Origin of the sequence: Bdellovibrio sp. 22V (assembly GCF_030169785.1) — a bacterium.
In the GTDB taxonomy this organism is placed as follows: domain Bacteria; phylum Bdellovibrionota; class Bdellovibrionia; order Bdellovibrionales; family Bdellovibrionaceae; genus Bdellovibrio.
This window is the reverse complement of sequence record NZ_CP125854.1, coordinates 1,143,266-1,258,608: the sequence shown is the minus strand read 5'-3', so window position 1 is coordinate 1,258,608 and position 115,343 is coordinate 1,143,266. Positions and strand designations below refer to the sequence as shown.

Here is a 115,343-nt window from a genome sequence, read left to right as displayed (position 1 = left end):
CCTTTAAGCACCTCGATCACTCCGATTCACTTGTTACTTATACGGAAGAAAAGATCTCGGAGATTTCGAAGTTCCTGCTTAGAGATGGGTACGGCAGCGTCTATTTCAGCAAACAGAAAAATGAGTTCTGTGTTGAGGTCTCCGTGAATACTCGAGAGAAATATTTTAAAGCGACCGCTTTTTCGCCGGATGTTTACGGCGCGGTGGATGCCGTTGCTGAAAAATTGGAAAAACAATTTCTCAAGATCAGCAAGCAGTACAAGAACCATAAAAGACCTGAACTCACAAAAGAAGGAAAATTGGATCAAGCAATGCGCTGGCGAAAAGCTGCTTGATCTCTGGATAGGAATAGTCGATATATAAGATACACAGAAGGTGGTTTGTTTAGGCAAACCGCCTTTTTTATTGTGCTTAATTTTGGAACGTATGCGGAACCACGAAGAACATCTCCATTGGGCAAGTTTTCTTTTTTCATCTTCTATTAAAGAGGACGATCTCACTCGTCTTTACAAATACCGGCTGCTCATTCTCATTACAGTCATTACGGGACTGCTGATGTGGACGTACAGTTTTGTTTCGCTGTTTTTTGTGACCGGCGGAACGTTGGCGACGATTGGTTTTACATGTTCGATCGTTCATGCGCTTTCGCCCGTGGTTTACAAACTCACGCGTTCCATGAAAGCGGCCGCATACAATATGGTTGTTGCGGGAATGATCTTTCAGTTCTCTTTTGCATTTTATACGGGCGGCTTTTACTCGCCGACACTCATTTGGTTTGCGGTTCTTCCGATGATCGTGGGGCTGTTGACGAATAGAACGCATGCCATTGCTTGGACTTTCATTTCCGTTTCCGGCTATGTGCTCATGTTTTTCCTTCAGAATGCAGGCGTAATTCCCGAGTCCACGCTCTCGGATTTGGGCAGAAATCTGACTCAATTTATGATTGGCCTGGGACTGATCAGCCTCATAGGAGGTTTTACAGTCTTTTTCCTTGAGCTGGCTTATTTTTACCACCACAAACCCAAGGATTCTTGACCCTCTATTGCTCATTTGATAGGTTGGCCGCTCGCTAAATGCGAAGGGCATTTAGGATGGCTTAAGGTATAATCGAAGACCTTGGGCCGAGCTCATTAACACCTTTCCTAATGAGGAACGAAAGCAGTGAAAAACTACCTTTTTACGAGCGAATCTGTATCTGAAGGTCATCCCGACAAAATGGCGGACCAAATCTCTGATGGCATTTTGGATGCTATCTTGGCGCAAGATCCAAAGGGTCGCGTTGCCTGTGAGACGATGCTGACGACAGGTCTTGTTGTTGTTGCTGGTGAGATCACAACTTCTGCAAAAGTAAACTTCTCTGAAGTCGCTCGTGATGTTGTAAAGCGTATTGGTTATGACCACTCTGACAAAGGTTTCGACTACAAAACTTGCGGCGTTATGATCGCAGTCGGTCAGCAATCACCTGATATCGCGGTGGGCGTGAAAGAAACTCTTTCTGATGACCAGGGCGCCGGCGACCAAGGTTTGATGTTCGGTTACGCGGTCAATGAAACCCCAGAGTTGATGCCTTTAAGTATCGCGATGTCGCACAAGCTTGTGAAAGATCTTGCGACTCTTCGTAAAGCCAACAAAGTAGACTGGCTCCGTCCCGATGCAAAATCACAAGTGACTGTGCAATACGAAAACGGCATTGCAAAACGTATTGATGCGGTTGTTATTTCCACTCAGCACTCTGACAGCGTATCGAATGCGACGATTAAAGAATTCATTACGGAAGAGCTGATCAAAAAATCCATCCCAGGAAACTGGATTGATGCGAAAACAAAGTTCTTCATCAACCCAACAGGTCGCTTCGTCACGGGCGGCCCTATGGGCGACGCCGGTTTGACGGGTCGTAAGATCATCGTTGATACTTACGGCGGTCACGGAGCTCACGGTGGTGGCGCTTTCTCTGGTAAAGATCCTTCGAAAGTGGATCGCTCTGCGGCTTACGCATCCCGTCATATTGCTAAGAACATCGTGGGAGCCGGCTTGGCTGAAAGATGTTTGGTGCAAGTGGCTTATGCGATTGGCGTGGCAGAACCTGTGAGCATCACGGTGAATGACTACGGCACAAGCAAAGTAGGTCCTGAAGTTCTTGAAAAAGCAGTTCGTCAGGTCTTCGACTTGCGTCCGGCGCGTATTACGAAAGACCTCGATCTTTTGCGCCCGATTTACAGCCCGACGGCTGCTTACGGTCACTTTGGCCGTAACGAAGAGTCTTTCTCTTGGGAAAAACTCAACAAAGTCGACCAGCTTAAAGACGCTGTTAAGACTTTGGCATAAATTTAGGCAAAACCTTAAGCATTGCGCCGAGTTGTCTCTAGCAACTCGGCGCTTCTTTTATATAATGGGCGGCACGGAAAAAGAGGCCTATGGATCCAAAGTTTATTAGAAACTTCTCAATTATTGCTCATATCGACCACGGTAAATCGACTTTGGCGGACGGACTGCTTTCCGCAACCGGGGCTCTTTCAGATCGTGAAAAGAAAGATCAGTTCCTTGATAACATGGAGCTGGAGCGTGAACGTGGAATCACGATCAAGGCGCAGACGGTGTGCTTGGATTTTAAATCCAAAGACGGCAACATGTACCAAATCAACTTGATCGATACCCCGGGGCACGTGGATTTTTCTTACGAAGTTTCTCGTTCTTTGGCGGCGTGTGAAGGCGCGATTCTTGTTGTCGATGCGGCTCAAGGGGTTGAGGCGCAAACTTTGGCCAACGTCTATCTTGCGATTGAAAACAATCTTGAGATCATTCCTGTTTTGAACAAAATCGATCTTCCTTCTGCAGATCCAGAAGGTGTCGCGAAACAAATCGAAGACACAGTGGGTTTGGACTGCACAGGTATCATTCACGCGTCGGCAAAAGAAAAAATCGGCATCACGGATATTCTTGAGGCCATTGTTGAAAAAGTTCCGCCGCCAAAGGCAGACCGCAGTCTGACTCCGCGTGCGCTTATTTTTGACTCTTGGTTTGACGCTTATCAAGGCGTTGTGGTTCTTGTGCGCGTGATGGATGGTGTGATTAAAAAAGGCGACAAAATCAAGTTCATGGCAACAGACCGTGACTATGAAGTTTTGCGCATGGGTAAATACAAACCATTCCCGGCGATGCAAGAGACTCTTGAGGCCGGTGAAGTGGGTTTCATCATTTGCGGTATTAAAGACATTCGCGACGTGCAAGTGGGTGACACTGTGACGTCGGCGAAACATCCTGCCGTGGAGCCTCTAGCAGGTTTCCAAAGAATCAAGCCGATGGTTTTCGCGGGGATCTTCCCGGTGGTTGCGTCTGAATACGAGAATCTGAAAGACGCTTTGGACAAGCTTTGTCTGAACGACTCTTCTTTGACTTTTGAAATCGAGAAGTCAGCGGCCTTGGGCTTTGGTTATCGTTGCGGTTTCTTGGGCCTTCTGCACATGGAGATCGTGCAAGAGCGTTTGGAGCGTGAATTCAATCTCGACTTGATCACAACAGCGCCAACGGTTGTTTATAGAATCACGAAAACAGACGGCACTGAGATCATGCTCGAAAATCCTTCGGGCATGCCGGCAGAAACGCAAATTACAAAGTTTGAAGAGCCTTACGTGAAGGTGACTTTGCATACTCCGACCGATTATATCGGCGGCATCCTTAAGCTTTGTGAAGACAAGCGTGGTATTCAGCTGAAAATGGAATACGTGACCGACAAAAAAGTCATCATTGAGTACAAGTTGCCAATGAATGAAATGGTCATGGATTTCTATGACCGCTTGAAGTCGATCTCTAAGGGCTATGCCTCTTTGGAATATGAATTCATCGGTTTCGAAGAATCGGATCTTGTAAAACTGGATATTTTGATCAACGGCGAGCCGATTGATGCCCTTTCTTTGATCGTCCATAGATCGAAAGCGCAAAATCGCGGACGTGCGTTGGCAGAAAAGATGAAAGAGCTTATCCCTCGCCAACAATACCAAGTGGCAATTCAGGCCGCGATCGGTGCTAAGATTATCGCGCGTGAGACATTGGGTGCGATAAGAAAAGACGTGACCGCGAAGTGTTATGGTGGTGATATTTCTCGTAAGCGTAAGCTTTTAGAGAAGCAAAAAGAGGGTAAAAAGCGCATGAAGGCGATCGGCCATGTCGAAGTGCCTCAGGAAGCCTTTTTAGCAATCCTGAAAGTGGAAGATTAGGAAAAAGGCACCAGGTACCTTTTTCCATGTGGAGGACGCAGCATGAGTAACGACAAAAAGAATGGCTGGAACTGGAGAACGAAGCACTTTTGGACCGAAGGATGGGGTTCCCTGTTTTTGGCGGTGTTCATCGCTCTTTTCATCCGCTGGGGTTTTATCGAAGCTTACGTGATTCCTTCCGGATCGATGCTTCCTTCTTTGTTGATTCATGATCACATTTTTGTGAACAAATTAACCTACGGTTTGCGCGTTCCATTCAGCGAAAACTGGTTGGTGAAATTCAATGAACCTAAGCGCGGCGAAGTGATCGTTTTCAAATATCCTAAAGACATGAGCACGTTCTTCATTAAGCGTATCGTGGGTGAGTCCGGCGACAAGATTTACTATGAAAACGGAACTCTTTACATCAACGACAAAGCTGTTGATAAGAAAGTTCCTGCCAACATGGATGATTTCGCGTGGTTGCGCGATGCGGATTTTCAAAGGGACGGCAACATCAACGACAACAAAGAAAACTATGTTGAATTCACAGAAGAGCTTCCTGGCGGAAAAAATCACGCCATTCTTCTGCGTAAAGGCGACATCTACGAAACCTACGGACCGGTGGTTGTTCCTGACGATCATCTTTTCGTGATGGGTGACAACCGTATGAATTCTTCCGACGGCCGTGTTTGGGGATTCTTGCCAAAACAAAACATCTTGGGCCGTGCGATGTTTGTGTGGTTGAGCTGTGAAGAAACTGTTCCTGCATTGCCATTCCTGTGCAATCCATTAACGATCCGTTGGGGACGTTTCTTCCATTCAGTTAATTAATGAATGAAAATCAGGAAACTCGCAGCTTAAAAGGAACGTGGAATCAGGCGATTCTAACGTTCCTTTTTCCCATTCTGCTGGTGATGGGCGTACGTTGGGCTCTGTTTGAACCCTTTGTTATTCCCTCGGGAAGTATGATTCCCAATCTTCTTATTCATGATCACGTTATCGTAAAAAAATTCTCGTACGGTTTGCATGTTCCCTTTGGCAACAAGTGGCTTTTGCAATGGCAAACGCCGGAAAGAGGCGAAGTCGTCGTTTTTAAGTATCCGGAAAATCCCGACGTCTATTACATCAAGAGATTGATCGGGCTTCCCGGTGACACAGTGGAAGTGAAAGCGGGCCGTGTGACGGTCAATGGAAAAAAGTGGGAATTACAATCCTTTGAAAATCCCGCGAATGAAAAAGGTTTTAACTACTTCACGGAAAATAACGGACAACGTTCTTATGTCGTGCGCTTTCTTTCTGACGAAAACAGCGGTGAAGTCGAAGCTTTCAAAGTTCCTGAAGGTCAGTACTTCTTCATGGGTGACAACCGCGATCAATCGAGTGACTCGCGTTATTGGGGTTTCGTAAAAAATGATTACCTTGTCGGAAGAGCATGGATCATCTGGCTTTCGTGTAACAGCACTTTGCCGACGATGACGTTTGTCTGCGACCCTTCACAGATCCGCTTCAATCGTTTGTTTCAATCGTTGCAATAATATTCTCTGTCGAATTTATCTTTCCTTCTTTGCAAACTTCATCCTAAACTTAGTATATGAATCGTTGGCGGGAATATTTCACAACTCTTGTTTTGGCAGTGCTTTTTGCTCTGTTTGTGCGAAATTTTCTTGTCACCGCTTATAAAGTTCCGACAGGCTCCATGCAGCCAACGTTGAAACCTGGCGACTTCATCTTTTCCTCGCGTATTTCCTATGGTTTTCCTCTGCCATTTTCACAAAAAAAAGCAGCGGCTTCGATGCCTGAAAGAGGTGACGTTGTTGTTTTCAGTTATCCCAATCAGCCTTCTGTCATTTACGTAAAAAGAGTCGTGGGTTTGCCCGGCGATCGCGTGCAAATTATCAAAGGTCGTTTGTTTTTAAACGAAGAGCCTTTGCAGTACGAGAAAATGGCCAACAACAGCGACAACCCGAATCCGGAGCTTTTCGACATTTTTGAAGAGTCTACGCCGGAATCGAAATGGCGCGTGATCTTCCAAAAAAATCCTGAAGATAAAGATTTCGGTCCGTTAGTGGTTCCTCCTGGGGAGGTGTTTCTTCTTGGGGACAATCGTGACGCAAGTGACGACTCGCGCTATTGGGGAACGGTTCCGATGGCTCAAGTGGTAGGCCGGGTCGTTTTAATTTGGCTTTCGCTCGACTGGCAAAAGAAATGGGGCGGAGGTCAGTATCCTTCAGTGCGTTGGAACCGAGTTTTTTCTCCGGTGTATTGACATCATGCCTCTCGAGCCATAGGCTTGGGTTCTAGATGTTATCTAGGCAAAACAAATCTCTTCTTAATCTTAGTTCCATTGAAAAAAACAAAATCGACTTTCTATTCTCTGTGGCAGACGATATCGCTGCTAAAAAGTCGTTGGACTATGAGGGCTTCGGAAAAACCGGAGCCCTTTTGTTTTTTGAGGCTAGTACAAGAACTCGCCTCAGCTTTGAAACAGCCTGTGCACGTTTGGGAATTTACTCACTTCTCATAGAGGGAAAAACCGGAACAAGCCTTGAAAAGGGCGAAACACTTGAAGACACTGTTCTGAACGTGGCCGCGATGAATCCGGAATTTTTGGTCATTCGCTGTGGCGACGGTCTGGATTTGGCGTCGTTGTCTGCACAAGTAAAAATGCCGATTCTGAATGCCGGCTGGGGGAAGCGGGGTCATCCGACACAAGCTCTTTTAGATGCCTACACGATCCGCAAACATTTGGGAAAGTGCGAGGGGCAGCGAGTGCTTATCGTTGGAGATATTCGTCACAGTCGCGTGGCCGCTTCGCACTTTGAGTTGGCGAAAAAACTGGGCTACGAAGTGGCTCTGTGTGGACCGCGAGGATTTTTGCCAGAGACAGCCGACATGAAAATTTTCTCTTCTTTGCAAGAGGGATTATCTTGGGCAACGGTCGCGATGGCTTTGCGTGTACAGCTCGAGCGCCATGAGCATCAAGTTTCATTGGCGGACTATCGCGACAAATATGGATTTACGAAAAAGAACTTAGCGGCGTTAGCACCGCAATCTTTGATTCTGCATCCCGGGCCTATCAATCAAGGCACGGAACTGGATGCGGAGATTTTGCAGGATCCGCGCTGCCAAGTTTTGGATCAAGTTTCTAATGGAGTGCTTATCCGTCAAAGTTTGATTTATACGACGGTCACAGAGGGGAAGTCATGAAGGGTTTTCTTGTGCTAGAGACAGGTGAAGTGTATGCGGGCCTTTGGCAAGGCGGTGAAGATCGCATTGGTGAAGTGGTCTTCAATACTTCGCACTCTGGCTACGAAGAGATCGCGACCGACCCGTCTTATTTTAAACAGATTGTCGTGATGACTGCGCCGATGCAGGGAAATTACGGCATCGAAGACGCCGTGTGGGAATCCCGCCGTCTATGGATTGAAGGTTTCATCTGTCTTGAAATTCAGGATACGGAACGCGATCAAGCTTGGAAAAAGCGTCTTACAGAAAACAAAATTCCGCTTGTAACTGAAATCGATACACGCTCTTTAGTATTGCGCTTGCGTAAAGGGACTCCGTGGGGAGCTCTTGTGAATGCGGCGGATGAAGCCGAGGCCCGCAAGAAGGCGGCAGCTTTGTTATCTCAAAAAAACAATCTGGAAATGGATTGGGTTTACCTGACTTCGCGCAAAGAAGGAGAAGTCCGCCGTGGTGAAAACATGGTTGGTCCTCGTATCGCAGTTCTTGATTTTGGCTGTAAAGAAAACATTCTGCGTGAGCTCGAAAAACGTTGTTCAGAAATTAAAATTTTTAACAGCCGTTCCAGTGTTCAAGACATTCTTGAGTACAATCCCGACGGGATCATGTTGACGAACGGTCCCGGCGATCCTGCCGACGTCAAAGTCGCCACCGGAACCGTCCGTGAGCTTTTGGGCGTAAAACCCATCTTTGGAATTTGTATGGGGCACCAAATCCTCGGGCTCGCATTAGGTGCGAAGACATACAAATTAAAGTTTGGCCACCGTGGCAGTAACCACCCAATTCGCGACACCCTGCTTAATCAGATTTACGTAAGTAGCCAAAACCATGGATATGCTGTGGAAGCGGGCAGTTTGCCTGCCGACGCGACGGTAACGCACACAAATTTAAATGATGGCACTGTGGCAGGTTTTTATAGTGAAAAGAGGAAGTATTTAGGAATACAATATCATCCGGAAAGTTGCCCAGGCCCGCATGAAGCGCAAGGGCTGTTTAGTTATTTTATTGAGCGGATGATATGAACGAATACGAAAAACTCATAGAAAAAATTCTTAATCACTTTGTCAGTGACGCGTTCAAAGACGAATTGGTCATGGCCAAAAAAGAGTTCTTTGAAAATGCCGGGACCTTGGATGAAAACTCCGAGCATTATGAATCCCGCATGGCGCAGTTTTATGACTGGTATTTTTTCACGCGTGAGTTGAAGGGTTTTGGACAAACGCCTTTGGATGCATGTCTTTTGGTGCGCGAATTGCGTTTCTCTGACGAAGAATTGAAAACTCTCGAAGTTTTAAAGCAGCACCGCCATTCCATTTTTGAATTCATTAAAATTAAAAACGGCGACGTTTATATTAAAGACCTTCTTGCGAACAAAAAACTGATCGTGAAGCAATCGTCTTATGTTTTTGGTTTTGATCCCGATGAACTTTTTGAAGTGCGCTTGATTCCGCACGGGGACTCTTATGTCTTCACGCGGGGTTTCTGTTTCCATCCCGAAAGCGCGAAAAAGTTTATTTTGAGCGAAGTGAAACGCCATCGTAAAGACCCGGATTTGGATCCGGATCTTTTGATGCTTCGTTTGATTAAAATGCGTTACAAGTTTGAGCAGTATAAACATGTAAAGCCCGAAATGATTTATTCAAATGAGGGCAAGCTAGGTATCTAAAATTAGGAGGAAAGAGTGCCGCGAACGTCCAGTATTAAACGGGTATTAATTATTGGATCTGGACCTATCGTAATCGGGCAAGCATGTGAGTTTGATTACTCCGGCACTCAAGCCTGTAAAGCTCTAATGAAAGAGGGATTGGAAGTTATTCTCGTCAACTCCAATCCGGCGACGATCATGACCGATCCTGAAATCGCCACTCGCGTGTACGTGGAGCCTCTCAAGGTCGACTATCTTGAAAAAATCATTGAAAAAGAAAAGCCCGATGCTGTGATCCCGACTCTGGGGGGACAGACCGCGCTGAACTTAGCGCTCGATCTTCATGCGAAAGGCATTTTGCAAAAACATAAGGTGCAATTGCTGGGCGCAACGCCGACCGTTATCAAAGCGGGGGAAGATCGCGAAATCTTCCGTGGCATCCTCGATAAAATCGGTGCGCGCTATCCGAAAAGTCATTTGGTTCGTACTTATGAACACGGTCTGCAAGTGGCTGATGAACTCGGTTATCCGTTGATCCTTCGTCCAAATTACACCTTGGGCGGCGGTGGAGGAGGCATTGCGTACTCTCCTGAAGAGTACAAGAAGATGCTTGTGGGGGCTTTACACGAAAGTCCGACATCGGAAGTTCTTGTGGAAGAAAGTATCCTTGGCTGGAAAGAGTTCGAGCTTGAGGTCATGCGCGATCACAAAGGCACTTTTGTGGTTGTGTGCTCGATCGAAAATCTGGATCCTTGCGGCGTTCACACGGGGGACAGTATCACAGTGGCGCCTCAGCAAACTTTGAGTGATCGTGAATATCAATTCATGCGCGACGAGGCCTGCAAGATCATCAATGAAGTCGGAATTCAAACGGGCGGTGCGAACATTCAATTTGCCGTTCATCCAACGACACGTGAGCGTGTTGTCATCGAAATGAATCCGCGGGTGAGCCGTTCGTCTGCATTGGCAAGTAAAGCTACGGGATTCCCCATTGCGAAGATCGCCGCGTTGTTGGCAATCGGCTATAGTCTTGATGAACTTCAAAACGACATCACAAAAGTCACTCCGTCTTGTTACGAGCCGGCACTTGATTATGTTGTGACGAAGATCCCGCGTTTTGCCTTCGAAAAATTCCCGGGTTCCAAAGACTCTTTGACGACGCAAATGAAGAGTGTCGGCGAAGTCATGGGAATTGGCCGGACTTTGCAAGAGTCTTTGATGAAGGCTTTGGCGAGTTTGGAAAAAGATCCACAGGCTATTTCGGAAGTGGAACTTGAGACCGGAAAAATTTCTTATCCGAACAGTCAGCGTATTTATCATCTCTTCCAGGCTTTCCGAGACGGAAAAACCGTGGCGGAAATCGAGGAGCTCACGCGTATCAATCCTTATTTCCTTGAACACATTGAAGCGCTCATTAAATTTGAAACAAAATTTAAGAAAGAATTCTCTGAAAATAATGCCGAACTTTTGTTGGCAGCAAAACGCAAGGGATTTACGGATGCGCGCCTTGCGGCTCTTGTCGGCAAAACAGAAAAAGAGATTTGTGGTTTGCGCGAAAAGCTTCAGGTTTTCCCGCGCTATCAACAAGTCGATACCTGTGCCGGAGAGTTCGAGTCTTCCACACCTTATTTCTACTCGTCTTATTGGCCGACACAATCAGCGACGGTCAATGCTCCTAATGCAGTAGTCATCATCGGAAGCGGACCGAACCGTATTGGACAAGGTATCGAATTCGATTACAGCTGTGTGCGCGGAGTGAAAGCTTTCCAAAAAAGCGGTAGCAAAGTGATTATGGTGAACTCGAATCCTGAAACGGTTTCGACGGACTATGACACCTCCGATGTTCTTTTCTTTGAGCCTTTGACTTCGGAAAGTTTGATAGAAATTATGCGTTTTATGAAGCCGCAGGGTTTCGTGGCACAGTTGGGTGGGCAAACTCCGATCAACGTGGCGCCGGACTTGGTGAAGGCGGGCTTCAAACTTCTCGGCTCTTCGCTTGAAACTATCGACCTCGCGGAAGACCGCGGCCTCTTCTCGAAAATCTGCCGCGAATTGAATTTTGCGATTCCGAACTCAGCGATGGCCGGTTCATTGATGGAGGCTCTTCAGTACGAAGCACAAGTCGGTTATCCGATGATCTGCCGTCCAAGCTATGTTCTTGGCGGTCGCCGTATGGAAGTGATCGAAAATCGCGACGAGTTGCTTTCCTACTTCCAAAGACACGCGGACTATATTGCCCCTGACAAACCTTGTTTGATGGATCAATTTCTTGCCGGAGCTCTCGAGGTCGATGTGGACCTCGTTCGGGGCGAAGACTGGACAGTGATCGGCGGCGTGGTTGAGCATATTGAGGCTGCCGGTGTTCATTCCGGGGATTCCATGGGGGTTTTGCCTCCGCATCGTTTGAAGCCTGAAACCTGCGTACGCATCGAAGAACTGTCGCAACGTCTTGCGGACCGTATCGGTGTCATCGGTCACTTAAACTTGCAGTTGGCTGTCAAAAACGACGTCGTTTACATGCTGGAAGCCAACCCGCGCAGCTCACGCTCTGTACCTTTTGTCGCCAAAGCCACGAACATTCCGCTCATCGATTTGGGTGTGGCTGCGATGTTGGGCAAAAAGAAAAAAGATCTGAAGCTTGATAACCTTCAATGGAGAAACACAAAGTCCGTTTCCGTTAAAGGTGTTGTGTTCCCATTTAAAAAATTCTCAGAGTCCGATTCAATCTTGGGGCCCGAGATGAAATCAACCGGCGAAAGCATGGGCCGAGGAAAAGATTATTCCGAAGCTCTGTCGAAAGCTTTTCTTGCAAGTAACATAAGACTTCCAAAGATCGGGCAAGTTTTCTTCTCTTTGCGCGATAAAGACAAAGAAACGATGTTACCACTCGCGCGCGAGTTGCAAAGAATGGGATACGGAGTGTCGGCGACAACCGGGACGGCGTCGTTCTTTAATGAGCGTGGTGTGAACTGTCTGTCGCTAAGAAAAGTCGATGAAGGACGTCCGCACTGTGTGGATAAAATTCGTTCGGGTGAAGTGGCTTTTGTCATCAACACGACATCAGGTCGACGCGCCATCGAAGCGAGCTTCGACATTCGTCGAGCTTGCACGGACTACAATATTCCATGCATCACCGAAAGTGACGCGGCCGAAGCCTTTATTCTTGCTTTGAAAAACCAAAGAAATGAGTCATCATCAGTCGAGGCTCTGGGGGCCATGGAGGAATTTTGAAAAAACTCATTCTAGGACTGATCACTCTTCTTGTTTTTTCAACGACACAAGCTGCTGATTCAAATGGTACGGAGGCGACTCCTCCGACCATTACAATCGGGGTCATTCCTGGGGGTAATCCCGAGAACTTGCGAGAGCAAGGTCTCGCTTTAGCAAAAGAACTGCAAAGCAAACTCAACATTCCCGTCAATATTTATATTTCAAAAAACTATGCTGGTCTGATTGAGGCGATGAAAACAAAGAAGGTGGATTTCGCTTTCTTCTCTTCTTTGACTTATGTGTTTGCGGAACAACAGGCAAACGCGAAGGTCTTGTTGAAAAAAGTATGGCACGAACCTTACTATTATTCAGCAATCATCACGCCTAAAAATTCAGGCATTAAAAAACTCAAAGATTTAAAGGGAAAACGAATTGCGTTTGTCGATGATAAATCCTCTTCGGGCTATCTTTATCCGCAAGTGGCTTTGCAAAAACTAGGTCTTTCTGACAAAGCTTTTAAAGAAGTGGCTTTTACCGGAAACCACCAGGCGTCGATTCAATTTTTAGAAGCAAAAAAGGTGGACGCAGCGGCGGTATTTAGTGACGACGAAAAAGGCGAGCAGGGTGCCTGGATTAAATTCGCGACGGACAAAAAAATGAAATACCGCATTCTTTGGATGAGTGCGCCTATTCCCAACGACCCTTTCTGTGTTCGTCAGGATTTCTACGATCTTTATCCGAAGACAACGCATACTTTGATGTTTGCTTTGATTGATATTCTTGAGCAGGAACAAAATAAGAACACTTACTCTGAAATTTTAGGCTCTCGCGACTTGATGCCTGCCACTTCTAAACAGTATGATCCTGTGAGGGAGATGGTGAAGGCTCTGAATTTGGAGCTGAAGCCTTAGGTTTCATGGCCGTATTAACAGTCGAAAAACTCAACAAAACCTTTAAAGGGGGTCTTTTTGAAAAAGACCGCCATGTGTTGCGTGATGTGACCTTTGCGCTACCCGAGGGCGAAACGACAGGATTTGTCGGAAGTAACGGCGCGGGAAAAACAACGACTATTAAGTGTATTTTCGATTTCATTCGTCCTGATAGCGGGCGGATTCATTTCTTTGGAAAACCTTTAGACAGCGAAAGTAAAACACGGATTGGCTATCTTCCTGAGCGTCCTTACCTCTATGAATTTTTAACGGGCATGGAGTTTTTACGCCTGCATTGGAATCTTTGCTACGGTTCGTCTTTGAAAGACTTTTATGAGCGAGCCCAAGAGGCTCTTCGCAAAGTGGATTTGCTGGAAGCCAAGGACCGCCGCTTAAGAACTTATTCCAAAGGTATGTTGCAAAGAGTGGGTATTGCGCAAGCAATTCTGACGCGTCCTGATCTTTTGATTCTTGATGAGCCGATGTCGGGGTTAGATCCCGATGGGCGCGCTTTGGTGAAAGATATTCTGCGTGAAGAACAAAAACGGGGCGTGAGCCTCTTCTTTAGCTCCCATCTTTTGCAAGATATGGAAGAGCTTTGTTCGCATCTCGTCGTAATCAACCGTGGGCAAATTCTTTATGACGGTGTTTTGAGCTCGTTTATGGCGGAATTCCAAAGTTTAGAGCGGGCCTTCTCAGTTCTTAAAGGACGGGAGGAATCGCATGGCTAAGGTGTGGGCTTTGGCGCGAACAACATTGCGAGAGATGTTGCGTGAACGTATGTTTCTTGTGGTCGTAATGATCGCGATCGCTCTTTTGGGCCTAAGTTTTCTTTTGGGAGCCTTGTCTTTCGCTGAACAAAGAAAAATTCTAACTGATTTTGGTTTCTTGGCGATTCAAGTGGCGGTCCTCGGTGTTTCCTTATTCTCCGGGGCCTACCTTCTTGCGAAGGAAATTGAAAAACAAACGTGCCTTTTGATTCTTTCCCGTCCCGTGAGCCGAGAGCAATTTATCCTCGGAAAGATTTTCGGTGTACTGGCTTTGAACACTTTATTGCTCGCGTCTTTGGCGATTTTATTATGGGTTTTACTGGGGCTTTGGAAAGAATCTCAGCTCTGGCTCTCTTTTTTCGAGATTTGCCTCAGTTTGTGGTTTGAGAGCGCCATCATCCTTTGTTGGGTGATCTGCTTTAGTTTGATCGTGAGACCTGTTTTGGCTCTGGGCGCAGGCTTTATGGTATTTCTTTTGGGACATTGGCTGGGCGACCTCGCTTTCTTTGCAGAGAAAAGCAAAGAAGCTGTTTTTATCAAGGCTGTTGAGATCTTTCACTGGGTCACTCCGAATTTCTATCGCATGAATTGGAAGTCGGCTTATTTCTTGGAAAATGGAATTCCGGCGGAAAATATCGGTTGGATGTTGGCTCACATGGTAGGTTGGGGATTGCTTTTGATCCTTTTGACCCAGTTTTTCTTTAGGAGAAAAGACATTGTTTGATTTGGATACTTTCTTTTACGGCCTTTTCTTCGCTCTTGGCGCCATTTTCGGAAGCTTCGGGAACGTTATTATATATAGATTGCCTCGTGAAGAGAGCGTCGTAAAACCGCGCAGCTATTGTTACAGCTGTAAGACGCCAATCAAATGGTACGACAATATTCCTATTTTTAGCTGGTTCATTTTACGTGGGAAATGCCGCAACTGTGGCGCGAAATTTTCTTTTCGCTATCCGTTGGTTGAAATTCTAACGGGAGTCCTTTTTGCTTTGAGCTACCACTATGCCGGGATCTCTTGGACACTTCTGGAATACTTGCTTTTCGTTTTCGGTTTGGTTGTTTGCACCTTTATCGATCTCGATCACATGATCTTGCCGGATGAGTTCACGCTTTCGGGAATCGTGATTGGTTTGATCGGAGCCGCCCTCAATCCGCAAAGAGAATTCTTGGATTCTCTCTTTGGAGTTTTGATGGGGGGCGGGTTTCTTTGGGGGATGGCTTACGTTTACTACCTTCTCACGAAGAACGAAGGAATGGGCGGTGGAGATATCAAACTCCTTGCCTGGATCGGCGCCGTTTTGGGATGGAAGGCGATTCCATTTGTCATCATGTCCTCAGCAGTGATCGGATCCGTGGTTGGTTTGATCGCGGCTCGCAAGCAAAAAGAAGGTTTGAAAACGATGATCCCCTTCGGTCCTTACCTTGCTTTGGGCGCTGTCTTGTATCTTTTTGGTGGTGAGACGATTGCGCTTTGGTATCTGGACCTGTTCCTTCCGGGTCTGAGTTAATTCAGAAATTGCTAGTCAAAGGTCCTGTAAATACCTTGAAACTTGCAGGACTATGGTTGGGCACAGGCCAGACCCTTTATGTAGCTTGGAATAAGCTAGACCCTTATTTGACATTCACAGAGCAAGCAGAAATAATTTTATTATTTAGGACCTGTGTCTAAAGACGTTGGTCTTTGCAAAAGTCATCGCGAGCGGATGCAACTGGGGAATCGACGAAGTGTTTTTTAAATCGAAGAAAGTGATTGGACTCGATATCGGAACGAGTTCTATTAAATTGGCTGAGATGGACTTCAATGGCAAAGGAGCCCAGCTGCTTTCTTTTGGTTTTGCGCCGACGCCGCCAAACGCTGTTTCTGGTGGTGAGATTGTTGATATCCCCTCTGTCGGCCTCGCGATTCAATCTCTGATTAATGAAGTAAAATCAAAACGTAAGAGTATCGCCACGGCGATGTGGGGAACGGCCGTCATCGTGAAGAAGATCACGATTCCGAAAATGGATCGAAAGCTCATCAAAGATCAAATCCGTTTTGAGGCTGAACAATACATTCCTTTTGATATCAACAATATCAGTCTGGCCCATCACATTCTGGCGGGCAGTAGTTCTCCAGACACGATGGATATTTTGTTGATTGCGGCGCAAAACGAGCTTGTCACTCAGTACACGCAAGTGATTGAAGTCAGCGGTTTGTCTTGCGGCGTTCTTGATGTGAGCGGTTTCGCTCTCGCCAATGCTTTTGAACTCAATTACGGAAAAGTCCCAGGCGAAGTCGTCGGTATCTTGAACTTCGGCGCTTCCATCACGAACTTCGTGGTCGTACAAAACGGCGAAGTTATTTTCTGCCGCGATATCCCGGTTGGCGGCGCGAACTACACGAACGAAATCCATAAAGCGATGGGCGTGACCGTGGCAGAGGCGGAAGCTTTAAAACTGAGTGCGATCTCTCGCCGCGAAGTTCCTGATGAAGTTCACAGTATCATCAGTGCAACGAATGAAGCCGTTACTGAAGAGATTCGCAGCAGCTTGGACTTCCTCAGCGCTACAACAAACGGTCTGGTTCTGAACAGATGTTTTTATACGGGTGGAAGTTCCGCGACGTCGGGACTGACTGAAACGGTTTCACGTGTGACAGGCATCCTCATGGAGCCGTTCAATCCGTTCTTGCGCGTGAAAGCAAATCCGAAAAAATTCTCTCCGGAATATCTTGATCAGATCAGTTCTTTTGCCGGTGTTGTGACAGGTTTGGCATTGCGTGCGGTGGGGGATGCGACATGATTAAAATCAATCTTGCGTCTTCAGCATCCATTGGCAGTTCCGCCGCTTTAAGTTCTTCTCTAGGAATTTCATCTGAGACTTTCTTGGCTCCTGATGAAGTTCGTAAAGAGGCCCTGAAGCGTTTGGTCCTTCTTTTGGTGGGGCCGCTGGCTCTTTATATTTACGAAAATCAAAATATTCCGCAGAAACAGGCTGATTTGAATTCAAAACAGCAAGTGCTGACAGAGTTGCAAAACTACAACGCGCGTGCGGCGGCTTCCGTTGCGGAAATTAAAAAGTTTAAAGAAGACGAAGCTTTGATGGAGGCGCGTATCGCCGCTTTGGAAAAAATCTCCAAAGACCGTCAAAGGGAAATCCGCGTGTTGGATTTGCTCCAGTCCGTGATTCCCGAAAAAGCTTGGGTCACACGTATTCAAATCAATCCGGAGCGTGTGAACATTCAAGGTCTTGCATTGAGTGACTTTGAAGTGTCTTCGTTCTTGGAAGCTTTGACGAAGAGTGTTTTCTTAATGGACGTCAACCTTGTGAGTTCCAGTGAAGTGACGCAAGAAGGGTCGACACTGAAAAAATTCGAGATCAGTTGTTTGTTGGAGAGACCAAATGAATAAGTTTTTTGAAACTCTCGCAGCACAACAAGTAGGAAAGATCCTCATTATCGGTCTGGGACTGACGGCCTTCTATTGGTATGCGCTTTACAATGACGGCTCGGCAATTGATGCGCAAATTGCGTCGATCAGCCAAGAATTGCAAGTGGAAGAAAACAAGAAGAAAGACACGGATGCGACTTTGAAACAAGTGCAGGAAATGCAGGAAAAAGTCGGTCAACTCAGTCAGAAGTATCAAGAGATTTCCCGTCGTCTTCCTTCGGTTTTATTCTCCATCGATATCAATAAAGCGATTGATGATTTCGCCCGTAATGCGGGTGTCAGCGTGAAGTCGAAAAAACCGGGCGAGAATATTAAAAAAGAAGTCGTTGAAGAAGTGCCCGTTGAAGTGGGCCTTGAGGGGAATTATGCAGAGCTCGCACAATTCACTTACCTCGTATCAACAGCTGAAAGAATGGCTCGTGTTAAGAACGTGATTATTACGGAAAGTGAACCAGGATCTAAGAAACTGAAATTTGAAGGCCAAGTAGTTGGTTACAAATTAGCTCCTGAAGAAAAGAAAAAGCCTGAGGGCACGGAGACGCCGCAGTGAAATCTGTAAGATGGATGGTATCTTACATTGTAGTAGCTTCATTGGGACTTTGGCTGGCTTTTGCAGTCAGCATGAAGTTCATGGCGCCGGCGTATTCGCAAGAGACTCCGGCGAACGGTGATTTGCCTCCTGATTTCATGAAAGAGGTTGAACAAACGCAAGTGCCGCCGGCAGGAACAACACCTCCGCCTGCACAGGGAACTACGCCGCCGCCGCCGACAGCTCCACCTATGGAAGGAGTTCCTCCTGCGGCTCAAGGTACACAACAACAAGTACCTCCGCCGCCGATGGATGCTCCGATTGGTGATGCGATGACAGCGCCTCCTCCAGCACCGGTTCCAGGCATTGTTCAGCAAGATGGATATATTTATGACCCGACAGGAAAGAGAGACCCGTTCAAACCTTTCCGAACTGTCAGACCTGTGGCAATCGACCCGGCGAAGCCAATGGAAAAAGTAGAACCATTGCAACGTTGGGAACTTGATCGTTTGCAGGTTGTTGGAATTCTTTGGGACGTACGCACGCCGCGTGCGATGATCAGAGATCCAGATGGGGCTGTGTTTACGGTTACAAAAAATGCCAAGATTGGTCGCGCAGAAGGATATGTCGCGGTCATTCGCGAGGGAGAAGTCGTTGTCGTAGAAACTCGTTACGATGACGGTAAGTCGTTCAAAGAATCTCGCGTCTTGGAGCTCAAGAAGTAGTACTTTTTTAATTGGAGGAGCTAATGAACGGATTCATTAGATTTTTTATCCTTACTGCAATGATTGCATCGTTGACCTCTTGTGCAAGTCAGCCTGTCGAGGATGATTTGGCATTGGATGGTATGGAATCTTCCACGGAGTCGGCTCCTGCTGAATCCGGTCCTCAAGACGATTTCGCTGACTTCGAAGAAACCGATGTTGACCAGCAACAAGCGCAAGAACCGGCTCCAACTCAAGCCGATCAAGATCTTGCGATTGAAGATGAAGTGAATCAAGCGGGTGGTGACCAGCAAGCTGCTCAAGAGGTTCCGCCTGCAGAGCCAGCTCCTGTAGAGACCTCTCCGACGGAGGACCCCTTTGCCGACACGACAGTTGCGGACGCTCCGGCACCTGCACCTGAAACAACAATTCCAGAGACGACTCCGGAGCCGACAATCACAGAAACAACACCAGTTCCTGTCGAAACAACACCTGTCGCAACACAGCCGGTGGGTGTTCCTGCGAATATCACGGATCTGCAGTTTAAAGCAAATGAGACGGGCGGTACCGTTGTCGTGCAAGCGGACAAGCCTGTGACGTTCACGACTCGTTCAAATCCAGATCTTCGCCAGTTTATCGTTGAAGTTGATAATGCGAACTTGCCTGATCGTTTGAAAAGATCTTTGAATACACGCGATATTAAAGGCAGTGTGGGTGCGATCGACGCCTATCAAAATCCTGGTTCTACAACAGCGCGTTTCGTGATCCAATTGCGCGAAGGCGTGGGTGAACCGACGGTTCAGGCCGAAGGCAACAGCCTTTTGATCGTGGCCAACGGTTCGGCTGCGGCGGCTTCGCAAGTGGCGCAAGCGGATTCTCCAAACGTCGACATGAACGATGGAAATATCCTGCCAAGCCAAAATCTGACAGAGTTCTTGGCGGGGAACACGAAGTTCTACGGAAAGAAAATTTCGATCGAAACTAACAATATGGATATTCGCGACGCTTTGAACTTCATTACTGAAGAGAGCGGCGTCAACATGGTGATTTCTGAAGACGTTAAAGGCGCGGTCAGTTTGAAACTTCGCCAGGTGCCTTGGGACCAAGCTTTGGTTGTTATCATGAAAGCTAAAAAGCTGGGTTATACTCGTCAAGGGAACGTTCTTCGTATTGCTCCTCTTCAAGACCTGAAGGCCGAGGAAGACGATGCGACGAAACTTGCGCAAGCTCGTAAGAACGTCGAACCATTGAAAGTTCGCATGTTCCCAGTAAGCTACGCGCGTGTCGACGAGCTGGAAAAGAAAATCAAAGATTTCTTGGGTGACCGTGGCCGCGTGGTCGGTGACGTCCGCACAAACGCTCTTGTCGTCACAGACATTGAAGAAAACCTCGAGCGCGCCGCAAAACTCATCGCCAGCCTCGACACCCAACCAGCCCAAGTCCTCATCGAAGGCAAAATCGTCGAAGCCAAAGAAAGCTTCACAAGAAATATTGGTATCAATTGGGGTGCCACAGGAGCTCCAATCAAATTGGGTAATACAGCTCGTGGCCCAGTGAATATGAATCCAAGCTTTAACGTGAATCCTGGTGCGGGTAACAACGGTAACTTCAACCTGAATTTGACGTTGGGTACCTTGGATATCTTCGGAACTTTGACAGCGGCATTGGCTTTGTCTGAAAGCGAAGAGCAAGTCAAAATCATCTCTGCTCCGCGAATCATGACTATGACAAACGAGAAAGCCGACATCAATCAGACGACCGAGGTTCCGGTTCGTCAAGTGACTCAAAATGGAACAGCGACACAAGAGACGTTCCAGTTCAAGCCATTGACTTTGAAACTTGAGGTGACCCCTCAGGTAACAGCCGATGGATCTGTTATAATGAAAGTGCTTGTGAACAGACAGTTCCGGGGCGCCGACGTGAGTAGTGCCGGTCAGGGTGCTTTTGCGGTTAACAGCCGTGAAGCGAACACTCGTGTCCTTGTGAAAAACGGGCAAACGGCTGTTATCGGTGGTATTTACCAAAGCGACGCGACGGACGGTGAAGCTGGTGTTCCTTGGTTCCGTGAACTTCCTTTTATTAGTTATTTGTTCAAGACTAAGAACATCAGTAAGGAAAAATCGGAACTTTTGATCTTCCTCACGCCAAGAATTATGGGCCAGGTTGATCAAAACAATTCGACACCTACGACACAAGACTTCTAAGGAGCGACTATGAAACGTATTTTGATTACGCTCTTAATGGCCCCCATGCTGCTCTCCGGTTGTTCCGGCGAAGAAGGCAATGTTGAGGTTTCTATCAGCTCTTCTGCCTATCCACTTATCCCCGCATCAGCAGTGAGCTGTCTTGCGAAGGAAAATGCTGGAAACGACGTGCCCACTCCAGATATTTCTCCGAGTTACTTCCGTATTCCCGTCATCACATTTAATCGACAAGATACGACGAAAACTCTTGTGATTTCATTCATTCGAATTTCAATCCCGATTCCCGGCAGCTCAACACCTCTTTCTTGTGAAGTCGGGGGCGACAATCTTTCAGCGCTTCGAGGATCTTGGTACGACAGTACAACAAGAGAAGCGCTTATTCCTGCAGGAACAGCGACCTTTCAGACAGACTGCGCTCTTTACTGCGGCGGTATTGCGGCAACTACTCCTTTTACAGCGTCAGGAACAATGGAAATCTTTGGTCTTGAAAGAGACGCCGCTCAGAACGAAGTCCCTGTTAAGACCTCCACAGTTATTACTATTCAGAACTTCTAATTCGCGACGTTTATAATTTGAAAAAAGGACCGGGTTGTCTCGGTCCTTTTTTATTTAAAGCCGTTATCATTTTACGCAAAAAACAGAAGGATTGTTGATGGTCGCATTTCCTATTCCTGCCAGGGCGTAACAAACAACTCCATTCGTTTGTTTAATTTGATAGATAACAGATGTGGCCCGATTTTCTAGAGCCACTGAAAGGGTTTCCACCGTCGTACCATCGCTAAAGGCTCCCGTGACAAAAGGAGCGAGTTCATTTTTAGAAGGCTCCATCGCAATGGCAATTCCCGTGATAATGGTCAGCAAACCCATGCCTGCCAAACTGAGCTTTTTCATAAGGCCTCCTGTTTCAGAACTAAAACCTCTGAAGCGCATTGGCAAACAGGCAAATACTGTATAATTACAGCCTCCTGCGCGGATTCAAATCGTGCGCATTGAAATCTACATGACCTGCGCCAAGTCCTCCTCTATAAAAGCCTTTATGGATTTGTTTTCCTCCTCTTCTGCAGCCTTAAGTTCGTCGCCTTTGTCTGAAGTTCTTCGTCCGAAAAACTTGGACGAGATTTTTGGACAGGAAAAAACTTTAGGCCCGCAGGCAAAGTTGGGCCAAATGTTGCGAAAAGGCTATTTGCCGAGTCTCATTATTTGGGGGCCTCCGGGAACAGGTAAAACGACTTTCGCCTTGGCTTTATCACAGCACTTTAATGCCCATTTCGTGAACTTGAACGCTGTCGATACGGGGGCAAAGGCTTTGCGCGAAGTCGGTGAGTCGGGAAAAGATCGTCGTCTGCAGTATCAGCAGAAAACGGTTCTTTTCGTGGATGAAATCCATCGTTTCAACAAAGCTCAGCAGGATGTCTTGCTTCCATTTGTAGAAAAAGGGGATATCGTTCTTGTCGGCGCAACGACCGAAAATCCAAGCTATGAACTTAATCGCGCTCTTTTAAGCCGGTGTCGTGTCGTCGTGTTCGAACGACTTTCCGATCAAGATCTGCGTAAAATCATCCATAGAGCGGAAGTGCACTACAGTAAACCGCTTAATAAGATTCTTACAGCTGAGGCCATCACAAATTTGATCGAATATTCCGACGGAGACGCTCGCCGCCTGATCAACAGTCTCGAAATTCTGTATACTTTCACGAAAGACGAAAAAGACGGCGCGCTTCTCGACGTCAATGATATGCGAGAGCTTCTTCAGCAGAATCCCATCGGTTACGACAAAAGCTCCGAGATGCACTACGATCTTATCTCGGCTTTCATCAAAAGTGTTCGCGGGAGCGACCCCGACGCCGCCGTTTATTATCTGGCGCGCATGCTTGATGGTGGGGAAGATCCTATTTTTATCGCGCGTCGTTTGATCATCTTGGCCTCCGAAGACATAGGCAACGCGGATCCGCGCGCGATTTCGGTCGCTGTTTCTGGCTTGCAGGCGGTCGAAGCTATTGGTTTGCCTGAAGGAGCGATCACGCTTTCTCAAGTGACGACTTATTTAGCTTCATGTCCAAAATCGAACGCCTCTTACATGGCCCTCAACAAAGCTCGCGAATTGGTGGATAAAACACGCACTCTGCCGGTGCCGTTGCATTTACGTTCCGCAAAGACAGCGATGGCAAAAGATATGGGTTACGGTCGAGACTATAAATATCCGCACAATTTCCCAACAGGATGGACCGAGCAGTCTTATCTTCCCGAGGAAGTGGCCGATGCACAGCTTTATGAGCCGACCACGCGCGGATTCGAAAAAAACATTCGTGAATATTTGAACTGGATGAAGGGTTCGGGAAAAACTTAGATCGCTCTTTGTGCGCACACGCAAACGCACTGTGCAGCTCCCTGAGCCACATGGGAGTGCTTGGTATTGGCAGGAATTTCCACGCGATCGCCGGGACGAAGAACAAACTGATTTCCCGAAATATTAAAGATCATTTCTCCCGCAACAATCACGCGCACTTCGGCAAAGGGATGGCGATGATCAGACACTTTCATTTGCGGATCATACACTTCATCAAAAGGCTCTAAGCCTTCAGACTCAAGAATCATGTGAACTTGTTCTTTGCTGGGAACAATCGGTGCTTGCCAACGTGTGATGATCATAGTGCTGCCTCTTTCAAAATCTTTATCTCAAATCGGCACAGCCAATACAAGTCACGCCGCCGACGGAATCTCGCCTTGAAACATTATCGCAATTATTTTTCAAATTGCGACAGGCTAAGAGGCTGGATTCTCATCTTTTTTTGTTTTCTCGTTAAGTCCTTTTATGGATTGTCGATACCTCTAGTGTAAAGAAAATCCCTTTAAGTAGGGGAGGGTATTTTGAGCAGTTCTAAAGCGAAGTCGACACATGCGGAATTAGATCACATCTTGAATTTTGTCGATGCCTCCAAGGGTCTTCGAGCGAAGATCAATGAGTCAGGCCGAGTGCAAATTCGTCAAGATCTCGACGGAAAAGTATTCTCCTTTAACACGCAAGACGTGAGTGAAGTTCTTCATCGCGCAGACTCTGAGGGAAAACCTTTTATTCAGGTGAATTTTAAAAACGGAACAAAAGTTCTTCTCACGGAAACTCTGGTTGGTTTCAAGCCGCAAGAGACATTGGGTCTAGATATGGGTCGTATTCCTAAAGTAGTAACGACACCGGATTTAGTGAGTGTATTTGAGGCTATTGAGGAGTCTCTAGGGGCAGATAACGGCCTAGATACAGAGGTAGAGATCCTTAAAAAAGTATATATGGCTATTATTTCTGGTGGTGAGAAGGTGGGGTTTGATCTTTCTTTTGAAAGAAAGTGGCTCAACAGACTTCTTGCGTCAAAATTGAAGGCTAGCGCTTAAGCTTCAATAAATCCAAAGACTTAAGTCGAGTTCAATCTAGACCGAGGCCCAGTCCTCGGTTTATTTATTGTGCAACTTCCGGTGAGTTATTAAATTTTCGAAAAAAAGCTATTGACCTTTTTGGGCCGTTACGAGAAAACAGCTCCACTTTGTTCGGGGGCATAGCTCAGCTGGGAGAGCATCTGATTTGCATTCAGAAGGTCGCAGGTTCGATCCCTGTTGCCTCCACCAATTTTCTTTATTTCATGACGTTCGTCGGAACTGAAAAAAAATAAAGAAAGAACATTGACGGGGACAAAAAAATCATTAAGATTGGTTCCTCGCGCTTCGGCAACGAAGCAAAATTTGCGATGAAATTTTTCGCTCTTTGAAAACTGAATACGACCAGGCCCTCTGGTCGTTTCGCTTTATAGGTTTCATTTGCAGAACGGAGCCGCAGGGTCCTTCTTGCAAAGGTAGTCCCTAATCGCTGAATTCTCGTTTTTCAACTGCATGTTTTGAATTTTAATTTCTTCGTTTTCTGATTTTATCGAAGCGATGGACCGGTCCTGAGAGTCAAATCGCTCTGTGAAACGTTGGTACATGTCTTTCACCGCATTGATAATGACGTAGGTGAAAGCTCCATAGTCCACCACTTTAATTTCTGTTTTCTTCTTGTCACCAGCACGCAACTGCACCATTTGTTTTTTCACTAAGGTCGGCGCCACTTTTTCAACATCTTGGGCAATCACACCTAACTGACTCTGACCATTATCCGGATAACCAGCCAGGCCATTATATTTAAACGACACTGGACGAATCCCTAATAAACTTTCCAAACCTAAATCGAACGCGTGAACGTCTTTTTTGATTCTTACGTCTGAAGCACAGGTTCCCAACGAGGAACTTGCGTAATACAAGCAACCACTGGTTTTAATATTTCCTGACACGTCAAGTGCCTGTCCGGGACTTGTGATCCCTACACCGACCTTACCGGTGTTATCAATAGTGATTCTGCGGTTGCCAACACCGTCTGCTATCAAAACATAATTTGAAAGCGTCGCAATGGAAGTTCCATCATCAGATCCTATGATGACGTTGGCGTTTCCCGTTGAAATTGCCGAACCAGAGCCACGCCCCAAGCCTATGTTACTTGAACCCGATGTTACGTTTACCAGACTGCCATTTCCAATGGCCGTGTTTCCATTGCCTATCGTATTGTTGTAAAGCGTCTGCGTTCCCACCGCGACATTGTTTACACCTTCTGTATTACGATAAAGCGAGTAAGTTCCGATCCCGGCATTTCCGCTACCGGTCGTATTATTGTTGAGTGAAGAAAACCCATTCGCAACATTGAGATTACCGGTTGTATTGAGCATAAGCGAATAGCCCCCGGTGGCCGTATTGATACCGCCCGTCGAATTAGATAATAGAGCCAAAGGACCTAAAGCTACGTTATAAGAACCGGTTGTATTCGAGTAAAGTGCTTGGTAACCACCGGCCAGATTGTAACTACCTTTCGTAATTGAATACAGTGCACTAACGCCAAGCCCCGTATTCGCTAATCCTTCACTACCGTCAGTGTTAAGAAGATTTTCGCCTCCATCTCCTAGAAAAAGAGAGCCAGCAAATGCTCCTTGAGACGGCAAGTATACGGTTTGTCGTCCATCAATTCCGATTTTCTGATCAGCAGGCGAAGCGCCGGAGATTTCGAGTTTGAACGCCGGAGACGTCGTTCCAATTCCCACGTTTCCGGAACCGGTGATAACCATGCGTTCGGAAGGATCGCCGCCAGCACCAAGCCAAAATCCCATTCTGTATCCGCCCGTTTGATTCGAATATGGATTCATCGTGATAGCCATAGAGCTTTCACGCGAAGAATCCACTCCCTGACGCTTCAAAGTGTCGGCCGCGCTGTCGTACTTAGTATTAACGCCGATTAAAGCAAACTGAGCCCCTAAAGAAGAACCCGTAGAATATTTTCCCCCGTATGCAAGAGTGAGAGAGCTGTTTAAATTAGGCCAAGAACCGCCGCTGATTAATAGACCCTTGCTAGGATCAAAATTACCATCGGTCGCATTTCCATTCACGTGAAGAGGTGCACTGGGAGCTGTAACACCCACGCCCACTTTTCCGGCACTATAGTAAATATCAGATCCAGAGGCGATCCATTGCGAACTCACCGGCATCGTCGTGCTACAAATGATTCCGCTCGCCGTTCCGTCGGAAGTACAAATTTTATTTGCGACTAATCCGCCAACTCCCAAGACAGGAATATTCCCCGCCGCTGATCCCGTATTCACAGTTGCTGCTGAACCAAGTCCTAAATTCGTTCTTGCGCCTGCAGCTGTCGTCGCGCCTGTACCACCTGCTGCCAATGGCACTGTTTGATAGGTCACTGTGTTTGCACCAGTGACAACAGGAACTGTATTTGTGGAGGGTCCTGAAGGATACGTTACACCATTCACTTTACCAACTGTTGCAGCAACGGAACCTGTTCCTGATGCCGTTACGTCGCCAGTCAATGCTGAAATACCTGTTCCTGCGCTTGAAGCGACTGTCGTCCAACTTGCTCCGTTATCGCGGTAGATTATTCCAGCTTGTGTATCTAAATAGAGTCTTCCATCGGTACCTGCTGCGGGTCTTCCCGCCGTATTTCCCGATTGTATACTTGTGACCACATTGCCAGCCCCACTTCCCGCATTTTTAACAGCATCCGTGATGCCGTAACCGGAAAGAGTCGTAGGATTTGTTCCAGCAGTAACTCTGCCCTTCGCATCGACTGTCACAGACTTATAAGTTCCTGCTGTCACGCCGGATGTTGCAAGAGTTAAAGTCGTTGAGCCCGCAGCAGATGTCACATCTCCGCTCAATGCAGGCATCTGTGCGGCAACCAATGTTCCCGTGAGTTGAGTTGCTGCAATAGATAATGTTGTGCAAGAAAAACTATCCGTCGCAGAACTCCACGTCACTGCTTGTCCCGCTGTACAAGAAGACGCAGGCCAAGGACTTCCACTCGCAACATTGATAAGGTCTGTATAAAAAAGTTTCGTTGCGACCCATGCGCTTGCTCCATCCCAACGATACACCTGTCCTACTGCTGAACCATTCGCCAAAGAAATCATCGGCGTTGATGTTCCCGTCGCCACATTGATCGGAGATGAGCCTGAAACCGAAGTGACAGTCCCGCCGGAACCTGTCGCGCTAATTGTGATAGAACCATTTCCGTTCGTAATGGACACTCCAGCGCCCGCGCTTAAGGTCGCCTTCGAGAGACCGTTCGTCGCTGTATTACCAATTAACAACTGACCGTCAGTATAAGTAGATTGCCCCGTACCGCCGCGAATGACTGGCAAAACTCCGGTAGTGATTTTTGAAACGTCTAAGTTCGGAATTTGTGCCGCCTGCAAATTCGTTAAGAGACTCGCATCCACAGCCGGAAGCCTTGAAGAGGTATCTAGTTGAACGATCTCATTTGCATTCGTTCCCACGTTTACATTCAAAGTCACATTGCCGGAAGTTCCGCCTCCGGAAAGTCCTGCACCCGCCGTAACACCCGTAATCGTTCCACCAGACCCGGACGCGGAACTCATTAAATCCCAAGCAGAACCATTATAGCGATAAATTTTTTGCGTATCTGTTGCGACAAAAAGATCTCCCGAAGCAGGCGTCAGCGAAGACTTGCTTGCATCAGTTCCCGAAGTAATAGCTCCGATACCACCGCCGTTCTTAATAGCGTCACCAATTCCATAACCCGTAAGTGTTGTGGGTTTACCCGTTGCGATTTTACTCCAGTCAAGAGACGGAATATCACCCGCCACTAATGAGGCTGAAGCAGTCACACGACCTTTGGTATCGTAAGTAATTTTTGTTCCTGTTCCTGCGACAACAATCGGACTCAAAGTAGGATTTGGATAGGTTCCAGTTAAATCTCCACCAGCAGCTCCGCTTGGCGCCGTCGAGATCGTCGCAGGAGTCCATTGCGAACCATCAAATTGTAAAACTTGATTTGTCGTCGGCACTGTCGTCGCAACGGCTTTTCCCTGAATTGCGCCAACCACAGTGGCCCCCTGTGTCCCCGTCACATCACCAGCAAGAGCACCCGTAAATCCACTGGCATTGCCTGCGATATCGCCAGAAACTTTCGAACCTGCGATTGCAATGGCCGTGCAAGAAAAAGTGTCCGTCGCCGATACAAAGGTCAGAGTCGTGTTTGCAGAGTTGCAGGTTGGAATGCTTGAATAAGAAACGTAACCACCCAACGTCGTCGCAAGATTTGCAACATCGGATTGTTGAATAGCGGCATTGACCCAATTCGCTCCATCATATTTCAGAAATTGCCCACTCGAGGCCGACGTGATCGTCAGAGGTTTTCCGCTCAGCGCTCCGACTGTGGGATTAGGGTAATTTCCTGAAAGGTCGCCTCCGGCGGCTCCGCCTGGAGAAACCCCAGCGATGGTCGTACTTACAGCCGATGTAATACGGCCATAAGAGTCCACTTGGATCACGGGCACTTGCGTTGCGGATCCATATGTTCCACTTGTCACACTCGTCGTTGCCAAATCAATAGTTCCACTGCTAGTAATGGTGCCACCGTTAAGCCCCACTCCGGCAGTGATGCTTGTCACAGTGCCACCATTGGCTCCGCCAACGGCCGCGCATCCAAACTTTTTCGTTGCCGCATCCCAAGTTAAAAACTTCCCGCCGTCACAAGAAACACTTCCCGCTCCCGAGTTATTCACATCATTCTTTAATACGAAGTCCGCGACGGAATTTTTTCCCAATTTTTGTGCCGATAAAGAAAATCCGGCATAGGGGACGGAGCGAATCACATTATCGGGCGTGATCGTCTGCCAACCCGTTCCATCATAAAAAGCAACCCGCAAGAGTCGTCCATCAGCGGCGATAGGATTATATGGAGTGGTCGTTGCCGAACAGTTATAAGAATTTCCTGAACTCGAACAAGCCCCGCAATAGTAACCAATACTTGCATCATTATTGAAAACATCTACGACTGAAGAGGCGCCCGTCCCCGTGATGTATTGAATGGAGCCCATCCCAATAGGAACGTCAAAGACACCACGGGACTGACTCATATTAATACCGTTAACTTGCTCTTGGTAAACAACACACTGACCGGAAGGATCCAAAATCTGAAATACAAAAGAGACGTTGGAGTTTTCAAAGGACGTTCCGTCAGACTTTAAAATACGACCTTGGTAAGTCAGAGACCCCGAAGATGCGACCGGCCCTGCAGCCTGTACTGACGCAATAAAAAAATATAGGAGAAAGAATGTCAGAAAACGTGCGCACATCGGCGAGCTCCTAAGTTATGAATCTATTTCGGAGTTCTTTTCAGTGCGCTAAATATGATTAAGATCCCGTCAAGAAAGATAATGTTCTAATAAAAACAGAATAGCGAAACTTCATGAATTGAAGTGTTCTGAATTTTCCAGAACATCAATTTATAAGTACTTATAAATCTAATACGAGATTGAGAGGTTTTGAGGTGTCTACAACGACTTGTTGGCTCAGCCACTTATTCTTTTCATGTGAATAGTACTTAATAACAAGAGTATCCCCGTCGTAGACCTTGAAACCCGTTTTCACTTTTGAACCTTCTATGACTTCGTTATTTACAAAAATTTTAACGAATTCATTGCTGAAGTTGCGAAAGTTCATCAGCATGGATTTTTTTTGCGGAGGAGCCACTGCCGCCAGAGACCTCTTCTGCTCCGCAAACTCCTCCTGTTTGTATTTCCAATAATGCAGCCCTGCGACGGCCATCCCAATGAGAATCATGAATAATGGAATGGCGCTCGTCTTCTTTTCTTGCCGAGTCAACACATCATATAAAGTGATTTGATTTAATGAGATGGCTTCGTGAGTCGCCACAGGGACACTGGCATCCGACTCCAGATCCGGCGCGTCTCCGACCAGTTCCCGCAACGACAGAGCAAAAGACGCCTTATCATATTTATCGTTCAAAGCCTTCAAGCGACCCGCAAATAGTTTTGTTAATTGCGATGAAGACGCGCGATCCTTGAAGTCCGGTGCTATCATCCGGCGCAGAATCTCCTGGTCTTCACCGCTAACATCCATGAGCTTTTCTTCGACATTTGCATCGGACCAAGCATCCAGTATTCGCACGATCTCAACTTCGTTTACAGTTCCGAAAAAACGCTTTCCCGTAAGCAACTCGTAAAAAATAATGCCTAAACCAAAAATATCTGACGCCGCTGTCAATGAAGCTCCCTGAATTTGCTCGGGACTCATATAGGAATACTTTCCTCGCACGGCCCCAACTTGAGTCAATGACTCGCTGGTATAGGATTTCGAAATACCGAAGTCGATAATTTTCACTTCGCCGTCCCGGCTTAGCATAATATTATGCGGGCTTAAATCGCGATGCACGAACACCTGATTTTGTGGACCCGGCACCTCGCCGTGCATGTAGGAAAGCCCCAATGCGATCTCTGTCATAAGATAATAGGTCATTTCGAGTGGAATCTTCACAGAGATAGCTTCACTCACTCTGGTCACATCGCGGAGATTCACGCCATTGATATATTCCTGAATCAAGTACAAATCATCGCCGTGCGCACCCATCTCAAAAGTGCGAACAAGATTTTTATGCGTTAACGAGAGTGAAAGTTTTGCCTCGCGCAGGAAGAGCTTAGAATAGTACCATTTGTCGTTGACGTTACCCGCAACCTTCTTGAGTACAAAAGTTTGCGATGGATCGCCACCCACCTTTTTAACCAAAAAGATGTCTGCCATTCCACCTGAAGCTAAAGACCTTACAATGCGAAATTGTCCCAGTTGCGTCATTTCGTTCTTACTTTCCTGTCTCTTTATTTTAGCTGTCTTTCGCGTGCGCTGAAATTCAAAAATCCACGCCATTTTGAACCTTAGAAATCCGGAACAAAAAACAGAACACGACGTCTCGTTATACTTAAAATAGCCCACAAATGAGTCAAAAATGTTCTAAATTTTTTAGAACATTAATCCTTTCGATTGACCAAAAACGATACGTCCTTCACGTCAACTTTTCGGATCATCGTACCGAACAATAGAGAATCCTTTTTGGGGAAGGGGATCTTTGTGAATTTCCAGAGCTGCAATCGATTTTTTCTATTGTTCATTCTATCAATCACTATTCTGCCGATTTTCCAAAACTGTGGCGGAGGATTCCAACTCCGAGAATCCCTCAACGCGAGCAGTTTTTCTTCACTTCCTAATGAAGGCCTTCAAGGACTTCGCAATGAAGCCGCAGACACCACCACACCTTATCAGGCGGCCTCTTATGAGTACCGCTATGCAGATGATCTGATTCTAAATGTTCGCAACAAACAGGTTTTCCAAAGACAGAGTTCCGTCAATTTAAACGGTTCCGTTTATGACAACGCCGTCATTGTTCCTTTGAAGTTTAAAAAAGCTTCCGCAAATATTCGCTGGGTTACCGTCGTCGTAAAGTCTCCTTCCGCGACACTTATAGACAGAACTTACTCGACGACGGATTCTGCAAGTGAACTTCAGCTGCCTTTCGCTCTTCGGGCTGGAGGATGGTATTTGTTAGAGCTGACACAAGTCGATGACTCCCAAAGAACGATGTATAAATCAAGAGTTTCGGCTTTTGGTGTCGGTGATATTTATCTCATCGCTGGTCAATCCAATGCCGCTCAACACGCCGAAGTTAAAACGGCAGCGAAAAGCTCTCTTGTCGTCATGACGGACCCAGAGACCCACACATGGGCACAGGCCGCGGATCCACTCCCTTATGCCACGGTAACTCCAACAAGAATGTTAAATGGGAAAGGTCAGGGCTCTAACTGGCCTGAGCTCGGTGACTATCTGGTGCAAAGCCAAGGCGTCCCCGTGGCCTTTTTAAATACAGCGATTGGTGGAACCTCAGTTTCTCAATGGCAACCGGGAGCGGCCCCCTTCAACTCAGGCGCCAGCATTGATTGGGTCTACAAAGACTATTATCCGTACACGCGCTTGCTTTTTGCGGCGAAATACCTTCTCGAAAAAAGCGGCGGCTTCAAGATGATTCTTTGGCATCAAGGCGAAGCCGATCTTTACGAAAATGAGTGCGAGCCGAGCTCCCTGGGCACTTGCGCTCCGGTTCTTTATACAGCGCGCTTCATGCAACTGAAAAACTCTTTGGATACGGATTTAGGAATGAATCTAAAATGGGTTGTGGCGCGCACGACATTCAGTCGCGAAGTAGAAACACCTAACTGCATCGGCATTACGCAAACAAAACCTTTCAATTCGCAACTTTTAAGAGCAAGTCAGCAGGCTTTATGGGGAATGAACAACATTTATCAGGGACCCGAGTCTGATGATTTGAAAGAAGGATATCGTTATCCGGGCGAAGTCGGCGCTTGCGTGCACTTCTCCTATGCGGGACAAAAAGAAATGGCAAAGCGTTGGTTTAATGCGATCAACGCCTCTCTTTCACAAACCGCCAACTCAAGTCGATTTGTCAATTTTACGAATAGAACCGGAAACATCTCGTGCAGAATCGGAGAGCTTTGTCTTTCTCGCACAGGAGGACAAGCGGTGACGATTTATTATCCCAATGGAACAGTCGCACTGACGAAAAGATGTAACGGTCCTTGGGCTTTAGATTTCACGGCAGATCATTTTACGAATCTGTGCAACGGTTTAACGACAACGCAGGCAACGCTCAACCAGCCGAACCATTGGCAGCTGATCACCAATGGTGATTCTTCCTCAAACTCTTCCTCAGCGCCTCCACCGGATCCGCAGATTATTAGCCAAGGCACCGGTTGCAGCGATAATCTTTGCCTTTGGGTGATTGTAACGGCACTTACAGCAGACTACGAAGTGTACGTCAGAGACCCGCAAAATTATGCCTACGCTCCCCGCATCACCGCGCAAGATTTACTCTTAGTGAGATCTCGCGAGGATGGCACAAAAGCCGTGAGCTTCAAAATCCCGATGGCCGCCCTCGCCGTCTACCGAGCCCGCGGCTTAGATGTGATTTTAGTCAATAAACTGAATAATCAAAAGAGATCGTGGGCCCGGTACTTCCCTCGCCCGTAAGATTCCTCGCGGGGCCCCTTATGGGCCCGTGGAATAGAAAATGGCATTTTCGGATGAAATAAAAATTCGACCTTCTCGAATTACCAGTCCTCTACAAGAACCTAAACTCGCAGGCAAAAAATCAGTATAGTTTCCAAAGTCCCCCGCTTTCCCGACGACTGTTGTAACAAGTCCGGCGGGAGTGATTTTTCGGACCATGTAGTTGTATGTATCCGCCACAAAAATATTTCCACCGCTATCGATTGCAATTCCAGAAGGACTATTAAACCGTGCCGCAGGCCCAGTTCCATCAGCAGCGCCAGAGCTTCCCGCCAAACCTGCTATAGTAGTGACCACTCCACCTGAGGTTATTTTGCGAATCACATGATTGTCTCTATCCGCTACGTACACATTTCCCGCGTTATCTACTGCAACTCCGGTAGGATAATTAAACCTTGCCGCGGCACCTGTTCCATCCGTACTGCCAGGGTTTCCCCCCAAACCTGCAAGGGTCGTCACGACTCCATCTGAGGTTATTTTGCGTATTGTGTGAGAATAAGTATCTGCCACATAAATGTTCCCGCTATTATCTACAGCAACGCCATCGGGATAAAAAAATCTCGCACTCGAGCCCGCTCCGTCCGCATAGCCTATACTCCCAGCCAGACCTGCAATCGTCGTCACAACACCAGCGGAAGTTATTTTACGAATTGTGTGGTTACTGCTGTCCGTTACAAAAAGATTTCCACTGCTATCAACGGCCACGCCATAGGGGGAACTAAATCTGGCGCCGGACCCCGTCCCGTTCGTGGTTCCCCAAGTCCCGGATAATCCGGCGAGCGTTGTGACTTCTCCGGCCGATGTTATTTTTCTTATTACATGATTTCCTCTATCAGCCACATAAATATTTCCACCACTGTCCATAGCCATTCCCACGGGTGCATTAAACCTTGCTGCCGAACCTGTATCGTCAGCACTGCCAGCTCCTCCCGCTAATCCGGCGAGGGTCGTCACGACACCGCCCGAAGTGATTTTACGAATCGTGTGGTTGCCCTCGTCAGCCACAAATATATTTCCACTGCCATCCACGGCAATTCCATTTGCCGCAGAAAACCTTGCTGCGAAACCTGTACCGTCCGTACTATCTGCACTTCCAGCCAGACCTGCCATCGTCGTGACAACTCCAGCGGAGGTTATTTTGCGAATCGTGCTGTTACTACTATCCGTTACAAATAGATTCCCACTGCCATCGACAGAAATTCCTTGTGGATTGTAAAATCTTGCGGCTGAGCCCGTACCATCCAAACTGCCTGAAACTCCCGCGGAACCTGCAAACGTTGTTACAACGCCTCCGGGAGTCACCTTTCGTATGACATGATTCCATTTATCAGCCACATACAGATTGCCGCCACTATCAACGGCGATTCCATCAAGGAAATTAAACCTCGCCGCAGAACCCGTTCCATCCGCAAACCCCGAAATCCCCGATGAACCCGCTAAGGTCGTTACAGCTCCGCCGGATGTTATTTTTCGAATCGCGTTGGATGCAGACACATATACATTCCCGCTAGAATCTAAAGCGATCCCCTGGGGCCCATTGAACCTTGCAGTAGAACCTGTGCCATCCGTACTGCCAGCGTTTCCAGCTAAGCCCGCAAAAGTCGTCACAACTCCGGCAGATGTTATTTTACGAATCGTGTGGTTAGACCAATCCGACACATAAAGAGTTCCACCACTGTCAATGGCAATTCCCCGTGGTGCATTAAACCTTGCTGCGGAGCCAGCGCCATCCGCGCTGCCTGAGACGCCCGCCTTTCCTGCCAGCGTCGTTACAACTCCGCCCGGTGTGATCTTACGGATGACGTGATTAGCTCGATCTGCCACATAAATATTTCCGCCGCTATCAACGGCTATTCCGATAGGCCAATTAAATCTGGCATTAGACCCAGTCCCATCTCTGAAGCCTCGTCCCCCGGCGGGACCCGCCAACAACCTCAAACTGTTGAGCTGTTGAAATATAGCTGCATTGAAAAACTGCGCTTGGACTTCCGGACTAAAACTCACGCAGCTAAAAAGAAAGCATAAGATTAGAATGCGAAGGCGTCGTGTGCGGTTGTAAATCATATTAGTACCCTGAGACCCAAGCCACATATACATGCGTTCCCATCACCATCAACGAATATAGCGTATGTTTGCCTGATGTCGTTGTTGTATGATTCGGCGGCAGATGCACCGTCAAGGGAGTTATTCCATTGTCACTAAAAGCCGTGAAGTCACACAAGGCCGAGTTCGTTCCTTGAACAGCGAACGAATACTGACCGCCATCTTGCAAATTATTAAACTGATACGAACCACAATCTCGTGTTGTGTATTTTAAATTTCCGGAGGAAAAATCTATCGTGCTCGCGACACCGGTGTCGGCCGCAGGTTTCGTCAAGATGGTCCCGCTGACATCCAAAGCTGAACGAGGAGTACTTGTTGCGATACCGACCGCCCCAGTTCCCAATACGCTCACTCGCGCAAGACCACTCGTGACCAGCTGTAAAGCGCTCGCGTTGTTGGAGCCGACGACCGTTGCCAAGGGGGCTGTATCTGCAAACAAAGAGGCGCCAGCAGCATTTTCAATGCCCAGCACCGCCGGACTTAGTCCGTTACCCACTCGAAGAGACGCCGGGTTGCTCGTACTAGAGGAAACAAAATTGGCGGTCACCGTAGAACTTCTCACATCCAGCGGATACGACGGCGTCGCGGTTCCAATACCGACGTTACCCGACAAGTCGATGCGCATGCGTTCGGTTCCTGTCGTAGTAAAATTGCTTGAGTTGACAACGCCTGTACGGAAAGTTATGCCTCCACTTTCAGAGGCAATAAGCATGTTTTTGCTATCGTCGATTGAAAAACCCGCGACGGTCAAACCGACTTTCTCGAGGAGAAGGTGCGGGTTGCTGGAAGATTTTAAATGAATCTGGGCATTCGTATTTGTCACGTTCTTGTTCAGCGTACCGATGGAGAGTGCTCCGCGAACATCAAGGATGTTTTCCGGCGCACTGGTGCCAATACCCACGTTGCCACTATTGTAGTAAATATTTGCTCCTGAGGTGCTCCACTGCGAACTTGCCGGCATCGTCGTGCTACAAATAATTCCACTCGCTGTACCGTCAGAAGTACAAATTTTATTTGCGACTAAACCACCAATACCTAAAAGAGGAACATTCCCCGCCGCCGATCCTGCATCGACTGTCGCCGCAGATCCTAATCCCAAATTTGTTCTTGCTCCGGCAGCGGTCGTCGCCCCTGTACCGCCATTACCAACAGCAAGAGCTCCCGTAAGATCCGTCGCTGCATTAATTGCGGCATTCACCCAATTCGTACCATCATAACGCAGAACTTGTCCCGCCGAGTACGCCACAGGTGATACGGTTTTACCTTTAATCTTATCGACACTCATCGTTGCGGAAGTACCGCTCACATCACCCGCAAAAACACTTGAAGGAGACAAGGTGCTTGGAAACGCCGTCCAATTTCCATCTCCCGCTAAATATTTTGTACTATCCGCCGTGCCGTTTCCTAAGCGGGCGGGGGCCAATGTTCCTGTTGCGATTTTACTGGCATCCACATTTCCTAAACTGATGACAGGCATCGCAGGCAAAGTATTATCGACAACTATTGGTGCATTTCCCGTTACCGAAGACACATTCCCTGTTCCATTTCCCAGAGCAAGCGCAGAGGCCCCATCCCAATACATCATCTTATTTGTTTCGCTGTTGTACCAAGTCGTTCCTTTATAGGACGAATCCAAAGTAGCTACGAGCGAAGCCTGCTGCCCGTTTGTATAAGTTCCCAAACGCAAAGTTTTCTGCGCAGCCATCGTCAAGTGCCCGATATTAAGAATGTCACTGCCACCCATATTAATGGCTCCGCTCATTGTTCCACCTGACAAAGGCAGCTTTGTATTATCTGTTCCCACGACGTTCGTTAATAAACTGCCGTCCAATGCCGGAAGCTGATTGGAATTTGCCAACAGTAAGACATTGCCAGCATTGGTTCCGGCATCCTTTGTCGCCGCCATTCCCAAACCAGCGATATCTCCGCCATTCACAGCCGTCCAAGTTCCATCTCCACGTAAGAATGTCGTATTGTCGGCCGTTCCTGTGGGATTCAAGGTCGCTAAAGCACCCAAGCCTAAATTCGTTCTGGCCGCCGCCGCCGTGCTTGCTCCGGTACCACCATTAGCAAGCGCGACCACACCACTCACGTTTGTTGCTGTGGTCGCCGTTGTTGCCGTCGTCGCTGTTGCCGCATTCCCTGTGATATTAATTCCCGCCGTCGTACCGGCAAGATTGAAATTATTTAAAATCGAATCCAGTTGAGTAAAACGACTGAAAATACTCTCAACATTCGCTTGCGAAACACCTTGCGCTGAATTGATGTTTACAAAGTCGGTGTCTTTTTTGCCGTTGACTGTTTCGGAATTCACGGCGTAAGCCACAGATCTCATATTGAAATCAGCAACTACCGGAATACTGTCCAACACCAGACTTAAGCGAAATTTTCTAACCCCGTCAGAAAGAGACGGATCAAACGAGGTGACACTTCCATCCACAACTCCGTCAGAATCCAAACACACCAATCCCGCAGGACGAGAGGGACCATTTGCGATAATCTTTGAATTGTCCATGACCTGCGCCAGAGTCAATCCAGGATCGTAACCTCCAACACTCCCCTTGCCGATGGGTATATTGATATATCCGTTCGAAATGTTAACGCCGCTAAAACTTTCTTCACGCAAAATACAACCCGTTGATGAAAGGATGCGTGCGTTGATTGTAATACCCGATCGTGTGGGATACTCAGTCCCGACTTTTATTACCCCTTGAAAATTAATTCCTTTATGAGTTTGTGCGGAAACTCCGGTAGTGAACAAACTGATGGTCAAGAAAACAACAAAGATCTTATTCATAAAAGGCCCCTTGGATCGTAATCTCAGAGGATACTTTTTTAGTTTCGGAAATCTCCCCAAAAGTCCCCGTGATAACGACACCACTTGAAGTCGTCACAACTTCACCGGAAACAAAATCAGGCTGTTTACGCTGCAAGGAATCCAAAGAAGGATTTATTTCACTTTCAAGCCCCGAAATACTGGCTTCGAAAGAACACGCTGACAACCACAGTAAAGAAGAGCAAATGATAATTTTAAAATGACTTTTCTTCATCGTCCCTCACGATCCGCTCCCAAAAGAAAACTCATATACTTTATCGACTGAGCTTCACCACTTCTTGACCCTTTCGTCTTTGATATTGTTCTGTTTTATTCAGAATGTTTTCTGATGACGAATGCGTTGATAAAAATAGGAAAAGGTCCCCACAATTCTGCAGGGACCTTTTAAAATAAACCTTAACTTAGAGTTCTATCTTTTTCTTGGCGCCCATGAAAACTCGCCGCGACTTCCATTCGCAAAAATATAGCGAGTGAAGTAAACCGTTTGCGGCCAGTTATATGCTGAGACATCCATATCCACTGAATATGTATCTGTCGCTGCGTCGTATTTCCATGTATCACCAGCGCCACCAATGACACGGAACTCAGAATCATTTATGCAGTAAGTTCCCGATTGAGCCGCGGTCACCGTACAACCGCGCAGAACAGGACTGCCCGCGTATTTTTTGGCTCCGACAAAACGTTGAGTCACACGAAGCACTTTCGTGCCATCGCTCGTTGAGTAATCATAGAAGTGCAATGGCCAGTCTCCTCCACCAGAAATATCCGTTGATCCTGAACCAGAACCCGTCGAGGGAGCTGGCGCAGGTGCGGGTGCTGGAGCAGGCGCCGACGGTGCTGGAGCTGGTGCCGGTTGATTCGACTGAACGATTCTGGGCGTAAAACGGAACTCATATCTCTCACCATTACTCGCGATGTAACGGGTGATGTATTCAGCGTGAGGCCATCCCGCTCCCTCGACGCTAAAGTCCGCGCTATAAGAGTGTGTGACATTATTGTATCGCCACGAATCGCCGGATCCACCTATGACACGAAATTCAGAATCACTTGTACAGTAGCGCATTGCTTGGGTCGCGAGAACTGTGCAGGCTCTCACTCCCGTTTCAGCATTCATAAGTGTCTGCGTAATTCTTAGCACCATAGAACCGTTACTGATTGAATTATCCGTGAGTTGCATCGCAGGACCGCCCATAGACGGGTCATCGTTTGATGTCCCAAAACGACCTGAAGCGCCTTGAGATTTCAATGACGCCACATCAGATGGCGCAAACTGTTGCGGTGAACAGTTTTGAAAAGAAAGTACCGTCATACTTCCTAAAAAAAGGACCGCAACTGCTCTCGCAGTATATAACAATGGTTTCATTCATTCCCCCTTTGAACCATGTATTTAAATCGGCCTCTCAACGGCCAGACTAAATACCTAGAACTTTGATAATGTTCTGGTTCATTTAGAACATGCTCGAGAGAGATAAAATGAAATGAGATGTTCTGAATTTTCCAGAATGCTCGTTATTCTCTCGACGAGACACATTTCTCGTCACACAGGTATATTCCTTAATCACTACTCATCGACCGAACTCAATATTCTGCGTTTTTTAGAACATGTAGGTTGTGCAATAAGCGCGAGTTTCCAGTGGCATAATCCTTGGAACATGAACCTTCGATTGGAAACTTAACCAAGAGGAGTTCTTTATGAAAAGTCTTACGTTCTTAACAGCCTTCCTGTGCGCGGCGTCCGCTGTTGCAGCCCCGTCAGCCTCCACTGTTCAGCACCAAAGCTGCGCCATCGTCACAAATCTTTTAACGGAAGCAGAACTCACGCAAAAAGGATATCACCGCGCAAGCTTCGAGATTATCGACTATAAAGGCCATTCCCATAATTTCAAAATGAGTGGGGTGACGGATCTCATATCCCGCAACACTCCCAATACGAATCGCGAAGCCGTTGCTAAAAACGAAACTTTAGCGCGTGTTCAAGCTTTGCATGTTTCCCCCAAAGTCAACTATCGCTTCTACAATGAGCAAGGTGAATTGCTGAAGTTAAACGTGGAGTCGTTCGACTCTCCAGTGTTCTCTATGGATATTCCGCAGTTTCCGAAGGACAATACGCAAAAAATTCGTTTCGAAATCGTTGTTTCAACCGATACCGCCGCAGTAAATAGAGTGGAACAATATTGGATCGTTTTAAAACTGACTCCGCTTATCGAAAACGTCGTTTACCGATCCCCGCTATTTAGCTTCGCGGAAGTGGCACGAAAGATTTTAAAAAAAGGAACAAAGGACAACGATCTATTACTCATCGCCAAAAATGACCCTAGGGCCAACGATGAACTCGGCAACTTCATTAAACTTTTTCTTCTTGAAGAAATTCGTCAGAATGACATGGGCAGGAATTCAGATATAAAGGACCTTTTGAGAACTGGAATTCCTTCGTGCCAAGTAGCGGCGAATTAGAAAGTAAACGAAGGCGCACGCAATAAACTTGCGCGCGCGTTTTTGGGAACAGACTCTCTAAAAAGGGCCTTGAGTTTTCTCATTATCCTTCCGAGAATCAATAAAAGGGGGAGTGGAAAATGATTTTGGGCCTTTTGACCATGCTTCAATTGCTTATGGCTGTCCCCGCCTTCACCCAAGAAATTTCCAAGAAAGACTGTTCTGCTGTTGATGCCTCTACTCACATGGGCCCCGTACGAGACCAAGGTTCTATCGGATGGTGTTTTGCCTTCGCCAGTGCCGACGTCATGACTGAGTATTTGAAACTAGATCCAACAAATCGTGTTTCTGCCTTTGACGTCGCCTTACAGTATTACAAGAACGAGCGAGAAGATTTTATTAGAATCCTGAACGACGTCTGGACTCGGAAAGCACTTCCCTCTACGTCGGAGAATAGAAAGCTCTACGACGATCATAGCGCCATGATATGGAGTTCCCTTAAAGATCGCCCGTCTAATGTCATGCAAATGCAAGGAGGATGGTCCGATCTCTCTTTGCTCTCCTATAATAATAAATCGGGAGTATGCACCGAACGGAATTTGCCTTCCGAGCTGCCTCTAGCTCGCAAAGAAAGAGAAAACTATATTTATGAGTCTCTGGCTTTAGAGTACGTTCGAGCGCAAAACACAACGAAACCCTTTGAATGCCCACCTTTTTTTTCTGACTCAGAATTAACAAACTTAACTGGCGTCATCACGGATATTATAAACAAAGGGAACAAAAACAAAGTTCTCGGTAAAATCGAAGCTTCCTGCTCTAACAGAATGCCCTTAACAAAACCCCTTCTTCCATCTTCAACATGGGGTTCTCCAAGCGCGAACATGGCTCAGGTGAACAAAAATCTAAGTAAAAATATTCCGACAATTATATCCTATGATGCGCAGAAAATTTTCGGAGATGACGCTCGTGTCCGCCCTAGCATGCCTACCCATGCAAGCTCTATTGTCGGTCGAAGATGGAATACCAAGACAAAAACATGCGAATTTAAACTTCGCAACACCTGGGGCACATCATGGTGCCCTTCCAGCCGCTTTCCTGCGGATCGCTGCGATAAAGGGAATGTCTGGCTTACAGCGAAGGAACTCGCTCCATTTATTTCGGCAACAACCCACATTCTTCCGTGAATAATTTCGCTTTGGAGAAATCTTAAGTGCATTGATTGGCGCTTGGGTACTGAGTTCCTGGCTTAATTGAAAATATCACGTTTTCATCTTTAGTATTGCATTCATGGCACATCGGAATAATGCGCTCTCCCGAGATTTCCTTGTTATGGACGTGAGCGCCGAGCATCGCTCTTGACGTACAACCTTGAACCGCACAGTAAATGGGCCAAACCACCAAGGCTTTCTTTTGCCAATGATCTCGCCATGAGCCGCACTTTGCACAAGAACGGTTTGCGGTCCCACCTTTGTTTTTCCAACCAGAAAGAATGCCCATCTCTGTCTCCCCTTCAAGCAGTCATAATACTGTCGTGTACAGTTATTATTAGAAACTCAATCTTGGGCATTCTCACAAGCCTTTGTGGATTGTGTTGAACCGATGTCGTTCTGTTCTTTTTAGAAGTGTGATGAGGACCTAGTCTTCGCCGTCAACGAGGGCATCAATTTTTCCAGCGCAGTCCACTGTGTACCAACCCCAGCATGAAGCGCCCGCCGCACAGTAACCGTCAATGATCGCAGACGTTTGGTATTTGAAGGACTTGGCATTCCAAGTTAAAGATTTCAAAGCGCGTTTCACGTCGTCTGTCGTTAGAGTATATTCGCCGTCGATGATCCAATAAAATTCATCATTCAAAGACTGGCCCACGAGAGGCGCAAGATAATTGTTCAAAACAGCTTTAGCCTGGTTGATTTCGATGCACTGTTTTGGTTCCAATGGCAATTCGAGCTGCTCAGCAAAACAGGAAAGAGACAGAAATAAAGATAGGAATACGAACATGACCGACTTCACAAGAACCTCCATTGATTTTGCATAGTGTTTCTACCCTGCCTCCTCCAAAATGAGAAGTCCTGTTGTGAAGTTTACAATCGAGTCTTCCCGAAGAGACATTCACTGAGCGCCTCAATTAATAACGTTCCCTTTTTTTTAGAACACAATCTGATAAAGGAATCCCTTTCAAGGATCATATCCATTCATTTGAAAATATAAATTTGCTATCGTTTTTTCAGGGGGTTTCTGTGACTTTAAAAAGAAGTTTCACCAAAGTCCTTATTCTTGCGGCGCTGTTAGTTTCATTTCAAAATTGCGCTCCCGTTGGCAAATCAGTCTCGCCATTAGAAGCAACCTCTTCTCCAGAAGATACAACGGCGTTCAAGCTCCGTCCGACACCTGTAACCACAACAACCGAATTTAACTATACGGTCACCGTTGATGACCCCCAAAATAGTTTAGGCGCAGACCGAGATCTCATTCTAAAGAACCTTTAGGCCGCTTGTCAGGACTGGGGCCGCTACATTTATGGCAAAGCGCCGATAAGAATTTTAGTTCGTATCAACAATGATCAAGCCCGCTTCTCGGGAGCTTCGCGAACTTCTGTTTTTCTAAAAACGGCGAATGGACACAATGTCTTTGAAGACATTGCTCCTTACAAACTGAGAACAGGCAAAGACCCCGAGCCTCGGCTTCCTGACATTTATCTTGATATCAATGTGAATTTCATGCGGCAGGCTTATTGGATTGATCCTCAACCAGAGACGCGAACTCTTCCCGTCCCTGTAGGAAAAGTCGATCTGGTCACAGTCTTCGCGCACGAGTTAGGGCATGGGTTGGGCTTTAACGGCTTTCTTGAGCGTTCGACGGGAGCCGTTCCCGCGCACAATGGAATCTCTGTCTTTGATTCTCTGATGTATGAAACAAACCTGAGCGGTTCCCCCGTCTTTACTGGCGCTAAAACACTCACGGCCTACGGAAGCAAACTTCCAGTGACATTCTTTACATTTCCAGACTCCCGCACTAACACCTATTCGATTGCAGGTGTGAATTACATCGCCACCTTACATCCCTCTCAGAACCTAACTCATTACGGTCGTTATACTGCCAGCAATGAGTCAGCGAAAAGCCTTCAAGGACTGATGGGCGGAGCATGGCTTTTCCGCGCAGATCAAGGTTTGAGAATTCGCGTTTCAAATCTTGATGCCGCTGTCCTTTGCGATATGGGAGTCCCCTGTCGATAGTTGACACTTTAGTGTGAGTCCATCAGCCGCCTTTGACCGGGTTTCCAGTGAATGGCATTCTCTAATTTATGAAACTCTATCTTCGAATTCTCGCGCTTTTGTATTTCTTTGGTGGCTTGCTGCACATAGCGGATCTGTTCGACTTGCGTTTAAAGTTTAGCGAAATGGACAACATTTGGAAAACTTGGATAATCTATCTTACGATTTTTGATTTACTTGCTTCTGTGGGCCTATGGCGACGTCAAAATTGGGGAATAGCTTTATTTTTAGTCGTCACTGTCTCCCAACTGTTTACATACACAGTTTTTTCCAACATCTTCGGTGACCAGAGTCCACTTCTTCTCTTTCACGTCGTTACACCAACCGTTTTTGTTACTCTAAAGTTTTGTCAGAAACTAAAATCTCCTTCAACACAATCGCTATGAGAATGCTAGCTAGTTAGCCTCAGCCTGCCAGTGAGTTTCGATATAAGGGATTGGCTCATTCTGTTTTATTTAGAACAATTTAAAAATAAAAAAGCACTGATAAGAATTCAGCGCTTTGCGAATGGAGTTGGACTCAAAAAACAAGTGTTATCTGACCGAATACTTCTTTGCTTGTAGATCGAAGTACCAACTAAAGTGAGTAATCACGTTGTATCCTAGTGCACCTTGAATTGATTGGGCGCCCAGCTTTGATTTGATTGAACTGAAATCTGCTCCCAAAACCTGTACTTTCTTAAGAGATACAGAGCCGATAGCAAAGTTTGTCGCTTCATATAACTTAAGCTGCATTGCTTTTGCGTGAACCGTATCACCGACATCTAGGCTTTTAATAAAGCTAAAAATACTTGGATTCTCATCAATAACTTTTTGATCAATCGTTGTAAGACCAGCACCCGTATCCCAAATTAAATGCAAACGAAGCCCATTGAAAACTGGTGACACCAAAATGTGTCCGAAGGTTCCGAGCTCGAAAGTCAGACTGGCATCCTGTTTTTCGAAGCTTACTTCTTGGGTTTTTGAATCTAAGCCGAATCGGTTCTCTTTGAATAGATCAATGCCCGCAGTGGGAGAAATACCTAGTTTTTCAGAGAGTAGCATGACTTCATGTTGCCCTAGCGAATAGTTTCCCCAAGAAATGTTACGAATTTGGATTCGAGCCGCCGACACCCCTTTTCCCGCAAGGCCCGCTAACTCACCCTCTTTAACTATAGGATATTTTGCGAAAAAATAGTTCGAAACAACTTTTGTCGACGTAGCTCCGGTATCCCAAAAGCATTTTTCAGAATGCCCATCAAAGATCAAGTGCGCAAAAATTTGGCCTGCTTCTGGTTCATCTGCATCTGCAACAAAATTTACTTTCACCGACGATCCTCAATTCTTTGATTGATTGCGCACCCAGGAGATGTTCACCAGTATCAAACATGCCAAAACTGATTTCATACTTGATGTTATGAATTTAACTTGGGTGCCGTCTATAAGCAAAGCTATGCGCTGAATAAGACTTCCTTATACGAAGCCAAAGTTCTAAATCTCACCTGAACCTGCCGAACAGGGGTGTTCTGGTTTTTTCAGAACAGTTTTTCGCGTTGTATCATAGGCAGATATTGCTTAAAAGCGTGGCTTTACGTAGGTTCGCCCGCATGAAGTACGGGGAAGTCGCGGAACTCATAAATAAAGTTTTAGAAAAAAGGCGCCTTAGAAATCCTCACTACTCACTGCGCGCCTTTGCTCGGGACCTCAAGGTCTCCCCGAGCCGCGTTTCCAATATCGTCACTGGCAAAGCTCTTCCCGGAAAAATTGTTCGTCGGCGCCTGGCCACATCACTTCACCTTAATAAATCCGAAGTCGAGTATCTAAACTACTTAATCGAAAAAACACGTCATCGCGCTAAGGATTCTCGAAACGCCCACCAGCTCACCGAAAAAGATTACGCCTTTTTGCCCGAGTGGTATCACTATGCCATTCTCAATCTGATGGAGACGACTTCTTTCCAAAGTGACGTCGAGGTTATCGCACAACGTCTGGCCTTAGCACCCGAAACTGTCCAAGATTCCCTGAATAAACTTCTTAAAAGCGGTCTTATTAAGAACACGCCAAAGGGATATGCTCCAACCTATAAAAATCTTACTTCCACCAGTGACATTCCCTCATCCGCGTTAAAATACTTTCACAATCAGCTTATCAACAAAGGCTTAGATTCTTTAATACGGGATCCAGTCGATATTCGCGACATAACTTCCATTATTATTCCTAGCAACCCCGAAAACATCTACAAAGTAAAAATGCTGGCGCGAGAGTTTCGCAAGCAAGCAAATGAACTTTTAGAGCAAGGTGAGAAAACGGAAGTTTATAGCGTATGCGTTCAGATCTATCCTTTAACACAAAGAGGAACCTCTTCATGAAGAACCTGATCTTCTTTACTCTTTTTCTGTCTGTCTCTTTCGCCAACGCAAGATCCACGGAATTTGGCAATGGTGGAAAAGGAATCGTCTGTAAAGAGACCCACCAGGTGTTCTTTTACGATACTTACGAATCCAAACAGCGTTACAATCTTACCCCCGAGCTTGAGGACGTTACCGACTCTGTATGCGACGTTCCTGAGACTCGAGGTTGGGAGATATTGACTCCATGCCTGACTCCAAGCCTTGAGCTTGCGGAAAAAAGTCTCGATAAAATCAAAGCCTACGATCCTATATTCGCGGCAGAGCTGTCTCGTCTTCTGGGAAGATTCGCGCTAGATGCCCTCTTTGTTAATGGCACCCTTTCTTCCACTGACGATGTCGGGTTGAGCTTTGTTCCTGCCGGATGCGAATTACAGCAACTGGCAATTCAACACGTTAAAGAGTTTGAAGAGGATTATACATATTTTATCTCGAAGCCTTTGTGGCTGCGTTTGCGTGTTGCAGATAAAGTCGCACTATTAATGCACGAGGTTGTCTACAAAGCCGCACTTAAAATTAATCCCCATATTTCCTCTTCGGAAAAAGTGCGATACTTCTCTTCTCACGTTCTTGCGAAAGCTGTTTTAACCCGTCAGAAGTATGAGCAAATTAAAAAAAGTCTTTTAGGACAAAACCCAGAGGTTGTTCTGCAAAAATAAAAAAATAGAGAACGGTTCCTGACCTCCCTCACTGGCAAATAGCACGGAAAGATTGTAAGAATTTTTCTGGCTATTGCGGGGGAATCATGAGTAGCGGCTGGAAGAAACTTCTAAAACACGATATCAAAGAATATCTTTCGCAAATAATCGAGCAGAAGAAGAAAAAAAATCCGCGCTTCTCGCAAAGGGCGTTTGCGCAGCAGATTGGTTTAACAAGTACAACTCTCAACGAAATTCTTAAAGGTAAAAGAAAGATCTCGCCTAAAACGATCGCAAAACTAAAGGCCGCTTTCTCTGAAAACGAAGAGTTGCTCCAAATTTTGGATGATCAAACCTCTGCTGTCTTTTCAACATTTCACATTGAATCGAAAGCGATGACTGAAACGGCGTCAAATTGGTTTTATCTCGCTATTCTTGAACTCATGCAAACGGAAGACTTTAACGAAGACCCTGCTTGGATCGCCAAGAGATTGGGTATTCAGGTCGAAAGCGTCGAAAAGGCCCTTGCAGATTTACTCAAGATTGAGGCGATCAGACGCAGCCAGTTTAATAAACTCACTCCCGCTCATAACAATAATATTAAATTTGCCGACGATGACAGTCGCGAAGCTATTATTAAAACTCATGACGAACTCTTGGAAATAATAAAAGGTTCTGTTCGGAAATTACCTTTGGATGATGTCTCTTCGGGCTATATGCTTGTTGCGACCTCCCAAGAAGACCGAGATTACATTCACTCTAAATCCATCAGTTTCGTGAACGAATGCGCCGAATATTTGGGCCGAGCGAATGCTCCTAAAAAAGAAGTTTATTTGTTGAACGTATCCTTTGTCCCGCTGACGAAGAAAGAGCTGTCTTCAGAATTGGAAAAACATGTTGAGTCTTAGAAGCACTATTCCGGTTGCACTTATGTCTTTGAGTTTAGGAGCTTACTCTTCTGCAAACGCCAGAACCATGCAATGTGGCGTACAAATGGTGACAGCTTCGCATATTGGCTTAGTTCCTATGGATGATGAATTCGTCCTCGCAGCTGCGCCCGTCACAGATACAAGTAAATGTGCTACCACGACAGTCAAGAATATGACGCTTTCCCTATGTGCTGCCGAAGAAACAGAGGCGCTTGGTATTTACAAAGTTCAAGTTTCTATGTCTGATAGCGAAGGCAGAATCGCAACAGCTCGCGAGATATTAGCCACGTCGAAAAATGATGCCGAAGACCTTATCTCGATCTATTCTGAATGTGACTTCACACCGCAGTTCGTACGAAAAATGCACGCGGCAGGATTGCAATACCCAGGATACAGGGGCGGCGATTCTTTGATGATTGATCGTGCCGTTGCCGCCGCCTTTCAAAAAGGTGTCTTAGACAAACATGATATCGTCCTTTTCAATATCGGAAATTGTGAACTCAAGTAAAATGTTTGCTATTTAACGCCGACATTGGATTCGCTGGAGGTGCCATCGCCGTCGTCTCCTCCCCTGTTTTGCGAACCCGCGCGCATAGCACAATGAATAAGTTCTGTGTTTCGTGAAGCTTTGATAGATTCCGCCCGTGCGATTTGCGCTTGGAGAACTTCCAGCGTGGCGTCCTCTGACGGCAGGAGCTCATCAATGTATGCCCAACGATTTTCACGCCCCAGGCTCATATTACACTTATAAATTTTATTGTTAATATTATAAATTTCTTCTTGTAAGCGCGCTAATGTTTCTCGCGCATTTGTTTTGTTGCCGTTTTTTTCAGAGCGAGCGAGTTCCTTCTGGCATTGCGCGAGATCTTTTTCGGAAGACTCTATGAGCATTCCAAGAGTCTTGACGTCATCGGAAGGCGGTTGCGCACGGGATACATAGGCAGAATCCGTTGCCGCCGCCAAATCTTTGTCGCACACATCCAACTGGGAATTCAATGCATCCAGTTTGCGCGTAAGCTTATTGACCAGCATCTTTTTAAAAGCGGAGTCCGATGCGTTTTCTGCCTCCGCCCCTTCCGATACTGGTGCTGGAAGCTTCGACGACTGAATAATTAAAGCCTCTTCGGATTTCTTTGATAGCTTCCCTGCCATAGCCAATCCCAATAGTCCTACAAGAGCCGAAATAACGGCGGCATGAACTGGTTTCATCTGTCCCCCTTTGCGATTTTTTTGGATAAGTGAATTTCATATCGGGCCGGCTTCGTCGGAGAGAATGTGAAAACCCGTGTCGCATATCCGGGTTTGGAGGCTTTGACTAAATAAGATGTTTTCTCTTTCATCTTCACAAAGGCAATGCCTGCCGAACCTATAACTTTACCGTCCACCTCAATTTTCGCCTGAGATGGCACGGTATAAAATGCGATAGGAAAATAAACTTCAGAGATGGCCGATGCATTTCTTTCAATCGTGCTCGGCGCAGGATAGCCGCTCTTGTTGGTATATTTGTAAATGGCAAAGAGACAGATTAGCAAACCTATCGAAATATATTCTTTAAATCTGAATGCAAAAGTGCTCGCGAAATCGTTCGCCGCTGCGGCCCTTGTGACAGTTTCCCCACTTGTTTCTTCCGGCAGAGTCGAAACGAAAACAGGAATATTTACAGGCTCTGGCGTCTGCAGTCTTCGTATTTCGCTCAAGGAAAGTTCATAGTCTCTGCGAAAGTACTTAACTTTCAAAAGATAAGATATTTCTTCCGACGAAAATTGCGGAGCAAGTTGATTTAAAAGCCGTTGCAAGTCCCTAGCTAAATCAGATGCATATATGTATCTTTGTTTGGCATCATGATGCAGCAGTCTTCGCAAAACCGGCTCAAGAGGTCCCCACATCGAACAGTCAATATTTTCCAATCGATAATTACTAACCACATGATAGAGATCATTGACTGAGTTTCCCGAAAAAAAGCGGCTGTTGCTCAGCATTTCCCAAAAAATGACTCCTAAAGAAAACAGGTCACTTCGTTGGTCTATGTCCTCGCCCCGCATTTGTTCGGGACTCATATAGGCGAATTTTCCCTTGATAACGCCATGCTGGGTTTGTGTTGTTGAAACTCCCTTGGCGATGCCAAAATCGATGATCTTCACTTCGCCCTCATACGTGAGCATAATATTATGCGGGCTGAGATCCCGATGAATAAGACTCAAAGGTGCACCCGTTACGGGATCTGGAACTCTTGCGAGATAGGCCAACCCTTCGGCCACCTTCTTAACGATATAGAGAATAACCGGGATCTTTAGAAATTCAGTTTTGCCTCGCAGTACGCGAAGGAGATCGCGCAGTGAAACCCCGTGAATGTATTCCATCACTAAATAGGCGCGGGACTCCACAAATCCGAAATCAAAAGTCTGAACGATATTCTGGTGATTTAAACAAGCCGCCACTTTCATTTCGTCAGTGAACATTATGCTCATCTCAGGACTGTCGATAAGATCTGGAATGGTCCTTTTAAGCGCAACAATCTTGCCCTTTAAAGTTTTTGACCTCGCTAGATAAATCTCCGCCATCCCGCCAGTCGCAAGCAGTTTTAACAAATCGTAAGAGCCAATGCTTTGAAGTTCACTCATAAATATTATTCGGTTTTACAAAGACAGATCTGGATATTCGATATTCTTTTATTGTTCTGGAAATTATAGAACGCGGGTCCCTTTTTATTTGCGACTCTAATTACATATCTCGGCAGAATAGACTCGCAATGATTTAATCGAAAAATCAACAGGAACACCAACGACGTCACGCAGGTAACTCAGTTCCTTACGTGTTCTGGCGGCGGCACTTAAGGCGATCCTGTACGTCACCCGCCCCGTTGGATCTCCTTCTAAATATACTCCTCGTCCACATTGATAGCCTTTGCATTCAAAGGTCGTCGTGACCTCAAAAACACAGGCGGCGGAAGGACTGTTGCAGGGGTTTCCTAAAATATCGTATCGTTGCGGGGACGAAGTCATTCCCGAAAGAGCCGCTCCGGTAATATCCCGTAAAGAGAATTCCACGACTCTATTTTCCAAACACGTATTCACTCCGCAAAAGCAGTTTTTGAGATAAGTCATACTTGCAGCCGTTCTCTTCAGAGCTACAGCGTTCGCGGCACTGAATCTTAAACTGTTAATCAGAGCCATCCGTGTGGAATCAGCATTGAGCCTCACCTGTTCTTGCGATGACTGCAGTAAAAAAGAAGACACCCCTAATGCCAAAGCCGAGACGATGGATAAGCTTATAAGAACTTCCACCAAGGTGAATCCCGACGAAGTCCTAACAAGAACACTCATAGATGTATTCCTTTACGTTGATTCTTTCTCCTCTATTTCCCTGAAAGCATGGAGGAAAAAACGGCAGTTCTTTGTCGCAATTAATTGAGCACGCCTCTTTGGGTTGCCAAAGACACGTATTGGTGTTGCCTCCACCCGCGGGGACGGGATTATAAGCGTAAGATTGAGGCAACAAAATCGTTTCGGGATTTTCTGTGTTTCCGTAAGCAACGAGAACATCGTACAGTCCCTCACTTGCAGCCGGAGCCCGACAGGATAACGACAAATTGGCTTGGGCTATAATCGGACAGACCTGACCGCCAATATATACCTGATTGACATCCATCAGACCGCCTCCCTGAAAAACAATTTCTTCGCCACCGGTTACAAAACCGACGTTGGGTGAAAAACTGCTGATCTGGACGCAAAGACTGTTTTCCAAAGCATAATTGCGTATGGACTTTGCCGTTATGTCTATGTCGGGACCTTTTACTTCGGGCATCGGCCCTAGTCCCGAAATGTCTTTATTGGCGATAGGTTTTAGAGAGTAGCTGATTCTCAAAACAGGATCACTGTCAGTCATGGCACTGGCATCGCCACAGTTTGTCCCAATACATGTAAATTGGGCTGTCGCCTGCAGAATACATCCTTCTTGATCCTGATCACATCTGTCGCCCTGAGTGTTGTAGTAACGAGGTGCCGCCAAGGTTCCTGCGAGTGGAACACCGCTGACGTCATAAATCCCAACGTCGTATTTCACATTGGTGGCACAGTTCGATTTGCCACACACGCAGGAAACGAGCTGACTATTCGTTCCTTTTTTCCTATTCTCCAACGCGCTTTTATTCATCGCTATAAAATTACCTGAACTGAAGCGAATATTATTGATGGCCATCAACCGCATCGACTGCACTGCCGCTCGCTTGGAATTGTAATAGCTGTCTTTAATAACAGAAGCCATGCCAACACCCACAATCGTCGAAAGGGCAAGGACAATAACTGTTTGAACTAAGCTGAAACCCTTTTGTGATGAGAATGTCATACTATTCCCATCACGGCTCGCATCTAAAGGTTGATCCACAGACGGAAACTGTCGTTCCTACGGGGGAACAACTTGTGTTAGGAGTTGGTGCGCCCGTACACGGTCCTAGCACGGCGGCGAGACTCCATTTACCCATTTGTACTTCAGTCTCCGCAGGCGGAGGTGGAGGAGGAGGTGGTGGTGTTGAAAAAGGCCCATCTGACTTCGTTGTCGGGCCTTGTCCTGGCTCCGACGTGCTTTTAGCACGCCTGCGCTGCGGGAAGGCCCTCCGCCTTGCATCTGGACCTTTTTGAACAGCCTTTGTTTCTTTGTATCAGGAGCGAAATGTGGCTTGGATTAATAAATACTTGAGTGATTCTGACCTTAAAAAAATTGAAGAGACTATTTCTCGCGTGGAGGAATCTACTTCTGGTGAGATTGTTCCTGTCATCGTCAAAAAATCTTCGACAGTGGGGCATGTTCCTTTGACGCTGACTTTGTTGATCACGCTTCTTTTGGTGATTGTAGAATTGCCGTTCAGTGATTGGTTGTGGGTGACGCCGTGGGTGTGGTTGTGGCTTCCGCTGCTTGTGGTGATTTATTATTTCTCCCAGTTACTTTCGCGTTTTCACTGGATTCAAAAAGTTTTCGTGCCGGAAAAAGATGAAGTCGCGCAAGTTCATCAGCGTGCGCATTTGGAATTTTATCTCAACAGAATACACCGCACGCACGCGGGCACCGGCGTTTTGATCTTCGTTTCTGTGATGGAGAAAAAAGCCGTCGTGTTGGCGGATGAGGGTATCTCATCCAAACTTCCAAAAGAAACCTGGGACAAGGTTTTGCAGAACCTCGGCACAAAACTTCACAAAGGCGAATGGACGCAAGGTTTTGTCGAAGCCATCGAAAGCTGCGGCGACCACCTCAAAACCCATTTCCCCATCGGCGTTCCCGGCCACAACGAACTAAAAAATCATCTAATCGTAAAAGACTAGAAAAAAAGAGTGGTGCAGTCGGCAGTTGTGCCCGCGGTAAAAAAACGCCGGTGGCGTTTTTTAGTGCGGAGCATGCGCGAGGCTCTTGCCGCGAAGGCGGCAAATGTCGAGCGCTTAGGAAAAGTGCGCTCAATGCGCGCTTTTCCGCGTCCTGACGTAGCAAACGACAAAGATCAAAGACGGAATTTCCAACAGAAGAAGTAAGAAAGAAGTGGTGCAGTCGGCAGGACTCGAACCTGCAACCCCTTGGTTCGAAGCCAAGTGCTCTATCCATTGAACTACGACTGCATAGAGGCCCTCAGATTAGAAGGTGCCGCATAAAAATGCAAGGATTTGGTCGTTGGGAAGCGCTTTCGCGTGCAGTCACCGAGGTTGCTTGCAAAGCGCATTCGTGGATATGCTGCGTTTATGGAATATTTCACTCTAAAAAACGGCTTTGTCCTCATCGTTGCACTCATGCATTTTTATTTTCTCTATCTTGAGATGTTCCTCTGGACGAAGCCTCAAGGCATGAAGGCGTTTCGCATGAACGCGCAGCAGGCGCAAAGCACGGCGGTGCTCGCGGCGAATCAAGGTCTCTATAATGGATTTTTGGCGGCGGGACTTCTCTGGTCGATATTTCACCCGAACCCCGAGTTCTCTTACCAGGTAGCCGTGTTTTTTCTGACATGTGTGATTGTGGCGGCAATCTACGGCGGATATTCCGTCGGCAGAAAGATCCTTTACATCCAAGGTCTTCCAGCAACAATCGCTTTGATCGTGACGATTCTTTCTTAGTTATTTGCGGCGGGATTTGAGTTCGTGACCCACTTCGACGATGGATTCGATGGCGGAAATCAAGCGCGCGCCCAAAGGCGTCAGGCTGTACTCGACGGTAGGTGGACTTGTCGGAACTTCGTTACGAAGCAAAACGCCGTCGGCCTCCATTTTCTTTAGTCGAGTCGTCAAAACTTTGGCAGAGACTTTGCCAATATCATTCTTCAACTCTGAAAAACGGCGCGGACCTTCACGCAAGTACCAAATAATATTGGGCGTCCAAGCTCCGCCAATAAAACTCATGCATGTTGTAAGAGGACAAGCGGGCCGGGGAGGTTGCACTTTGCTTTTACGTCTTGGAACCATATGTCACCTTCGAGTTACCGTTTGGTAACGACATTATTGGTTACCAAAGGAAACTAACTTCCTTGATGTTAATAGAAGTGTTAGGCTGATTTCAAGTGAAGGAGTAAAAAATGGCTTGGAATCAAACATCTCTCACTAAAACCCTCGGACTTCGCTATCCCATCATTCAGGGACCTTTTGGCGGAGGTCTCTCTTCCGTTTCTCTTCTTGCGAAAGTTTCAAATCTTGGCGGACTTGGCAGCTATGGCGCTCACTACATGACGGCCGAGCAGATTCAAGAGTTGTGTAGAGAAGTTCGCAGCACGACAAAAAATCCTTACGCGATCAACTTGTGGGTTTCCGATCACGATGAAGGAGTTGATAAATTCACGAAAGAAAAATTCGAGGCGCATCTCAAGCGCATGCTGCCGTTTTATAAAGAACTTTCCGTGCCGGTTCCCGAGATGCCGTCCAGCTATGGGCAAAAGTTCGTAGATCAAATTGATGTTTTGATCAAAGAAAAACCTCCGGTGATCAGTTTCGTTTATGGTGTTCCTGACTCGGCAATCTTGCAAGAGTGTCGTAAACAAGGAATCAAAACAATCGGTACAGCGACAACGGTCGAAGAAGGTTTGCTTTTGGAAAAAGCGGGGATCGACGTTGTTGTCGCTTCAGGTTTTGAAGCCGGAGGACACCGCGGTTCATTCGTGCAATCCGCAGAAAAATCTTTGACGGGAACTTTCTCGTTAGTCCCGCAGATGGCCGAGAATCTTAAAATACCTTTCGCTGCTGCAGGCGGAGTCGCCAACGGAAAAGGCATCGCTGCCGCGTTGACTTTAGGAGCTCAAGGCGTGCAAATCGGCACAGCCTTTTTAGCGTGCGAAGAATCTGCCGCTGCGAAATTTCATCGCGAAAAATTACTTTCCAAAGGCGCGGCGGGAAGAACCGTGCTTACGCGCATCTTCACGGGGCGTTTGGCTCGCGGAATTGAGAATCGTCTTGTGCAAGATCTTGATACGATCAAAGATGATTTGCCTCCGTATCCAATTCAGTCATGGTTCACGGGGCAATTTAAGAAAGCGGCGATTGATCAGGGACGCTCTGACATGATGTCGTTGTGGGCAAGTCAGTCTTACCCACTTCTTAAACACAAAACGGTCGATGCGTTGTTCCGCTCCTTGATCGAAGAAACTAGCGCGTATCAAGGGGCAGCGGAATAATATCCGTTTCCCCTGGCACTTGTGGAAAGCTTCCGTCACGCCACGCTTGTTTGGCCTGTTCGATTTTTTCTTTCGAAGAAGAAACGAAGTTCCAATAAATGTGACGCGGTTCAGGGAAAGGTTTTCCACCAAGAACCACAAAGTGGGTTTCTTGATTCGCGGTTGCTTTCAGCGTTGAACCTTGCTCAAGCACGACAAAATCATCGAGCAGAATTTCTTTATCGCTATCTAAGCTCAAGCTTCCTTTAAGAATGAAAAACGCCAGTTCTTGATCTTCAGGATCAAAGGCAAACTGTTGGCCTTTTTGCAAACGTACATCCATGAAAAAGAGCGGTGAACGAACGTCCACAGGAGAGCGTTTACCAAATGCGGATCCGGCCACCAAAGCCACTTCGGCATCACCGACACGGAAGCGTGGAATGCTTTCTTCGGGATGATGATCAAACGCAGGCTCGCAGTCTTCCTGATCTAAGGGAAGCGCCACCCAAAATTGTAACAGGTTCAGGCGATGTGCTTTTCCGATAATCTCCGGCGGCATGCGCTCAGAGTGCGAAATCCCTTTTCCCGCAGTCATCCAATTCACGTCGCCGGGAGCTAACACTTGTTTGTTGCCGAGGCTATCGTGATGCAAGACTTTGCCCTCAAGGAGATAACTCAAGGTTGAAAGACCAATGTGAGGATGAGGACGAACATCCATGCCGTCTCCTGCTACAAAGTCTGTCGCAGGGAAATAATCGAAGAAAATAAAAGGCCCCACCATGCGTTTCTTCGCGTAAGGAATCAGACGATGAACCTGAGCACCACCTAATGAGATAAGGCGCGGTGCAATCTCCATAAGAATACTATTTTGTGTAGAACTCATAATAAGGCCTCTTTTAAATTGTCATCACTCATGTTATCTTAAACCAATTTATCTATTGAAGAAAAATATTAGGAGTAGCATGAAAACAAAAAAAGAAATTGTTGAGAACTGGTTGCCTCGCTACACAGGCGTACCGCTTAATGAATTTGGTCAGTATATTTTGCTCACAAACTTTGGCAATTACGTCAAAATGTTCGCGCAGCAGTTCGACGTTCCAGTGAATGGTCTGGATAAACCTATGCAGTCTGCCACGGCTGAAAACATCACAATTATCAACTTCGGTATGGGAAGTGCGCTGGCAGCGACGTGCATGGATCTGCTTTCTGCAGTGAATCCCAAGGCCGCTTTGTTTTTGGGAAAATGCGGCGGTCTTAAAAAGAAAAACCAACTCGGCGACTTTGTTCTGCCTATCGCGGCGATTCGTGGTGAAGGAACAAGTAACGAATATCTTCCTGCAGAGGTTCCGGCTCTTCCTTCGTTCCGTTTGCAAAAAGCGGTCTCTGCGACAATTGCAAAACACAAATGCGACTACTGGACGGGGACAGTTTATACAACGAACCGTCGTGTGTGGGAGCATGATGAAGCTTTCAAAGATTATTTGACGAAAACACGTGCTATGGCTGTCGACATGGAAACGGCGACGATCTTCCTCACGGGCTTTGTGAACGAGATTCCTCGTGGTGCTTTATTGCTCGTGTCTGACAACCCGATGATTCCGGAAGGCGTGAAGACGGAAGAAAGTGATAAAAAAGTCACTTCGTCATTTGTAGAGAAACATCTCTCTATCGGCATTGATGCCCTTCGTGAACTTCGCGACTCTGGTGAGTCTGTGAAGCACTTGCGTTGGGATTGATTTCGTACAAAGAAATGCGCCACCACTTTCCATAAGACGGGCAGGTCGACTAGCTTTTTGCGAGGAGGCCTGCATGTTGAAATGGATCTTGTTAGTGTTTACAGTTCTTTCATTATCTCACGGAATTGCCGGAGCCCAAGGTCTGCCGCGACCTCTGCCTGATGATCCCTACCCGCAAATTCCACCAGAACAAGAGCCTCCGCCGCGAGTGGAGGTTCCGTACACATTAGGTGGCGGAGAAACAGGGCGGTTTACTGGGAAGTCTCACGATTTTTACCCGCGGGCGGACCTGAATCAGGTTCTCAAATTGCGAATTGTCGGTGGCCGAGAGAACATTCAGATTAAGGAAGTTCGCATTTGGTACGCCGATTATGGTGGTGAGATTTCAGAGCGCTCATTAGAGGGAGATTTGCGTTCGGGCCGCGCGAGAGAAGTTTATCTCGGCGGACGACCAGTCTATCGCATTTCGATTAAAGCATCGCCGATTTACTTTTGGAAAAAGCCCGGAAGTTTTCGCGTGGATATCGTTGCTGTGAGATAACAGTGCCTAAAATTTGACCATGAAAAAGAACTATGGAAAGTAAAAAACGTTTCCATTTTTCCCGGCCGTTTTTCTTATTTTCACCTTTTTTCATGCAATTAACATATTGTGTCATTTTAAAATTTGCGATATAACTGGGCCCACTTTGAATCACATACCTATTGAAGCACATTTTGGGGAGGCTCGCTTTGATCAATCCAGGCACTAACATGCACGCTGATGAAATGATCGACTCTGACTTGGACTCGGACCTAGAGAACGAAAAAGAGATGAAGAAAACCTCTGCTTTTGAAGCAGACATGGATGACGAGCTGGAAAATGAAGCTGCCCTTGCAGCAATGCCCGGCAACCTTCTTATGGAAGGTGAAGAAGACGATTTGAACCTTGATGAAATCGAGAACATCCTTGAGCTTAACGAAGGTGGATTCCCTAAATTCACTTTGGCTAAGAATAAAGCTCGCTTTTTGAGAATGGTGAGCTGGTATCGCGGAAAAGAAGAGTGGATTGAAGTCGCTCCTCTTTCTGGCGTCACAAAACTTTTCAAACAACAAACGAAAGAGTTGGAAGGCATCCGTTCTTCTAAACTTGATTACGAAATGGAACTTGAAACAGGCACTTTGACTCCGTCACAAAGATCTTACCGTCGTGACGAATTGAAGATGTGTAAAGTTCAAGAGAAAATGGCTGTTCACTTGATCTCTAAACTTCAAGTGAAAATCAAATCCGGCCGTCGCTAAACTGAAAAGCATTAAAATACAAAACCACTCAAGAGCCAAGTCCACCAACTTGGCTCTTGTTTTTTTGGGTTCCAACACATCTTTCCTAACCGCAGGCGTCGAAGGCAAGTGAGAGTTCTACCTCATGATCTATTTTTAGTTTAGGCTTTTACAAGTCCACTAAGAAAGGTGAGTTATGAAATCTTCAAAAAAGAAAAATGCGTCTGAGAAACCAGTTATTGATATCGGCATCTCTACTTCCGACCGCGAAAAAATCGCCGAGGGTCTTTCTCGTCTTCTCGCGGACTCTTACACTCTTTATCTTAAGACCCACAACTTTCACTGGAACGTCACAGGGCCTATGTTTCAAACATTGCACTTGATGTTTGAAACTCAGTACACAGAGTTGGCATTGGCTGTCGATTTGATCGCGGAACGCATCCGCTCTTTGGGTGTTTACGCTCCAGGCACCTACAAAGAATTCGCCAAACTGACTTCCATTGAAGAGCCAGAGGGCGTGCCATCCGCAAAAGAAATGATCCGCCAATTAGTCGAAGGCCAAGAAGCCGTAGTTAAAACAGCTCGCTCGATTTTCCCAAGAGTCGAAAAAGCAGGCGATGAAGTCAGCGCCGATCTTCTCACGCAAAGAATGCAACTCCACGAGAAAAACGCGTGGATGTTGCGTAGCTTGCTCGAAGAGTAAACGCTCTCCAGCACGAAGAACTTCGAAGGGCCTCCTAGGCCCTTTGAAGTTTTGTACTCAAGATTTTTTACGTCAAAAAAACGAATTCCGATCCTTAAAGTTATTTCATGCAGTTTATATTCTGGGCTCCTTTTTGCTGAACTCCCTGTGATTTCAATATTTACCCTTTTTGTGGAAAGGATAGACATACCATTTTTGGTATAGTATATATTTAGTATGTGGGAGGTTTTTGAAAAAAGATCTGCTGTTAAAAACATAGATAAGCTTCCCATACGGATTCAGGAGAAGTACGAGTTTTGGAAAAATGTCATCCGAGTATCAGGTCCCGAAGGTCTCAGGGCTTTTAAAGGATTTAAAGATCACTCTTTAAAAGGAGAGTGGCAAGGCTGTCGTTCCTCGTACTTAAATGAATCATACCGAGTTATTTATGTGATAGAGCGAGACGAGGTGCGAGTCTATGTTATTGATGTAAACCACCACGACTATCGGCGGCGTTAATTGAAATGAAGATCAAATGTATGAATTGAGAGAATGTTATGTCAGAGTTTGTAAAATCGAAATCAAGATTAGATTTAACGCCAGGAATAAGTGTTCGAATTGCCCGTGAAATGCTCAACTGGTCTCAGAGCCAACTTGCAGAAGAATCTGATATTCCTCAATCGACAATCTCTGGAATCGAATCGGGCAGAGTCCCACTAGGTGCCGAGCGTGCAGAACGATTGGCGATTGCACTTGGGGTCCATCCTGCCGTCCTATTATTTCCAAACTGGCCTTTAACTAAAAAGATACAACCACGTCAGATCGAAGAGCTGAAACAGCTTCGAAATAAAACAACAAAGAAAGCCGTATAGGCATCACATCTTTTACCTCTTCGCATTCTATATAATTTTATGGGGCGATGACAGTCACGTGAGTCGTGTTCATCTTGTCGTGAATCGCCGTTGGAATCAAATTTGGATCGAAGATAAAAACTCTTCCAACGGCACCTTCGTTAATGGGACCAAGATTGTGCAAGGAACGCCGGTGAATATCGTTAATACCGATAAGATCCAGATCGGCCGTTCTGAATATGTTCTTATTATTGATTTAAAAACAGATGAGGTGGAAGTTCCCGAGCCGGAGCCTGAGCTTCCGGCTCCGGAAGAACCGCCTCTTGAGGACACAGTGGCGATGCCACCGCCAGCACACAGCATGGCGCAGTTTCAAGCCGAGAAAGCTTTGCACGAAGCCAAGCGCAGAGCCGCGCAAATTATTCTTGAAGGCGAAACGCAGGCTGAAAAACGTGTGCAGGCGATTTATCAAAAAGCGCGCGAAGCGCAAGCTCAAGCAGAGTCCTTCTATCAAACCCGTATGGCGGAAGCCCATAAGGAAGCGGATGCGATTTTGATCGACTTCCAAAAACAGGGGCAGGCGCTTTTACATGACGCTCGTAATATGGCGCAGGAGCTGCGTGAAGAAGTCGACGTCTATGTTCAGTCTCTTAAAGACAAAGCTAAAAAAGACGTAGAAGATTTGATTTCCGAGGCGACTCTTTCCGCGGAGCGCTTGAAATCAGAAGCCTTGGAAGCGGGCCGCAATACCGCTCGCTTAGAATCCGAGATGGTTGTCGCGCGGGCTCAGGAAGAGGCGGAAAGAATCCGCGAATTTACGCGATTGCAGAATCAAGAAGTGCAAGAAAAGCTGACTCAAGACCGCGAGACTTTAACGAAGGTCAGTGCGGACTTGCAGCGCACTCAAGAGGATTTCCTTGCCGCGCAAACGCAGCTGCAAAGCACTGTCGAAAAAGAAGCGGATCTGCAAGAACAGATTAAGAATGAAGAAGCGCGTATTAAGCAGCTTTTGGAAGATGAAGCCAATCGTTTGGCGGAACTGCATAAAATCCAAGACGAACGCATCAAAGAACTTTTGAGCAACGAAGAAAAGAAAGTCAAAGAGCTGAAAAGCCAGCAACAGACTTTGAGCACTCAAAACAAGGCGCTGGAAGACAGCGTGCGGGCTTTGCAGGAAAAACAAGCGCAGCTGACCATGGATGTGCGGGATCTCGACGCCAAAAAAGCGCATCTTTTCAAGGAATATGAAGCGCAGAAGATTTTCCTTAATGAAAAACTCGAAAAAGAAAAATCTCAGATCGTTAAATCTGAAGAAGAGCGCCTGGAAGAAATGCGTTTGGAAATGTCCAAACGACTGCAAAAAATGGAGCAGGGACTTCTTGACGAGATGATCCGCAAGAAAAGCTCTCTGGTTCAGGAAGTGCATGCGGCTATCGAAAAAGAAGTCGTCATGCTTATGGAGCCGGCGCAGTGGCGAAAAATTTCTGACTCTGTGATGAGCCATATTGAAGAAGCCGTGGACGGCAAGGTGGCATCTCTTTCTCAGTCGACGGTCACGACGGCGAAGCCTGTCGACCTTATGAAGAAAAGAAAGTCAGACCGTTTTCGCTGGGCGACAGTGGGTTTGGCTATGGGAGCCCTTGGATATTTTGTGAGCCAAGTCGTTGTCGATAAAGTTTCTGCGGATCAAGCACCAATGCAAACGCTTGTGCAAAAGGAAGCAAAGAAACGCCAAGATGACCTGGAGAAAAGACGCTTTAATCCTCCGCAAGCTGAGGAGTTGAAGGACTCATACACGGATGCGGTGATTTACACCCGCAATTTTCCGGAGATTTACACGGATCAACAGTTCCAGCAGAAACTGTATAAAAGCGCTTCCCAATATCTGCTAAAAACATGGCGCGTGGACGAGGACAAATCGATTCAAGTTCTTTCAACAGCGAATGCCTTGGTGAAGGAACTCACGGAACGCAAAGCGAAGATCCATCCTGACTTTATCAAAGAAGGTTTGGAAAAGATGCGCCAATTAGAAACAGAGACGTTGGCGCGTATGAAAGACGTATTGGGTTCTGAAGTGCGTGTGGAATCCTTCCGACGCTTTGAACGCAACTTCTATAAAGAAGAAGTGCAGCGTCGAAGAATGGCGCAGCATTAAGGTGTGTCTTTTTTAACGTAAGGAATCTCAATGATGGCGCGACATCCATATTTAGCCATCATAGCGATAGTAATTCTGCGGAGGCCCTCGATGTTTCTTCCTTGTTTCCCTAGGAGTTGACCGTAGTCGTCAGGGTGACAGTCGACTTTGAAAACAGTCGTGCGTGTTCCGACTTCATAGGTGACGGTGACTCGTTCTGCGTTGTTTAGCATAGTTGCAAGTATCTGGCGAATAAGTTCACCTACTTCATCGCGAAAGCTCTTGTTTAATCCGACTACTTTGACTGTTTGAACTGAATTCATTGTTTCCCTCATGCGAGTACTAAGCAAATCTCACTTTTGTGGACAATGATTCGGGTGAAAAAAAGAAAAACAAAGGCTAGTTTTGTTACTTGAGAATGCGATGAAATTCTCGGTAGAATTACGAGAAATTATTTGCCGCCTTTGTATTATGACAATTTTGTCCTCGACTAAATTACGGTATAAGAACACCACTGGTTAAACTATACCGTATATATAAACTTGATTAGGTGGCATCTTCAATCGAAACGAAATACGATAAAGTCCTGAAGAGAATTGCGAAGAACATCAAAGAGCTTCGCAAAGCTCAAGGCTTATCTCAGCGAAACATGGAAGCTTTTGGCTTTGATCTGCGGAATTACCAGCGGCTCGAGGCTGGCAAGCATTCGCCTAGTGTGTACACCTTACATAAGTTGGCCGTCGCTTTTCGCGTCGACATCTCGGACCTTCTGAAGTAATAATTAAAAAAATCGAATAATTCTTTTCCTCATCTATTAAGTTTTTTCAATCTCTTCCGATAACAAAAATATGTTTACGGTATAAGTACACCACTAGGTTATCTGCGCCGTCTTTTTAAATACACACATCGAATAGGGGATCGAATGCTTTCAAGGTTCAGCTTAAAAGCCAAAATGTTATTGGCCTTTATGGGGATTTCCATGCTTCTGCTTGTCGTCGGAGGTTTGGGTTTTTATTCAAATAGCAAAGTGGTAGCTATTTATGATCGTATTGCGAATTTAAATCTTCCAAATGTTGAAGCACTGGGAAGAATTCGTTACCGTGCCCAGGAAGCGAATCGCACTATGCTAAGAGCCGTCATGGCAAGAACACCGGAAGAGGTGGCTCACTATACGAAACAGTATGGCGAATCTTTGGAATTGTATGACAGCTTCATTAAAAAGTATCTCGAAGTTCCTTTCTTTAACAGTCAGGAAGAAGCTCTTTTCAATAAAGTCGATGCGTCTTGGAAGAAGTACGTCGCAATGACAAACGACATCGTAAAAAATGCCGGAAAGCCCGAGCATAACGAGCGTATCTTGAAGCTGCTTGATGAAGAACTTCGTGAAATCCGCCGCGAACATGTCGACGGTTTGGGCGCATTGTTGTCTTTCCATGAAGAGGCCGTGAAGCAAGCGAAAATCGAAGCCGCCGACACGACACGCCAAGGTCAAGTCTTCGTCTCGTTGGTAATCGCTTTCGGTTTTATCAGTGCCTGTGTGGTTGGATTCATCTTTGCGAATTCACTTGCGCGCTCTTTAACTCGAATCAGCGGCGACATTTCCAATTCAGCGGATCAAACATCGGCTTCAGGCACGCAGTTGTCAGCAGCCAGCCAGCAGTTGTCATCAGGTTCTTCAGAAGCAGCCGCTTCGTTGGAAGAAACCGTGGCATCCATCGAAGAGCTTTCAAGTATGGTGAAACTCAATGCGGATCATGCTAAAGAAGCCAATGCTCTTTCTCAGAAATCGAAAGATTCTGCTGAGCAAGGTGAAGGCGAAATCACGAAACTTATTGGTGCGATGGAAGATATCGCAAGTGGTTCGAAAAAAATCGAAGAAATCATCACGGTCATTGACGATATCGCCTTCCAAACAAACTTGCTTGCTTTGAATGCGGCAGTGGAAGCGGCTCGTGCCGGTGAACAAGGTAAAGGATTCGCGGTCGTTGCGGAAGCCGTTCGCAACTTGGCGCAACGAAGTGCTGCAGCAGCCAAAGATATCACAAGCCTTATTCAAGACAACGTCAGCAAGAGTGAAAACGGCGCGCGCGTAGCAAGTCAAAGCGGCGCGGTTCTTAAAGACATCGTCAACTCCGTTAAAAAAGTAGCGGACTTGAATAATGAGATCGCAGTCGCGAGCCAAGAACAGTCAACAGGTCTTGAGCAGATCTCCAAAGCGATGAATCAGTTAGACCAAGCGACACAAGGAAATGCGGCGTCCTCTGAGGAAGTGGCGGCATCTTCCGAAGAAATGTCGGCGCAAGCGGTGATGTTGGCGGATTTAGTTATGGATCTGCGCACTCTGGTGCAAGGTCAAGGCGCTGTTTCACAAGCTCGAAGAGCTCCGCAGGTGCGTACCGGTGCTCCTGCGAAACCTCTGGCGAAAGTAAAGTCTTTCCAGCCGAAAGCGAAAAAGAATCAGGCCGAAAATATCCTGCCGTTGGATGACGAGGGCGGCGATAGAAAAATCGGCGACGTTTCCGGATTTTAAAGTTAGCTAAAAAAATGAAACGACCTAGGGGCTCTTCTTCCACAGAAGGGCCCTTTTTCTTGTGGTCTCCGCACGCAAAGTAGGTTAGAAAAAGGGGAATTTTAGACCCTTTGTGACGCGCTTTGTTGGAGGCCCCATGATGTCGCCAGGACATGAACAACAGATTCAACTTCTTTTTGGAGCTGTCGCTCTTCTTCTTCTCATCATCTTTGGCGTTATTTTCCTCAGCATCTTTAAGCGTCTTCGTCAAAAGCCGACCGCTAAAGCCGTTGCCCACGAAGTAAAAACGGAAACTGCGAAAGAAGAAGGGGAAACGACACTTGCGCGTGTGGATTCCATGGGTCAGACGGTCTCCGAAATTGAAATTCCAAGTCTCACGGCTGCTGTTGAGGAAAAAGCGGTCGATCTTAAAGAGGCGTTGAAGAAAACGGAAGAGAATCTTTTTGGTCGCATTCGCAGTCTTTTTAAAGCGGAGACCAGCAATAAGCACCTGGATGAAATCGAAGAGATTCTTTATACAAGTGATCTGGGGCCTACGACAGTGCAACGTTTGATGGGTGCTGTTGAAGACAAATTGTCTAAAAAAGAACGCGCCGATTACGAAACAGTGCGCGAGGCATTGAAAGAAGAAATCAAAAATATTTTTGCGGGTTCTCACTCAGCAAGACCGAGCGAAGATATTCTTTCTAAAATTCATTTTGCAGCAGAAGGTCCTACGGTGTTGATGATCGTGGGTGTGAATGGCGCAGGCAAAACGACTTCGATCGGAAAAATTTCCGCGCAATTGGCAAGTCAGGGGAAAAAAGTTTTGGTTGCGGCAGGGGATACTTTCCGTGCTGCTGCCGGTGGACAGCTTAAGGTTTGGACGGACCGCGCGCAGGTTGAAATTTTCTCTCCAGAAGGCGTGACGGATCCAAGTGCCGTGGCTTTCGATGCGGTGGCCAAGGGGAAAGCGCAAGGCTATGACGTCGTGATCGTCGATACGGCAGGCCGTCTGCATACACAAGCGAACTTGATGGAAGAGATCAAAAAAATGAAGCGGGTTATGGCGAAGGTCATTCCGGAAGCGCCTCATGAAACTTTGATTGTGCTGGATGCGAATTCAGGTCAAAACGCTTTGATGCAAGCTAAAGAATTCCACAATGCGCTGACGTTGACAGGCGCGATTTTGACGAAGATGGATGGAACCGCAAAAGGCGGCGTGGCCGTGGGGCTTGCGCAAGAGTTGCAGATTCCTATTAAACTGATCGGCGTAGGTGAGCGCATTCAGGATTTACGCTCGTTCTCTTCGCAAGAATTCGTGGAGTCTTTGTTTCAGTAATTAATTTCTCTGATGGGCGATGTGATCAATCTGATCGGATTCGTAAATATGGAATCCCGGTTGGAAATTAAGCATCGCAATCGCCATCGCGCGGGCGATGTCTTTCGCGGCAATAGGTCGGTATTTTTTCAAAGGCCCGCGCAAAATCGCATTCATCACCGGAGTGATCTTCTGTGCGAATTTTTCGCCGGCACGATGTTCTTTTCTTTCACCTAAAATCAAAGAGGGACGGAAGATCTCAATCTGCGGGATTTTTAATTCGCGCAGCGCGCTTTCCATTTCGCCTTTAACGCGATTATAGAAAATCGAAGACTCTTTGTTCGCGCCCATGGCTGAAACCACCAAAAGTTTTTGGGCTCCAACCGCCTCAGCAACTTTTGCGAACTCGACGACATAATCGTAATCAACTTTGCGGAAGGCTTCTTGGCTGCCGGCTTTTTTGATCGTGGAACCCAGACAGCAAACGAAAACGTCGGCTTTCAAAAGATCTTTGCGATCTTTCAGCTGGTCCAGGTTCATGACAATGTTTTCGGTGTCTTTAGGTAACTTGCCCAGAGCGGAGCGGGACACGGCTTTAATAGAGCTGATCTCGCCCAGCAGTCCAATAATCTGCAAGAGCTCACTTCCAACGAGGCCGGAGCCGCCAACAAGAGTGACACTGATCGGAAATTTCATGAGCACGTTACATCCCTTAGCGTTTGAGAATCGTCTGCGTGTAGAGATCTTTATTATAGCGGATTTGTTTCACGATGGAAAACTGCTCCGGTTTAAAGATTCTTTCATACAGGTCCGCTAGAATAGATTTGCTCTCATTCTTACGTTTAGCAATGCTTTCAAGCTGCTTTTGCATCGTAGCATACTCTTTCGGAGACGGAAGACCGTAACCGATATTGAGCATTTGCGCCGGCGTCGTCAGCTGGCCTTTGCTTTCAAAGAAACCACTCTGAATCGCGAGGATTTGTCTTAACGTATCCGCCAAACCTTGTTCCAAGTTCGACGACTTAAGAAGTTTTAGCAAGAAACCTTGAAGACCTGACTCTGATTCTTTTTCGGCATAGTTTTCCAAAAGCAAGAATGCAGCGGCATATTTCACTTGCACACGACGGTCTTGCGGCATGTGCTTTTGGAAAAGGTATCTTCTTTGACCCGGAGTGAGCTCCACCCAGTCCGAGATACGCTGAGCTTCACGAACAGTGACGTAGTCGTCGATAAACTCCAACGCTTTTTCCAAGTGTTCACCGTGAGAGATGAACAGATAGCCATTCTTCACAGCCCACTCACGGTTGTCCATGTATTCTTTTTGCGTCAGTTTGGCGCGCGCCAGAAGATTACGAAGCGAGTACGGGGTTTGCGCACTCTCTGTCATAAGTTCTTTGCGCAACGTCGCCGAACGAAGAAGATTGATGCTTTCGACCGCGCAGTTGTTGCTGAGGAAATAATACTGACCGTCGTAACCCCAGTGCGTTTCGACGGCGCGATCGACGAATTGATTCATCTCTTGGCGGGACAAAGCCAAAGGATAGCTCATCAAATCGCGCAACTCTGTCTTATTATATTCTTCGATGACCTGTGCAAACGGAATAAAGAAAAGACGAGACGGGTAGTCACCGCCTAGACCGGCCAAATTGCTGATCTCAGGCGTGTTGACGAAAGCGCGGTAAGAAAGAACCAAGTGATATTGAATGTCCTTCAAACAATCCGGTCCCATCACTTTACGTGAGGGAGCACACATCACAAGACGGAACATAGAATGGCCGAACTTGCCAGAGATGCCGTCTCCGCGGCTCGCAAGAAGATAATGCACTTGATAAAGTCTTCTTTTATCGATCGTCGCAAGGGCTCTGTCTGCGGATGTGAATGATGGATCGACGATCTTTAAGTAGTCACCACAAGACGCCAACGGAAACGGATTGTAACCGAAGTGCTCGCTCAGGTACCGATGCATCGTTGGACGACGGCATTGATATTCACGGTCGGTCAGAAAGTATTCCATGTTCACGGCAAACATCTCGGCTTTGCTGGCTTGTTCGTATTTGTCAGGACTGCGAAGGTTAAACGATGTTTGACGGATGCGTGCGCCTTTACCGCTAAGGTTCAGGAACCACCCGCCGATTTCCTGGAATTCCGCCGTCGTTGAAACTGTGGTTTTAAGATCAAAATAAAGATCGCACTCGCCCGTGTTCATCTCGCGGTCATCGCGATAAGTATCGCACCAGCTGGCGTGGGAAAGAACTTCCATTGAGTGGAAATTTATGAAGTCATAAATATGCGCCCATTCGTGAATCATCGTCTTGATAAGAAGAGGACGATTTTTCAACAGACTCTTATTAATGCGCATTTCACCTTTGCGGTTCGAAGACCCCGCAACGTGTTCTTTGAAGTCTTCCGCAAAAAGACGGTATCCATTTTTTGGTCTTTTTTGCATAAGACGTTGCTTCATCAAAGGCGGGAGCATGTTTTCGACTTCGACCTGAGCTTTCCAAAGATCCAAACGTTCTTGCGAGCTTACTTGGGACGCAATCATATCCAAAAGGCGTGAGCCGCCTACGTTTTGCGCCAGGGCTATGGAAGACAACATATATATAAGGAGAAAAAGCACGCTCTTCTTCATAGAAGTCTCTAGGTGCAAGATCGAGTCCATATAGAGATGTCCTGAAGAAACTTTCCTCGCAATAGACCTTCATTACCGTTGTCTAATATCTCGTCAGTGACGGCCTATAAGGTCACTCTGAGCGAACTTTTCGTCTCAAAATGAATAAACACGAGATAGGTGTTGCAAACCCCTGGCGTGCCTGTTGCAAAACGGGTCGTGAGTCTTAATTTTAACGAGAGGTGTGTTATGAAAAGAACGTTGTTAATTATGTCTTTGCTTATGTCTGTTCAAGCTTTCGCATTCGAAGCTTCGAGCAAAAAGAACGATGACCTTGCTCCTAAAGTAGAAGAAGAAAAGAAAAAGGACAAAGGCATCAGCAGCTCATCCGGATCACTCTATACAGATGTTGAGTGTGATATGACAGATTACACTTGTTACAAAATCATCATGGATTTGGGCCGCCAAGAAGCTATTGCACATATCGTTGCGGGCAACCCAGCGGAACGTTCTACGGTTTTGACTCAAGCGATTCAAGTCTATAAGACAGTGAACGCTGAAGCACAAAACTTGACTGACGAAGAAATCATTTATTTGTTGGCTACTGAGTAAAAGGAAAGGTGTTGAAGATGAAAAAGATTTTTGCAGCTCTTGTGAGCTTGATGGTGAGCTCGCCGGCTTGGGCGTATATCACTGCGACCTATGGTAACATGGGTACAGATCCAAACACTCGTACACATATTTTGATCGTTGGTAAAGGAAACGAACTTTCAACTCTTTTGCAAACTTCTGCAGCGGCTAAAGCGAAGAAGTATGCAGAGCTTTATCCTAACGAACAGATCCGTCTTATCTCCGTGAACGAAACGGGTGGTAAAGACAATCTCGAACTTCTTGCGTCTTACGGATTTAAAAACGTTGAAGAACACCGCGGTTTTAACTTTGACACGACGGACGTGATGTCTGAGATGGAAAAGTTCAACAAGATTGCGACTGTGGATATTTACTCTCACAGCGTGGCTTATTACGGTGTGATCCTTGACGGTAAATTCAACCGCATGGACCCTAAAAGAGACGGTTACCAAAAATTGGCGAACAGATTCACGAAGGATGCTTATGCGTATCTTCATGGCTGTAACTCAGGTCAGTTCCTAGCTCCAATCTTGTCTCTTCAATGGAACATTCCTGTGGCAGGTTCTTTCACATCAACAGACTTCAACCGTTTGCATGAAAACGGTCAGTGGTACTTTGATGACGCAAGAAAACCAAACGAAGGTAAATTCGTAGGCGTTAACAAAAAGACTTACGAAAGAAACGAAAACTGTTCAGAGGGTGCTTGCCGCCGTCTTTTCCCTGACAACCACAACTACAATGGTTACTGGGGATCTTTCTCTGAAGGTGGTCTTGGTTTCTTCAAGTTCTTCTGTATGAACAATACGACTCAAGACTGTCAAAAAGCGATGGCTCGCTCTATGATCAACGCGGTTTCTGTGAAACCGATCAATGTGAACAGCAGCCTTGAAGACTATAAAGACGTTGTTTTCGACTGGTTGTGCCCTGCTTCTGGTTTGCAAGAAAAACGCGACAAGTGCCGTCAAGGTCTTGAGAACGCGGTTGCGACTGGCGGTACTTACGACTCTTTCGGTGGTAAGTCTTTGCAGTGTGACTTCAAAGGTTGTAAGGCGAAGTTCAAATGTCAACGTATGCCATTGGTTGACCTTTTGAGACCAGGTTCTTGTGAAGTTATCAACTTGCGTGAAAGCACGAAGACAACAACTCAAGTGAACGAGTACAAAGCGTACCTTGAAGGTTTCAAGCTTCTTCAAGCTGGTAAATAATTAATAAAGTTTTTCCCTCTCTCTTTGCAAAGGCTCGCGCTTCGCGGGCCTTTGCTTTTTTTCGACTGCCATCGCACAACGTTTCTTTCGTCTTCGATTAAAATGCAGAAATTGACTCGCCAGTTAACAAGCGCGGCGGTGACAGCCTCACCCAAGGTCCGTCTTAATATTCTCTGGAAGCAATGATGTTTACGAGAATCGTAAGGAGACGGTATGGGATTAAGATGGATCTTAGTTTTAAGTTTACTGCTCGGAACAGCCCTCGCCGAGGCACAAAACAATCGCTGGAGAATCACGCGCACGGAATGGTCGGCGCAAGATGAAGCGCGCTTTGGTGAATTTATCGCACGTATTGGCGCCGCGGTAGAGCGCCGCGAATGCGCCACCGTTGCGGACTGTCTGCGCAGTTATAGCGCGAATCCTTATGCCGGAACAGATCCCGCGAGTCTTAGGTTGTTCGCGGACTGCGCCGATCTTCCTTATTACCTGCGTTCTTACTTTGCGTGGAAGAATGGCCTTCCGATGTCGATCGCAAGCGGCGTGCGTCCGCGACAAACGCAGACAGGCAAAGACGTCCGTTATTCCCGTAACGGCAATATCGTGACGGATCGTTACAGCATCACCGCGGGAAGATTTAGCGCACCGAATGCGGTGAGTTTGCTGAACGAAACGATTGTGAATGCGGTGTACTCCGCCACCTTCCGCGTGATGGGTGATCAAGATGGCAACTTGTTCTCAGATTTCTATCCTGTGAAGTTGAGCCGTGAAGCGATTCGTCCCGGCACAGTGATTTATGATCCCAACGGACATGTCGCGATCATTCACCGTATCAGTGATGACGGGCGGATTTTTTATATCGACTCTCACCCTGATAATACTTTGACGTCGGGGATGTACACTCCTAAGTTTGTGCGCAGCAATCCCTATCACGGTGCGGGTTTTAAAAACTTTCGTCCACTCTATTTGATGGGAGCTCGCCGTACCGCAACCGGTGAATACACCGGCGGAAAAATCGTTGGCGCTCGCAACAATATGCTGCCGCACTTCAGTTACGAGCAGTTTTACGGTAATACGCCGGATCCTGCGGGTGACTGGCAAAAAGGAAAATTTATTTTCCACGGAACGCAGTTTGGTTATTACGATTATCTTCGCATCATGATGTCGAATGGAAACCTGCAAATCAATCCGATCGAAGACTTGCGCCAAATTCTTGGCGATATTTGCACTTCATTAAAAGACCGCGTCGTGGCGGTGGATCAGGCGATTCAATCTGGCATCGACAAGCAAGAGCATCCTTTGCGTTTGCCCCTGAATATCTATGGCGCGGACGGAGATTGGGAGGCGTATGCCACTCCCTCTCGAGATGCGCGTTTGAAAGTGTCGTACATGGACTTGCTCTTCCAGGCAAAAACGATGATTTCCAGATATAAGGGCGGCGATCCCAACATCATCTATTACGGCCGAAATCTCGCAGCGGACATGCTCGCGGTGTATGAGCGGGAGTCTCGCGCATGCCAGTTTTCTTATACGAACTCCAGCGGCAGCGCTGTGACGTTGGATTTAGAAAATGCGCGCGCGCGATTATTCGATATCAGCTTCGACCCTTATCACTGTGTCGAACTTCGTTGGGGCGCGAAAACTCCGCAAGAGCTTTCCTCTTGTCAGGACAGTCAAAACAAACGCCAATGGTACGCGCGGGAAAAATGGCTCCGCAATCAGTGGGAGCGTCGCTATGATGCGCGTATGGATTTTTCCCTGGAAGAACTTAACGGGCCGAAGCCGGGGGCCGGGATCGCCCAAGCCCCTGACGTCGATATCGTTAGCTATCTTCAGTCGCAGCAATAAAAAACCACCTGTGGAGGGTGAGCCTTCGGGCTCCCTTCCACTCTCTTAAGAAAAAGGTACCTGGTGCCTTTTTCCCATTTTGAGACGGCGGTGACGAATTAAGGGCCCTGTCTAAACTTTGATCTATCAAAGGCATCTAAAAACCGGTGAAAGTCCAATCAGGATGGCATCTTACTTGATAGTAAGAAACTCGGAGAGGTTTCTTATGATGCTAAAAAGTTGGATTAGAAAGTCTTTCGTTTTAGGAATGAGCTTCACACTGTTGGCGCCGAGCTTTTCGCACGCTTACGGGGAAGCGGCAGTCATTCAGGGCTACGTAGGCCGACAAACGACAGTTCCCTTGATTAAACCTTCTTGGGGAAATTTCATTCTTCATACTGAAACTTTAAACAAGCTATACTCCTTGCGGGGATTTCAAGCTATTTGGACAGACACCAATGGTCTTCCCAATGCGATGGCCGTGACTCTTAAAAACATTCTTTTGACGTCGGACCGCCACGGTTTAAATCCCGGTGATTATTGGGATGCGGATGTCGAAAATCTTTATAAGGCGGCTCAAACAAATCAAAAAAACTGGATCACTTTTGAGTTGGCGGCAAGTGAAGCGCTTATCCGTTACGTCACGCATTTATCGACGGGTCGTTTTGATCCGGAACAAATCGACACGGATATTAAGTACAAACAAAAAGATTTCAACGAATACAATGAACTCAATCTTGCGGTTTCTTATGGCGCGGGCTCTTTGGCGTCTGCGCTTGACGGCTTCGCTCCTTCGCATCCTCGTTATAAAGATCTTATGAGTCTGTTGGTAACTCTAAAAGATCTGAAGGCCCGCGGCGGCTGGCCGACGTTGACTTCGCCAGGTTTTATTTTGAAACGTGGAGTGAAGGATCCGATCATTGGTCAGTTGCGCGCCCGCTTAAGACAGCTTGGATACTATGTTTCTGATGCCGGGGGAAATACCTTCGATACAGAGTTGGAAGATGTTGTAAAACAATATCAAGCGATGAACGGTCTTACATCGGACGGTATTATTGGAACACGCTCTGAAGTATTGCGTGCTTTGAACTTCACAGTAGGTCAAAGAATCGCGCAAGTGGAAGTGACGATGGAGAAACTTCGTTGGCTTCCGAAGACTATTGAAAACCGCCATATCTTTGTGAATCTGGCGACGACAGAGTTCCGTCTTTTCGATGAAGGCAGTCAGGTTTTCTATTTTAAAACAATCAACGGTCAGGCGTTCCGCCGGACTCCATCCATGCGCGATCAGATCACTTTCGTGAATTTGAATCCGTATTGGACGGTCCCTCGCAGTATCGCGATCAAAGACAAATTGCCTTTGCTGAAACAAGACCGTCGTTATCTCGAAAAACACAACATGCTTCTTATTGAAGAAGCGACGGACGAAGTCATCGATCCTTCAACGATTGATTGGAAAAACATGACGGCAAAAAATTTCGTCTATTACATCCGCCAGTTGCCGGGGCCAGACAATGCTTTGGGTGTTGTGAAGTTTCCGTTGCAAAACCCTTGGGCGATTTATCTGCATGATACAAATGACAAACATCTTTTTGGTGAAAGCAAGCGTCACCTAAGTTCAGGTTGCGTGCGCCTAGAGCAGCCGTTGGAGCTTGCCGCCTATTTGCTGCGCGATCAGCCGGGCTGGAGCTTGTATGACATTCAGAACTTTGTACCAATGTACAAAGATCAGCAGGCGGCGGAGCTGGATAAGCGTATTACTTTGAAAAAACCGATGCCGGTGTACTTCTTGTACTTGACGGTGGAAAAAGGCGAAGACGGGTCGATGCGCTTTATCGACGACGTTTACGGCCAAGACACGCGTTTAAGCAAAGCTTTGCAGAATAAAAAATCCGCAGGCGAGTTGTTCTAAAGGAGAGAGTTATGAAAAAAATGTGGATCGCAGTTTCGACATTGTTGTTCGCAGGTTTGGCTCAAGCTCAATCCATGGGCGCTTTGCAAGTCAACGGTCAGGCCGGCAAGTTTCAAATTTTCCAAAAGGTGAAGGCAGTTCGCTGTGAGATCGGACAACGAGGCGCGTGTGATAATCCCGTGTTCTTTGATCTCAATAAACCGCAAGCGCTGCCTGCCGGAAATTATATCGTGGGTTTTGAAAACTCCATTCACCCCGAAACGATCTCTGTAAATCCGGGTTCGACAACGCAGTTGTATTTGGAAAGATTGACGGTGCCTTCGCAAGTTCGCGGGCAAAAAATCCGGGTGTACCGCGACTTTACGTCACTGGTGGAGCAAAAGAAAATCTATATGACAATGTTCTTGATGAATCGTCACTTCTTCCGTCTTGAGAAGGAAAATTTCGGCGATTTATATCTTACGGGTGCATGGGAAAGAGATTACGTTCAGCGCTTCACTTACGAGACTTGTCCCAAGATCGACGCCTATGGATCAGTGGCGAGCGCGGCAAAAACCGTGTGCAAGGCGTGGAATACCGCGACCTCTGCGATGGGCTTGCGCGAGCTTTTCAGCTTTGGCAACGACGGCACTTTTCAAGAGATGTGGGTGACCTTCCCGGGTGACGTGATTCCTTCAAAACACCCGCGCTATCTGGTTTCCGCGCCGATTTCGGATGCTGACTTTGTTTCAGTTTTCCCGGGCTCTTACAAAGTCCAAGCTGAAGGAAAAAATCAACAAGCGGTTACAGTGAAGGTCGGGAATCTGTCCCAGAATGCATCGAATTTGGGATTTTCATTGAACCAAATCAAGTCTTTCATTAACCTTGATGGCGAGGATTGCTCATCTGCACGTACTTGGAAGACGGAGTCTCGCGCTTATTGCACAAGCGATCAACAAGAAGGTTGTGATCGCTCTTCGGCGGAGAGCTGCGAACCCATGTAATGGGAAAAAGGAATGCGAAAAGTTTTAATTGGTATTATCTGCACATTCGGGGCTCACTTTGTTCAGGCTGAGCCCATCAAGCCCATCTCTGTTTCATATGAAAATCTTATGCGCTGTTTTCCTGAACTTCAGGACGAAAAGCTTTCGTTCAAAGTCGATCTCAATCGCCTGAAAGAGTTGGGCGATGAAAAGTTCGTGACCTCGCAATCGCAACTGCGTCAAAGAAAAATTCAGTACGTGAACGCAGACAAGCAACTGATGAATCTTATTTTGCGCACCAAGTTCATGGGTGCAAAAAAGATGGATACCGAATTGATCCTGCAAGAGGTCGATGAGAAGGGCGTTATCACCGATATCAAGCTCACGTCGAACCAACGCATCAATCCTAAGCAGGACATCATCAACAACTTCTTGCTCAACGGAACAATTAAATCAGACGAATACTCCTATAATGACACGAAGCTCAATGAAGTTTTCTCGACCTACCGCCGGAACTTTAAGGAGATCGAAGAGTACGAGCTGGTCGATAAGCCCGGCAAACGTTCGATTCTCTGCGAAACGAAGAAAGACCTCGGCATTATATGCACCTGTTCGAAAAAATAAACTGTTGAATATCGAGCCTTTAGCGATATACTTTTAACAGTGTTGATCTAGGTTTTTTCTAGAGTTTTAAAAGGTTTAGGCAATTCGGTTCTGCAGCTGTTGAGGTGCTAGTGACATCTGATAAAAAAACCTACAATTTTCTAATTGCGGGTGTCCCTTACAAGTTAAAAACCTCTCATGACGATGCCACTGTTCAAGAGCTCGTCGATTTTGTTAACAACAAAATGAATCAAGCCATGTCCCTGACTAAAAACGGTTCTTTCCAAAATGCCGCTGTTTTGACAGCGATGAATTTGGCGGAGGAACTTATCCTTTTGAAAAGAAAGGCGCATCGCGAGTTGGAAAAACTCGAAGAAAAAGCGTTGCAACTTTCTATGGATCTAGAAAATTCCAAGAGCAACAAGGTTTTGAACAACTGACTTTGTTTTGATTCTTGGGGTTTCCATGCCTGTTTCTTGGAGCTCTAAAAAGGACTGTCGTTCCTTCTTTAAATCTCTTTGCGCTCAAGAGTTTGCGCAAGGTCTTGTTCACAACCAACAGCAGCTCAATTCTCATTTGCGCAACTATATGAGTTCGCAAAAGGGAATCTGGGGAGCCTACCGTGCTCTGCCGGAGGAAGCGCAAGTCGAAGAGGTGTTTCAAATCCCTTCGATTGCTTGGGTTTTTCCGCGCATGCATGAAGGCCACTTGGAGTTTTTCGAAGCCCCGCATTTTGTGCTGGGACCTTACGGAGTGTGGGAACCATCCCAAGAATCCGTCAAAAAGGATCTGAGAGAACTTCACGGTCTGCTGATTCCAGGACTCGTGTTTAATAAGAATGGCAATCGCCTGGGGAAGGGCAAAGGGTTTTATGACAAGACTCTTGCTGGATACCAAGGGATTAAAGTCGGAATCGCTTTTGATTTTCAAGTCACAGTCGATCCACTTCCCACGGAGCCCCACGATGTCGTGATGGATTATCTCATTACGGAATCAGGCGTTGTCGAGTGCAAGCAGTATCAGGAGTAATAGGTCATGGAGATCGTTATCACCGCAATTATCGGTGTTCTTTTAGGTGGAGTAGGTGTTTTTGTTGTTAAGCGCCTTCAAGATGAAAACAAAAAGAAGTCAGCTCGTATCGAAGCGGAAAGAATCGTAAACAAAGCCAAGTCAGAAGCCGCAAAAATCAAAAAGGATTCTGAAACAAAAGCCAAGGATTTCGAAGCCCGCGCCCGCAAAAACGTCGAAGCCGACATTCATAAGCAAAAATCCACAGTTAAAAACAAAGAGTCTCAGTTGGAACGTCGTCTGAAAGAAATCGACGATCAGTTCAAACAGAAGATGGAAGAAAACGAGCGTTACCTTAATACGCTCAAAGACCGCGAAGAAAAAATCGCGATCTCAGAAAACAGAATCAAGGATTTAGAGAAAAAAGGCGAGGCGCACATTGCGGAGTTGAAGACGAAACTTGAAAGTGTCGCCTCCATGTCGCAAGACGAAGCTCGTCGTCAGCTTTTGGGAGCTCTTGAAGACGAAGCAAAAATGGAAGCAGCGAAAAAAATCGCAGCCATTGAAGAAGAAGCCAATAAAGAAGCTGATAAAAAAGCAAAACGTATTTTGGCGACAGCTCTTTCCCGTTTCGCATCGGAATACACCTCTGAGCGTACAGTCAGTGTCTTGGCTCTGCCGAACGACGAGATGAAGGGCAAGATTATCGGCCGTGAAGGTCGTAATATTCGTACCCTCGAAGCGCTTTGCGGTGTGGACTTGATCGTCGACGATACTCCGGAAGCGGTGGTGATCTCTGGTTTTGATCCAGTTCGCCGCGAGTTGGCTCGCCGTACTATCGAGAAATTGATGGAAGACGGTCGTGTGCATCCAGCACGTATCGAAGAAGTTGTTGAGAAACAACGTAACGAATTAATGAAGTCGATTAAAGAAGAAGGCGAGCGCCATGTGATGGAGTTGGGAATTCCAAACATCCATCCGGAGCTTGTGAAAATCATCGGCGGTTTGAAATACCGTTCATACCAAGGTCAAAACGCTTTGAACCAAGCTTTGGAAGTGGCACAGATCGCAGGACTTCTTGCGGGTGAAATGGGTGTGAACGTGAAGCTCGCTCGCCGTGCGGGTCTTTTGCACAATATCGGTAAAGCGATCGATCACACGGCCGAAGGCAGTTACGCTTTTGTTGGTGCTGAAGCCGCGAAAAAATACAATGAATCCGAAGATGTTTGCCATGCCATCCGCGCGCACGACGAAGAGGAAAAACCTCATTCGATTCTTGCGTGGATTGTGCATGCGGCTTACGTGCTTTCAAGCTCTCGTCCGGGCGCACGTCGTCCGCAAATGGATTCCTTCATCCATCGTTTGGAGGATTTGGAAAGCATCGGCAACAGCTTCGACGGAGTTCTTAAGACGTTGGCTTTGCAAGCGGGTAAAGACGTCCGTGTTCTTGTGGAATCCAGCAAGGTGACAGACGATCAAGCTGTGATGTTGTCTCGTGATATCGCTCGTAAGATCGAGCGCGAGCTGCCTCAGGCAGGCCAAGTGAAAGTCACTGTTGTTCGTGAAACAAGAAGTGTTGAGCACGCACGCTAAGGTTTAGGAATTTAAGTATGAGTTTTTTAGATCCTCGTGAACAGCTAGAAAGAATCAAGTTCGGTGTCGCTGAGTTTATCAACGACGAAGACATGCTTAAGAAGCTGAAAAAGGGAAAACCTCTCAACATCAAATTGGGAGCAGATCCGACACGCCCTGATATTCATATCGGTCACACGGTCGTGATCAATAAACTCAGAACCTTCCAAGAATTGGGACATAAAGTTTTCTTCTTGATCGGGGATTTCACGGCGATGATTGGGGACCCTTCAGGAAAAAATACGACTCGTCCTATGCTCACGCGCGAAGAGATCGAAGAAAACGGTCGTACTTACGCGAAGCAAATCTTTAAGATTTTGGACCCGGAAAAAACAGAGATCGTTTACAACTCCTCTTGGATTGGCAAAATGACTCCTGTTGATTTCATCAAAATGTCGGCACAATACACGGTCGCGCGTATGCTTGAGCGTGAAGACTTCACGAAGCGCTACAGATCCGGAACACCGATCGGTATTCACGAATTCTTGTATCCTTTGACTCAAGGCTATGACTCTGTGGCTTTGAACGCTGACGTCGAGTTGGGCGGTACGGATCAGAAGTTCAATCTTCTTGTTGGTCGTGACATGCAATCCGCTTACGGCCAAGAGCCTCAATGTGTTTTGACGATGCCGATTCTTGAGGGGATCGATGGCGTGAATAAAATGTCCAAGTCTTTGGACAACTATATTTCCGTGATCGATACGCCGAAAGACATGTTTGGTAAAACGATGCGCATCTCTGACGAGTTGATGTTCCGCTGGTACGAATTGCTCACGGATATTTCCGCGCATCAGTTGTCGCAGTTGAAAACCGACGTGGCGGAAAAACGCAAACATCCTCGTGATGTGAAAGTGAACTTGGCGAAGTTCTTGATCAAACGTTTCCACTCTGAAGCCGCAGCGCAAGCCGCTGAAGAAGAGTTTAATCGTATTTTCGTCGATAAAGGTCTTCCGGATGAAATTCCAGTGGCGAATATCTCTGCGGCGGATCTTGAAGGCGGCACTATTGGTATTCGCCCGTTGATGGTGAAAGTCGGTTTAGCAGCTTCTAACGGAGAAGCCGGACGTCTGATTCAAGGCGGTGCCGTACAAATCGCAGGAACGAAGATTTCGGACCCTCAATTGAAGATTGCAGAGGCCGACTTAGCGAACGGTCTTGTGATCAAAGCGGGTAAGACGAAATACGCGAAGGTCGTTCTAAAATAGAAGTGTTATAATTGTTAAGTGAAATAGGAATCTCAAGTTATGAAAATTAAATTTCTTCCGCAAAATATCGAAGTCGAAGGAACTCCTAACAAGAGTCTTTTGCAGATTGCGACGGAAAACCAGCTTGAGATTCGTTCAATCTGCAAAGGCGTTCCCTCTTGCGCTGAATGCCGCGTAAGAATCACGGAAGGGGAGTCGAATGTTCTTCCTCCGGGCAAAGCTGAATTAAATCTGATCGGCACTAGCCACTTTATCGATGGCCGCCGTTTGAGCTGCCAAGTACGCTGCTTCGGTGACGTGACGGTCGACCTCACAGAACAAGTCGAGCGCCAAGAAAATCAAACTAAGAAAATCCGCGGTTTCCGTTCTAACAAACAAATCGAATCAAAAGCCGTCAACGATACAATGTTGCTCGCGGAAAAAGACGAAGAAAAACCTAAAAGATAATCTGAATACGAGAGTCGTTTTTACCTAGTCTCGGTTGATAGCGAGGGATTTGTTGCTGGAGTGCCTTCCCTAGCCTTGTCGCTTCGGTCGGCACGCATCCGTGCTCAATCGCCGCCGCACTTCGTGCGGTTCGCGCATCCTGCGCCGGCTAAGGCCGAGCCTTCGGACAAAGCTAGGGAAGGCCCTCCAGCAACAAATCTTGCTTTCAAACTTTCTTTAAAAAGAGCCGTCTGATTTAGAATTTTTTTAAAGGTTTTGCTGGTATTTTTCCGGAGCTTGGGCTTTTTGGTTTTTTGGGATTGGTGGTTAATATCTTGTGAAGAAGTAGGGCTTTGGTCCTGTTTATTGCATAGTCATTAATGCCGATATGTTCTGTGAATGTCTCACAAGATTACTTTCAGAGAGCGCGGGCCGGAGCAAGGGCCTATCTTAATTCTTCTTCATGGCTATGGTGGAAGTGTTCATCATTGGGATGCGGTGGCTGACAGGCTTGCGGAGAAGTATCGTGTTGTGATTCCGAATTTGAGCCATCTTTACATGAGCAGTGATAAGCTGTTTTTCTCTGTGCAGATCGAAGTTTTGGCGAAGTTTATTCGAGAGACTTTTCCTGAGCAAAAAGTGCATGTTGCGGGGCTTAGTTATGGCGGGGCTTTGAGTTGGGGGCTGGCGACTCAGCATCCGGAGCTTGTGCAAAAGTCTTTGCTTATTAATCCGATGGTCACGAATCCTGTGAAACATTTCTTGCCGAAAGAATTGAAATTTTTCTTTTCGATTCCGCTGAATTTAAAAAGTATTTATTTGATGCTTTCAACGCCGATGGGACGCATTTTCCTGAAGCGGGCGGCGCAGATTTTCCGTGACGAACGCAGTGAAGGTTCTATTTCTGTCGAGCGTTTACAAGGACGCAAATTGCAGTTTGTCGCTCACATGATTCATCATTTTTCTTGGATCTTGCGCTCGGAAGACTGGCAGTACTGGCATCAGCGTTTGTATTCACATCGCGGGGAGTGCCGACTGATCTTCGATCAAGAAGATCTTCTTTTCGATCAAGCCGCTTACCGCGAATTCGCAAAACATATCGGCTGCGACGACATCATCGCCATCTCGGGGGCTGGCCACTTAGCCATCAAAACCCGCCCCGAAATCATCTCCCAGCTCATGCTCGAATTCCTAGAATCCCAAATCGCCGCCTAAAAAAGGTGCCTGCTTCTTTTTCTGGCTACGCCACGTCATTTCGTTCGAATATTGACGGCCACAGCGTCCAAAAAAAAAGAGCCTCTCATGGAGAAGCTCTTAGTCCGTTATTCGAATCTTAAATCGGATGAAAAATTAAACGTTGAAGCTTGAACCGCAGCCGCAATGCTTGGAGGCATTTGGATTGTTGAAGACAAAACCTTTGCCATTCAATCCGCCTGAATATTCCAAAGTCATACCCAAAATGTAGAGCATACTTTGTGGATCTACGGCGACTTTTTGACCGTTAGATTCAAAAACTTTATCGCCTTCGCGTTGATCGTTTTCAAATTGCATTTTGTAAGACAAGCCAGAACAGCCGCCTTTTTTCACCTCAACGCGCAAGAATGCGGCATCGTCTTTTCCTTCTTCTTTTTTAAGATGAGCAAGCTTTTGAGCTGCTTCTGGTGAAATTTGAATCATAAAAGGGCTCCCTATTCTGAAATACAACGTGGGTAGTATATCATAGGTGTCAAGCCCTGGGGAGGCCCGATTTCCGCGCTTTTCAGGCTTTCTAAGTGTTTAAATTTATTGAAATTTAGTGAGGAAGCGCGTTTTTAAGGATTTCCGCAGCTCTTTCAAGTTCTTCTTGAGTTGTCCAGCGACCCAAGCTTAAACGCAACGAACATTGGATTTCTTCGGTGCTCAAACCAATGCCTTTTAAAACGTGACTGATGACCATCGCTCCTGTGCCACAGGCAGAGCCGGTGCTGACGCCGATCTTTTGCAGACGGGCGATCAACGCTTCGGTTTTATGACCTGGTAAAGTCACGTTCAAATTATTTGGCGCGCGCTCGGTGGGATGGCCATTCAAACGAATGCCCGGAACAGCCGCTTGAAGCTTGCTCCAGAAAAAATCACGGAGTTCTGTCATGCGAGCTTTTTCTTCGTTCAGATTCTGCGCGCAAATTTCAGCAGCGACACCCAAGCCCACAATCGCCGGCACATTCAAAGTGCCAGAGCGAAGTCCACGCTCTTGGCCTCCGCCGTAAATCAACGGATTGATCTGAACTTTAGGATCTTTCGAGCGAATATAAAGAGCACCGATGCCTTTAGGTCCGTAAATTTTGTGACCAGAGAAAGACATCAAGTCAATTCCCATCTCTGTCACGTTCACAGGAATTTTGCCGACGGCTTGAGTCGCATCAGTATGGAAATAAATCTGATGTTCTTTCGCCAGACGAGCGAGTTCCGGAATAGGATTGATCGTGCCGATTTCGTTGTTCACCCAAATGAAACTCATCAGTTTTGTGTGCGGCTTGATAGCTTTACGAACAGTTTCAATTTCGACTTGTCCGTAAGAATTAACGGGAAGGAAGTCAACTTCCACACCCATTTTTTCTGCAGCCGCCATCGCTTTCATGATAGAGCTGTGTTCAACGCAAGAAGTGATAAAGTGAATCGGCGTTTGTGGATTTTCTTCGCGCAGTTTTGAAATCAAACCAAAGATCGCCCAGTTGTTTGATTCCGTGGCTCCAGCCGTAAAAGTGATTTCCAAAGATTTTGCGCCAATCAACGAAGCTACTTGGCTGCGCGCTTTTGTCGCCGCATTGTCAGCGATCCAACCCCAATGATGGCCGGCGCTGGCAGGGTTGCCAAAGTGTTCCTTAAAGTAAGGCTCCATGGCTTGAAATACGCGAGGGTCCACGGGAGTCGTGGCATTGTAATCCAAATAGATAGACTTATCTTGTTGCAGATTTGTTCCCATAGGGCGCTCAGTATTCAATTCCATAGCCCCTTGAGCTAATCCCGTCCCAATCGCCGCGTCAACCCCCAAAAAGGTGCCTGGTGATTTTTTACGTTCTACAGAGCGTAAAACCGCTTATGCGGGCTCTTTGGAACCTAGTTTTTCCTCGAATTCCTGGATTTTTTCATTGAGGAAATTTTGCGCACGGTATTTGTCTAAATCCCTCAAATCTCCCTTCAAAATATGCAGCTGAGAAATGCCCTGGCTTAATAAGCGGTCTTTCTGCACATGATAAAAGACGCTGCCTCGGGGAGTGTAAAGAACGTACCTATTGTTTCGTGGCAAATGAATATAAACATTGAACTCCACCGCGACATCTCCAGCGAGTTCTTCAATTTTGATGGCCGCCATTTCTTCCGTCGGAGAATCCGCTAAGCGCACTTCAATATCTTGGCGCGGAAAAAAAGCCATCGCGACTTCTTGGCCTTCATGCACTGACTTTCGTAAAAACTCGGCACAATCGAGAGCCCAATCTTCAAAGGGTACTTGTTTGATTTGTAAATCCATCTTTTCGCCATCCGTGACGTTCTCGCCATTTTCCTTAAGAAAACGAAAAAGCCGCTCCCGCACTTTATCCATAAAAACGGAGTCGATCTTTTTATTTTTGGACATCGCCGTAATCAGATAACCCGAAAAACGCGCCGACTGAATCACGATACAAGCGACGTTGGAGGCTTCTTCAATAAATGTTGTCGGTTGCAGGGGAGGTTTCACGCAGGCTTTTTCCAGAGCTTCCTTGGTTCCGCGCAAAATGATGGAATCCTTTTTTGTCGCTCGCGGTTCTTGCTCAATCTGCTCTGGCGTTAATGGTTGTTTTTTATTGAGGGCGGAAGGCAGAGGCGTCCAACCCATCATGGGTGCGCGCGCCTGATTTTGTCGGGTCGCCAATGGATCGACGGTTGCATTTGCAAGCATCGCTGAATGAAGAGTGCCCGCACCAAGACCGTGAGCCGCCATACCAGGTTGTGAAGTGTTCGCCGACGAAGCAAGATAAGCCGAGTTCTCGTCATTGGAAAGCATGTGCGCAAGAATACTCTGCGCATCGTGAGAAGAGAAAGAACCGCCTTCGCCCTTAATGGAAATCACGCCGTTATTGACGGCATTGAGACCACCGCGCGGAGGAGAGGTAAGTCCTTTTGCATGAAGGTCTTTGAGATATTTATTCACCGTTCTTTCAACGGCGGGACCCGTGACGGGAGGGTAGACCAAATACTCCGTCGAGCTATTGCTTAAAAGGTTGAAGGAAGCCGCAGACGATTCTTCCGTGAAGGCGATCACACACACGGGAAAGGCTTGAGTTAAAATTTTCGGAAGATTGCGCACTTTGCGATTGGGATGATCAATGCAAACCATTACGAACTGGGGTTGTTCTTGCACAAGGAAGATCAAAGCTTCTTTAAGATTGCTTGTGGATTTGATCTTCCATTCACGATTTCGTAAAAATCCTTCGACGGTTCCGAGACTCTGAGGCTGCGCCTTGATGATAAGTAACGTCTTCTTCATATTCTCTTGTTGCATGACGGACCTCGTAAAAGAATATTGTTTGTGACCTAGACTCTTAACGGTTTATTCAGGACAGCAAAGAAGTGTTTAAGAATTAAATCTGCAAAGATTGCGAAGGCTTAACGGAGCCTAGGCTAAAGTCAGCGAATCCTATGCACAGTTGTTGGATACAACAGGAGATCTTGGCGGGCACCGCAAGAGAGCTTACAATGTCTTCATGAAAAAATTCTCTCTGCACAGTCCCTCTTATTTCGTGCCTGCCGGAAAGAAACCCGAAGACTTATTCCAATGGAAGAAAGTCGATTGTGAAATTCGCAATCGCAAGGGTGAAACATTTTTCTCTATGAAAAACGTCGAAGCGCCTGAAGGCTGGTCGCAGCTTGCAATTGATATTGCCGCAAGCAAGTATTTCCGCAAAGTCGGAGTTCCCAAAACAAACCACGAACACTCCATGCGCCAACTCGTCGATCGCGTGGTGAAAGCAATCACGGCCTCCGCCTTGAAACAAGGCGGCTATTTCGCATCCAAAAAAGAGGCCGACATCTTTGCTAAAGAACTTAAGTATATTTTGCTCTCGCAAAGAGGCGCCTTTAACAGCCCGGTGTGGTTCAATGCCGGTTTGTGGGAGTCTTATAAAATTTCTTCTCCAAGTGAGCACTATGCATGGGACGAAAAGAAGAAAAAGATTTTAAACACGCACAACGCTTACGAAAGGCCGCAGTGTTCTGCGTGCTTCATCCAAAGTGTCGATGATTCCATCGAAGGAATTTTTGATCTCGCGAAAACCGAAGCGAAGCTGTTTAAGTACGGTTCCGGCACAGGAAGTAACTTTTCGAAAATCCGCAGCCGCTATGAACAGACCAGCGCGGGCGGACTGAGCTCGGGACTTCTTTCGTTCCTCGAGGTTTTAGACAAAGGCGCGGGAGCCATCAAATCCGGCGGCACCACTCGGCGTGCAGCGAAGATGGTCGTTGTGGATATTGATCATCCCGAAGTTCTCGACTTTATCGAGTGGAAAATGCGCGAAGAAAAGAAAGCGCACATGTTGATCGCCGCAGGTCTTAGTGCCGAGTTTGAAGGCGAAGCTTACAGAACCGTTTCGGGCCAAAATGCCAACAACTCCGTAAGATTGACGGATGCTTTCTTGAAGGCTGTGGAAAAAGACAGCCCGTGGAAACTCAAAGCGCGTGTTACCGGGAAAACGATGCGTGAGTTGCCGGCTGCGGAGGTTTGGAAAAAAATCACTCATGCCGCGTGGATGTGCGCGGATCCTGGCGTGCAGTTTCACAATACGATTAATAAATGGCATACGTGCCCGAATACGGACGATATTAATTCGAGCAACCCGTGTTCGGAGTACATGTTCCTGGATGATTCCGCGTGCAACCTTTCATCGATTAATCTCGTTAGATTTTTGGGTGAAGATGGAAATTTCGACTTTGAATCTTTTATTCATACAGCCCGCACACTCTTTGTCGCGCAGGAAATTCTTGTCGATTACTCAAGCTATCCGACAGAGAAGATCGCGCAGAACTCGCATGACTATCGTCCTTTAGGATTGGGGTTTGCAAATCTGGGAAGTCTGTTGATGCGTAAGGGAATTCCTTACGACAGCGATGAGGGACGTGCGTGGGCGGGCGCTTTGACCGCTCTTATGAGCGGTGTGGCTTATCTTACAAGTTCCGAGATGGCGCGTGCGAAAGGCCCGTTTGCCGGCTTTAAGAAAAATCGCGCACCGATGTTGCGAGTGATGAAGATGCACGAAAGTGCTCTTAAAGATGTGGCGTGGTCGTTTCTTCCGCACGGCTTGGATAAAGCGGTAAAAAATCTTTGGAAGGGCGTGATCTATAACGGTGGCAAGCACGGTTATAGAAACTCTCAAGCGACGGTGATTGCGCCCACCGGAACTATTGGTTTGCTGATGGATTGTGATACGACGGGAATTGAGCCGGATTTCTCTTTGATCAAGTACAAGAAACTTGTCGGCGGCGGAGAGATTCAAATCGTCAATCAAGCGGTAGAACCCGCTTTGCGAACATTGGAATACACCGACGAAGAGATCGCAGAGATTATCAAATACGTGGAAGAGCATAACACCGTTGTGGGCAGCTCTGCCATTCATGGTGAAGACATCAGTGTCTTTGACTGTGCGGCGGGCGTGCAGGGCAGCCGTGTGCTTTCACCTGAAAGTCACGTGAAGATGATGGCGGCCGTGCAACCGTTTATCAGCGGTGCCATTTCCAAAACCGTCAATCTGCCGAACAGTGCGACGGAAGAGGACATCAGCCAGATCTATATGCTCGCATGGAAACTGGGTCTTAAAGCGGTCGCGGTTTATCGTGACGGCAGTAAGCAGAGCCAGCCTCTAAATATGCAAAAACCTAAGAAATCCGAGGAGCCCGCGGTCCCTAATTTCACGATGAAATGTCCCGAATGTGGAAGCGACACGGTGCTCACAAGTGGTTGTTATCGTTGTCCTAACTGCGGCACGACGGTCGGGTGCTCGTAATCTTTCTTTTCAGCGGGCTTAGCTTAGGGTAAGCTCGCTTCCTCAGGTACACGTATAAAGGACGACATTATGTCTAAAAAAGATATTTTTGGTGATGATATTGAAGAAACAAAAGACATGGCGAGTTTTGAGCAACTTTTCGCTCAATCAGATAAAGGCCTTGATCGCCGTCTTCGCGTAGGCGATGAAATCCGCGCAGAAATTCTTTCTATCGGTAAAGAAGAGGCTTTTGTTTCTACCGGCACTCCTGTGGACGGCATGATTTTCACAAGAGATTTGATGGATGAAAACAAAGAAGTAAAATACAAAGTCGGCGACATCATCGACTGCGTTGTCACAGCCATCAAAGGCGGCGAAGTTCGTCTTGCAAAACGTGGCGCTAAAGGTGCGACGACAGATTCATTGGAAGACGCGTTTGACATGGAACTTCCTGTTGAAGGTCGCGTGACAGAGACTTGCAACGGCGGTTTCCGCGTGAACGTTCAAGGTAAAACGGCGTTCTGTCCTATCAGCCAAATCGATATGAAGTTTGCAACAGACGCAAGTGAATACGTTGGTAAAAAGTTTGAATTCTTGATCACACAATTCGACAAGCGCAACATCGTGGTTTCTCGCCGTCGTTTGCTCGAGCTGCAAAGAGCCGAAAACGAAGGCACGTTCATGCTGAAGCACCAGCCGGGCGCTTTGCTTGACGGTAAAGTGGTGCGCTTGGAGCGCTTCGGTGCTTTCGTTGAATTGGAGCCGGGGATTGAGGGCTTGGTTCACGTCTCTGAATTGGCGTGGTCCCGCGTAAACGATCCGCATGAGATTGTCTCCGTTGGTCAAAACCTCACAGTAAAACTTTTGAAAACGGAAGAGATCGACGGCAAATTGAAAATTTCGTTGTCGTTGAAACAAGCCGATGGCGAAGGCAATCCTTGGTTGTCCGTGCCGCAAAAATTCCCTGTGGGAACGGTTGTAAAAGGCAAAGTTGAAAAGAAAGAGACTTACGGTCTTTTCGTCAACATCGCTCCGGGCGTGACAGGTCTTTTGCCAAAATCAAAATGGCGCGACTCTGTGGAGGCTTCCCAATTCGAAAACAAAAAGCGCGGTGACGAGATCACAGTGCAAGTCGATCAAATTCTTTTCGAAGAAAAGAAGATCTCTTTGGGGCTTCCAGGCGAAGTCGAAGACACAAGCTGGAAATCTCATACATCCTCCGCAAACGGCTTCGGCTCTTTAGGGGATGCGTTTAAGAATTTGAATATCAAACCTAAGTAAAAGGTTGCGATTCGAAAACTAAAAAGCCGCTGCAAAACAGCGGCTTTTTTAGTTCAAGCTATTGAAGATTCTTAATCCAAAAAATCAAAGCCATCTCGGCCATGTATTGGTGGCGGCGCTCGCGCATATTCGCGGTTTTGTAGGGAGTTGTGATGATGTCTTTGATTTTGCGACCGCGATATTCGAGACTGACTTCGCAGCTGTGCTCGTCCTTGGGAAGAACATGCAAGTGCAGATCCGCCGGACTTTTAGCGGCGCGCGATTTTGAGAAGCTCCACATTTGTTCGCTCATATACGTGCGCAGAACGGGCATCAAACGGTTCATCAAGAAAGATCCGGTCACCTCATCAATCACACAAATGGACTGGATCGGCTTAACGATTTCGGCGAAATGCTGGGCGGGATCTTTTTGATCGCGCACGATTGTACAAAACTGCAAAGCCTCACTCAATTTTTCAATGACAGGTTCCATCTCTTTTTCGCGCGAACTTAAGTAAGACAGCTTCACTTCCACATAAGGCAGATGCACGCGATATCCTTTTTCGACGTCGACACCTTGAAGAACTTCTTCAGCAATGACGGCGACATCGGATTCACCGACGCCCATGGTGTCCCAGCTTCTTGTAATCCGAGGATCAAGATGCTTCGTATTTTCATCGAGCCAAAATGAAATGGAGGAACCCCAAACCGCTTCAATCTCGCGCGGTGGTCCCGGCAGAACGAAAACAGTTTTGCCGTGAACCTGCAACTGAAACGCATTGGCGGTGCCTTGCGAGTTAAAAAGAACCTTGGCGCCTTCGGGAAAATAACATTGCTGGCGTTGAATATCTTTGACGACATAACCGCGCGAAGTAAGACGTTCATTCACGTGCTTCCAGGAAGTTTCATCAAACTTTAAAGGCAAACCCGCCCACTCCGCGACGATATCGCGCGTGAAATCATCAGAGGTGGGGCCAAGACCTCCCGTAATAAACAGAACGTCTCCGTGAGCGGCGATGAATTCAATCCCTTCGCGCATCAAAGCGCGCTCATCAGGTACGACAAGATGAGACGTCGTCGTAATACCGGCGTCTTTCAACTGTTTTGAAATCCACGAGGCATTTTGATTTACAATCTGTCCGTCCGTGAGTTCAGTACCAATACCGAGAATGGATGCTTTCATGGAATACTCCAAAAACTAAGGGCTGAAAACAAGAGTGAGATAAACAAGGAACATCGTCAAATGCACCGCGCCCTCCAACAACGTTGTTCTTTTGTTAGAAAAGGTGAGCGTGCTTAAAAGCAAAGTCACGGCTAACAACGTCATCTCCGTGGGCTTTAATCCCAAAACAACCGGCTGGCCCGTGACCAAACCGATAATCAGAACGGCGGGAACCGTAAGACCTACCGTGGACGCCGCAGAACCCAGGCAAAGATTGATAGCTCTTTGCAGATCATTGCGAGCCACGGCTTTCAAAGAGCTGATCGCTTCTGACGTAAAAACAATCGCGGCAACAACCACACCACCCAAAGCGGCCGGTAAATTCAAAACGCTGATACCATGATCCAGAATTTTCGCAAGACTCTTCGACAACAACACGATCGGAAGAATGTGCGCGAGCAAAAGAAGCGTGTGCTTAAAGACAGTGTGTTTAGCGATGGTGACGGGGTCTTCATTCGAGTGATCCGCCTTGGTCGCCTCCAAAGCATCCGGATGAACGTAAAAAGATTTGTGCCGCCCGGTTTGAGTGATTAGGAAAATTCCGTAAAGCACGATCGTGAAAATCGAAAAGGCCACGGACTGCAACGTCGTCAAAGTCCCACCCTCCGTTGACGTCGTAAAGTTCGGAAGGATCAAGGGCACGGTTGTTAACGGAATCAAAACAGCCAAATAAGAAGCGGAACCTTGCAAGTTATAAGACTGCTCGCGATATTTGTAGCCGCCGATAAGAAGTCCCAGACCGACAACGCCATTCATGATAATCATCAAAACAGCAAACATCGTGTCACGACCCAATGTCGGAGCCGCCTTGGCTCCCAACATCACGGCGGCGACAAGAGCCACCTCAATAATAACGATCGAGAGAGTAAGAATCAGAGTTCCCTGTGGTTCGCCAAGAAGAGCGGCCAATTCCTCCGCTTCATGAACGACGCCAAAAGCCGACCATAGAATGACCGAGAAAACCCACAAAAAAAGTCCCGTTAAAACGACCGGAGAATCGAGATTGGAGAGCCAAGTCGAACCAAAGATGAAAAAACACAGAACAGATGCCCACGCAATCACGAGCCGGACGAGAGAGACTTTTTGCATATTCCTCCTGAAAAAGTGAGATTAATATTTACTTAAGGCTTCGTCTGGATAGGAGTCCAGGTGCTCCCGCTGAGTCATTGCGAAATGGCCCAAATGCGGCGCATTATTGTGGTCAAAACCTTGCCCGTGAGGGCGTCTCTCAATAGATTCTCGCGTTGAATAAGAGTTCTATTTGAGCCCAAGGAGTCACCATGTCTTTCAATTGGAAAGAGTTTGATCTTTACAATCCAACACCTGAACACGCCATGTTGCGTGAGACTGTAAAAGCTTTTACGGAAGCAGAGATCGAACCTCAAGCTCACGAATACGATCGTTCCGAAAAATTCAACCTCGGCCTTTTCAAAAAAATCGGTGAGCTGGGTCTTTTGGGTATCACCGTTCCTGAACAGTTCGGCGGCGCTGGAATGGATGCAACAGCGGCAGCGATCGTACATGAAGAATTATCAGCATCTGACCCGGGTTTTTGTTTGGCGTATCTTGCCCACTCCATGCTTTGCGTGAACAACATCGCTGTGAACGGCAGTGATGATCAACGTCATCGCGTTTTGCCGAAATTGTGTTCTGGCGAATGGGTCGGTTCGATGGCGATGTCAGAACCTGCCGTGGGCACTGACGTTTTGGGCATGCAAACGAAAGCCGTCAAGCACGGCAACGAATACATCATCAATGGCCGCAAGATGTGGATCACAAACGGAACGATTGATGAAAACAACACGCCTTGCGATCTTGTTTTAGTTTACGCAAAAACGGGTGAAAAACACGGTCGCGCATTGATCTCCACTTTCCTTGTTGAAAAAGATCACAAAGGTTTCGCTGTAGGCCAAAAAATCAAAGACAAGTTGGGCATGCGCGGCTCGAACACGGCGGAGCTTGTTTTCCAAGACTGCCATGTTCCAGAGACAGCACTTGTCGGCCATGAAGGCGACTCAATGTTGCACATGATGAGAAATCTTGAGATCGAGCGTCTGACGTTGGCAGCGATGAGCATCGGTATCGCTCGGCGCTCTATCGAAATCATGAATCGTTATGCGGTTGAGCGTGAGGCGTTCGGCAAATCCATCAACCACTTCGGCCAAGTTCAGCGCTACATCGCTGACAGCTATGCGGAATACAAAGCAGCACGCTCTTACGTTTACGAGACAGCCCGTCGCATGGATCTGAACAAAGAAGGAAATCGCCTGGATTCAGACGGTGTGAAACTTGTGGCGACGACAATGGCGAAAAACGTGGCAGACCGTGCGATCCAAGTATTGGGCGGTTACGGTTACGTCGGCGAGTACGTTGTGGAAAGACTTTGGAGAGATGCAAAGCTTCTTGAAATCGGCGGCGGGACTTTGGAAGCGCACCAAAAGAATATCACACGTGACTTGGCGAAAAACCCTGAGTCATTGTACAAGTAAGGCGATTTAAAAATGTTTCCATACGGGCCCGAATTGGCGATCAATGCCAACCTCAAAGTGCACCATCAACTGATTCTTGAGAAAATCGGGCCTTTGCTCACAGACGAGCGCCGACAAAAAATCGAGCGCGTCGTTGCTCTTCGTAATTTCGATACGGCTGTTGTTTTGGAAGGCATCTATGATCGCGGAAATATTTCCGCCGTCATGAGAAGTGCGGAAGGCTTGGGCTTCGGCAATTTCCACGTGATTGAAACGCAGGAAAAATTCAAAGAGGCCAACCGTGTCACTCAAGGCGCCGACAAATGGGTCGAAGTTCAGAAGTGGAAAAAAACCGCCGACTGTGTGCAGACTTTGAAAAAACAAGGTTACAAAATCTGTGTGACTCATCTGGATGCGAAATCCAAACCTCTTCATGAGATCGATTTTTCCGGTAAAGTCGCTTTGGTTCTCGGGAACGAGAAAGACGGTGTCACTCCGGAAATGATTGCGGCGGCGGATGAAACGATCATCATTCCGATGTCAGGCTTTGTGCAAAGTTTTAATATCTCTGTGGCAGGGGCGTTAAGCCTTTATCATATTTCGCAAGATCGTATGAAGCGTTTGGGTTCCAACGCTTCATTAAACGATGAAGAGCAGGCGATTTTGCGCGCGCACTACTATATGCGCACGCAGGACTCCGCGACTCAATATCTTGAAGAGATGTTTGCGCGCGGTCTTCTTAAAGCTTAAATCTGATTATTTAGTGCCCGGCGCGCTTTTGTTGTACGAGCCGCCCGCGGATTTTTTCTTGCGAGCCATTTTTTCGTAATAAGCGACATTCTTATCTAGACTTTTCTGCAACTCAGAAGAGGACACGTTTCGACATTTCAAAAGGGCATCGATCGTGTCTTGCGGATCATACTTGTTTTGATATTCGCCCATAACACTATTCATTCTTTTCAGCAGATCTTTTTTAACAACGGAAAGACTTTTATCGTCGAGCGCCGCGCGGGGGTCGACGGCGTTTTTCTTTTGATCGGAGGTTACTTCGGCATAATCAATGTTACCGAGTTCTCCGTTTTTTCGAAAACTCAGTTTACGAAAGAATGGCGTCGGATGATTTTCTAAACGTATAACGACGTCTTTATCGGCGAAGGTATTGTCTGTTACATAAATGGATTTCTGAGTGACGAAGTAGAGCTTCTTACCTGACGGCACAAGAATCGGCGTCGGTGTTTCGATGCTCAGTTTATTGCTTTGGCCTTCGGATTTGCCGTCAAGGGCTTCGTGACATTGTATGAGCTGATTGAGCTCTTGCGATGCGTGAGCTTGCAGGGAAAAAAGACCAAGAAACAAGAAGCTGCAGATAAATGTCTTCATTGCTTTAGGATAGAGATATTCCGAGATCCTTTCGAGTCCAGAATAAGGAAGTGTTGTTTGCGGGCGCAAATTCCTCTAGGATTTTCGGTAAGGGAGGACTATGAAAGCATCGTTGATATTCATCTTGTTGTTCGTGACCGCTTGTGCGGAGAAAAAAATCGCCCAAGAACACTCAGGTCCGTCGGAATCGTCTCCAAAATCCTCTTTCTTTATGACTCGACCTCAGCCAACGGAGCCCGTGGAGCTGGTCTTTGAAAAAGAGCGTGCGGGGGCTAAGCCCAATAACTACCGCAAGAATGATGAATTGAAGATGTCAGGCAGTGCGATGTTTGGACCAAAGGCTTTAAAAGTGATTGCAAAGCCGACAAAAAAGAACAAGTCCATTCTGCATATTTTTGATCTGCGCCAGGAGTCTCACGGTTTGATCAACGATATTCCCGTGACTTGGCAAGCCGACCGCGACTGGGCCAATGCTGATTTAAATCATGATGAGGCGGTCCGACGTGAAAGACGCCTTCTTGGGGACCTTCGCGTTGGCGAAAGAATCGCCGGGCAAGAGATTAAAAGTATCGAAACGGAAGAGAGCATGGTTCGCAGCAGCGGCCATCAGTATGTGCGTTTGACGGTGACGGACCATGTACGCCCGGTGGATTCGGAAGTGGATCGTTTTATCGAGGCGGTTCAAGCGTTGCCTGAAAACTCTTGGATTCACTTCCATTGTCGCGCCGGCAAGGGTCGTACAACGACGTTTATGGTTCTTTATGAAATGCTTCTTCGCGCGAAATACTCGGAATTTGACGAGATCATCAATAAGAATACGAAACTCAGCAATGACTATGACGTCATAGCAGTTGGCGACCCGAAAGAATGGAAGTATCCTTATCAGAAAGAGCGTGCGGATTTCGTTCGCAATTTCTATGAATACGCCAAAGCTCATCCGCGCGGTGAGGGGATGACGTGGTCAGAATGGGTGAGACAGAAATGAAAAAGCTATTTCTAGTATCCGTGTTGATTTTTATCAGTGCCTGCGCAACACAACCGAAAGACGAATTGTCTTTTGACGAAGTTCAACAAAAATCGACCTCTTCGGGCGCGACGAAAAGGTCTTCGCGCGCGGAATCTGCGCCTTCGGAAGCGCCGGCCAAAGCCAGTTCGATCGTTGTCGATGCCGGCGACGTTGCTGTGCTGGAGAAAATGAACAAAGCCGTCGAATCTTACGTTCTTAAAAACGAAAAGAAAAACTTTACCCGTCTTTGCAAAGACAAACGCTTTGATTGCACGGTTGACGATAAGATTTATCCTAAGGGCAAAAAGAAAGTCGCACGAACGGTGCCTCCTTATGCAAGCGGCTCTAAGATGGGCTTGCAAGGGGAGAAACGTGTGCAAGTGAAGTACGATTTTTATCCTTAGTTCTTGCGCAGAATGATGGATTTCATCAAAGGCTCTTGATCGGGGAGTTCAAAATCAAGTCCCTGATTGGGAGCCGGCAGAATCTTAAATGAAAAGTCTTTCTTGAGCTTATTCAAACGCAAATGTAAGTCGCCGGTCGTCCACTTTTCATAGTTCGTACAGAACAAAAGCAGTCCGTTCTTTTCCAGGCAATACATGCAATTAATCAACAGCTCGTCGAAGTTTTTACTAATTGAAAAAACGCCATTTTTAGAACGACCAAAAGAAGGCGGGTCGCAAATAATCAGTCCGAATTTTCTTTTGCGACGGATGGTGCCCTTAAGGAAGAGAAGGCAGTCTTGCACCCAGAACTCGTAGTTCTCGGCTTCGGGATCCAAACCGTTGAGTTTGAAATTCTCTTTACTCCAGTCGATAAAGTTTTGAGAAACGTCGACGGTACAAACTTCTTGCGCACCGGCTAGCGCCGACACAACGCTAAAGCCGCTTGTGTACGAGAATAAATTAAGCACACGTCGATCTTGCGCGTGCTCTTGCACCCACAAACGATTCTCGCGCTGATCCAAGAAAAGGCCTGGCGACAAACCCGAGTCCGTGCGCAGTTCATACTTCACGCCATTTTCTTTTGCAGTCCAACGGGGAGCTGTGTTGCCGATCTTCCAAAGAATTTCGGCGTTAGGATCTTCCCCGCGGTTGAGCATCTTGCGCACAAGAATTTTCTTTTGATGTTTCTTTGCGAGTTTTTCAAAACGCAGAAGATCTTGCACCGTGGGATCAGACTCTTTGTACCAATAGACCCATAGGTATTCGCCGTATTGGTCAATGCGGTACGTATCCAGTTCGCGGTGACTTAAACGTAAGGATTCGTCTTTTAATTCCGAGAATTTATACAGACGCTCGCGACGTTGAAAAGCTTCTGCCAAAGTAAGGTCTTCCAGTTGTGAAGGATCATCACTCACGGCCCATTCCGGCCAATCTGTTTCAAAGTCGATTTGTTGACCGCGCAATGCAAACTTCAAAGACAAAGAATGCAAACAAAGACGGAAGTACGGAGAGCCGTTGTGATCTTCATCTCCCAAAATAGGCATGCCGCTCGCTTCCGCGTGCAAACGAATTTGGTGCGGCTTTCCCGTGTGCGGGACAGCTTCCCAAAGTTCATAAGGGCCCAGGCTTTTGAGCCACTTAAACGACGTCTTCGCGTTCGGTTCGTTGCTGGGGGTGCTGACGAATTGGTTTTTCTCTTTTGTAATCGTCGATTCGTAGGTGAATTCTTTAATTCCGATTTTCTTGTCAGTTAGCAGAAGATATTTTTTTGCGACCTTGTGTTGCTCAAAGAGCTGCGTGATTTCAGTGGCCAGCTCCGGAGAAGTAGGAAACACCAGCGCGCCCGATGTCGCTTTATCCAGACGGTGAACGACGTAAAGCTTTCGATCCAATTCATCTTCATAAATCTCTACGCAACCGCGCTGACCGTATTCAGGCGTATGGGTGTTGAGGCCAGCTATCTTGTCAACGAAAATGCAGCCGGCTGTCTCTGTGTATCGAAGCTTAATCACACGTGTCATCGGCCTACTATAATCCGGTTTTCATTGAGGGTCATCGGTATATTCGCTAGAAATTATAGCTGGACCTTGCCTCCCTCAAACAGTCCTCGCTCGTTATGTTAGGTGATGGCTTCCGCCGGTGGATTTTGCCTCGCTGCGGAACTCGGGATTCAAGATCCAGCTATAATTTCTAGCGAATAACGGAGAACCGTATGAAAAACCTGATGATAGTAGTCCTTTTAGTAATGCCTTTTTTGGCGGGATGTGGAATTCAATCTTTGCCGCAAGGGAAGAATATGACTGAGGCGGCTTTGGCTGAGGTGAATAACCAGTACAAACGTCGTGCTGATTTGATTCCTAATCTTGTGAATGTTGTTAAAGGGTATGCGAAGCATGAGCAAGAGACTTTGACACAAGTGACGGAGGCGCGTGCAAAAGCGACGGCGACGCAGATTGATCCTTCGAAGGTGAGTCCCGAACAATTGGCGAAGTTTCAACAAGCACAGTCCGGGCTTTCGCAAGCTTTGGGGCGCTTGATGGTTGTTGCGGAGAAATATCCTGATTTGAAAGCGGATCAGAACTTCCGCGATCTTCAAGCGCAACTTGAAGGCACAGAAAATCGCATCACAATTGCTCGTCAAAGATATATCGAAGCGATCAAAGAGTTTAACAATCTTGTGACGGTTCCTCCAACAAGCTGGACAAACTCGATCATGTATCATTTCGAAAAAATGCCTCAATGGGATATGACAGCGGAAGAAAAAGCTCAGGCGGAAAAAGCGCCTGAAGTTAAATTCTAGTCGCGGAAGATTTGAATCTGATGCGCGCAATCGCTCTTTCTTTTTTATTATTCTTTTTCGGCCTGAGTTTTTCTGCTTGGGCCAAATTTGATCCGCCTCCTTTGTCAGGTCCCGTGATTGATGAGGTGGGATTTCTCACTCGCAATGACCGTCAAGAATTGATGCAGCTTCTTTACGATTTCAATCGTCGCGGGGTAGCGCAAGTTCAGGTCTTGATCGTTCCCGATTTGCAGGGAATTCCAATCGAGCAGGCTTCTATTGAAATCACGGATCAATGGCAGTTGGGGGATAAAAAGAAAGACAACGGTGTTTTATTTTTGATCTCGGCGCAAGAGCGTGCAATGCGCATCGAAGTCGGGCAGGGCCTTGAAGGCGCTATTCCTGATATTTACGCAAAACGAATTATCAGCGATCAGGTCATTCCGCTTTTCCGAGCGAAAAGATATTCCGCGGGTGTCGTCGTCGGTGTTCACGAAATTCTGCGTCTTGCAGATAAAGAATTCGCCGATGAAAAACAACTTCAAGAAAATGATTCCAAAGGCGGCGGAGACATTCCTGTCTTTGTCATCATCGCTATTCTCATCATCATCTCCATCTTAGGTCGTTTCGGCGGCGGTCGCGGTCGTTACTATCGTGGTGGCGGTGGCTGGGGCGGAGGCACCTTCGGCGGCGGAGGTTGGGGCTCCGGTGGTAGTGGTGGCGGCTGGTCCGGCGGTGGCGGGGGATTCTCGGGAGGCGGCGCCTCGGGTAACTGGTGACGGCTGTTGAAAAAGGCCCAACACCGGTGATTTCAATTGCTGATGCAACAACGTTGGCGAAAGGCGCTGTGCAAGTCGGCGCAGGTATCGCTGTCTCTGCCGGAACGATCACCGCGGACCCTGCGAACTTCCCTTCGGCAGTTCCTGTTAGTAAAGGCGGTACAGGCTCAACGGGTCTGACTGCAAATAGATTATTAGTTTCAAATGCAAGCGGATCGGCCATCATTCCATTCAACTGCAGCGTCGGTCAGCTTGTGACGTTTGATGCTTCAGGCATTATGGGTTGCACGAGCTACTCTTCTTCAGGAATGTTCGCCAATGGCGGAAACTCTTTTGCTGCAGCCGCCGTTTTAGGAACAAACGATTCCAACACTCTCGCGTTTGAAACAGCCGGCACAACACGTATGACGATTCTCACCGATGGTAAAGTGGGTATCGGCACGGCGACACCAGGCTACCGTTTGGATGTCTTATCAACATCAACCGCCGGCGCACTCAATGCCTCTATTCGCGGGCAAGCGCCTAATTTGAGTCTTCCTTTCTCAACCTCTGAAAATGCAGGTGTCTATGGTGAGACCAGCGCTAACTACTGGCCTGGAGGATTCAGCTCCAATGTTTCAGCCGTTCGCGGTGAGGCAGATTGCAGTATCAACTCAAATAGTAGTTGTGACGGAATTTATGGAGGCTATTTTTCAGTAGAAAACACCAGCACGCAGACAAACAACAACTTTAAATACGGTGCCGGCGTTTTTGCAGATGCATTTATCAACAGCGCCGCGGGTACCGTCACAACAGTGGATGGTATGTCGACACGCGTGCGCAATACAGGCGGTACCGTCACGACGGCGCGCGGCCTTAACGTCAAAACTCCTACAAATACGGGAACAGTTTCTGAATACGTCGGTATTAATATCGAGACTTCTGATGGCGTGACCGGTCTTACAGGGAACTATGCTTTTAAATACAACGGTCCTCGCGCCTTCGTGATCGAATCCAATGGTGAAGTCGGCTTGGGCACGACAGCGCCATCAACGGCCCTGGAAGTTGTCGACACGACAGCAACTGCGAGCCGTGGAATCAGCTCTACACAATATTCTTCCGTCAATCCGGGAGGACTTATTCAAACTCGAGGGGCCCGCGGGACAGCAAGCGCTCCGACAGCTCTGCAAACGAACGACTCTTATGGTTGGTATGCCTTTAACGGATACAACGGCTCGGCCTTTACAGCTCAAGCGCAACCTCCTGGTATCAACGCCATCGCGACGGAGAACTGGAGCACAACAGGTCATGGAACTTCTCTGCGAATCGTGACAACTCCAAATGGCGCGACAAACGGTCAAGAAAGAATTCGTGTCGACCAAAACGGAAATGTCGGCATTAATACCGCGGCACCGACTGCGAAGTTGGAAGTCGCAGGCGACGCTAAGGTGACGGGAAATCTTTATGGTGCCGTGAAAGACACGTCAGGAAATGCTTTGCGCTCTTGCGTGGGAACAAGCAACAACACCGGCTGGGTTTATTACGCTGTCGATGTGGGTGGCACTGGCAACTGTGGTGCGTACTTGGATGTAAACACATCTGCCTGCGGATTTACTTCTATCTTTAACTATTTTACGACGCTTCATGCGGGTGGCTCGCACTGGGCCTCTTATGGTGCGACCTCTGTCTACAGCGCAACTCCCACTGGCTTTCGTGTGTACGTCAACTTGATGGGAAATTGGACATCCACTTGTAATACTACGGGTCCCTTGCCTCACAACAACTTCAATTTTGCGATCAAGTGGATGGGTGTCGGTCAATAATTTTTGTACACAACACTTCTTGTAGTCACACCAAACAAAGACTGGTATAAAAGTTTTTATGCCATTGACGTCTCTCGAAGAACGTTTTCGTATACACGCTTCAAATATTTGCGCTCTTGTAGAGGAAGAAGGGATCGTCATTCGTCCTCACGCTCGGCATGGACTTCCTTTTTTTAATTTGCTAAACGACGATGAAAAACTGCAAGTGATTCGCGACTTGCAGCAATATTACCAAATTTGTTTGGATGTTAAGATGAACGGCCGTTCATTGCGCGACACAAAGTTTTTCACACTCAAGGCGTTAGAGCGGCATGGCTTCGCCGTGGATCCGGACCTTCTCGATAAAATCGAATCGAATCATCTCGTTGAATTTTACAACTTTTTACAAACGCAGATTTTCCGGACTTTGCTTTTCTTTGAGGTAGGCAGCTACACCCTGGAAGATCTGTACTGTCGTAAGTGGTATAATCTTTACGAACGCACTCCTGCCGACCAGGCCGCCATTGAAAAAACAGCGGCAGAGCTTTTCGCGCAGAAAAAAACGATTCGAGTGAATAATCCTGAGCACGTCATTAAAGAAAGAGATTCTTTAGAGCGTCTCTCCATTCGCAACAAACTCTTGTGGGCTTCGCCCCTCAAAAAAGAGGGCGTTGATGTGGCTGTCATCTTGATTGCGACGGCGTCTTTAGCTTAAGACTCTTCGTCGTTTGAATCAGGCTCTGTTGTTGTCGCAGTTTGAGACAGCGATTCCAAAGCCATTTCCGCGCGGGTCTTGTAACCTTTTTTCGTATTGCAGTCTTTGCATGAAGGAACGCAGTTGTTCTTATTGGACTTCCCGCCGCGTGCAATGGGAATCAGGTGATCCATGGTCAATTCCGCCGGTTTAAAACGCTCTCCGCAGTGATAGCACAGACCTTTGCCTAGCTCCTGCTTCCACCACTGACTCAAACGCAATTCACGGGCTTTCGCCTTTTCGCGCTTTTGATGTTCTGGTGAGGCCGGGGAAAAGAAATAATCCATGGGCCTGTTATAAACGAAGTCCTCCTCGCCCGCAAGAGGCAGCCGAAACTGGACGAAAGAGACCGGTTAAAACCTCAATTATTCGGGGATTTTTCCGATATGGAACTCTAAGGAGTTCTGCCCATGTCTGTTAAAACCTTCAAAAAAGGCGAAGTCATCTATAAGGATGGCGATAAGATCACGTCGGTTTATCTGATCCAAACGGGAGGCGCCAACCAATGCCTTATCCGCGGTAAGAAGACCATTGATTTCTTTCAGTTAGGCTCTTCGCACATTCTCGGCGATCAAGTGATTCTGGGGCAAAACACTCACCCTACTTCCGCCATTGCGACGACAGAAACCAAAGTTCTGGAAATTCCTGTTGAGACTTTGAAGCAGCAATATGAGGGCGCTCCGCAAATGCTCAAAGTGATCATCAAATCATTGGCAGAACGTTTGCGTTTGGCCGTCAATGACGTGCGTTCGAGCAAACTTGAAAAGGACTCCTCACCTTGTCCGGAAGATCAGGTGGCTAAAGTTTTCGGGGCTGTCTTCCACACCGCAAATCATAAGGGTGATCGGTCACAAGCCGGCCGTATTGTCGTCGACTGGAGTATGATGAAACAATACTCACAACGTGTGATGGGCGAATCTCCGAAGCGCATTGAACAGGCGATTAATATTCTTGTGAAGCTGAAGCTCGCTCTTTATGAAATGGGGAAAGCGCCCGACAATCCAGATGGACCGGATGAAATCCAGAAAGTGCATTTCTTGGATCTGCCATTGGTGGAAAGCTTCTTTGAGTTCTATCAGTATTACTACTTTAAAGGCGGCCGTTCAGAGCTTCTTAAAGTCGACGAGCTTTGCCAGCAAATGTTGGAAGCTCTTCTGAAACTTTGCGAGAACGAGCAACCAGACCGCTTTGGTATTGTGGGTGTTGATTTCGCGAAATTTTCTGAACACTGTAAAAATGAAATCGGCATTAACTTGAATAACGACCATTTCAACCGTCTTGAAGGCAAAGGTGTCTTCATGAAAAGAAAAAATGGCGGTTCCGGCGTTCTGTTGCAATTTGAAGTGAAAGAGTTCCGCTCAATTTTCCAAAGCTGGAAGATGCTTCGTGAAATTGAAAAGTGGAACGAAAAAGGTTTCGTTGACATGGATGAAAAAGAAGAACGTCCCAAGAAAAAAGCTTCTGGCGGACCCTCCTGCCCTGCGTGCTCTGTCGAGCTTCAAGCGGGCGCGAAATTCTGTCACGAGTGTGGTCACAAGATTGTAGCGGCGGCATAATATGAGTGAGGCCCTGATCGTTTTCAAAGCCATTCATAACGAAGCCGACAAGCAGTTCTTGTTGCAAAAAATTCTTGCGAGCAAAGAGACGATCTATTTGCGCGATAAGTTCGACCGCAATATTTCCTTAAAGCCCGTAAGCATTAACTCGAACCAACAAATCAAATGTCATCCTCCTGAGGAAACTTCCATGAACACTCAGGAGAATGCAACTTTCACCGCAAGCTTCTCCATTCAGGGGGAAAAATACATTTTCGAAACCCACCCGATCGTGGGCGACAACTATGTCACACTGACAGTGCTGAATCTTTTCCATTTACAAAGACGTCGCAACTATCGCTACGTGCTTCCGAAGGATTATTCCGCTCAGTTCGTTATTAACTGTCTGAACCAGGGTATTTGCTCCATTTCTTGCCGTCTTTTGGATCTCAGCACGGAAGGCTGCGCTGTCGAAATCCCGCAAGAAGATGCCAATCTTAAACTGGAAGACCTTGTAGAAGCAGAGATTTTCTTAGGGGATCGTGATCCGATTCTTGTGCAGGGTTTGCTTAAAAATATCCGCGCCCAAGGCATGACCCATCTTGTGTTAGGCATTGAGTTTAATCACATGGCGAATGCGAGCGAGGGAAAAATCGTCACCTCCCTCACCGATTTGCAAAGAGAAATTTATTTTAGAAAAGCGGGCTAAACGCTCGCTTTATGCGACAGAGACAAACGCCCACAAAGAAATTCCGGCGCCCAAAACTCCCAGCAGGCACATCCCCGAAAAGAACACCATTTGCAGTTTTTCTTTTTTTAGAACCAAGCTTAATGCTCCGAGAACCAAGCATACTTGAAAAAACAAGCTGGCCATGTCGAAGCGATCTCCGGCCTTCCCCAGAGACGCCAAATGGGCTTCCATTTCTTGCGCCCCGATGATTTTTCCGAGCTCGCCGTTAAGATCCTGCACCCAGTTTTCAGGGCCGACACTTTGTGATCCTTTGAGAATTTCGTTCTTCTCTTTTTTATAGCGCAGAATTTTTCGCTCTAAATTGGTGATGTGCCGGTCTACACCTGGTGCTGCTTTGGCTTCGATGGCTCCCGCTTCCTTAAGACTCACAAGAAGGGACTTCTCCCCTTCCACCAAAGTTTCTTTGATGCTTTTCGATTGATACCACATATATGCGGCGGCCTTTTCGTTGGTGCCGATGATCTCATCGTCCCCGTACTTGCCCGCGACCAAATCACTCACCGCCATGATCGCCGCAAAAATCGCGATCACAACCCCACAACGCATTTCAAAATTATTATTATTTTCTTCAGACATACAAGCTGCTCAACAAAGCGGAACTACTTAGATGGATAATACAATTTATTATCCCACATTCCTTCGTTGAAATATTGTATAGTGGCTTTCAATTTTTCCGTCAACTGCTGCTTGCGCGCGTTGGTTTCTGCAGACGAAAGTTCGCGCTCGCCGACGCGGTCGTCGATGGCAAACATCTGCGGTTCGTTATGTCCCGGTGACCATCGCAGGTGGGCCTCTTTGGCGAAAAGAATGTACCGGCCGTCAATATAGTTCACGACGGTTTTATCTCCGGAAATAAAAACGGAGCTGCCAAGATAGTTTTTGTCTTTCTCTGGCAAACCTAAGAAATCCAAAACCGTCGGCAAGATGTCGATTTGCTGCACGATCATCTCCGTATCCACTTTGGGAAACGAATAGGACGGATGATAAAAGAACAACGGAATGCGGTAGCTGCCGATGTCGTTTTCATATTCAGGACGATAATGAAGAGCCGCATGGTCGGCCGTGATGATGAACAAAGTATCTTTAAACCACGGCTTCTTTTCCGCCTCGGCAAAGAACTTTTTCAGAGCATAATCCGTATAGGCGATCGTCTTGAGAATCGGCAATGGACCTTCAGGGAAAGTCTCCTGGTATTTTTCCGGCACTTTAAACGGTTGATGGGAAGAAAGCGTAAACACCGTGTTCATGAAAGGCTGAGGTAGCGAATCCATTTGCCCGAGCATCCACTGCAAGAACGGCTCGTCCCAAATTCCCCACACACCGTCATCATCGGCGGCATTTCCGTATTCACGCGCGCCATAGTATTTTTCCACCCCGGCACTTTGCATGAAGGAATCAAAATACATCGTCCCGTTATGACCGCCATGGAAAAAACTTGTCGCATAGCCTTTCTGTGAAACCAGTGTTCCTAAACCCAAAAAGTAATTGGACGTGAAATGCGAAGAGATAAACGGCTCACTCATCAAAGCCGGAATGCCGGCCATGACGGCTCCGACGCCTTCAATAGAGCGGCGGCCGTTCGCGTAAGCATTTTTAAAAACCAACGACTTCGCCATAAGAGAATCCAAAAACGGCGTGTAGGTTTTGCCGTTCACGGGGCCTAGAAATTCCTCGCCGAAACTTTCAAGGATGATAATCATGACATTTTGAGGCTTGGCGGGACGTTTTCCCTCGAGCGCAGAAACCTTGAGAAAACCATTAAGGTGGGTCAGCATTTCATCTTTGTTGGCGAAATATTTTTCGCGTTTAAGACTTTCGGCGCCGTAACTTTTAATAAAAGTAAACGTCGAGTTTAGAACCAAATTGTTTAAAAGCGGCGCCGTAAAGACATTCGCATTCACAAAATTGATCGGCTTGCTTTGCAATCCGCCGCGAATGCCCACGACCGAAACCGCCAAAGCGACAAAACATAAAAAGGCGTGCGAGAGCCAAAGTTTTACGGAGCTTTTCTTCTCTCCCGGCCATACGACCTCTTGCGATTCGCGTGTCATCACACGACGAACACAGAAGACGAACAAAACCACCAGCAAGGTGTTGATCAAAAAGAGCAGCCAATAGCTGGTAACAAAATTCCAAAACTTACCGGGAATTTCATTCACAATAAAAAGAGTGTCGTAAGAAAAACGACGGCCGACGAAATTAATAAACTCTACGTCGACAAGATTGAGAATCAGAAATGGCACTTGCAGCAAAGAGAAAAGCACCCACGTCAGCGTCGACCAGTGCCAATGCCAGCTCTTCGGCCACGGCACGAAAGCCAAAAGCAGAACAGGAGCCGTGACACTCAATGCAGCGGCGGCATCAAAGCGCAGTCCCACCACAAAGGACCACAGAATATCGAGGACCGGCTTATTCTTAAATAAACTCCAGTTCCATAGCAAAAACTCCACCCGTGCGAAGAAATAAAAGAGCAAAGCCACAAGGACCAGGGAGAAGATTTTAAGCAACCGATGAGTAGGACCAAACATAAGCCCTAATACTACATCGACCGCATGTGTCATACAAGCCAGACCTGTGACTTCATTTCGGGCCTCTGCTACGTTCGCCTCCTATGACACCAGAACAAATGAAAGAACGATTAGAAACGCACTATCCCGACTGCAAAGTCGAAGTTTTCGATCTCACAGGCACTCAAGATCACTATGAGGTCTTTGTGGAAAGCCCGGTTTTTGCGGGGATGTCTCGTATTCAACAACATCAGCATGTGATGGCCTGCTTTGGTCCAGAATTGAAGACTGGAGAGGTTCACGCGCTTTCAATCAAGACTAAGATTAAGAATTAAAAAAGGATCTACTCATGGCAACAGTACACGAAAAAATTGAAAATATTTTGAATGAAAATAAAGTCGTGCTTTTCATGAAGGGCACACAACAGTTCCCTATGTGCGGTTTCTCTGCACGTGCTTGCGCGATCTTGCAAGACATCGGCATCAAATTCCACGACGTCAACGTTTTGGATGATGAAGAAATCCGTTCTGGCATCAAAGAATACGGCAACTGGCCGACAATTCCGCAGTTGTACATCAACAAACAATTGGTGGGCGGAAGCGACATCATGATGGAAATGTACCAATCTGGCGAGCTGCAAGAGCTCTTGAAACAGTAAGATGAGATGCAATGTCGCCCTTTGGGACCGCATTTTAAGATTTATCTTGGGCGTCGGCCTCACCGCTTACGCTATTGCAGGCGGTCCTTTTTGGGCGTACATCGGCATTTATGGACTTATCACAGCGGCTTGGGGCTTGTGTCCCATTTACGCTTTCTTTAGAATTAGAACTCTGAGAGATTTTCACCGACCGATTCGCGACCAAGAATAGGATGTTTCTATGTCTACTGCCCTTGTCGAACTCGAAAGTTTTTTACACAGAGACCAGATCAAGACCGACGAAGAGAGTCTGAAGTATTGGGGCAAAGACTGGACAACCTATTTCGACATCAAAGCCTCCGCGATCGTTTTTCCCCGCAGTACTGAAGATGTTGTGAGCCTGGTTAAATGGGCGCGCAAAAACAAAATCGCGCTCGTTCCCTCGGGAGGACGTACGGGACTGTCAGGCGCGGCCGTGGCGACTCAAGGCGAGGTCGTCGTTTCTTTTGATCAAATGAACAAAATCAAAGACTTTAGCGGCGTCGATCAATCCGTTGTGATTGAGCCGGGCGTGGTAACGGAAGCTTTGCAAGAGTTCGCGCATTCAAAAAATCTTTTCTATCCTGTTGATTTCGCCGCGACTGGTTCTTCGCAAATGGGCGGTAACATCGCTACCAACGCCGGCGGCATCAAAGTCGTTCGCTACGGTTTGACGCGTGAATGGATCATCGGTCTGAAAGTTGTTACAGGCGCCGGTGATGTTCTTGAACTTAATAACGGTCTTGTGAAGAACGCGACTGGCTACGATCTTCGCCATCTTTTCATCGGTTCGGAAGGTACATTGGGTTTCATCGTTGAAGCGACCATCCGCCTGGCTCCGGCACCTCCGCCAATGAAAGTTTTGGTTATGGCTGTCAGCGGCCTTGATGCTGTCATGAAAATCTTTGCAGAGTTTAAAACGAAAACGTCGCTGGTGGCGTTTGAAATGTTTTCGGACAAAGCTTTGAAAAAAGTTTTAGAGAACACGGGTCTGCCGGCTCCCCTCGAAACACAGTCACCGTTTTACGTTCTTGCAGAAGTGGAAACTCGCAACGAGCAAGATGAAGAACACGCTTTGGGTGTTTTTGAAAAATGTTTGGAAGAAGCGTGGGTTCTTGACGGCGTCATCAGTCAGTCTGACGTCCAAGCCGCGACTTTTTGGCGTTACCGCGAAGACATCTCTGAATCTTTGGCGAAGTACTCACCTTATAAAAACGATATCGCCGTGACGATCTCTAAAGTGCCTCCATTTATGGAAGATCTTGATAAAGTTTTGGCCCAAGCTTATCCGACATGGGAAGTTGTTTGGTTCGGTCATATCGGCGATGGAAATCTGCACATCAACATCCTGCGCCCGCAAGGAATGACGAAAGAAGAATTCGTGCAAGAGTGCCGCAAAGTCGATGTTATGGTTTTTGATACCGTGAAAAAGTACAAAGGCTCAATCTCTGCAGAGCATGGCGTGGGAATGACGAAACGTTCGTTCCTCACTTACACGCGCTCGGAAGCGGAAATCGCGATCATGCGCGGAATTAAAAAAGTCTTCGATCCGGATTCGATCATGAATCCCGGTAAAGTCATTTAATAAATCCTTATAGACTCACATCCCTCTGTCTCACTTCGAGAAAGAGGGGTTTTGCCGAAATTTCGTGGAGCAGGATTACCGAGTGCTGTCGGCTTCTTCTCGAGGCCTTCTCTAAAAAATCCGAAAAGTCTCTTAGAGCACATAAGACCTTTGATTGGACTATTTTATGAGAACCACGCGGTACGTACTCCTCCTTATTGGATTGCTGGCATTCTTAAGCGGATGCACGATTAAAACTTCGCTTTTTGGTGGAGAAAAACTTTCTCTTCCTTCTTCCGACAATCTTCAGGCCGTGAAAGGAACTTTTCCGATCATCAGTCCTTTTACGGCCGAATTCAAAAATTATATCAGGGCGGCTCCTGACAAGAAATTTGTTTTCGCGGATTTCAATGGCAAGATTCATGTCGTCAATGATAGTGGCATTTTGTTGACGAGTTTCGAGCCCGCCGACACTTCCGCGATTGACGGGCTGTTTGTTGATTCAAGCAGTCACATCTATATAACCGGCGAAGCGGACGCTCCCAATCAAAATGATCATCGATTCTTGCGGAAGTATGATATCAGCGGCAACTATCTAGGTGAAATTATCACCTATGGCGATGAGGATCCTGGAGCTGGAACTATGGTGGGCTTACCACGAAATCCTTATGTCGCTGATGACGGAACCATCTATGTGACGATCTTTGAGCAGATCAGAAAATACAATTCTTCGGGTGTGTTATTAACGACGTTCGGAACCATTCAAGGTGCGAATGACGGCGAGCTTCACGGCAGTCCGTCATTTACTGTGAACTCGGATGGGTCCCTCTATGTCGCTGATGTTTTCTCGGATCGAGTTCAAAAATTCAATGCTGATGGTTCCTATAACAGCAAGTTTATGTGGCCGCGACAAATTCCAGGCAGTGTTATCGAAGATCTTAGTCGCAACCCCGATGGCAGTTTCGTTATCTCGGAGCGCATGGGAGGCGACGGGCGTATCACGAGTTTTAGCAGCACGGGATCACTGTTATGGTCTCTCGACGGCACTGAAAACGGCGGCACGAAGTGGGATAGCAACCTACTGACATATACAAAGTATGACGGCAAATATTATGTGGGTTTTCGTGAAGGCCTTTATGTCTATGCGTCTGACGGTACTTACCTTAAAGACTATGCGACACCTATGCAAAATCCCATGAGTATCACGCAAGCCTTGAACGGAACTTTTTTTGTTGGGACAACAACGGGTGTCCACCAATATAATGCAAAAGGCGAATGGCAAAGACTCTTCGGCCCCAACCTCGCTACGGCGATGGTGGTTTCAAGTCAAAACGTTCTTTATGTGGCAAACTTAGGATCTCCGACGACGATTTATAAATTCGATCTCAACGGAAATGCTCTAGGCACTATCAATGTTCCTGGTTTGGCAGCTCCCTATGGAATGTCGATTGATAAAAACGATAATATCTACATCGCTGATGGCGGCGGTGCAGGTCTTGTTGTTCTTTCAACAGTTAGCCAGACGGCTTCTGCATTCCCCACTGCGATCGCAATCGTCGCCGGCGTTCATATCGCGCAGGACGGAACTATTTTGGTGTTAGACTTTGATGGCACAAACTCCACTCCAAAAAGATTCAATGCTGCCGGAGTGTTATTAGATACGTTCGACGCGGCCGGTGCAGACATCACACTTGGTGCAGCCTTTGGAATCACGGAACTTAAAGACGGTCGCGTTGTCATTACAAGTGCTACTAAAAACAAGGTTTACACTTACGAAGCTGACGGCACTTATGTGACAAGTTTCGGAGGAACGGGCGCGAGCCTTGATAAGTTTAATCAAGCCTGGGCAATTTTCGCGGATATCTATGGAAATATTTTTGTGGCCGACAACGCCAATAGTGCTATCAAGAAATTCAGCCCCGCCGGCACGGTGCTCTTTGAATAAGAGCACGGCCGACCGGCAGACCGTCTAGTAAACAAGGCGTGTTCGAATCGAACGCGACAGCTTCCCGATATCATCCGCCAAAGTTTTTGCATGCGCGGCGTGCACATCCATCACCAGATAACCAATCTTTTCGTCCGTTGAAAGATACTGGCCTTCAATGTTCGCACCGGCTTTTGAGATCAGACCGTTGATCTCACCCAAAACGCCCGGTTCATTCTTATGCACATTCAACAAGCGCGACGTTCCCTGCTTCACTGGCAGATCGACGTTCGGGAAATTCACAGCGCCTGAGGAAGACCCGATCTTGAGATAGCGGCGAAAACTTTCAGCGACTTCCATACCGATGGCGTATTGGGCTTCTTCCGTGCTGCCACCAATGTGCGGAGTCAGAATCACGTTATTCAATCCCTGCAAAGGAGATTTGAATTTCTCTTTATTTGATGCCGGTTCTTCAGGAAAAACGTCAATGGCACAGCCGGCGATATGTTTCGATTTGAGCGCCTCCACCAAGGCTTCAATGACCACGACCGTTCCGCGGCTGGCGTTGATCAGATGACTTCCGCGTTTCATCAGTGCAAGTTCTTTCGCGCCAATCATGTCTTTCGTTTCGGAAGTTTCAGGGACATGCAAAGTCACAAAGTCAGAGACACGCAGAAGCTCTTCCAAAGACGTTTTTACCTCCGCATTTCCCAGCGGAAGTTTTTTAACGACGTCATAAAACACGACTTTAAGGCCCATAGCTTCGGCAAGAACACTGACCTGGCTCCCGATGTGACCGTAGCCCACAATCCCCACAGTTTTTCCGCGCACTTCGCGCGAACCTTCAGCGGATTTCACCCACTCCCCGATATGGGCTTTGCTGTTACGATCGCCCAATTGTCGAGACAGAGAAATCATCTCGGCAATCACGAGCTCCGCGACCGATCGAGTGTTCGAATGAGGAGCATTGAACACCGGGATACCAAGCTCCCGTGCTGTCATTAAGTCCACCTGATTTGTACCAATGCAAAAGCAGCCGATGCTTGTAAGATGCGGGTTCTTCTCTAGAACGTTGCCGGTGATTTCCGTCTTGGAGCGAATTCCCAAAACATCGTAATTCGGCAAAACTTTAAGCAATTCTTCTTCCGAAGGAGCATAAGAAAGAAGATCGACTTTAAAGCCCTCCTCTTCTAATTTTTCTTTCGCCACGGTGTGGATATTTTCAACAAGAAGAATTCTGAGCGCGCTCATGAACCGCACCTCCATTCTCTTTAGTTTAATCACAAAAACGCCATAAGCCATACGAAAATTTAACGCGCTAAGCATAGTCAAAACTGTGAGGAGGATTCAAACTTAGAGCATGACTTCCACTCGAGTATTTTCTCTATTAATCGTCGATGACGACCCTCTGGTGCATCAATCATTGAAGATGTGCCTGCCAACGCATTGGAAAGTTTTTTCTGCACCTAAACTGGAAGCGATCCAATACGAGCGTTTTTATCATGCTGCCTTCGTGGACATGCATCTTGAACCGAACGCGAAGACAGCGGCAGGACCTCAGGTCATAGAAAAACTTGTTAAACACAACAACCAACTCGAAGTCGTCGCGATGTCGGGCGATCTTAGCCGCGAGCTGATGGAAAACTGTCTTAAGGCCGGAGCCCAAAGGTTTTTAGCAAAACCACTGATGCCTGAAGAAATTCTTTTAGTGCTGGAAAAAATCGAGGCCCTGTGGGACTTGCGCAGCGTGGACCCTAGCGCCGACCGCCGTACTGTGCGCTGGGTTGGCACCTCTTCCGCTTCGCAAAAAATTAAAAAACGCATCGCGGATCTGCGCGGGGAAGCAAATCCCGTTCTTATCGAAGGCGAAACAGGCTGCGGGAAAGAAGTGGTCGCGCGCCTTTTACACGAGCAAGAGGGCGAACGCCCTTTCATCGCTGTGAATGTCGCAAGCATTCCTGAAAATCTTTTTGAATCAGAAATGTTCGGTCACGTGAAAGGCGCTTTCACCGGAGCCGATCAAAACAAAGTCGGTTTGACTGAAGCCGCCAATGGTGGAGATCTTTTCTTAGACGAAATCGAAGCATTGCCTCTTTCACAACAAGCAAAACTTTTGCGCTTTTTGGAAACGGGCGAGGTCCGCCGCGTCGGTGCCAAAGAAACGACACAGGTTAAAACTCGTGTGATCGTCGCCAGCAACAAGTCGTTGGAAAAAATGGTTGCAGCCGGAGAGTTCCGTGAAGATCTTCTTTATCGTTTGGCTTCACAGCGAATTGAACTCCCGCCTTTACGCGAAAGACTGGAAGATATCGACGAGTTAGCTTCGCACTTTTTACAGGCCGAACGCCCGCGCCGTAACAAGACGTTTGCGGAAGACGGACTGAAAACTTTGAAAAAGTACAACTGGCCCGGCAACGTGCGCGAACTCAAGCGTGTGTGTGAACAATTGAGCCTGACATCGCCCCTGCCGTTTATTCGCGAAGAAGATGTTTTGTCTTGGCTAAAGCCCGCGGCGACTCCCAGCGGTGCACCTTCTTATACCGTGATTGATTTTAATAAAGGTTTGAACACTTTGGTTGAAGAGTTCGAAGCCCATGTGATTCGCAGCTGTTTAAAACAGACCCGCGATATCGAGCAGGCTGCAAAAGCACTGCAAGTATCGCGCTCCAACCTGTACAAAAAGGTTAAAGACTACAAAATTGAAGAGGACCCTTCGTAATGGATTTTTTTGATTTTAATTTTCCCATCCGTATTGCTATGCCCACCGCTTGGGAAAGTCATATCTACCGCCAAACTGTTTTGATTGTTCTTTCGATCATCTTTGTTTCCGGCGCGATCATCTTTTTCTTCCGTAACAGAAACTATTACTTCGTGCAGTCCTGGGCGAGCATCAAGAGCTGGCTGATTGCGGCGCCATTGATGTTCATCGTGATGGGCCTGCCAGAGCCTTGGCCGTTGGTGTTCCTAACGGCTCTTGCAATTCTTGGGGCGAAGATCTTCTTTCAAATCATGGGCATGTTCCATCGCAGTAATTTCGTCATGATTTGTTACGCGGGCATTATTGGTTTGGGAATCTGCGCTTGGTATGACCGTCTTGATGTTTACAATTCCATGCCGATGATGGTGTTAGGCGCAAGCTGTCTGGTGCCGCTGATTCGCAACTCTTATAAACGCATGATTCAGTACATGTCTTTGACATTGCTTGCGTTCATCTTCTTGGGCTGGTCGTTCATGCACTTGGGATTGATTTTAAAATTCCCGAACGGCGTTTACCAAGTGATGTACCTTATCATCCTGACGGAGTTTTGTGATAACACGAACTTGGCAATGGGCCGTTACTTCGGCGGCTGGAGAATGTTTCCCGGTATCAACCCGCGCCGTACCGTAGGCAGCTTCGCGGTGTCCGTGGCTCTGACTATTTTCCTGGCGGGCTCCATGCGCTTCCTTTTGCCTGATGGCTCTGACAAATACTGGCTGGCCTCTGGTCTCGTTGCATCTCTGGGCGGTTTCGTGGGAGATCTAGTGATGACAGTGGTGCGCCGGGATGCAGGCATGAAAACTGTGGGACCTTTCATCATCGGCCGCGGTGACTTTCTTCACCGTGTGGACCGTTTGATCTTCGTGGCACCGATTTATTATTACGTGATGACGGTTATTCTATGAAGGACTGGAACTACGAAAATGAGCAGTGGACCAAACTGCCGACATATTTAAAACATCTGCCGCTTTTTACGAGACATATTGACTCGTTCAGTGTGTTCATGCGTTTTTTGTGGTCGATTTTTCTGAAAAATGTCGCGTTTAAATTTTACATTCGCCTGGAAGTCAAAGGCACGCCATTTAAAGAAATTTACAAAACGCAGCCGAAGCTGATTATTATCAGTAATCACGCAAGCCACTTGGATGCGGTTTCCATCGCCGCTTCTATTCCGCGCCGCTACTGGCTGAACTTGTATATCGCGGCGGCGAAGGATTATTTTTTCTCGAACGGTTTATTTACGTTTTTCTCGCAGCACTGCTTGGGCGCGATTCCTATCGACCGTAAGGACCGCCGTGGAGAAGCGATCAATCTGATCTTAAAATTGCTTTCAGAACTTCCGCGCATGTGGCTGATTATTTTCCCCGAAGGCACGCGTTCTAAAGACGGAAAAATTCAGGAATTTAAGCGAGGCGTTTCTATATTTTCCGAGCGCACGCAAACGCCTCTTTTATTCACATATCTCGAGGGAAATATGGAGCTTTGGCCGAAGGGTCAGCCGATTCCATTACCAGGTAAATTAGTTTTGCACGTTGGTCCGGTTCATCCCCCCGGTCCGATTCAACAGGTGTATGATGCTTATAAGGCATGGGTTGTAACTATCAATCCGAATGCCTTTGCAGCTCCTAAAGAGGAAGCTCAAGATGACTCCGAGCAAGTTTGACGTTGAAAAGACAGATTTAACCGTTGGTCCTTACCGAGTATGCCCAGTTCCCACAGGCATATTTGGTTTGGACGGCGGTGCTATGTTTGGAACCGTTCCCAAAGTTCTTTGGGAAAAAACCAATCCTCCTGATGAAAAAAATCGTATCGAGATGGAAGCCCGCGGTCTTTTATTAAAGTCAGAGGGGATGAATATCTTGATCGACACCGGGAACGGAAAAGATTTCGTCGCAAAATACGGGGAAAAGCTCGGTAACAAATTCGCCGAGATGTACAACATCGAAGACAGCGGTCCTTCACTTTTAAAATCGTTGGCGGCGCACGGCTTAAAACCCGAAGACATTCATCACGTGATTCTGACTCACCTGCATTTCGACCACGCAGGCGGAGCGACAACGGAAAAAAATGGAAAACTTGTGCCGACATTTCCCAATGCTCAATATTGGATTCAAAAAGGCAACCTAGAAACAGCCAGCCATCCTAACTTGCGTGAGCGCGCCAGTTATTATCCGGCGAATTTTCAACCCTTGATGGATGCAGGCGTCCTGAACATCATCGAAGGAGAAAAAGAAATTCTGCCGGGGATTTCCGTGCTCATTTCCAATGGTCACACGCAAGCGCAACAGATGGTGAAAATCACCGATGGAAAAACCACGGTGCTTTATTGCGGTGATGTTGTGCCAACAAGCACGCACGTGAAAATTCCGTGGCTCATGGGTTATGATCTGCATCCGTTGACATTGATGGAGGAAAAACAAAAATTCCTGAGCCAGGCTGCCGATCAGAAATGGTACTTGTTCTTTGAACACGATCCTTACTGTGATGCCGCCGTTATTGAAAAAAGCGGTCACGATTTCGCCGTTCAAAAAAGATTCTGGCTTTAATTTCTAAGCCGTTCTTTTTTGCGCGTACCGCGTGCGAACGACGGTGCTTATATACGTGCTCAGTCCCCTTCCGGCTTGCGCGAGCCGTTTCATAGTTTCCACTTCGTCTTTACCGGTGACCGCGTAATTATAGACGTAGACTTTTCCGTCAACGAAGGTCACCGAGATCGAATCCTCGCCGGTCTCGTAAGCAACCACGCCGGAATTGCCGCTGCGGTTTTTGTAGCGCATGGAAACCTCTCATACCTCCATTTTGATATTTGTCTGGTGCGGGTCAACTTGCCGCCTTGGTGGATGTGGCGAAAAACACAGGCGAGTTCTGTACATTCACAAACGCTGCCTCTATACTTTAAAAGTCGTTCGTTCTGTCTTTGTGAAGAAGTGGAGTAAGCTCAATGATTTATTGGTTAGGGGAAATTCTCGCTCAGTATTATGGACCGTTTCGTCTTTTGACGTCGCACTTGGTCCTGAGTGGTCTTAGCGTTCTATCCTGCTTTGTTTTAAGTTTTTTCCTGCTGCCTCGTCTGATGAATAAGCTGCCACGTGATCGCGGTCGCAATCATGCGGTCCAAGGGGCCGTTGCCGCTGGCAAACCCACGGGCGCGGGTGTAATTTTCGTCAGTCTTTTTGTTGTCGTCGAGCTCTTGTTTTTACCCTTGTC

At 47.0% G+C, this 115,343-nt stretch carries 113 protein-coding genes and 2 tRNA genes (2 of these 115 running past the window's edge); 82 read left to right on the top strand and 33 right to left on the bottom strand.

Translation table 11 applies throughout. The features are described from left to right. The 21 genes from hpf to QJS83_RS05995 form a co-directional block, all read left to right on the top strand. Positions 1-335, top strand: partial view of a ribosome hibernation-promoting factor, HPF/YfiA family gene (gene hpf / locus QJS83_RS06095; RefSeq protein WP_284608260.1) — the 3' portion only. The gene continues 16 nt to the left of window position 1, outside the view; only the last 335 of its 351 coding nucleotides appear in the window; its start codon lies off the left edge, out of view; its stop codon occupies positions 333-335. 91 nt (positions 336-426) lie between these two features. Then, on the top strand, positions 427-1,035 hold the full coding sequence (locus QJS83_RS06090; protein WP_284608259.1) for a hypothetical protein: 609 nt from the start codon (positions 427-429) through the stop codon (positions 1,033-1,035). Between the two features lie 126 nt (positions 1,036-1,161). Beyond that, positions 1,162-2,325 (top strand): methionine adenosyltransferase, encoded by a 1,164-nt coding sequence (gene metK, locus QJS83_RS06085; protein ID WP_284608258.1) that lies wholly within the window; start codon positions 1,162-1,164, stop codon positions 2,323-2,325. A gap of 89 nt (positions 2,326-2,414) precedes the next feature. Then, positions 2,415-4,214 carry a translation elongation factor 4 gene (gene lepA, locus QJS83_RS06080; protein WP_284608257.1) on the top strand — a complete coding sequence of 600 codons (1,800 nt, stop codon included), beginning with the start codon at positions 2,415-2,417 and terminating at the stop codon, positions 4,212-4,214. 42 nt (positions 4,215-4,256) lie between these two features. Then, complete coding sequence (lepB, locus tag QJS83_RS06075; protein ID WP_284608256.1) at positions 4,257-5,027, top strand: signal peptidase I; 771 nt, start codon at positions 4,257-4,259, stop codon at positions 5,025-5,027. Further along, on the top strand, positions 5,027-5,731 hold the full coding sequence (gene lepB, locus QJS83_RS06070) for a signal peptidase I (protein WP_284608255.1): 705 nt from the start codon (positions 5,027-5,029) through the stop codon (positions 5,729-5,731). The genes lepB (QJS83_RS06075) and lepB (QJS83_RS06070) overlap by 1 nt, the downstream gene beginning before the upstream one ends. 56 nt (positions 5,732-5,787) lie before the next feature. Further along, positions 5,788-6,462, top strand: coding sequence for a signal peptidase I (gene lepB / locus QJS83_RS06065; RefSeq protein WP_284608254.1), 675 nt, complete (start codon positions 5,788-5,790; stop codon positions 6,460-6,462). A gap of 35 nt (positions 6,463-6,497) precedes the next feature. Further along, the gene (locus QJS83_RS06060; protein ID WP_284608253.1) at positions 6,498-7,403 is read left to right on the top strand and encodes an aspartate carbamoyltransferase catalytic subunit; all 906 of its coding nucleotides are present in this window, start codon (positions 6,498-6,500) and stop codon (positions 7,401-7,403) included. Further along, positions 7,400-8,461 (top strand): glutamine-hydrolyzing carbamoyl-phosphate synthase small subunit, encoded by a 1,062-nt coding sequence (carA, locus tag QJS83_RS06055; RefSeq protein ID WP_284608252.1) that lies wholly within the window; start codon positions 7,400-7,402, stop codon positions 8,459-8,461. Before QJS83_RS06060 ends, carA begins: the two co-directional genes overlap by 4 nt. Beyond that, positions 8,458-9,105: a DUF7986 domain-containing protein gene (locus tag QJS83_RS06050; RefSeq protein ID WP_284608251.1), complete on the top strand. Its 648-nt coding sequence runs from the start codon at positions 8,458-8,460 to the stop codon at positions 9,103-9,105. The genes carA and QJS83_RS06050 overlap by 4 nt, the downstream gene beginning before the upstream one ends. A gap of 15 nt (positions 9,106-9,120) precedes the next feature. Continuing rightward, positions 9,121-12,315 (top strand): carbamoyl-phosphate synthase large subunit, encoded by a 3,195-nt coding sequence (gene carB / locus QJS83_RS06045; RefSeq protein WP_284608250.1) that lies wholly within the window; start codon positions 9,121-9,123, stop codon positions 12,313-12,315. Next, a complete protein-coding gene (locus tag QJS83_RS06040; RefSeq protein WP_284608249.1) occupies positions 12,312-13,205 on the top strand; it encodes a substrate-binding domain-containing protein in 894 nt (297 codons plus the stop codon). The genes carB and QJS83_RS06040 overlap by 4 nt, the downstream gene beginning before the upstream one ends. Positions 13,206-13,210: 5 nt before the next feature. Beyond that, positions 13,211-13,954, top strand: a complete 744-nt coding sequence (locus QJS83_RS06035) for an ABC transporter ATP-binding protein (RefSeq protein ID WP_284608248.1) — start codon at positions 13,211-13,213, stop codon at positions 13,952-13,954. Further along, positions 13,947-14,717 (top strand): ABC transporter permease, encoded by a 771-nt coding sequence (locus tag QJS83_RS06030; protein ID WP_284608247.1) that lies wholly within the window; start codon positions 13,947-13,949, stop codon positions 14,715-14,717. The genes QJS83_RS06035 and QJS83_RS06030 overlap by 8 nt, the downstream gene beginning before the upstream one ends. Further along, positions 14,710-15,501, top strand: a complete 792-nt coding sequence (locus tag QJS83_RS06025; RefSeq protein WP_284608246.1) for a prepilin peptidase — start codon at positions 14,710-14,712, stop codon at positions 15,499-15,501. Before QJS83_RS06030 ends, QJS83_RS06025 begins: the two co-directional genes overlap by 8 nt. Positions 15,502-15,718: 217 nt before the next feature. Next, positions 15,719-16,774, top strand: coding sequence for a type IV pilus assembly protein PilM (gene pilM, locus QJS83_RS06020; RefSeq protein WP_284608245.1), 1,056 nt, complete (start codon positions 15,719-15,721; stop codon positions 16,772-16,774). Then, positions 16,771-17,382, top strand: a complete 612-nt coding sequence (locus QJS83_RS06015) for a PilN domain-containing protein (RefSeq protein ID WP_284608244.1) — start codon at positions 16,771-16,773, stop codon at positions 17,380-17,382. Before pilM ends, QJS83_RS06015 begins: the two co-directional genes overlap by 4 nt. Further along, the gene (locus QJS83_RS06010) at positions 17,375-17,971 is read left to right on the top strand and encodes a type IV pilus inner membrane component PilO (protein WP_284608243.1); all 597 of its coding nucleotides are present in this window, start codon (positions 17,375-17,377) and stop codon (positions 17,969-17,971) included. Before QJS83_RS06015 ends, QJS83_RS06010 begins: the two co-directional genes overlap by 8 nt. Then, positions 17,968-18,675, top strand: coding sequence for a pilus assembly protein PilP (locus tag QJS83_RS06005; RefSeq protein ID WP_284608242.1), 708 nt, complete (start codon positions 17,968-17,970; stop codon positions 18,673-18,675). The genes QJS83_RS06010 and QJS83_RS06005 overlap by 4 nt, the downstream gene beginning before the upstream one ends. 23 nt (positions 18,676-18,698) lie before the next feature. Beyond that, positions 18,699-20,858: a type IV pilus secretin PilQ gene (pilQ, locus tag QJS83_RS06000; protein ID WP_284608241.1), complete on the top strand. Its 2,160-nt coding sequence runs from the start codon at positions 18,699-18,701 to the stop codon at positions 20,856-20,858. A 9-nt stretch (positions 20,859-20,867) separates the two neighbouring features. After that, the gene (locus tag QJS83_RS05995) at positions 20,868-21,413 is read left to right on the top strand and encodes a hypothetical protein (RefSeq protein ID WP_284608240.1); all 546 of its coding nucleotides are present in this window, start codon (positions 20,868-20,870) and stop codon (positions 21,411-21,413) included. A gap of 66 nt (positions 21,414-21,479) precedes the next feature. Here QJS83_RS05995 and QJS83_RS05990 read toward each other — a convergent pair whose 3' ends face one another. Next, entirely contained in the window at positions 21,480-21,749 is a 270-nt protein-coding gene (locus tag QJS83_RS05990) for a hypothetical protein (protein ID WP_284608239.1), read from the bottom strand. Positions 21,750-21,894: 145 nt separating this feature from the next. On the opposite strand from QJS83_RS05990, the gene QJS83_RS05985 reads away from it, so the two are divergent. Beyond that, positions 21,895-23,205, top strand: a complete 1,311-nt coding sequence (locus QJS83_RS05985; RefSeq protein WP_284608238.1) for a replication-associated recombination protein A — start codon at positions 21,895-21,897, stop codon at positions 23,203-23,205. Here the strand turns inward: QJS83_RS05985 and QJS83_RS05980 are convergent. Beyond that, positions 23,202-23,507, bottom strand: coding sequence for a cupin domain-containing protein (locus tag QJS83_RS05980; RefSeq protein ID WP_284608237.1), 306 nt, complete (start codon positions 23,505-23,507; stop codon positions 23,202-23,204). The two genes, QJS83_RS05985 and QJS83_RS05980, sit on opposite strands and share 4 nt — an antisense overlap. A gap of 219 nt (positions 23,508-23,726) precedes the next feature. Here QJS83_RS05980 and QJS83_RS05975 point away from each other — a divergent pair, with 219 nt between their 5' ends. Next, positions 23,727-24,242 carry a hypothetical protein gene (locus QJS83_RS05975; RefSeq protein ID WP_284608236.1) on the top strand — a complete coding sequence of 172 codons (516 nt, stop codon included), beginning with the start codon at positions 23,727-23,729 and terminating at the stop codon, positions 24,240-24,242. A gap of 155 nt (positions 24,243-24,397) precedes the next feature. Beyond that, positions 24,398-24,473: transfer RNA gene (locus QJS83_RS05970), tRNA-Ala, on the top strand. 185 nt (positions 24,474-24,658) lie between these two features. On the opposite strand, the gene QJS83_RS05965 is transcribed toward QJS83_RS05970, so the two are convergent. Next, positions 24,659-29,536 (bottom strand): tail fiber domain-containing protein, encoded by a 4,878-nt coding sequence (locus QJS83_RS05965; protein ID WP_284608235.1) that lies wholly within the window; start codon positions 29,534-29,536, stop codon positions 24,659-24,661. A gap of 160 nt (positions 29,537-29,696) precedes the next feature. After that, positions 29,697-31,052 carry a serine/threonine protein kinase gene (locus tag QJS83_RS05960; RefSeq protein ID WP_284608234.1) on the bottom strand — a complete coding sequence of 452 codons (1,356 nt, stop codon included), beginning with the start codon at positions 31,050-31,052 and terminating at the stop codon, positions 29,697-29,699. A 306-nt stretch (positions 31,053-31,358) separates the two neighbouring features. On the opposite strand from QJS83_RS05960, the gene QJS83_RS05955 reads away from it, so the two are divergent. Continuing rightward, the gene (locus QJS83_RS05955; RefSeq protein ID WP_284608233.1) at positions 31,359-33,296 is read left to right on the top strand and encodes a sialate O-acetylesterase; all 1,938 of its coding nucleotides are present in this window, start codon (positions 31,359-31,361) and stop codon (positions 33,294-33,296) included. Between the two features lie 18 nt (positions 33,297-33,314). On the opposite strand, the gene QJS83_RS05950 is transcribed toward QJS83_RS05955, so the two are convergent. The 4 genes from QJS83_RS05950 to QJS83_RS05935 all read right to left on the bottom strand — a co-directional run bounded on the left by QJS83_RS05950 (position 33,315) and on the right by QJS83_RS05935 (position 39,637). Then, on the bottom strand, positions 33,315-35,399 hold the full coding sequence (locus QJS83_RS05950) for an NHL repeat-containing protein (RefSeq protein ID WP_284608232.1): 2,085 nt from the start codon (positions 35,397-35,399) through the stop codon (positions 33,315-33,317). Between the two features lies 1 nt (position 35,400). Continuing rightward, positions 35,401-38,235, bottom strand: a complete 2,835-nt coding sequence (locus QJS83_RS05945; protein ID WP_284608231.1) for a hypothetical protein — start codon at positions 38,233-38,235, stop codon at positions 35,401-35,403. Then, positions 38,228-38,488, bottom strand: a complete 261-nt coding sequence (locus QJS83_RS05940) for a hypothetical protein (protein WP_284608230.1) — start codon at positions 38,486-38,488, stop codon at positions 38,228-38,230. The genes QJS83_RS05945 and QJS83_RS05940 overlap by 8 nt, the downstream gene beginning before the upstream one ends. Positions 38,489-38,683: 195 nt before the next feature. Then, positions 38,684-39,637 carry a hypothetical protein gene (locus tag QJS83_RS05935; RefSeq protein WP_284608229.1) on the bottom strand — a complete coding sequence of 318 codons (954 nt, stop codon included), beginning with the start codon at positions 39,635-39,637 and terminating at the stop codon, positions 38,684-38,686. Positions 39,638-39,966: 329 nt separating this feature from the next. On the opposite strand from QJS83_RS05935, the gene QJS83_RS05930 reads away from it, so the two are divergent. Then, positions 39,967-40,728, top strand: coding sequence for a hypothetical protein (locus QJS83_RS05930; protein WP_284608228.1), 762 nt, complete (start codon positions 39,967-39,969; stop codon positions 40,726-40,728). A 119-nt stretch (positions 40,729-40,847) separates the two neighbouring features. Next, positions 40,848-41,891, top strand: coding sequence for a C1 family peptidase (locus tag QJS83_RS05925; protein ID WP_284608227.1), 1,044 nt, complete (start codon positions 40,848-40,850; stop codon positions 41,889-41,891). 22 nt (positions 41,892-41,913) lie between these two features. Here the strand turns inward: QJS83_RS05925 and QJS83_RS05920 are convergent, their stop codons facing one another. Both QJS83_RS05920 and QJS83_RS05915 read right to left on the bottom strand, forming a co-directional pair. Next, positions 41,914-42,204 carry a hypothetical protein gene (locus QJS83_RS05920; protein ID WP_284608226.1) on the bottom strand — a complete coding sequence of 97 codons (291 nt, stop codon included), beginning with the start codon at positions 42,202-42,204 and terminating at the stop codon, positions 41,914-41,916. Between the two features lie 138 nt (positions 42,205-42,342). After that, complete coding sequence (locus QJS83_RS05915) at positions 42,343-42,717, bottom strand: hypothetical protein (RefSeq protein WP_284608225.1); 375 nt, start codon at positions 42,715-42,717, stop codon at positions 42,343-42,345. A 227-nt stretch (positions 42,718-42,944) separates the two neighbouring features. Between QJS83_RS05915 and QJS83_RS05910 the strand changes: the two genes are divergently transcribed. The 3 genes from QJS83_RS05910 to QJS83_RS17505 all read left to right on the top strand — a co-directional run bounded on the left by QJS83_RS05910 (position 42,945) and on the right by QJS83_RS17505 (position 44,365). Then, on the top strand, positions 42,945-43,193 hold the full coding sequence (locus QJS83_RS05910) for a hypothetical protein (RefSeq protein WP_284608224.1): 249 nt from the start codon (positions 42,945-42,947) through the stop codon (positions 43,191-43,193). A 222-nt stretch (positions 43,194-43,415) separates the two neighbouring features. After that, positions 43,416-43,940 carry a zinc metalloprotease gene (locus tag QJS83_RS05905; protein ID WP_284608223.1) on the top strand — a complete coding sequence of 175 codons (525 nt, stop codon included), beginning with the start codon at positions 43,416-43,418 and terminating at the stop codon, positions 43,938-43,940. Positions 43,941-44,008: 68 nt separating this feature from the next. Further along, positions 44,009-44,365 carry a DUF6163 family protein gene (locus QJS83_RS17505; RefSeq protein ID WP_470287788.1) on the top strand — a complete coding sequence of 119 codons (357 nt, stop codon included), beginning with the start codon at positions 44,009-44,011 and terminating at the stop codon, positions 44,363-44,365. 147 nt (positions 44,366-44,512) lie between these two features. Here the strand turns inward: QJS83_RS17505 and QJS83_RS05900 are convergent, their stop codons facing one another. Next, positions 44,513-45,286 carry a pepsin/retropepsin-like aspartic protease family protein gene (locus tag QJS83_RS05900; protein WP_284608222.1) on the bottom strand — a complete coding sequence of 258 codons (774 nt, stop codon included), beginning with the start codon at positions 45,284-45,286 and terminating at the stop codon, positions 44,513-44,515. A gap of 254 nt (positions 45,287-45,540) precedes the next feature. Between QJS83_RS05900 and QJS83_RS05895 the strand changes: the two genes are divergently transcribed. The 4 genes from QJS83_RS05895 (at position 45,541) to QJS83_RS05880 (ending at position 48,440) form a co-directional block, all read left to right on the top strand. Then, a complete protein-coding gene (locus tag QJS83_RS05895; protein ID WP_284608221.1) occupies positions 45,541-46,326 on the top strand; it encodes a TIGR02147 family protein in 786 nt (261 codons plus the stop codon). Then, positions 46,323-47,024, top strand: coding sequence for a hypothetical protein (locus QJS83_RS05890; RefSeq protein WP_284608220.1), 702 nt, complete (start codon positions 46,323-46,325; stop codon positions 47,022-47,024). The genes QJS83_RS05895 and QJS83_RS05890 overlap by 4 nt, the downstream gene beginning before the upstream one ends. Positions 47,025-47,110: 86 nt before the next feature. After that, a complete protein-coding gene (locus QJS83_RS05885; protein WP_284608219.1) occupies positions 47,111-47,911 on the top strand; it encodes a DUF4423 domain-containing protein in 801 nt (266 codons plus the stop codon). Then, entirely contained in the window at positions 47,898-48,440 is a 543-nt protein-coding gene (locus tag QJS83_RS05880) for a hypothetical protein (protein ID WP_284608218.1), read from the top strand. Before QJS83_RS05885 ends, QJS83_RS05880 begins: the two co-directional genes overlap by 14 nt. An 8-nt stretch (positions 48,441-48,448) precedes the next feature. Here the strand turns inward: QJS83_RS05880 and QJS83_RS05875 are convergent, their stop codons facing one another. The 4 genes from QJS83_RS05875 to QJS83_RS05860 form a co-directional block, all read right to left on the bottom strand. Next, positions 48,449-49,141, bottom strand: a complete 693-nt coding sequence (locus QJS83_RS05875) for a hypothetical protein (RefSeq protein WP_284608217.1) — start codon at positions 49,139-49,141, stop codon at positions 48,449-48,451. Further along, positions 49,138-50,553: a serine/threonine protein kinase gene (locus QJS83_RS05870; RefSeq protein WP_284608216.1), complete on the bottom strand. Its 1,416-nt coding sequence runs from the start codon at positions 50,551-50,553 to the stop codon at positions 49,138-49,140. Before QJS83_RS05870 ends, QJS83_RS05875 begins: the two co-directional genes overlap by 4 nt. Before the next feature lie 96 nt (positions 50,554-50,649). Continuing rightward, the gene (locus QJS83_RS05865) at positions 50,650-51,255 is read right to left on the bottom strand and encodes a PulJ/GspJ family protein (RefSeq protein WP_284608215.1); all 606 of its coding nucleotides are present in this window, start codon (positions 51,253-51,255) and stop codon (positions 50,650-50,652) included. Then, positions 51,239-52,315, bottom strand: a complete 1,077-nt coding sequence (locus QJS83_RS05860) for an IPT/TIG domain-containing protein (protein ID WP_284608214.1) — start codon at positions 52,313-52,315, stop codon at positions 51,239-51,241. Before QJS83_RS05860 ends, QJS83_RS05865 begins: the two co-directional genes overlap by 17 nt. Before the next feature lie 287 nt (positions 52,316-52,602). Between QJS83_RS05860 and QJS83_RS05855 the strand changes: the two genes are divergently transcribed. Then, a complete protein-coding gene (locus tag QJS83_RS05855) occupies positions 52,603-53,247 on the top strand; it encodes a TPM domain-containing protein (RefSeq protein WP_284608213.1) in 645 nt (214 codons plus the stop codon). A gap of 72 nt (positions 53,248-53,319) precedes the next feature. Beyond that, on the top strand, positions 53,320-53,451 hold the full coding sequence (locus QJS83_RS05850; RefSeq protein WP_284608212.1) for a hypothetical protein: 132 nt from the start codon (positions 53,320-53,322) through the stop codon (positions 53,449-53,451). An 8-nt stretch (positions 53,452-53,459) separates the two neighbouring features. Here QJS83_RS05850 and QJS83_RS05845 read toward each other — a convergent pair. After that, a tRNA-Arg gene (locus QJS83_RS05845) sits at positions 53,460-53,535 on the bottom strand. Between the two features lie 120 nt (positions 53,536-53,655). Here QJS83_RS05845 and QJS83_RS05840 point away from each other — a divergent pair. After that, on the top strand, positions 53,656-54,024 hold the full coding sequence (locus tag QJS83_RS05840) for a DUF1304 domain-containing protein (protein WP_284608211.1): 369 nt from the start codon (positions 53,656-53,658) through the stop codon (positions 54,022-54,024). Here QJS83_RS05840 and QJS83_RS05835 read toward each other — a convergent pair whose 3' ends face one another. Continuing rightward, the gene (locus QJS83_RS05835) at positions 54,025-54,369 is read right to left on the bottom strand and encodes a winged helix-turn-helix transcriptional regulator (protein WP_284608209.1); all 345 of its coding nucleotides are present in this window, start codon (positions 54,367-54,369) and stop codon (positions 54,025-54,027) included. A gap of 110 nt (positions 54,370-54,479) precedes the next feature. Between QJS83_RS05835 and QJS83_RS05830 the strand changes: the two genes are divergently transcribed. Then, a complete protein-coding gene (locus QJS83_RS05830; RefSeq protein ID WP_284608207.1) occupies positions 54,480-55,568 on the top strand; it encodes an NAD(P)H-dependent flavin oxidoreductase in 1,089 nt (362 codons plus the stop codon). Here the strand turns inward: QJS83_RS05830 and QJS83_RS05825 are convergent. After that, entirely contained in the window at positions 55,540-56,430 is an 891-nt protein-coding gene (locus tag QJS83_RS05825; protein WP_284608206.1) for a pirin family protein, read from the bottom strand. The two genes, QJS83_RS05830 and QJS83_RS05825, sit on opposite strands and share 29 nt — an antisense overlap. Positions 56,431-56,509: 79 nt before the next feature. Between QJS83_RS05825 and QJS83_RS05820 the strand changes: the two genes are divergently transcribed. From QJS83_RS05820 to QJS83_RS05795, 7 genes are all read left to right on the top strand, one after another. Next, positions 56,510-57,283 (top strand): AMP nucleosidase, encoded by a 774-nt coding sequence (locus QJS83_RS05820; protein WP_284608205.1) that lies wholly within the window; start codon positions 56,510-56,512, stop codon positions 57,281-57,283. Positions 57,284-57,356: 73 nt separating this feature from the next. Beyond that, the gene (locus QJS83_RS05815) at positions 57,357-57,824 is read left to right on the top strand and encodes a hypothetical protein (protein WP_284608203.1); all 468 of its coding nucleotides are present in this window, start codon (positions 57,357-57,359) and stop codon (positions 57,822-57,824) included. A gap of 188 nt (positions 57,825-58,012) precedes the next feature. Next, positions 58,013-58,561 (top strand): hypothetical protein, encoded by a 549-nt coding sequence (locus QJS83_RS05810; protein WP_284608201.1) that lies wholly within the window; start codon positions 58,013-58,015, stop codon positions 58,559-58,561. A 175-nt stretch (positions 58,562-58,736) separates the two neighbouring features. After that, complete coding sequence (locus tag QJS83_RS05805; protein ID WP_284608200.1) at positions 58,737-59,243, top strand: Dps family protein; 507 nt, start codon at positions 58,737-58,739, stop codon at positions 59,241-59,243. A 216-nt stretch (positions 59,244-59,459) separates the two neighbouring features. After that, the gene (locus QJS83_RS17480; protein WP_350159271.1) at positions 59,460-59,741 is read left to right on the top strand and encodes a type II toxin-antitoxin system mRNA interferase toxin, RelE/StbE family; all 282 of its coding nucleotides are present in this window, start codon (positions 59,460-59,462) and stop codon (positions 59,739-59,741) included. A 38-nt stretch (positions 59,742-59,779) separates the two neighbouring features. Beyond that, the gene (locus tag QJS83_RS05800; RefSeq protein WP_284608199.1) at positions 59,780-60,094 is read left to right on the top strand and encodes a helix-turn-helix domain-containing protein; all 315 of its coding nucleotides are present in this window, start codon (positions 59,780-59,782) and stop codon (positions 60,092-60,094) included. Between the two features lie 58 nt (positions 60,095-60,152). Further along, complete coding sequence (locus tag QJS83_RS05795) at positions 60,153-62,228, top strand: FHA domain-containing protein (protein ID WP_284608197.1); 2,076 nt, start codon at positions 60,153-60,155, stop codon at positions 62,226-62,228. On the opposite strand, the gene QJS83_RS05790 is transcribed toward QJS83_RS05795, so the two are convergent. Beyond that, positions 62,225-62,530, bottom strand: a complete 306-nt coding sequence (locus tag QJS83_RS05790; RefSeq protein ID WP_284608196.1) for a KH domain-containing protein — start codon at positions 62,528-62,530, stop codon at positions 62,225-62,227. The genes QJS83_RS05795 and QJS83_RS05790 overlap by 4 nt on opposite strands. A 227-nt stretch (positions 62,531-62,757) precedes the next feature. Here QJS83_RS05790 and QJS83_RS05785 point away from each other — a divergent pair, with 227 nt between their 5' ends. From QJS83_RS05785 to ftsY, 3 genes are all read left to right on the top strand, one after another. Further along, positions 62,758-62,985, top strand: a complete 228-nt coding sequence (locus QJS83_RS05785; RefSeq protein WP_284608195.1) for a helix-turn-helix domain-containing protein — start codon at positions 62,758-62,760, stop codon at positions 62,983-62,985. A 144-nt stretch (positions 62,986-63,129) separates the two neighbouring features. Continuing rightward, the gene (locus QJS83_RS05780) at positions 63,130-64,737 is read left to right on the top strand and encodes a HAMP domain-containing methyl-accepting chemotaxis protein (protein WP_284608194.1); all 1,608 of its coding nucleotides are present in this window, start codon (positions 63,130-63,132) and stop codon (positions 64,735-64,737) included. A gap of 136 nt (positions 64,738-64,873) precedes the next feature. Then, on the top strand, positions 64,874-66,058 hold the full coding sequence (ftsY, locus tag QJS83_RS05775) for a signal recognition particle-docking protein FtsY (protein ID WP_284608193.1): 1,185 nt from the start codon (positions 64,874-64,876) through the stop codon (positions 66,056-66,058). On the opposite strand, the gene QJS83_RS05770 is transcribed toward ftsY, so the two are convergent. Next, the gene (locus tag QJS83_RS05770; RefSeq protein WP_284608792.1) at positions 66,059-66,733 is read right to left on the bottom strand and encodes a Rossmann-fold NAD(P)-binding domain-containing protein; all 675 of its coding nucleotides are present in this window, start codon (positions 66,731-66,733) and stop codon (positions 66,059-66,061) included. A 16-nt stretch (positions 66,734-66,749) separates the two neighbouring features. Further along, positions 66,750-68,669, bottom strand: a complete 1,920-nt coding sequence (locus QJS83_RS05765; protein WP_284608192.1) for a DUF7844 domain-containing protein — start codon at positions 68,667-68,669, stop codon at positions 66,750-66,752. A 228-nt stretch (positions 68,670-68,897) separates the two neighbouring features. Here QJS83_RS05765 and QJS83_RS05760 point away from each other — a divergent pair, with 228 nt between their 5' ends. From QJS83_RS05760 to QJS83_RS05705, 12 genes are all read left to right on the top strand, one after another. After that, positions 68,898-69,260, top strand: coding sequence for a hypothetical protein (locus tag QJS83_RS05760; protein ID WP_284608191.1), 363 nt, complete (start codon positions 68,898-68,900; stop codon positions 69,258-69,260). A gap of 17 nt (positions 69,261-69,277) precedes the next feature. Then, complete coding sequence (locus QJS83_RS05755) at positions 69,278-70,483, top strand: hypothetical protein (protein ID WP_284608190.1); 1,206 nt, start codon at positions 69,278-69,280, stop codon at positions 70,481-70,483. Positions 70,484-70,696: 213 nt separating this feature from the next. Continuing rightward, complete coding sequence (locus QJS83_RS05750) at positions 70,697-72,328, top strand: hypothetical protein (protein WP_284608188.1); 1,632 nt, start codon at positions 70,697-70,699, stop codon at positions 72,326-72,328. Positions 72,329-72,533: 205 nt separating this feature from the next. Beyond that, positions 72,534-74,219, top strand: coding sequence for a L,D-transpeptidase family protein (locus QJS83_RS05745; RefSeq protein ID WP_284608187.1), 1,686 nt, complete (start codon positions 72,534-72,536; stop codon positions 74,217-74,219). A gap of 11 nt (positions 74,220-74,230) precedes the next feature. Next, on the top strand, positions 74,231-75,202 hold the full coding sequence (locus tag QJS83_RS05740) for a hypothetical protein (protein WP_284608186.1): 972 nt from the start codon (positions 74,231-74,233) through the stop codon (positions 75,200-75,202). Positions 75,203-75,214: 12 nt separating this feature from the next. Next, on the top strand, positions 75,215-75,805 hold the full coding sequence (locus QJS83_RS05735) for a hypothetical protein (RefSeq protein WP_284608185.1): 591 nt from the start codon (positions 75,215-75,217) through the stop codon (positions 75,803-75,805). Between the two features lie 110 nt (positions 75,806-75,915). Further along, complete coding sequence (locus tag QJS83_RS05730) at positions 75,916-76,224, top strand: cell division protein ZapA (RefSeq protein WP_284608184.1); 309 nt, start codon at positions 75,916-75,918, stop codon at positions 76,222-76,224. 25 nt (positions 76,225-76,249) lie between these two features. After that, positions 76,250-76,813, top strand: a complete 564-nt coding sequence (locus tag QJS83_RS05725; RefSeq protein WP_284608183.1) for a 5-formyltetrahydrofolate cyclo-ligase — start codon at positions 76,250-76,252, stop codon at positions 76,811-76,813. 6 nt (positions 76,814-76,819) lie between these two features. Continuing rightward, positions 76,820-78,385 carry a ribonuclease Y gene (rny, locus tag QJS83_RS05720; protein ID WP_284608182.1) on the top strand — a complete coding sequence of 522 codons (1,566 nt, stop codon included), beginning with the start codon at positions 76,820-76,822 and terminating at the stop codon, positions 78,383-78,385. A 17-nt stretch (positions 78,386-78,402) separates the two neighbouring features. Then, entirely contained in the window at positions 78,403-79,629 is a 1,227-nt protein-coding gene (gene tyrS, locus QJS83_RS05715) for a tyrosine--tRNA ligase (RefSeq protein WP_284608180.1), read from the top strand. Positions 79,630-79,668: 39 nt separating this feature from the next. Next, positions 79,669-80,076 carry a 2Fe-2S iron-sulfur cluster-binding protein gene (locus QJS83_RS05710; protein WP_284608178.1) on the top strand — a complete coding sequence of 136 codons (408 nt, stop codon included), beginning with the start codon at positions 79,669-79,671 and terminating at the stop codon, positions 80,074-80,076. A 378-nt stretch (positions 80,077-80,454) separates the two neighbouring features. Then, positions 80,455-81,270 (top strand): alpha/beta fold hydrolase, encoded by an 816-nt coding sequence (locus tag QJS83_RS05705; protein ID WP_284608177.1) that lies wholly within the window; start codon positions 80,455-80,457, stop codon positions 81,268-81,270. Positions 81,271-81,405: 135 nt separating this feature from the next. On the opposite strand, the gene QJS83_RS05700 is transcribed toward QJS83_RS05705, so the two are convergent. From QJS83_RS05700 to QJS83_RS05690, 3 genes are all read right to left on the bottom strand, one after another. Continuing rightward, positions 81,406-81,732 (bottom strand): HesB/IscA family protein, encoded by a 327-nt coding sequence (locus tag QJS83_RS05700; protein ID WP_284608176.1) that lies wholly within the window; start codon positions 81,730-81,732, stop codon positions 81,406-81,408. Between the two features lie 115 nt (positions 81,733-81,847). Then, a complete protein-coding gene (locus QJS83_RS05695) occupies positions 81,848-83,041 on the bottom strand; it encodes a cysteine desulfurase family protein (protein WP_284608175.1) in 1,194 nt (397 codons plus the stop codon). A gap of 90 nt (positions 83,042-83,131) precedes the next feature. Next, positions 83,132-84,559 carry a hypothetical protein gene (locus QJS83_RS05690; protein ID WP_284608174.1) on the bottom strand — a complete coding sequence of 476 codons (1,428 nt, stop codon included), beginning with the start codon at positions 84,557-84,559 and terminating at the stop codon, positions 83,132-83,134. 217 nt (positions 84,560-84,776) lie between these two features. Between QJS83_RS05690 and QJS83_RS05685 the strand changes: the two genes are divergently transcribed. Both QJS83_RS05685 and QJS83_RS05680 read left to right on the top strand, forming a co-directional pair. Next, positions 84,777-87,068 (top strand): vitamin B12-dependent ribonucleotide reductase, encoded by a 2,292-nt coding sequence (locus QJS83_RS05685; protein WP_284608173.1) that lies wholly within the window; start codon positions 84,777-84,779, stop codon positions 87,066-87,068. Between the two features lie 69 nt (positions 87,069-87,137). Next, positions 87,138-88,328, top strand: coding sequence for a S1 RNA-binding domain-containing protein (locus QJS83_RS05680; protein WP_284608172.1), 1,191 nt, complete (start codon positions 87,138-87,140; stop codon positions 88,326-88,328). A gap of 58 nt (positions 88,329-88,386) precedes the next feature. Here the strand turns inward: QJS83_RS05680 and QJS83_RS05675 are convergent, their stop codons facing one another. Together QJS83_RS05675 and QJS83_RS05670 are read right to left on the bottom strand one after the other, a co-directional pair. Continuing rightward, positions 88,387-89,490, bottom strand: coding sequence for a competence/damage-inducible protein A (locus QJS83_RS05675; protein WP_284608171.1), 1,104 nt, complete (start codon positions 89,488-89,490; stop codon positions 88,387-88,389). 15 nt (positions 89,491-89,505) lie between these two features. Further along, entirely contained in the window at positions 89,506-90,618 is a 1,113-nt protein-coding gene (locus QJS83_RS05670; protein WP_284608170.1) for a calcium:cation antiporter, read from the bottom strand. Positions 90,619-90,809: 191 nt separating this feature from the next. Between QJS83_RS05670 and QJS83_RS05665 the strand changes: the two genes are divergently transcribed. After that, positions 90,810-92,018 carry an acyl-CoA dehydrogenase family protein gene (locus QJS83_RS05665; RefSeq protein ID WP_284608169.1) on the top strand — a complete coding sequence of 403 codons (1,209 nt, stop codon included), beginning with the start codon at positions 90,810-90,812 and terminating at the stop codon, positions 92,016-92,018. 12 nt (positions 92,019-92,030) lie between these two features. Further along, positions 92,031-92,747 carry a TrmH family RNA methyltransferase gene (locus QJS83_RS05660; protein ID WP_284608168.1) on the top strand — a complete coding sequence of 239 codons (717 nt, stop codon included), beginning with the start codon at positions 92,031-92,033 and terminating at the stop codon, positions 92,745-92,747. Between the two features lie 6 nt (positions 92,748-92,753). Here QJS83_RS05660 and QJS83_RS05655 read toward each other — a convergent pair whose 3' ends face one another. Beyond that, on the bottom strand, positions 92,754-93,377 hold the full coding sequence (locus tag QJS83_RS05655; RefSeq protein WP_284608167.1) for a hypothetical protein: 624 nt from the start codon (positions 93,375-93,377) through the stop codon (positions 92,754-92,756). A 100-nt stretch (positions 93,378-93,477) separates the two neighbouring features. On the opposite strand from QJS83_RS05655, the gene QJS83_RS05650 reads away from it, so the two are divergent. Both QJS83_RS05650 and QJS83_RS05645 read left to right on the top strand, forming a co-directional pair. Continuing rightward, positions 93,478-94,362, top strand: a complete 885-nt coding sequence (locus QJS83_RS05650) for a phosphatase domain-containing protein (RefSeq protein ID WP_284608166.1) — start codon at positions 93,478-93,480, stop codon at positions 94,360-94,362. Then, positions 94,359-94,787, top strand: a complete 429-nt coding sequence (locus QJS83_RS05645; RefSeq protein ID WP_284608165.1) for a hypothetical protein — start codon at positions 94,359-94,361, stop codon at positions 94,785-94,787. The genes QJS83_RS05650 and QJS83_RS05645 overlap by 4 nt, the downstream gene beginning before the upstream one ends. Here QJS83_RS05645 and QJS83_RS05640 read toward each other — a convergent pair. After that, a complete protein-coding gene (locus QJS83_RS05640) occupies positions 94,784-96,349 on the bottom strand; it encodes a class I SAM-dependent methyltransferase (protein ID WP_284608164.1) in 1,566 nt (521 codons plus the stop codon). The two genes, QJS83_RS05645 and QJS83_RS05640, sit on opposite strands and share 4 nt — an antisense overlap. Positions 96,350-96,540: 191 nt before the next feature. Here QJS83_RS05640 and QJS83_RS05635 point away from each other — a divergent pair, with 191 nt between their 5' ends. The 4 genes from QJS83_RS05635 to QJS83_RS05620 are packed head-to-tail and all read left to right on the top strand — an operon-like array spanning position 96,541 to position 100,382. After that, complete coding sequence (locus tag QJS83_RS05635) at positions 96,541-97,128, top strand: LemA family protein (protein WP_284608162.1); 588 nt, start codon at positions 96,541-96,543, stop codon at positions 97,126-97,128. Between the two features lie 20 nt (positions 97,129-97,148). Next, positions 97,149-97,886 carry a TPM domain-containing protein gene (locus QJS83_RS05630; protein WP_284608160.1) on the top strand — a complete coding sequence of 246 codons (738 nt, stop codon included), beginning with the start codon at positions 97,149-97,151 and terminating at the stop codon, positions 97,884-97,886. Further along, positions 97,883-99,688, top strand: coding sequence for a hypothetical protein (locus QJS83_RS05625; RefSeq protein ID WP_284608159.1), 1,806 nt, complete (start codon positions 97,883-97,885; stop codon positions 99,686-99,688). Before QJS83_RS05630 ends, QJS83_RS05625 begins: the two co-directional genes overlap by 4 nt. Before the next feature lie 58 nt (positions 99,689-99,746). Continuing rightward, positions 99,747-100,382, top strand: coding sequence for a hypothetical protein (locus tag QJS83_RS05620; RefSeq protein WP_284608158.1), 636 nt, complete (start codon positions 99,747-99,749; stop codon positions 100,380-100,382). Here QJS83_RS05620 and QJS83_RS05615 read toward each other — a convergent pair. Beyond that, positions 100,379-100,708, bottom strand: a complete 330-nt coding sequence (locus QJS83_RS05615; protein ID WP_284608157.1) for an HNH endonuclease — start codon at positions 100,706-100,708, stop codon at positions 100,379-100,381. The two genes, QJS83_RS05620 and QJS83_RS05615, sit on opposite strands and share 4 nt — an antisense overlap. 123 nt (positions 100,709-100,831) lie before the next feature. Here QJS83_RS05615 and QJS83_RS05610 point away from each other — a divergent pair, with 123 nt between their 5' ends. Next, complete coding sequence (locus QJS83_RS05610) at positions 100,832-101,977, top strand: cyclic nucleotide-binding domain-containing protein (RefSeq protein WP_284608156.1); 1,146 nt, start codon at positions 100,832-100,834, stop codon at positions 101,975-101,977. Between the two features lies 1 nt (position 101,978). After that, positions 101,979-102,665 (top strand): PilZ domain-containing protein, encoded by a 687-nt coding sequence (locus QJS83_RS05605; RefSeq protein WP_284608154.1) that lies wholly within the window; start codon positions 101,979-101,981, stop codon positions 102,663-102,665. 9 nt (positions 102,666-102,674) lie between these two features. Here QJS83_RS05605 and QJS83_RS05600 read toward each other — a convergent pair whose 3' ends face one another. After that, positions 102,675-103,283, bottom strand: coding sequence for a DUF4337 domain-containing protein (locus QJS83_RS05600; RefSeq protein ID WP_284608153.1), 609 nt, complete (start codon positions 103,281-103,283; stop codon positions 102,675-102,677). Positions 103,284-103,306: 23 nt separating this feature from the next. Next, positions 103,307-105,235 carry an LTA synthase family protein gene (locus QJS83_RS05595; protein ID WP_284608152.1) on the bottom strand — a complete coding sequence of 643 codons (1,929 nt, stop codon included), beginning with the start codon at positions 105,233-105,235 and terminating at the stop codon, positions 103,307-103,309. A 98-nt stretch (positions 105,236-105,333) separates the two neighbouring features. On the opposite strand from QJS83_RS05595, the gene QJS83_RS05590 reads away from it, so the two are divergent. The 5 genes from QJS83_RS05590 (at position 105,334) to QJS83_RS05570 (ending at position 109,399) form a co-directional block, all read left to right on the top strand. Continuing rightward, positions 105,334-105,549, top strand: a complete 216-nt coding sequence (locus QJS83_RS05590; protein ID WP_284608151.1) for a BolA/IbaG family iron-sulfur metabolism protein — start codon at positions 105,334-105,336, stop codon at positions 105,547-105,549. Positions 105,550-105,563: 14 nt separating this feature from the next. Next, on the top strand, positions 105,564-105,872 hold the full coding sequence (grxD, locus tag QJS83_RS05585; protein WP_284608150.1) for a Grx4 family monothiol glutaredoxin: 309 nt from the start codon (positions 105,564-105,566) through the stop codon (positions 105,870-105,872). A gap of 1 nt (position 105,873) precedes the next feature. Further along, positions 105,874-106,083 (top strand): YgaP family membrane protein, encoded by a 210-nt coding sequence (locus QJS83_RS05580; RefSeq protein ID WP_284608149.1) that lies wholly within the window; start codon positions 105,874-105,876, stop codon positions 106,081-106,083. 9 nt (positions 106,084-106,092) lie between these two features. Beyond that, positions 106,093-107,475, top strand: coding sequence for an FAD-binding oxidoreductase (locus tag QJS83_RS05575; RefSeq protein WP_284608148.1), 1,383 nt, complete (start codon positions 106,093-106,095; stop codon positions 107,473-107,475). Positions 107,476-107,641: 166 nt separating this feature from the next. Further along, positions 107,642-109,399 (top strand): NHL repeat-containing protein, encoded by a 1,758-nt coding sequence (locus QJS83_RS05570; protein WP_284608147.1) that lies wholly within the window; start codon positions 107,642-107,644, stop codon positions 109,397-109,399. 24 nt (positions 109,400-109,423) lie between these two features. Here the strand turns inward: QJS83_RS05570 and serA are convergent, their stop codons facing one another. Next, positions 109,424-110,629, bottom strand: coding sequence for a phosphoglycerate dehydrogenase (gene serA, locus QJS83_RS05565; RefSeq protein ID WP_284608146.1), 1,206 nt, complete (start codon positions 110,627-110,629; stop codon positions 109,424-109,426). 109 nt (positions 110,630-110,738) lie between these two features. Between serA and QJS83_RS05560 the strand changes: the two genes are divergently transcribed. From QJS83_RS05560 to QJS83_RS05545, 4 genes are read left to right on the top strand one after another with little or no spacing between them, the layout of a single operon-like run. Continuing rightward, on the top strand, positions 110,739-112,097 hold the full coding sequence (locus QJS83_RS05560; RefSeq protein WP_284608145.1) for a sigma-54-dependent transcriptional regulator: 1,359 nt from the start codon (positions 110,739-110,741) through the stop codon (positions 112,095-112,097). Then, complete coding sequence (locus QJS83_RS05555) at positions 112,097-113,041, top strand: phosphatidate cytidylyltransferase (protein WP_284608144.1); 945 nt, start codon at positions 112,097-112,099, stop codon at positions 113,039-113,041. The genes QJS83_RS05560 and QJS83_RS05555 overlap by 1 nt, the downstream gene beginning before the upstream one ends. After that, positions 113,038-113,799, top strand: coding sequence for a lysophospholipid acyltransferase family protein (locus tag QJS83_RS05550; RefSeq protein WP_284608143.1), 762 nt, complete (start codon positions 113,038-113,040; stop codon positions 113,797-113,799). The genes QJS83_RS05555 and QJS83_RS05550 overlap by 4 nt, the downstream gene beginning before the upstream one ends. Continuing rightward, positions 113,780-114,682: an MBL fold metallo-hydrolase gene (locus QJS83_RS05545; protein WP_284608142.1), complete on the top strand. Its 903-nt coding sequence runs from the start codon at positions 113,780-113,782 to the stop codon at positions 114,680-114,682. The genes QJS83_RS05550 and QJS83_RS05545 overlap by 20 nt, the downstream gene beginning before the upstream one ends. 3 nt (positions 114,683-114,685) lie before the next feature. Here QJS83_RS05545 and QJS83_RS05540 read toward each other — a convergent pair whose 3' ends face one another. Then, entirely contained in the window at positions 114,686-114,913 is a 228-nt protein-coding gene (locus tag QJS83_RS05540; protein WP_284608141.1) for a hypothetical protein, read from the bottom strand. A 164-nt stretch (positions 114,914-115,077) separates the two neighbouring features. Here QJS83_RS05540 and QJS83_RS05535 point away from each other — a divergent pair, with 164 nt between their 5' ends. Next, positions 115,078-115,343, top strand: partial view of an MraY family glycosyltransferase gene (locus tag QJS83_RS05535; protein WP_284608140.1) — the 5' portion only. Its footprint extends 784 nt past the window's final position; only the first 266 of its 1,050 coding nucleotides appear in the window; the start codon lies at positions 115,078-115,080; the stop codon falls past the right edge of the window.

Bases quoted from the DNA above. Each gene is read 5' to 3' on its own strand.
- QJS83_RS06090 (WP_284608259.1), top strand. From the start codon at position 427: ATGCGGAACCACGAAGAACATCTCCATTGGGCAAGTTTTCTTTTTTCA.
- lepA (WP_284608257.1), top strand. From the start codon at position 2,415: ATGGATCCAAAGTTTATTAGAAACTTCTCAATTATTGCTCATATCGAC.
- lepB (WP_284608256.1), top strand. From the start codon at position 4,257: ATGAGTAACGACAAAAAGAATGGCTGGAACTGGAGAACGAAGCACTTT.
- lepB (WP_284608255.1), top strand. From the start codon at position 5,027: ATGAATGAAAATCAGGAAACTCGCAGCTTAAAAGGAACGTGGAATCAG.
- lepB (WP_284608254.1), top strand. From the start codon at position 5,788: ATGAATCGTTGGCGGGAATATTTCACAACTCTTGTTTTGGCAGTGCTT.
- QJS83_RS06060 (WP_284608253.1), top strand. From the start codon at position 6,498: ATGTTATCTAGGCAAAACAAATCTCTTCTTAATCTTAGTTCCATTGAA.
- carA (WP_284608252.1), top strand. From the start codon at position 7,400: ATGAAGGGTTTTCTTGTGCTAGAGACAGGTGAAGTGTATGCGGGCCTT.
- QJS83_RS06050 (WP_284608251.1), top strand. From the start codon at position 8,458: ATGAACGAATACGAAAAACTCATAGAAAAAATTCTTAATCACTTTGTC.
- QJS83_RS06035 (WP_284608248.1), top strand. From the start codon at position 13,211: ATGGCCGTATTAACAGTCGAAAAACTCAACAAAACCTTTAAAGGGGGT.
- QJS83_RS06030 (WP_284608247.1), top strand. From the start codon at position 13,947: ATGGCTAAGGTGTGGGCTTTGGCGCGAACAACATTGCGAGAGATGTTG.
- QJS83_RS06015 (WP_284608244.1), top strand. From the start codon at position 16,771: ATGATTAAAATCAATCTTGCGTCTTCAGCATCCATTGGCAGTTCCGCC.
- QJS83_RS06010 (WP_284608243.1), top strand. From the start codon at position 17,375: ATGAATAAGTTTTTTGAAACTCTCGCAGCACAACAAGTAGGAAAGATC.
- pilQ (WP_284608241.1), top strand. From the start codon at position 18,699: ATGAACGGATTCATTAGATTTTTTATCCTTACTGCAATGATTGCATCG.
- QJS83_RS05995 (WP_284608240.1), top strand. From the start codon at position 20,868: ATGAAACGTATTTTGATTACGCTCTTAATGGCCCCCATGCTGCTCTCC.
- QJS83_RS05990 (WP_284608239.1), bottom strand. From the start codon at position 21,749: ATGAAAAAGCTCAGTTTGGCAGGCATGGGTTTGCTGACCATTATCACG.
- QJS83_RS05985 (WP_284608238.1), top strand. From the start codon at position 21,895: ATGGATTTGTTTTCCTCCTCTTCTGCAGCCTTAAGTTCGTCGCCTTTG.
- QJS83_RS05980 (WP_284608237.1), bottom strand. From the start codon at position 23,507: ATGATCATCACACGTTGGCAAGCACCGATTGTTCCCAGCAAAGAACAA.
- QJS83_RS05965 (WP_284608235.1), bottom strand. From the start codon at position 29,536: ATGTGCGCACGTTTTCTGACATTCTTTCTCCTATATTTTTTTATTGCG.
- QJS83_RS05960 (WP_284608234.1), bottom strand. From the start codon at position 31,052: ATGACGCAACTGGGACAATTTCGCATTGTAAGGTCTTTAGCTTCAGGT.
- QJS83_RS05950 (WP_284608232.1), bottom strand. From the start codon at position 35,399: ATGATTTACAACCGCACACGACGCCTTCGCATTCTAATCTTATGCTTT.
- QJS83_RS05945 (WP_284608231.1), bottom strand. From the start codon at position 38,235: ATGAATAAGATCTTTGTTGTTTTCTTGACCATCAGTTTGTTCACTACC.
- QJS83_RS05940 (WP_284608230.1), bottom strand. From the start codon at position 38,488: ATGAAGAAAAGTCATTTTAAAATTATCATTTGCTCTTCTTTACTGTGG.
- QJS83_RS05935 (WP_284608229.1), bottom strand. From the start codon at position 39,637: ATGAAACCATTGTTATATACTGCGAGAGCAGTTGCGGTCCTTTTTTTA.
- QJS83_RS05930 (WP_284608228.1), top strand. From the start codon at position 39,967: ATGAAAAGTCTTACGTTCTTAACAGCCTTCCTGTGCGCGGCGTCCGCT.
- QJS83_RS05925 (WP_284608227.1), top strand. From the start codon at position 40,848: ATGATTTTGGGCCTTTTGACCATGCTTCAATTGCTTATGGCTGTCCCC.
- QJS83_RS05920 (WP_284608226.1), bottom strand. From the start codon at position 42,204: ATGGGCATTCTTTCTGGTTGGAAAAACAAAGGTGGGACCGCAAACCGT.
- QJS83_RS17505 (WP_470287788.1), top strand. From the start codon at position 44,009: ATGAAACTCTATCTTCGAATTCTCGCGCTTTTGTATTTCTTTGGTGGC.
- QJS83_RS05890 (WP_284608220.1), top strand. From the start codon at position 46,323: ATGAAGAACCTGATCTTCTTTACTCTTTTTCTGTCTGTCTCTTTCGCC.
- QJS83_RS05885 (WP_284608219.1), top strand. From the start codon at position 47,111: ATGAGTAGCGGCTGGAAGAAACTTCTAAAACACGATATCAAAGAATAT.
- QJS83_RS05880 (WP_284608218.1), top strand. From the start codon at position 47,898: ATGTTGAGTCTTAGAAGCACTATTCCGGTTGCACTTATGTCTTTGAGT.
- QJS83_RS05875 (WP_284608217.1), bottom strand. From the start codon at position 49,141: ATGAAACCAGTTCATGCCGCCGTTATTTCGGCTCTTGTAGGACTATTG.
- QJS83_RS05870 (WP_284608216.1), bottom strand. From the start codon at position 50,553: ATGAGTGAACTTCAAAGCATTGGCTCTTACGATTTGTTAAAACTGCTT.
- QJS83_RS05865 (WP_284608215.1), bottom strand. From the start codon at position 51,255: ATGAGTGTTCTTGTTAGGACTTCGTCGGGATTCACCTTGGTGGAAGTT.
- QJS83_RS05850 (WP_284608212.1), top strand. From the start codon at position 53,320: ATGCGCGAGGCTCTTGCCGCGAAGGCGGCAAATGTCGAGCGCTTAGGA.
- QJS83_RS05840 (WP_284608211.1), top strand. From the start codon at position 53,656: ATGGAATATTTCACTCTAAAAAACGGCTTTGTCCTCATCGTTGCACTC.
- QJS83_RS05835 (WP_284608209.1), bottom strand. From the start codon at position 54,369: ATGGTTCCAAGACGTAAAAGCAAAGTGCAACCTCCCCGGCCCGCTTGT.
- QJS83_RS05830 (WP_284608207.1), top strand. From the start codon at position 54,480: ATGGCTTGGAATCAAACATCTCTCACTAAAACCCTCGGACTTCGCTAT.
- QJS83_RS05825 (WP_284608206.1), bottom strand. From the start codon at position 56,430: ATGAGTTCTACACAAAATAGTATTCTTATGGAGATTGCACCGCGCCTT.
- QJS83_RS05820 (WP_284608205.1), top strand. From the start codon at position 56,510: ATGAAAACAAAAAAAGAAATTGTTGAGAACTGGTTGCCTCGCTACACA.
- QJS83_RS05815 (WP_284608203.1), top strand. From the start codon at position 57,357: ATGTTGAAATGGATCTTGTTAGTGTTTACAGTTCTTTCATTATCTCAC.
- QJS83_RS05805 (WP_284608200.1), top strand. From the start codon at position 58,737: ATGAAATCTTCAAAAAAGAAAAATGCGTCTGAGAAACCAGTTATTGAT.
- QJS83_RS17480 (WP_350159271.1), top strand. From the start codon at position 59,460: ATGTGGGAGGTTTTTGAAAAAAGATCTGCTGTTAAAAACATAGATAAG.
- QJS83_RS05800 (WP_284608199.1), top strand. From the start codon at position 59,780: ATGTCAGAGTTTGTAAAATCGAAATCAAGATTAGATTTAACGCCAGGA.
- QJS83_RS05790 (WP_284608196.1), bottom strand. From the start codon at position 62,530: ATGAATTCAGTTCAAACAGTCAAAGTAGTCGGATTAAACAAGAGCTTT.
- QJS83_RS05780 (WP_284608194.1), top strand. From the start codon at position 63,130: ATGCTTTCAAGGTTCAGCTTAAAAGCCAAAATGTTATTGGCCTTTATG.
- ftsY (WP_284608193.1), top strand. From the start codon at position 64,874: ATGATGTCGCCAGGACATGAACAACAGATTCAACTTCTTTTTGGAGCT.
- QJS83_RS05770 (WP_284608792.1), bottom strand. From the start codon at position 66,733: ATGAAATTTCCGATCAGTGTCACTCTTGTTGGCGGCTCCGGCCTCGTT.
- QJS83_RS05765 (WP_284608192.1), bottom strand. From the start codon at position 68,669: ATGAAGAAGAGCGTGCTTTTTCTCCTTATATATATGTTGTCTTCCATA.
- QJS83_RS05760 (WP_284608191.1), top strand. From the start codon at position 68,898: ATGAAAAGAACGTTGTTAATTATGTCTTTGCTTATGTCTGTTCAAGCT.
- QJS83_RS05755 (WP_284608190.1), top strand. From the start codon at position 69,278: ATGAAAAAGATTTTTGCAGCTCTTGTGAGCTTGATGGTGAGCTCGCCG.
- QJS83_RS05750 (WP_284608188.1), top strand. From the start codon at position 70,697: ATGGGATTAAGATGGATCTTAGTTTTAAGTTTACTGCTCGGAACAGCC.
- QJS83_RS05745 (WP_284608187.1), top strand. From the start codon at position 72,534: ATGATGCTAAAAAGTTGGATTAGAAAGTCTTTCGTTTTAGGAATGAGC.
- QJS83_RS05740 (WP_284608186.1), top strand. From the start codon at position 74,231: ATGAAAAAAATGTGGATCGCAGTTTCGACATTGTTGTTCGCAGGTTTG.
- QJS83_RS05735 (WP_284608185.1), top strand. From the start codon at position 75,215: ATGCGAAAAGTTTTAATTGGTATTATCTGCACATTCGGGGCTCACTTT.
- QJS83_RS05725 (WP_284608183.1), top strand. From the start codon at position 76,250: ATGCCTGTTTCTTGGAGCTCTAAAAAGGACTGTCGTTCCTTCTTTAAA.
- rny (WP_284608182.1), top strand. From the start codon at position 76,820: ATGGAGATCGTTATCACCGCAATTATCGGTGTTCTTTTAGGTGGAGTA.
- tyrS (WP_284608180.1), top strand. From the start codon at position 78,403: ATGAGTTTTTTAGATCCTCGTGAACAGCTAGAAAGAATCAAGTTCGGT.
- QJS83_RS05710 (WP_284608178.1), top strand. From the start codon at position 79,669: ATGAAAATTAAATTTCTTCCGCAAAATATCGAAGTCGAAGGAACTCCT.
- QJS83_RS05705 (WP_284608177.1), top strand. From the start codon at position 80,455: ATGTCTCACAAGATTACTTTCAGAGAGCGCGGGCCGGAGCAAGGGCCT.
- QJS83_RS05700 (WP_284608176.1), bottom strand. From the start codon at position 81,732: ATGATTCAAATTTCACCAGAAGCAGCTCAAAAGCTTGCTCATCTTAAA.
- QJS83_RS05695 (WP_284608175.1), bottom strand. From the start codon at position 83,041: ATGGAATTGAATACTGAGCGCCCTATGGGAACAAATCTGCAACAAGAT.
- QJS83_RS05690 (WP_284608174.1), bottom strand. From the start codon at position 84,559: ATGAAGAAGACGTTACTTATCATCAAGGCGCAGCCTCAGAGTCTCGGA.
- QJS83_RS05685 (WP_284608173.1), top strand. From the start codon at position 84,777: ATGAAAAAATTCTCTCTGCACAGTCCCTCTTATTTCGTGCCTGCCGGA.
- QJS83_RS05680 (WP_284608172.1), top strand. From the start codon at position 87,138: ATGTCTAAAAAAGATATTTTTGGTGATGATATTGAAGAAACAAAAGAC.
- QJS83_RS05675 (WP_284608171.1), bottom strand. From the start codon at position 89,490: ATGAAAGCATCCATTCTCGGTATTGGTACTGAACTCACGGACGGACAG.
- QJS83_RS05670 (WP_284608170.1), bottom strand. From the start codon at position 90,618: ATGCAAAAAGTCTCTCTCGTCCGGCTCGTGATTGCGTGGGCATCTGTT.
- QJS83_RS05665 (WP_284608169.1), top strand. From the start codon at position 90,810: ATGTCTTTCAATTGGAAAGAGTTTGATCTTTACAATCCAACACCTGAA.
- QJS83_RS05660 (WP_284608168.1), top strand. From the start codon at position 92,031: ATGTTTCCATACGGGCCCGAATTGGCGATCAATGCCAACCTCAAAGTG.
- QJS83_RS05655 (WP_284608167.1), bottom strand. From the start codon at position 93,377: ATGAAGACATTTATCTGCAGCTTCTTGTTTCTTGGTCTTTTTTCCCTG.
- QJS83_RS05650 (WP_284608166.1), top strand. From the start codon at position 93,478: ATGAAAGCATCGTTGATATTCATCTTGTTGTTCGTGACCGCTTGTGCG.
- QJS83_RS05645 (WP_284608165.1), top strand. From the start codon at position 94,359: ATGAAAAAGCTATTTCTAGTATCCGTGTTGATTTTTATCAGTGCCTGC.
- QJS83_RS05640 (WP_284608164.1), bottom strand. From the start codon at position 96,349: ATGACACGTGTGATTAAGCTTCGATACACAGAGACAGCCGGCTGCATT.
- QJS83_RS05635 (WP_284608162.1), top strand. From the start codon at position 96,541: ATGAAAAACCTGATGATAGTAGTCCTTTTAGTAATGCCTTTTTTGGCG.
- QJS83_RS05630 (WP_284608160.1), top strand. From the start codon at position 97,149: ATGCGCGCAATCGCTCTTTCTTTTTTATTATTCTTTTTCGGCCTGAGT.
- QJS83_RS05620 (WP_284608158.1), top strand. From the start codon at position 99,747: ATGCCATTGACGTCTCTCGAAGAACGTTTTCGTATACACGCTTCAAAT.
- QJS83_RS05615 (WP_284608157.1), bottom strand. From the start codon at position 100,708: ATGGATTATTTCTTTTCCCCGGCCTCACCAGAACATCAAAAGCGCGAA.
- QJS83_RS05610 (WP_284608156.1), top strand. From the start codon at position 100,832: ATGTCTGTTAAAACCTTCAAAAAAGGCGAAGTCATCTATAAGGATGGC.
- QJS83_RS05605 (WP_284608154.1), top strand. From the start codon at position 101,979: ATGAGTGAGGCCCTGATCGTTTTCAAAGCCATTCATAACGAAGCCGAC.
- QJS83_RS05600 (WP_284608153.1), bottom strand. From the start codon at position 103,283: ATGTCTGAAGAAAATAATAATAATTTTGAAATGCGTTGTGGGGTTGTG.
- QJS83_RS05595 (WP_284608152.1), bottom strand. From the start codon at position 105,235: ATGTTTGGTCCTACTCATCGGTTGCTTAAAATCTTCTCCCTGGTCCTT.
- QJS83_RS05590 (WP_284608151.1), top strand. From the start codon at position 105,334: ATGAAAGAACGATTAGAAACGCACTATCCCGACTGCAAAGTCGAAGTT.
- grxD (WP_284608150.1), top strand. From the start codon at position 105,564: ATGGCAACAGTACACGAAAAAATTGAAAATATTTTGAATGAAAATAAA.
- QJS83_RS05580 (WP_284608149.1), top strand. From the start codon at position 105,874: ATGAGATGCAATGTCGCCCTTTGGGACCGCATTTTAAGATTTATCTTG.
- QJS83_RS05575 (WP_284608148.1), top strand. From the start codon at position 106,093: ATGTCTACTGCCCTTGTCGAACTCGAAAGTTTTTTACACAGAGACCAG.
- QJS83_RS05570 (WP_284608147.1), top strand. From the start codon at position 107,642: ATGAGAACCACGCGGTACGTACTCCTCCTTATTGGATTGCTGGCATTC.
- serA (WP_284608146.1), bottom strand. From the start codon at position 110,629: ATGAGCGCGCTCAGAATTCTTCTTGTTGAAAATATCCACACCGTGGCG.
- QJS83_RS05560 (WP_284608145.1), top strand. From the start codon at position 110,739: ATGACTTCCACTCGAGTATTTTCTCTATTAATCGTCGATGACGACCCT.
- QJS83_RS05555 (WP_284608144.1), top strand. From the start codon at position 112,097: ATGGATTTTTTTGATTTTAATTTTCCCATCCGTATTGCTATGCCCACC.
- QJS83_RS05550 (WP_284608143.1), top strand. From the start codon at position 113,038: ATGAAGGACTGGAACTACGAAAATGAGCAGTGGACCAAACTGCCGACA.
- QJS83_RS05545 (WP_284608142.1), top strand. From the start codon at position 113,780: ATGACTCCGAGCAAGTTTGACGTTGAAAAGACAGATTTAACCGTTGGT.
- QJS83_RS05540 (WP_284608141.1), bottom strand. From the start codon at position 114,913: ATGCGCTACAAAAACCGCAGCGGCAATTCCGGCGTGGTTGCTTACGAG.